Below are 92,190 nucleotides of genomic sequence, written 5' to 3'. Positions count from 1 at the left end.
CAGGCATCTTGCCTGTTCAATAATAATTTGTTAGTGGTGAAACAGGCATCTTGCCTGTTCAATAATAATTTGTTAGTGGTGAAACAGGCATCTTGCCTGTTCAATAATAATTTGTTAGTGGTGAAACAGGCATCTTGCCTGTTCAATAATAATTTGTTAGTGGTGAAACAGGCATCTTGCCTGTTCAATAATAATTTGTTAGTGGTGAAACAGGCATCTTGCCTGTTCAATAATAATTTGTTAGTGGTGAAACAGGCATCTTGCCTGTTCAATAATAATTTGTTAGTTGTGGAACAGGCATCTTGCCTGTTCAATAATAATTTGTTAGTTGTGGAACAGGCATCTTGCCTGTTCAATAATAATTTGTTAGTTGTGGAACAGGCATCTTGCCTGTTTCTTTGTTATTCTAGAAATATCATAGCTGGCAGTAAACATATGATTTCTGTTGCGCCGATCGCACCACCGTTACTCATAGGCGAAAAGCGAGTAGTGTTGAGAAATATTACTTGGCAGGGTTATCAACAACTCCTACAGATTTTAGGCGATAACCGAGCGGCTACATTGATATTCGATCGAGGGATTTTAGAAATTACCAGCCCTTTAGAAGAACACGAATTTTCAGCACGCTTAATCGAACGACTGATTATTATTTTGGCTGTAGAGCTAGGTTTAAAAATTAAAACAATGGGTTCGACAACCCTCGATCGGACTTAGAGCGCGGTGCAGAACCAGATAATGCCTATTACATCCAAAATCAGCCCCTCGTAGCCGGTCGTACAGTAGATATAGCCACTGATCCGCCACCCGATTTAGTCGTCGAAATAGATATCACCCATACCGATATTAACAAGCCTGCCCTCTATGCCAGTATGGGAGTACCGGAGTTTTGGCGGTACAATGGTAGAGAATGGCGAATTTATCAGCTAGAGAACGATGAGTATTTGGAAGTATCTGTCAGCCCCACTTTTCCGATCGTACCCAAGGAAAAGCTCTACGAATTCTTGGCAGCAGCGCAGCTAGATGAAGTAGAAGCGGAGGTGAATTTCCGCAACTGGGTGAGAGAGATGACGAATATTAATACAAGTGGAGGATGAAAGCAATGGAATATAGCGGTAAATGGCGGATCACAGAGATGGCAATGTGGGATAGTGATTATTTGGACATGGAAGTTGAAGCCTATATCGAGATTGATGAAGCAGGTTCAGGAGAATTTCAATTCGGTTTAGTATCAGGTGACATTGACGGCGAAGTCGTAAAAGATGGAAAGGATCAGCGATTTGAGTTTACATGGGACGGTAATGACGAGAACGATCCTGCATCTGGTAGCGGTTGGCTCAAATTAAAGGATAAAAACTCGGTAGATGGTCGAATAAAATTCCACCAAGGCGACAGTTCTAGTCTTGTAGCTAAGCGCATGAAGTAGGGAATCAGCGATCGTACTATTTTAGGCCATTTTTTTTACCGCCGATGAACGCCGATGAACGCAGATAAACGCAGATAAAATCCCATCCGCCTTCATCTGTGTTCATCTGCTGATATCTGCGGTCACAAAATCCCAATCTGACCAATAACCAATAACAACTGGCTTAAGTTTATCATGAAGGATTAATCGGAAACTCACCCTCACTATCAACGTCTGCGGCACTTTTAACTAAATCCAAAAACGCAAACACGGCCGGAATCAACAACCCATCCCTCAAAACTGCCACCCCAATTACCCTTTCAAAATCCGCCGGTAAACTGCAAACTTTCACCGAAGAGGGTATCGGTTCCGCAGCCAAACGCGGCAGAATTGCTGCACCCAAACCTTGCATCACCATACTGACAATAGTTGAATCTTCGCTGAGTTCGTAAGCGATATTTAAGGGAAACCCCGAAGTTGTCAAATATTTTCGCAGCGGTACAGAACAAGCATTTTCCACCGGCTGCAAAATCAACGGATAAGCCGCTAATTCTTTCCAGGTAATCTTAGCACTTGACAATTTGGCAGTTGGCGGCAGCAACACAACATATTTATCCCGCAAAATTTCTCTAGTTTCAAATTCATCCGAGATGGGAAGAGAGACAAAACCGATGTCTGCTTTGCCCGATCGCAAAGCCTCTTCCACAGCTTGGGTATAATAAACTTCGGCAATGCTGACCGTAATCTTGGGAAAGCAACTGCGAAATTTAGCAATAATACCCGGTAGGATATGAGTTGCGACACTCCGAAAAGTAACTATCCGTACCTGGCCTCCCTGCAAACCTTTTTCTAAATCCGCTTCTTTGACCATCATTTCTAAGGCGCAGGCTATTTGACGCCCGTGACTCACTACCCTTTCCCCCACTGGCGTCAGTTGAGCACCGTGTCGCCCCCGGTGGAACAATTGCACTCCCAATTCTGTTTCTAAAGAGGCGATGGCGTGGCTGACGGCGGATTGGGACAGTTCCAATTGCAAAGCCGCCTCGCTAAAGTTTTCACAGTCTGCTACAGCTATCAAAGCTTGAATCTGAGAGAGTTTCATCCGCCGCGTATTGATTTCGTTCATAGCGTTTGTGCCAGTAGTACCCAAATTGTCACAAGGGCTTCGATATATCGATTTTATTCATACAACCTATGCAAGCAATGCTTTGATTGTCAATTGCCCTAGAGTTAAGGTTAATTTATCAGGTAACAGATAGACTTTTACAGGACTTGCACGATAACCATATTGTGCTGTAATTGCGATGACGTTATTGCAGCTAAAAGCTATTTTTTGTAATTTTTTTGGTGCAATCTTTGTAGGAGTTATCACTTTAAGGTGTTGGCTATGTCTACTTACAACAGTCGGATAAACCCCCGAATAATGATGTTTTTTTTGATAGCCGATCGAGCTAAACCATCCGAAAAACATAAAGGGCTATCTCTCTTTTCAGCTATAAAAAAAATTGGGCAGTTTTTGCTCTACCTCATTTCTAGTGAGGACGAACTGAGAATTTGGCAGACGTGCGATCGCTATGGTAACACTTGGTGGCACGGTTGCGATCGGGCGACTGGCCGTTCTACCTGCGTGGCGACGGATGATGAAATGCGCGCTTGGCTCGATCGGCGTTATTGCCAATAGTAGTGTGTGGGTTGCGTGGAAATGAAGTGAAATACAGTCCTCAATTAGCAATTACCAATTAGCAATTACCAATTAGCAATTACCAATTACCAAGTAGGAGATGCTATGCTTCAAATATCTTCCGAATGTGCAGCGCCAGATCGCATTATTTTGATGGAAAACGAGGTATACAGATTGCCTCAAACTCATCGAGAAATTCAAGTTTTGTCAGGAATTGCTTGGATCACGGTTGACCAACAGGACATCATCTTGCAAAGCCCTGAAAAAGCATCGCTTCCACCCAGCAAAAACTTTGCGGTCATATCCGCTCTCAACAATATGCCGCTGATTATGGCAGTATGGCAAGACAAAAACCCAGTCATGGGATTTTAGATTTTAGATTTTAGATTTTGGATTGAAGAATTGGGAATGACTGATTGTGTATGGGTTTGAAGCACGGGTCTACAGTTGCCTTCTTTTTTGAAACTGGTATCTGAACCTAGAGATTGAGAAAAAATTTGGCAGGAACACCCCAAAAAGCTCTATCTTAATAGTTATCACTTAGCTATTGGAGGACTCGATCGGTGCACTGCCGCTCTTATCACTTCAGCTATCTCGCAGCTATAAGTATGGTGTTATCGCCCGCACTCACCTTGCTGGCAATTTCAGACGCCCGCGCTTATGCCCCAATTATAACTGCGAGGCGCGCCCAAGCGAGCGATCTCGCTCAGGCAACTGACCCCAAAACGCAAGCAGACGAACTTTTTGAAACAGGAGTAAAACAGCACCGTGAGGGTTTGTTTCGAGAAGCAATCGAGACTTTCGAGCAAGTTTTGGCAATCCGCAAGCAACTCGGCGACCAAGCGGGAATCGGAGAAACCCTCAACAATATGGGGGAAGTTTATGGCGAAATGGGTTTGAGGCCCAAAGCTTTGGAAGTTCTGCAGCAAGCTTTAGTCATTCACCGAGAAATCAGCGGAGGGCGTCGTACCGCGCGCACTCTCAATCTCATAGGTTTCGTCAACCGGATAGGGGACAATTTTTCCGAAGCGATGAAACTGCACCAACAAGCTTTGGAACTTGCCAAAACTACCGACGACCAAATTGAAATTGGAGAATCCCTCCACAACATCGCGGCCGTGTACGCAGAACAGGTCAATTACGCCAAGGCGATCGAATTTTACCAGCAAGCGCGGACGATTCGCACGGCCGCCGGCGATCGGCGCGATTTAGGCCGTACCCTCAATAACATGGGCGGCGTCTACTACAACATCGGCGACTTTAATAGAGCGATGGAATTTTATCACCAAGCTTTAGCAATTCGCCGGGAAATCGGAGACCGGGCTGGCGTCGGCCGCCTCCTCAACAACATGGCACTTACCTCCCGCAAACTAGGCAAAGATACTCAAGCGCTGATCTATTTTCAGCAAGCAATACCGATGTTAGAATCTATCGGTGACAAGACAAGCATCGGACGCTTGCTCAACAATATGGGCGCCATTCATGAAAGTCTTGGTCAATATCCTAAAGCTCTCGAATCCTACGAGGGAGCTTTAAAAATTGCCCGCGAGGGCGGTGATAAAGCCGGAGAAACTACAGCGAGGGAGGGCATTAAGCGATTGTCTTCCAGTCAGCGTGTACCGCAATAAGAGTAGTTAGTAAGTCGGGTCGAAGGAAGTAAAACCAGATATTTAAGAAAGTGAAAATGATAGATTTTTGAACAATAACTTGCTATGATTGCCGGGATGTAACATTAATCAGCCAGTGCCCCGCAACGATATTGACCGTATCAGAGAGAAAATTCGCCTCCGCCAGTACGATATGTCAGCCCACGCAATGGAAGAAATGGCTGAGGACTTGCTGACTATCCTGGATGTAGAAGAGGCGGTTCTGAGCGGTCAAGCGATTTTAGATTTTAGATTTTAGATTTTAGATTAAAGAATTGAAGCATTGACCCCACGGATAAATACGTTCGGCAAGTTTCATCGGATACAGGTTTTTTATTTCACCGGTCCTGAGTCTGCTTTCGGAATGAATCCGGGGGCTTGTATCCTGGATGCTTTGGGTCAGATTATCCGGGTTGAAAAAGACGACCCCAGAGGTACAAAATATGTAGTAGTGGGGACAGCACTGGATCCATAAACACCTGTTGGAGTGGTTGGACGTTTCGCTAGTAACGGACGTTATCTAATCATCACGGTTTATGAAGTCACTCAACTTAATGGCTAATTGTATGTATAAATACAGATGTGAGTATTGCGAAGGAACCGTTCAACCCCGCACTGTCAAGCGCGAGGCATTCAAACATAAAAATGGATTTGTCATTCTTGAAGATGTGACCATCGGTGTTTGCGATAACTGCGGCAATCGATACTATTCAGCCGATATTCTTCATGCGGTTCATGCCGTTGCAACTGGAGCGAGATTGCCTGAAAGAACCGAACAAATTCCGGTTACTCATTTAGAATCAGCATAACCAGTGGAGCGCTTTAATTTCATTAAAACGCTGTGACAATAAAGGAGACTGTCCGGGGTTTAAGATTGGAAGCGATCGACTTTGGCGACGATTTGGCATTCATCTGCAACTCGTTGTATAATTGGTTGCCGAAAATATATAACTCAAAAACAGGAAAAAGGCTTCAGGGGCACTATAATTTGATTGAGATGGCGATCGAAAGATAAAAACAATTTCTGTAGTAATTTGTCTGCCCGATCGACCGCACAACCATTAATCTAAGCTATGGATATCCGTACCGAAAAGCCAGAAGATGTAGAAGCTGTTCGCAACATTAATATTGCGGCATTCGGGCGTGAAAATGAGGCTAACTTAGTCGATAAATTGCGGGGAATTGCATCTACATTTTCCTTCGTTGCGGTACAATCCGATCGCATTGTCGGACACATTTTCTTCAGTCCGGTTGTCGTCGAAGGAAAATGTTCTAGGAATTTGTCGATTCAGGGGTTAGCGCCAGTCGCAGTTCTACCCAACTATCAGCGCCAAGGTTTAGGAACGCTGCTGATCCAGCACGGTTTAGAAGAGTGCGGGCGATCGGGATTTCATGCAGTGGTTGTGCTTGGTCATCCAGATTTTTATCCGCGTTTTGGATTCATTCCTGCTAGTAGGAAGGGCTTGGGATGTGAATATGATGTGCCCGATGAGGCTTTTATGGTGTTGGAGTTAGAAAGTGGAGCTTTGCAGGATTGCAGCGGAACGGTGAAGTATCGATCGGAGTTTAGTCTCTGCGAGTGATATCAAATCCCGGTGCATCGGATTCGCTGACGAAGAGCTCGCGAGTCAGAAAAATTCTTAAACGAGCGCCCATATCTGAGTCACCTTGGTAGATCCGTTATCCGTATTTACTTATTTTTACATAGTTGGGTTTTTTGTACCTACCTATTGCAACTTTCTCTGCATCTTTGCTAGTTTCTTTTTGACCCATAACGCGCTGCAAAATCGCCTCTACTTTCCCAGCAAATAGAGCATTTCCTCTCTGCCTCGGTCGTGGCATATCAATAGAACAGTCCATTGCAATCTGACCATTTTCTATTAAAATAACTCGGTCAGCTAGCAGCACTGCTTCTTCTACGTCATGAGTGATCAGTAGCGCGGTAAATCCTTTTTCTTGCCATAAATTTTCTAACAATTGCTGCATCTCAATGCGAGTCAAAGCATCCAACGCGCCGAGGGGTTCATCAAGCAGCAGTAAATGAGGTTCGCAGGCAAGGGCTCTTGCTAAAGAAACTCTCTGCTTTTGACCGCCGGAGAGTACCGCCGGCCAATCGTTGGCGCGATCGCCAAGCCCTACCGCGTCAAGGACTTGCATCGCTTTGTAGTGCGTGTTTTCTTTGGCCGTGAGTAGCCCTAATTTCACATTTGCCACCACTTTTTGCCAAGGTAGTAGCCGTGCATCCTGAAACATCATTGTCACTTTAGAGTTGAGTTTGCGGGACGCCTTTCCATCTAGAAAGACAGTGCCTTGAGTGGGAACTTCTAGTCCGGCGATTAAGCGCAGTAAGGTACTTTTGCCACATCCGCTGCGACCTACAATTGCTACAAATTCTCCGGGATTTATTTCTATGTTGATATCCCGCAAAATTTTAATATTTCCAAATGACTTCTGGAGTCCTACTAATTCTAGACCTATTCCTGAGAGTGGTGATTCCATTCTAAAAAACCTCCATATTGCGATCTATGCCACAGGCTAAAAACCTTTTTCGCTGTCAAAGGTGGCTGTTGAGCAAATGCCAATTCGTCTCCTACTCACCGATGCTGGTGAATAGCAGATTAGCATTTCTAAATTTAATCTACGGTAACTCTGTCAAATTACAGCAGTTTATGATTAAACAAGATTATTGCATAGGTATCTACAAAAAGCAAGATAATTTTTTGCCCAACTTCTGGGGCTTTGATAAATAATGGTTAAGAACAAGCAAACCCTGTTCCTGTAAAGGTTCTGTTTTTGAGTCCGGTGGGATTATGCTGTATTTGGAAGAAAAAACCTGACAGTTGATTCCCGCCGAGATTCGCGACAGCGCAAAATTTGCATAAGAGTTATCAAACTTTACATCTCAACTTACTTGCTTTTTAAAATTGACTGTGCTAGCTTACTATCTAATAAATACGGTAAATCTACCAACTTACCGTATTTATTGGCTATACAGTAAATCGTTCATTTTTAAATGAGTCAAAAATAGGAGGACTATTAAATGCCTAATGTTGTTGCGATCGCAGGTAGCCCGTCTCATCCATCCCGATCCTTTGCCGTGCTGGAATACGCCCGCCGCGCTGTCGAGAAAGAGGGACTTACTACGGCCTCTATCAACGTCCGCGATCTCCCGCCAGAGGTATTAATTTACGGACAATTCGCGAACCCAGACTTAAAAGCAGTCAATGATTTAGTAGTAGAAGCCAAGGGCATAATCATCGCCACACCTGTTTACAAAGCAGCCTACACAGGCGTACTCAAAGCTTACTTAGATTTGCTCCCGCAGAAGAGTTTAGCTGGTAAAGTTATTCTCCCCATCGCCACCGGAGGTACGCTGGGTCACTTATTAGCAATTAACTACGCCCTCAAACCAGTGTTATCCGAGCTGGGCGCTAGTCATATCTTGGCTGGTGCCTATGTTTTAGACACGCAGATCCAAAGTTATGACGAAACAAGCGTACAACTTGAAGAGGAAACAGAACAAGGATTGCGATCGCAGTTGCAAGAGTTTGTTGGTGCCCTGCAAACTGGCAAACCCCAATTAGTTGGAAGTCTCTGATCGGAAAGTTACCAACAAACAATATTATTGTTTATGCTCAAAAGACTGATTTCATTCTTTGCTCAATTATGGCGATCGCACCTTTCCCTAGCAGCGCTATTTCTATTGGGAATCAGCTTAAATTGGGCGATCGCCTCCTGCAATACTCCCACCCCTACGGGATCTGCAAGCCCCGCCGCTTCCCCCGCAGCAGCTCAAGCTCAGGTAGTCCGCATCGGCCATCAGAAATTAGACCCCTTCACGCTAGTCAAAGCCAGAGGCGGGTTAGAGAAACGCTTGCAGCCTCTAGGCATATCCGTTGAGTGGAAAGAATTTCAGGCAGGCCCCCCGATGTTGGAAGCGCTAAACGCCGGCAGCATCGACATCGGGCGCACCGGGGACGCTCCTCCAGTCTTTGCCCAGGCTGCTAACGCACCCCTACTTTACATTGGCGGTAGCGCCCCCAAAGACCGCAGTTCAGGTATTTTAGTTCCTGCTAATTCACCAATTCAAACCCTGGCAGATTTGCGGGGTAAGAAAATAGCTTTTACAAAAGGTTCAAGCGCCAATTACCTGTTAGCAAAAGCATTGAAATCCGCAGGGATAAAATGGAGTGAAATTAAGCCGACCAACCTGACACCAGCCGATGCCAGAGCTGCCTTCCAACAAGGTAACGTAGATGCTTGGGTAATTTGGGACCCGTTTTATGCAGCCGCTCAAGCGCCAAGAGATGTTCGTGTTGTTAAAGATAGTAAAGGACTAGCAGCTAACCGAGATTTTTACTTAGCTAATCGCTCATTTGCTCAGCCGAATGTCAAAATCATTGACGCAATTAGAGAAGAAACTCAAGCAGTAGCGACTTGGGCTGATGCGAATCCCGCAGAAGTAGTCAAGATTCTCGCTCCCATTCTGAAAATTGATGCTTCTATCTTAGATGTAGTGACTCGACGGCGGAGTTATGGATTTGAACCGATCCAAGCTGATATGGTTGCCGAGCAACAGGAAATTGCGGATACTTTTTTTGAACTCGGCTTAATTCCCAAGCAGCTCAAAGTTGAAGAAGTAGTTTGGAAACCAGGTAATTAAAAATCCCCGCTTGTGGGTAAATGTTGGATAAAGCAAAACACCTGATATCTTCTACCTTCCAAATAGCGGGGGTGAAGACGATGCTGGGGAACCGCGCTGGGATTACAGGAAAGGTCAGCCCCATTGGTTGCGTCACGCCCACGCTTCGCATTCACTAGACAGGGGCGCGCCGATTCATTTGGTGCAGCAGACGTTAGGGCATGAATCGGTAGCGACTACTTCCAGGTATCTACACGCACACGCCCAAACGACAGCAACAGCTTGTATCGGCCAGGGTAAAAGGTAACTTTCCTTGCATCTTTTTCAACATTATGGGATATTGAATTGAAAAAACTAATTCAAATAGAAACTTATGGCAACTGAGCAAGAGCTTCAATCTCTTTTTAATGCCTTGGATGGCGATCAAGATGGCAAAATATCGAGTAATGAGCTTTTTTTAAGTCCTGGGTTAAATGCAGTCATTTTAGCAGAAACAGGTACTAGCCCCGCGGAACTGCTAGCGACGTATCGAGATGAAGAGGGTAATATTACCTTTGAAGACTTGAAACAAGCTGTTAAGAAAGCAGGGAATTTAGAATAAGCGCGATCGCCCAGCCAGCAGCGATTGAAATAAAATCATTTATCCAAGTGGATGAGTGTCTTCCCCTGGTAATAGTTGCAGTAGTTATAGGGCAAAAAGCGATCGCTGACTACCAAGGATAAGAACTTGCTTCTTATCCTTTCATCTGGCTGGGATTTAAGCCCCAGTTGACATTAGAGTTATAATGTCGGCAGTGGAGAACCTTTTTTCTTTGAGCTACCTCCGAAAATCCCCTTGACAACTGGCTTTGAGCCTTAACTTGTCACCAATGGGTGACTGTTTACAAAACTTGCTGGCGCAATTGGGGAAAAACCTTTGCAACTTTGTTCAGGACATAATCGCCGTAAGTGCCGCGAAACTCGTGAACGCTGGCTTTATCCCAACGTTCGTTCTTGTTGTCACCGACTTTCGCTCCCTTGATTTCGATCGGGTGGAGTTCAGCATTGAAATTGGGATCGAAGAAGAATGGAAATGAGAGGCGATCGCGTTCTGACACATTCTTGACTCGATGAGGAGTAGACCGATAAAGTCCACAGGTGAGACGATCGAGCATATCGCCAATGTTACAAACAAATGAGTTGGCGATCGGGGGAGCATCAATCCAGCCTGATTTTGTCTTCACTTGCAACCCACCTAAATCATCCTGCTTGAGAATCGTGAGCAAACCATAATCGGTATGCTCTCCCACTCCCCAGGATTGCCCTTGCAGATTGCTTTGTGGTGGATAGTTGAAGATGCGAAATAAAATCAGGGGATCTGTCGTATAGCGATCGCGAAAATAAGAGGCATCTTCGCCCAAACTCAGGGCAATTCCAGCCATTACTGCGTGACCCACTTGGGTCATAACTGCTAGATACTCCAACACTGTTTCGCGAAACAGGGGAATCTCTGGAAACAGATTCGCTCCAAACATGGGAACACCTGCTTGAACAGCCGGATGGGTTTGATTCAATTCCGATCCGAAATAAATTCCTTCTTTCAAATCTGGTTTACCATTCGTCAGTTCACCTCCAACCGGAAAGTAGCCGCGCCATGCCCGACCGCCCAGCGCCATCCGAATTTGCATTTTGGTTTCTAAATCTAGAGCAAAAAACTGACGGCTCAGTTGCTCCAAACGGTTTTGCAAGCCTTTGTCTACACCATGCTCAACAATGTAAAAAAAACCTGTGTCGCGGCAAGCTTGTCGGATTTGGTTTGCAACAGTATCTAGCCCATTATCCGATACCAGCGAACTAATATCGATAACGGGAATCTGAGAAACATCTACTGTTAATTCAGTTGCCATAGAGATGGATTATAAGTAGTTAAGATTGAACGCCTTTTATAATTTGAACTGTTCATCCACCGGAATTTGATAGCCATTTGCCAGTCGATTGGTAGCGTTTGCGGTTGCCACGATCGCCATCAGTTCCCCAAATATGGCATCATCCATTCCCTTGGCTCGCGCTCCGGCTGTATGAGATGAAATGCAGTATGGGCAACCATTTGTAACGCTGACAGCAATGTAAATTAACTCGCGGGTCAGGGGATCGAGTTCTCCCGGAGCCGTCATCACCTCCTTCACATTCTGCCAGGTACGTTGCAGGGTAGGCGGATGGTTGGCGATCGCTTTCCAAAAGTTGTTGATGTACTCGGTTTTGCGTGTGGCACGAATGTCGTCATAGACTGCGCGTACTTCATCATTTGCGTCTTCGTATTCAATCAAATGGCTCATAGTTGTACAGGGGTTTGTAGCTGTAAATTCTAGAGTAACTAAGAAAGAAAAATGGGACACTCTCATCTTTCTTTCTTATTGCTGCTTTTTTCTCGCTAAGCTGGCTGATAATTGGGATGCCAAGCAAGCCATTTCTCTTCTAACTTCCTGGCGATCGCATCTGCAAACTTACCCAACAAAGCATACATAATAATGCTCAACACCACAACATCAGTTTGCAAGAACTCGCGAGCATTCATTGCCATGTAACCAATACCAGAATCCGCAGCAATTGTTTCTGCGACAATCAGCGTCAGCCACATAATCCCCAATGAATATCGCAGACCTACCAAAATTGAAGGCAAGGCCCCAGGCAAAATAATTTTCCACAAAAGAGACGTGGCACTCAAGCCATAAACTTTTCCCATTTCAATCAATCCGGCATCGACGCTGCGGATGCCGTGAAATGTATTGATATACATTGGAAAAAACACACCCAAAGCTACCAAAAACAATCGAGCTGGATCGCCAATTCCAAACCACAAAATCACTAGGGGAATTAAGGCTAGGTGGGGAACATTACGAACCATTTGTACAGAAGTATCTAGCAGCTTTTCGGCGATTGGAACCAGACCATTGACGAAACCAAGAGTCAAACCAATTCCTCCGCCGATGAGGAAACCAACGACGGCACGCCAAGCACTAATTCCGATATGGTGAAACAGTTCCCCGGTAATTGCCAATCTAACTCCGGCACTTAAAACACCTGTTGGGGCGGGTAAAACTCTTGTGGAAAGCCAACCCACCTGCACCAATAATTGCCAGCTAACAATCAGCAGCATTGGGACAATCCAGGGGATTACCTGCTGAAAATAGGGGTTGTTGAGCCATTTTTTATTCATGACGCACTCGTAGGAATAACTTGTTGGTGGAGAAACTTTTCGTTGGCAAGAATTTCACCAAAAGGACTAAACATTTGCGGTTGATTTACAGTCGGTTGGTTCTTCAACGGCAAGCGGGGGAATAGCAATTCAGCGACTCGATACGCTTCTTCTAAGTGGGGATAACCGGAAAAAATGAAAGTTTCAATCCCCAAGTCGGAATATTCCAATATTCGCTCGACAACGGTATCGGGATCTCCGACTAAAGCAGTACCAGCACCGCCTCTTACTAACCCAATTCCCGCCCACAAATTCGGGCTAATTTCTAGGGATTCGCGGTTGCCTGCGTGCAGTTCTGTCATCCGCTTTTGCCCTTCAGAGTCCATTCTGGCATAAGCTTGTTGGGCGGCCGCGATCGCATCTTCATCGACATATTTAATCAATCGATTTGCATCCTCCCAAGCCTCGCTTTCAGTTTCGCGTACAATGACGTGAAGGCGAATCCCAAACCGCACATTCCTACCCTGTTCTGCTGCTAATTTTCTCACAGCATCAATTTTTTTTGCCACTTGTTGTGGCGGTTCTCCCCAAGTCAGATAAACATCAATATGTTTTGCTGCAATTTGTTGTGCGATCGGCGACGAACCGCCAAACCATAACGGAGGATAAGGAGTTTGTACAGGTGGAAATAGAACTTTCCCGCCCTTAACTTGGAGATATTCACCGCTAAAATCGACTTCTTGCTCTCGCACATTAGTCGAGTTACTTGCTTCAAGCATTGCCCTCCAAACAGTCAAGAATTCATCAGTCAATTCATAACGTGCGTCGTGACTCAGATGCACTCCATCTCCAGCTAATTCAACCGGATCGCCACCCGTAACCACATTAATCAGCAAGCGCCCGTTAGATAATCTGTCAAAGGTTGCTGCCATCCGTGCTGCTACCCCAGGAGACATTAATCCCGGACGAACTGCTACTAGAAAACGCATTTTTTCCGTTACAGACATGAGGGAAGAAGCCACTACCCATGCGTCTTCGCAAGAGCGTCCCGTCGGAAGTAGAGCGCCCGTAAATCCTAAATGATCAATGGCTTGGGCGATTTGCTTTAAGTAGGACAAACTGCCCGATCGCCCTCCAATTCCGCTCGCTAAATACCGTCCGTCTCCGTGAGTTGGGATAAACCAAAATAATTCCATTTGCCTTAGTCTCCATCACTATTTATTGTTTAGTTACCTGAGCCACTTCACTAATTTTGATCTGTTTGGGAAGCAGCTTCAAATCCAAGAAAGTATCAGCAACTTTTTGTTGATAAGTGATGACTTCCGCTGTAATGGGCTGCACGCCGTAAGGCCGTCTCCGTGCCACTTCTTCTAAAGTTGGAACGTCAATACCAAGAGCGGGAGATAGCAGTTTTGCCACCTCAGTTGGTTGAGCCGCCGCCCATTCATCGATTTTTTGAAGTTCCTCTAAAATTGCCTTAGTCCGGTCAGAATATTGGTCGTTAAAAGGTTTAGCAGCTAGATAGAATTCCCGATTAGCTACAAGCCCTTCTCCATCCTTAAGAACGCGAGCATCAGTAGCTCGTTTTGCTACTGTAAAAAACGGGTCCCAAATCGCCCAAGCATCAACGCTACCTTGTTCAAAAGCTGCCCGCGCCTCTGCTGGCGGCAAGTAAATAGGCTGAATGTCGCTATATTTTAATCCGGCTGCTCTTAATGCTTCTACTACTAGGTAGTGTACGTTTGAACCCTTATTAAATACAACTTTTTTGCCTTTCAACCCAACCACATCTTGAATGGGAGAATCTTTCCGTACTAAGATAGCTTCGCCTTTAGGATTAGGAGGCTCATTAGCAACATATACTAATGGTGCGCCAGCGGCTTGTGCGAAAATAGGCGGTGCTTCTCCTGTATGACCAAAGTCAATACTGCCTGCATTCAAAGCTTCTAGTAATTGAGGACCAGCGGGAAATTGAAGCCACTGTACAGAAATGTTTTGCGAGGCCAAACGCTTCTCTAAACTGCCTCGTGATTTAAGGATGCTTAGAGTTCCATATTTTTGATAGCCAATCCGAATTACATTGCTCTGTTGTGAGTTAGAACTAGCCACCGATGTGGCAGCAGAAGTTGGGGCTGTAGTTGTATTTGTTTGCTGAGTAGGAGCACAAGCTGAGACTGTCAAACTCAAACTGAAGCCAATTGCAAAAAGTAAAGCAAAGGTCTTGATATAACTATGTTTTAGTTTGCTCCAAAGATGTCTCAATCTGCCTGGAAATCGGTTTTCTTTCAATGGGGTTAACATTGTCTATTCCTGAATTTAAGTGCGGAAAACCAAGAAACGTAATAGCCATGCAAGAACTGAGCTAATCATTATTGACTAGCATACTCCGAAAAGTTGAGCGATATACCGTAGTATACTCTGACAAGCTCCTATTATTCCACAGATGGCTTCAAAAATGCAAGCACATTCTGTAGATTTTTGTTTGTATTACTTCTCTAGTTACTTACATGATTAATATTCGCGGGCAATATATCAGTTGCACTCGCCGGAGAAAAAGTAGCATTTAGCACTGCTGCTATCTGCATAAAAATCTGAGATACCGCCGAGTTCGGATCTGCAATTGTTAGGGGTTTTCCTGTATCACCTCCCGCACAGATGCGCGGATCTAGAGGAATCTGGGCAAGGAGGGGCGCTTGGAGTTCTTCTGCTAGTTGTTTACCGCCACCACTACCAAAAATTTGCAGGGGCTTTTCATCCCGATCGCAGATTAAATAACTCATATTTTCAATAATCCCAAGCACTGGAACCCCTACTTGGCGAAACATATAAATATTGCGACGGACATCGGAAATAGATATTTGTTGCGGCGTAGTAACGAGAATCACTCCACAAATAGGACTTTCTTGCACAATGGTAATTTGAGCATCTCCGGTACCGGGGGGTAAATCAATGAGTAAATAATCTAATTCGCCCCATTCTACATCTTGAATAAACTGCGTAATAATTTTGTGGAGAACTGGGCCTCGCCATGCTAAAGGACGTTCTGGCTCGGCTAATAAACCCACTGACATCACTTTAATTCCCTGTGCTTCCAGGGGTAAAAATTTCTCACCTTTAGCAGTATTAATTGTCTCTACATCGGCTTGTCCTAAGCCTAACATTTGAGGAATATTGGGGCCGTAAACATCAGCATCTAGCAAGCCTACCTTGGCTCCCTGTAATTTTAACGCTGTTGCTAAATTCACAGCCGTTGTAGATTTTCCAACCCCACCTTTGCCGCTAGAAATAGCTAAGGTAGTTCGCACGTTTGCTATCGTGCAAGTTTGAATATAAGTTTTTTTGCACCAGCTTACAGGCGATAAAACAGATTCAATTATTTTTGGCAAGTCTTGCTGATGCGATCCAATATAAAGGCGCAAATAAATGTAATTTTCAACAATTCGCAAGTTTCGCACCATTCCCAAACTGATGATATCATTTTTGAGTGTGGGTTCGATGACTTGTTTGAGATAGTTGACAACTTCTTGCTGTCGTAATTTTTCCACAGGATCGGGATTTTCTGAGGGTAGATGTGAGTGGGTTTTTGGTAAAGAGGAAGAATCAACCATTTTGGGAATTTTGCAGTAATGTTTGAATTTTCTGAATCGCTTTTTGAGAGAAAATAGTAACTTCTTTATCGGGATCGTCCAGAGATTGTTGCAGCGCAGGCATGGCGGCAGGATTGCTGAGATTACCGAGGGCGATCGCAGCTTCTTTCCGCACATCTGAATATTCATCAGCTAAGGCTCTAATCAAAGCAGGCATGACTCGTTCATCGGGAATTTTTTGCAACGCTTGTAGCGCGAATTTGCGAACTTGCCAGTGTTCGTCACTTACCGCTGTTTCCAGTGCCAAAATTGCCGCACTATCGGCATGAATTGCCAAAGATTTAGCTGCATTTCGTCGCACTTGCCAGTCAGTATCGCTTTTGAGTGCTTGACACAGAATTGAGATGACTTCTGGATCTGTTAAATGTCCTAAACTTAAAGCCGTAGCACGGCGAACATTTAAATCTGTATCCGATATTAAAGCCAAAGCTTGGGGGCATTTTTCCACCTGATTGAGATAGCTGAGAGTGGTTACTGCTGTTGCTCTCAATTCAGGAACAGCGGATGCAAAAAATGGTAAAATATCGGGTAAAGACTGAGCATCGTGAATCTTCCGCAACAAGGTTAAGATATTGAGTTGGATATTAACATTGTCGCGGTGGAGTGCATCTAGTAGTTGCCGTAAGTCAGTTGGTGAAACTAACTCATTTAATGCTGATAATGCTTCTTGACGAATATCGACATCGGCGGAACCTAGACAGTCAATAAAAGCAGGAATAGCTACAGGATTGCCAATTTCCCAAAGGGCAGATATGGCAATTTTTTGAACGGCACTACTCTCATCTGACAGGGCGAAAAGTAGGGCATTTGTAGCTTCTTCATCACCCAAATATTGTAAATTTTTCACGGCAACAAGGCGATCGCTTAGTTCGGGCGATCGCAGCATTTCTAGCCATTGATTTAATTCACTATCATTCTCACTAATCATTAATTTTTACACTTTATAGAAACTCGAAAAACTTAGCGCAACAAGAAGGGAATTTTAACCGTTATGGCGTTGGTTGGACATTCTTTTTCACAAGGCAAACAAAACCAACATTCATCGTATTTCATGTAAGCTTTCCCTGTTTCGGGATTTTTGGCAAGTACATCCAAAGGACAAACATCAATGCAGACCTGGCACTTTTCCAAACACTTAGACTCATCTACGGTGACTGGAACATCAACTCGTTGTGTAATTAAAGCCATAGTTAGGTGCGATGGTTAATGGTGAATAAAGTTATCCGATTGTCAAGTGGGATAGAGTGGGTTTATGGATCTGATAAGGAGAAATCAAAGATTTTGACGAGAGCTCACCTCTACAATAAGCTGTATAGCATTTAAGCAACTGATTATAGGGTCGGGTGCGTTAGAGCAAAAGTTTTGTAGAACTCACAAATTATTTAGAACTGAGGCACTCTACAATATCTTCCCGATCTAAAAATCCCTCAACTAGACAATATCTCACATCCCACTTTAATGTATAGTAACCTTAGTATTATTTGTCCAAATGACGGGAACAAATAACCTAATATTACTATAACTCAACGCGCTACAACATTATAATCCTCTTTATGTAAATCAACATCCACAATATAAGGTTCAACTGGACGCTTAAACAAGCTCATTTCTCCAGATTCCTCTTTTTTCAAATTAACATGGCAAAACCACTCTTCATTATTTTTATCAGGGTAATCTAGCCGATAATGATAAAGCCCCCAACGAGTCTCACAGCGATACAAAGAAGCCCTCGCCGCCATCTCCGCACAGTCTCGAATAAAGTGAACCTCCATGCAGCGCATTAACTCATGAGGATCGTGAGCGCCCATTTCCTGTAGAGTTTCTTGATAACGGACAAAGTTTTTCAGCCCAATCTCCATTTTGTTTCCTACTTTGGGTGGTTGTAAATAATCATTCACTAAGCGCCGTAACTTATATTCTACTTGCGTGTGAGGGATTCCATTGGGCAGGTTTAAAGGTGCATAAACCCGCGTTTTTTCTGCTTCCAGAAAATCAGCGTCAGGCTCGACATAATCTAAACTTTGGATGTAGTCAATGGCATTAGTTCCTGCTATTCTACCGAACACAAAAGCCCCGATCATGTAATTATGAGGAACGCTTGCCATATCTCCCGCTGCGTAGAGTCCGGGCACAGTTGTTTCTGCCTTTTCATTCACCCAAACACCAGAGGCGCTGTGGCCGCTGCATAGCCCAATTTCAGAAATGTGCATTTCAACGCCGTGATCACGATAATTTTCCCCTCTCCCCTCGTGGAATCGACCTCGACTCGGCCGCTCATTTGACCAAAGAATTGACTCTATTTCAGCGATAGTATCTTCATCGAGATGAGTCATTTTTAATTGAATTGGGCCTTTACCAGAGTGTAATTCATTCCAGATTTCCAGCATCATTTGACCGCTCCAATAATCGCAACTAATGAAGCGATGACCTTCGGCATTAGCAGTATGAGCACCGAAGGGTCCGGCGACATAAGCGCAAGCAGGGCCGTTATAATCTTTAATTAGCGGGTTGACTTGAAAACACTCAATGTTAGTGAGTTCGGCTCCAGCGTGGTAAGCCATTGAGTAGCCATCTCCGGCATTAGTCGGATTTTCATAGGTGCCATAAAGATAGCCGGAATCGGGTAGTCCTAAACGACCACAAGCACCTGTAGAAAGAATGACAGCTTTCGCTTGAATTACTACAAAATCGCCACTTCGCACGTCAAAGCCAACGGCTCCTGTAGCGCGTCCTGCTTGCACTAAAACGCGGGTTGCCATCACTCGATTGGTAACTTTAACTTTGTGGCGTTTTACCTGTCTGGTTAAAATTTGTTTGAGGTCTTTGCCTTCGGGCATTGGCAAAACATATTTGCCGACCCGATGAACTTGTTTTAAGTCGTAGTTACCTTGGGCATCTTTCTGAAATTTTACTCCCCAACTTTCTAACTCTTGGATGACTTCATAGCCTAACTTTCCAGTTTGATAAACGGCTTTTTGGTTGAGAATGCCGTCATTAGCAAGGGTAATTTCGCGAACGTACTGTTCTGGTGTAGAATGGCCGGGAATGACGGCAGTGTTTACACCGTCCATTCCCATTGCGATCGCACCACTTCTGCGAATATTTGCCTTTTCTAAAATTAGCACTTCGCTGTCAGGATTTGCCTGTTTAGCTTTGATACCAGCCATCGTGCCAGCCGTACCGCCACCAATTACAAGCACATCAGTTTTTATCCATTGAGTATTCACGTTAATTTCTCCTGGCTAATGACCCTACTTACCATCTTTCAAGACGATTTCTTTAATTTGGACGGGCTTAGGAATAAGTTGCAGTTTTTGGAAGGTATCAGCAATTTGTTGCTGTCCAGCAATCTCTTCATCGCTGAGGGGAAAAACGCCATATTTGCGTCGCTTTTCAGACACTTCTAACACGGAGGCTTCTATCCCTAATTGCGTCTCCAGAAATTTAGCCACTTCTACTGGATTGTCTGCAGCCCATCGATCTACCTTTTTGACTTCATCTAAAATGAGTTTCAACATCTCAGGATGTTCGTCCACAAAACCCTTGCGCGCAAGATAGTAACCTCGATTGGCAGCGATTCCTGTTGCATCTGTTATAAGTCTCGCGCCTGCGGATTTTTCTGCTGCGGCTAAGTACGGGTCCCAAATTGCCCAAGCATCGACATTTCCCCCTTCAAAAGCGGCGCGGGCTTCTGCTGGTTTGAGGAAAGCTGGGTTGATGTCGCTATATTGAAGTCCAGCCGCTTCTAAGGCTTTAACTAGGAGGTAGTGTGTGTTAGAACCTTTGGCAAAAGCTACTTTTTTGCCTTTAAGATCGGCAACAGTTTTTATAGGTGAATCCTTGGGAACTAGGATACCTTCCGACTTAGGATTTGAAGTTTCGTAAGCAACATAAACTAATTCAGTTCCAGCAGCTTGAGCAAAAACTGGCGGTGCTTCTCCTGTGTAGCCAAAGTCAATACTACCTGCGTTCATTCCTTCTAATAGAGGAGGCCCAGCAGGAAATTCTACAAATTTTACAGAAGATTTGGAGGCTGCTAAAGCTTTTTCTAAGTCGCCTTTGGTTTTGAGAGCGTTGAGAACGGTAGCTGATTTTTGATAGCCGATGCTAACTGTAACGCTTTTTGGAGGTGCGTAAGTGTTCGCAGTGGCTGTGTCCTGCGTGGTAGCGGTAGGAGAACAAGCCGCCACTACCAAACTCAAGCCGAGTCCGGTTGCAAATAGCAGGGAAAGACTGCGAACTCTCCGAAAAAGGAAAATTTGGTGGCAGTAGCTCAAAATGCCTAAGAGGTGGGTTTCTGCCAGCTTAATCAACATAAATGCCAACAAGAAAGGGATTGAGAGTAACTTTACTGGCAGTATACCACTGTATATCGATAAAATTACCGGAGTTAATAGTTAAGCAGAGGGCGGGTAATTTTATTTTTACAGATTTATTAAAAATTGTCGGTATTACAGGGAATATACGCTAATTTAATCGATTTACCGTATTTTAGGATTTTGGGGTACGATCGCGCATAATAATGATGCGGTAATGGTTGGTCATGCTCTCAATTGACCAGTAGTAGGCCCTTATTGCCCAGCAAAGTTATTTAAACGCCCCCTTTTCCCTTCTCCCCTTTTGCACCTTGCAAAGCAAAAATCGGAGTTTGAGCAGATTTCCCCTTCAGAGCAACAGATCCCAAAGCCTCACAAATGAAGTTTAGCCCGATCGACTCACACACCCTTTCAGCAATCAAAATTTGGTTTTCCCCCGCCTTGCTCATCAACCGAGCCGCCGTATTCACCGTATCGCCGAGGATATTAAACTCCCTGCGCCCTCGCGGTTCCCCAACCTCAGCAGCAAACACCGGCCCCAGGGATAGCCCAATTTGACAGCTTACTCCCACCTCTTCACCGCCGATAATTACTGGTGGCAAACCTGAAATGATATCTCGGATCGCAATCGCCGCACTAGCCGCGCGGCTGGCGTCATCCGTGTGAGCGTCGGGCACGCCAAAATAAATCAGCATATCCGAACCATCTAAGTGCGCCGTTACTTTTTGCAACACGCCCCCTTTAGCTGAGACTACAGCATCGATCGACGCAAACACCCGAGAAAAACTCACTACCAGATTGACTTCTTCCTCCGGCGAAGCTTTCTCCACAGACTCCGGTAAACCTATCAAGTTGACAAACATCACCGTCGGTTCAGGAAAATCCGGTGGAATTTTCCGCCTGTCTGCATTTTCCACCAGCAGTCTCAGGATAGTTTTGGGAATATAACTAGCAAGGGGTTCAAGCCGATTCACAGCTTGCCCGATTTCGCTTACCAAACCCGCAACGCTGCGATCGAGCAATACCGAACTCGGCATCCGCCGCCGAGTCAAAGTGATATCATACTCTCCGAGTCGATCGTCCGTGAAATCGTCCGCCACCAAAAAATAACCCGGTTTGCCCGGTTCAAAACGAAATTGCTCTCCCACAGACTCTCTAGCAGTTTCAGTCACACACACCCGCCCCACAGTCCCACAACCCTCAGCTTGCTTGGCTTGCTGGACAGAATGCCCCAGCAGTACGTGAGCCATCCGCAGCGGCGTACCGATGTCAGCACTAATATAGCGGCCGCAGTGGATGCCCACCCGCATCCTCAAAGACAAAACACCCCGCGCCGTTTCAATATTGGCAAATTCAGCCATCGCCCGCTGCATCCGCAAACCAGCCCGCACCGCCCTGGCTGTATCCTCTTGGTAAACCCCTGACGGAAACTGCACCAGCATCGCATCTCCGGTAAACTCCAGCAAATCCCCGCCCGATTTGCTGACAATTTCAATCATCGAGGCAAAATAGTCGTTAATCACGCCCAGCAGGCTTTCAGCTCCCTTGCGCCCCTGGGTCGCGTTCGCTTCCAACAGCGAGGTAAACCCTGCCAAATCCGTGAACAGCAAAGTGCCTGTTTGCCACTGGTAGCGCACCTCGCCTGGGTTGGGCGGAGATTCGGACACGGGCCTGGGCACGTAGTCGTGGAGGATGTAGCGCAGAGTTCGCAGGTGATCGAAAACCCCCATTAGCGTTGCGGGGGACGGATCTACCCACGCAGCAGCGTACAGTTGAGCGGAAAGGAGCGATCGCAGCCGCAGTTCGATCGCAGCCAAGGGAGGATTGTAGGTTAATCTATTAATAATTTCCACCTAAGTTTATTCTTAAAAAATAGGGTAAGTTCTATCAATGTAGAGGCAACACCAATAGCTCGACTTTATACCATTATGATAAGTTTCCAGTGACTCCATACCAGCCAAACCCAGAACCCACGATAGAAACTTCCGAAAGTCACCGGTTGCTAGCTCCCGATTTGATCCGAGCTGCTCGATCGGCCTATGGTATGTATCTGAAAGTGCATTCCGAGCAGATGCAGCGTCCGGCGGGTGTAGTTGTCAGTCAAGGAAGCGATCGAGGTCAGTTAATTTTTGCTTCGCAGCCGATTTTATTGCCCGGTGAACGTTTTGTTACTTTTGACGAAATTGAATCTCAAATGTATTAATTAGTAATTGGGCATTGGGCATGGGGCATGGGGCATGGGGCATTGGGCATGGGGCATGGGGCATTGACAACTAATATTTATGTTGGCTCGATCGAGTGTCAAAAAATAGGTTTGTAGTGAGAACTTTAGTCCTAAGAATTTGACTTTTGACTAAAGTCCTTACTACAAACCTTATGGGTAATTGACCGAACACAATCTAACAATTAATAAATAACCACAGTCAATCGATTTTAGATTTTAGATTTTAGATTTTAGATTAAAGAATTGAAGATTGACCCCACGGATAAATTCGGGGGCTCCTTTATCGGATACAGGTTTTTTATTTCTGGACGGACGAATCCGGGGGCTTGTATCCTGGATGCTTTCGGTCAACAGTGAACAGTCAACAGTGAACAGTCAACAGTCAACAGTGAACAGTCAACTTAATGGAAATAATCTTTAATTCCCTTGTCATGGCGATCGTCTTTATTTTCGGAGCGGCTATTGGCAGCTTTCTAAATGTGGTAGTCTATCGGTTGCCTGCGGGTTTGTCGGTGATCCACCCTCCTTCTCGCTGTCCCAAATGTTTAAATCAACTCAGAAATTACGAAAATATACCCGTTTTCGGTTGGCTGTGGCTGCGGGGACGCTGCAATCACTGCCACAGTCGGATTTCGGCCCGCTATCCACTGGTGGAAGCAGCTACGGGTTTGCTGTTTTTGCTAATCTTCTGGCGGTTTGGCGTAACAGTCCAAACTCTTGGTTTTTGGGCTTTGTTTAGCTGGCTGTTGGCTTTGTCTTTGATTGATTGCGATACAATGACTTTGCCTAATTCTTTAACTCGATCGGGTTTGGTGCTCGGATTGGTTTTCCAAATGGCGAAAGGTTTGTGGCCGACATTTAGTTTGATCGACTCGGTAAACTATCTGGTACTCGATGGGATCGCCGGATCAGTTGTCGGGTTGTGGCTGTTTGACGCGATCGGACTTGCCGGGACGATCGGGCTGGGGCAGAATGCTATGGGCGCCGGAGATACCAAATTAGCCGCCTTGATGGGAGCTTGGCTGGGCTGGAAATACTTGCTGCTAGCGGGATTTATTGCTTGTGTCGCCGGGGCTTTTGTTGGTGGTGGGGCGATCGCTATCGGGTTGCTCGATCGGCGTCAACCCATGCCTTTCGGCCCGTTTCTGGCTCTAGGTACAGCAATTACTGCTCTGTGGGGCGAAGCGATCTTATCTAGTTACTGGCAGTTGTTTTTCCCGAATTTTAGTTTCTGATGTGCCCGTAGTCAGGCGCGATCGAACATAATATTGTCTCAAAAATTGGTAAAATTGTTCCGTGTCTTGGATTACACTTACAACTACTAGCTTTCGTTGGGAAGCGGAATTAATGCAGCAGCTCCTAGCTGCTCATGAAATCCCGGCCCGGATTGTAGACTTGGGCATAGCATCTTATTTCGGGGCTGGGAGTGCTACAGCCCTGCAAGTTCTTCCACAACACCAGCGAACAGCATGGCTCCTCATCAGTCCAGTTGAAGAGGACAATAGTCAGTAGTCAAGTCTGTTGTTATGGGTTATTGGTTATTAGTTATTAGTTATTAGTTATTGGTAGCAGCTAACAACTCACAAATAACAACAGCCAACAGTCAACAGTCAACAGTCAACAGTCAACAGTCAACAGTCAACAGTCAACAGTCAACAGTCAACAGTTAACAAATACCAAGTTTTAATGTCTCTATTTGATTGGTTTGCAAATCGACGAAAATCAGTACCGAACTCCCAAGAACGGCCGGAACGAGAAATTGCGGACGGACTTTGGAATAAATGCGAAGCTTGCGATGCCCTGAGTTATACCAAAGACCTGCGAGCAAATCAAATGGTTTGCTTGGAATGCGGGCATCATATCAGAGTTTACAGTGACGATCGCATCGAGCAATTGATCGATCCCAATACCTGGATGCCCCTTAACGAAGGACTGCACGCCACCGATCCCCTGAAATTTCGCGATCGAAAAAAATATAGCGATCGACTCCGAGAATTTCAAGAAAAAACAGGCCACCTAGACGCCGTAGAAACAGGCATCGGCAAACTAGAAAATTTGCCAGTCGCCCTCGGAGTCATGGAATTTCAGTTCATCGGCGGCAGCATGGGCTCAGTAGTCGGAGAAAAGCTAACTCGCCTCATCGAACACGCCACGCGGGAACGCTTGTCCGCGATCATTGTCTGCGCTTCCGGTGGTGCAAGAATGCAAGAAGGAATGCTCAGCTTGATGCAAATGGCTAAAATTTCCGGGGCTCTGGAACGCCACCGGGAAGCGAGACTGCTTTACATCCCGATTTTGACCCACCCGACCACCGGTGGCGTCACCGCCAGTTTTGCCATGCTGGGAGACATTATAATTGCAGAGCCAAAAGCTACTGTGGCCTTTACGGGCGGCCGGGTAATCGAACAAACTCTGCGGGAAAAGCTGCCGGAAAATTATCAAACTTCCGAATACTCCTTCGCCCACGGTTTTGTAGACTTGATTGTACCCCGGACTCAATTAAAGAAAACTCTCGGTCAGCTCATCAGCCTCCACCAGCAACAGCCTTTCTTGGCAGACTCGGAATTTCCCGCCCTCAATGGCAGCGATAGCCACGCTGTGTCCCCGCAGACTCACGCTTTCAAACTTTCTCCCTAAGCTGCTGCGCCGGAGGATTGTCTGTTGGTGAGTCCGGGGGAGAGACGAAAAATTTCTGAGGAATGGCTCAAAACCCGGTTTCGAGGAAAAATATTGAGTTTGGTAGCCAGATATTGACCCAGACACCGGGTTTTGAGTCCCGCCCGCGCAACTCCTATTGGTAATAACGACCCAGCAGTGGGATGATATTGATCGGAAGTTGATTGGCCCTGAAGTTAGGCTGGGCAAAAATGCCTAGTCGCAGTTAGCGGTTAGTTAGCTTGCGATCGAACAAACTAACAGAACAAACTAACAGAACAAGCTAACAGCGCTTTCTAAAATTGTCCGGTTTTCAGTTAATAGCCGTCAACTCAATTTTGACCTGTCAGCGACCTAAAAATTATGGGTTTTGCAGACCTGTCCATCGCAGAAATAGCAGAGGACTTCAACGTCCCTGTTGAAGAAGTGATCCGCTTGTGCGACGAGTTGGAAATTGCCTACAAGCACCCTCAAACCCGTTTGGCTTTGGAGGATGTTAAGGCAATTATGTCCACTCTCGAAAAAAGGCGCGACTCAAAACTTCTTGCAGATTAGATCGCAAAATTCCTCTACCTTTAAAGGTATGGCTGCACAAACTTTCGCCAGTTGTTGCAGACTCAGGGAATTTTGAACACAAATCTGTTTGCCAGGTATGATCTCTTAGCGTTCAATAATTTGCCGGATTTTTTTAAGGAGAACCATGCTTAAAAGATATTTCATTGCTCTGACCGCTGTATTCTTGAGCTTTCAGTTATTTGTCAGCAGTGCGATGGCTATCGAACTGAGTCCTGAACTTCGCACTCTGCCTTTGAATGACAAGGGTACTCCAGTGGTGCTGAGCCTCAAACAAGTTGAGCAAGGCAAACGCCTGTTCAATTCGGCTTGCGCTCAATGTCACGCTGCGGGCATGACCAAAACTGACCCGAACGTGAATTTGAGCCCGGAAACTCTGGCTTTGGCCAACCCGCCCCGGAATAATATTGAGTCGCTGGTGGACTTTATGAAAAATCCCACCACTTATGACGGGTTTGAGGAAATTTCGGAACTGCATCCGAGCATGAAGAGTGCGGATATTTTCGCTGAGATGAGAAATCTCTCGGATGACGATTTGTACGCGATTGCCGGTCACATTCTGTTGCAGCCAAAAATTGTCTCCAAGCAGTGGGCTGGTGGCAAAGGCGCTCGCTAATCGATTTTAGATTTTAGATTTTAGATTTTGGATTTTGGATTGGGAGAGGGCTGAAGTTCGGCAAGGATTGCTGGCTGGTCGTTTTTCGCTCTAAAATCTGAAATCTAAAATTTACCTCCTGCTCATTGATTATCGCAAAAGGTTGTAGTCCCTCATGCTGCGTCGTGGTGCTTTTGTCTGCTTTCTGTTGGGGATGTTAATTATTTTGCCACTCGTGCTGTTGGCTCCTCAACCTGTTTTGGCTGCTGCCGATTCTTATGTGAATAGGTATTTACAAGCCAGCGAACCTGTGGCTCTGGAGTTGGACTCTGAGGGACATACTCGCTTGTTTTCGGCGTTTGATTTGTCTGCGGGCAAGGTATTGTTCGAGCAAAATTGCCTGAATTGTCACGTCGGAGGAGCTAATTTGCCCGATCCGACGATATCTCTGTCTTTGGCTGACCTCAAGGGGGCAACCCCTCCCCGCAACAATATCAATAGTCTGGTGGCGTATCTGAGAGAACCGATGACTTATGACGGTACTGAGGAGACTTTTTGGTGCCGCCAAGTGCCGGAAAGCTGGATGCCACAGGCTGAGATTGAAAATTTAGCGGCTTTTGTGATCCGGGCTGCTCAGAAAGCTCCGGGCTGGGGCGTGGAGAATTTTGAGAGTTGAACTGCTACTGCCAAAAAGTGGTAAATTACTCGGAAGAAGGCGATACGACTGCGCGATCGCGCCTGTTTTAACTAATTTGGCGTAAGTCCCACGCTGTAATTGTACTCAATTGGGCGTCGGGATATAAGCAAAGCAACGTCTATGAAAAAGAGCGACAATTTACTGTTTCTCTAGCAAAAAAATGTGTAAGATATAAGTGGTTGCGACCCACCCACTCGACTGCAAACAACAGGCTACAGTAGCAGTAATATGCTTGGCCAAGGACAACTGCGAGAGAAAGGGGGAAAGAACAGACCGCTGGTTGGTAAGGCACGTCCCACCATAAAATACAATCCAAGTTTGTTGTACGAAAATAGTTTTTGCCTTGGGAAACAGGGCTTCTGCGTGGGTTCCCTACGAAGGGATAAAGGGTGTAAAAGCCCAGAAATGCTGTGTAAGACTCGGATCGTCTTCAGTGACGAATCTCTGTAATGAGATACCCAACAGAGCAACGGCAAACGAGACACGAAGCCTACACTGTAAAAAAGGTCAGTGCTAGGTATTTCACCAGGTAAAATATCTAAAGAATCACCCCTTGCGTGTCCATTAGAGGAGAACTGCGTTGAAAAGACTCTTATCGATCGCCCTATTAGCGTTCGCAATTTTTACCGTCGGCTTTGGTCGCCCTGCTTTGGCAGGTGATGCGGTTAAAGGAGCTAAAATCTTTAGCTCGAACTGTGCTGCTTGTCACATCGGTGGCGGCAACGTGGTTATGGCCATGAAAACCTTGAAAAAGACTGCTCTTGAGAAGTACGGTATGAATTCTCTCGAAGCTATTACCACTCAGGTAACTAAGGGCAAAAATGCTATGCCTGCTTTCGCCGGCCGCTTGAAGCCCGAACAAATCGAGGATGTAGCAACCTACGTGCTCGAGCAATCTGAGAAAGACTGGAAAGGCTAAACTGCCTCTTTGAAGTCGGGCAGCCTGGGCGGGTTTGATTTAATTTAAAACTTGTCCTCCCGATCGCACCCTCTCTCACCCTTTGGCGAATAAACATCGGTTTGCAGCGATCTTAACCTATTTGGGAAAGCGCGCCAGAAATCCGATTTTTATTAGCTCAAGGGCGAGGGAGGGTAATTCGATTTTAGATTTTAGATTGAAGATTGAAGATTGAAGATTGAAGATTGGAGATTGGAGATTGGAGATTGAAGATTGAAGATTGAAGATTGGAGATTGAAGATTGAAGATTGAAGATTGGAGATTGAAGATTGGAGATTGAAGATTGGAGATTGAAGATTCCTAAATGCTGATTTTGTAGAAATGGTCAAGCACTTTATATTAAGATTTATTGTGGCTGCGCTTCCTAAATTAAAAGTGTGTGCTAGGATATAACCCCTTATTAGCAAAGCTTTGAAATCAAAATTAAAATCAATCAGGAAAGTGGAGTCTACACCTGCCATGAACGTAAAAACATCAGCAAAAGTTAAAACTCCAGTTAAAACACTCGGAGACGCTGCATCTGGGGCGATTGAGAAATATTTCCGCAAAAGTGTAGCGCACGAGGCTGAAGTTATCAAAGACAAAGACGCGGAAGAACTTCATCAAATGCGCGTGGGATTGAGACGTTTGCGATCGGCTGTGACTGGTTTTGCTCCGGTTATAGATTGGCCAAAAGAGGCTTCTGAACGTAAAATTGGTAAGGTGGGGCGGATTCTGGGAACGCTCAGGGATTTGGATGTGATGCTCGAAAGTCTCCAAAACCGCTATTACCCGAATTTGCCGGCCCAGGAACAGGAAGTTTTGGATAAGGCTTTGTCGAATTTGCTCAAACAGCGCCACCGGGCTTTGAAAGGGGTGAGGGAGATTTTAGAGCACAAAAGCTACGAATCGCTGAAGCAGTCGATCGAGGATTGGCTGGAAAAACCGAAGTTTCGGGCGATCGAACATTTGCCAATTGCTGAGGTTTTGCCCGATTTACTGTTACCTCAAGTCAGCGAGTTTTTCCTACATCCGGCTTGGTTGCTGGGTACAAAATATGAAGATGGCAAAGTTAAAGTTGCTGATGATTTAAATGCTGAGGCTGTCGAAGAGAAGTTAGCAGCGGAGGGAACTATTCTGCACGATTTGCGGAAGCAAGCTAAGCGGGTTCGCTATTTGATGAATCTGTTTGGGAATTTTTACAGCGAGACTTACGAAGTTTATGTCGAAGATGTGAAAGCTATTCAGGAATGTTTGGGCGATATTCAAGACAGTGAAGTTTTAGGCGAGTTTTTGACAGATTTTGTCGATCGCGATCTGAAAAAAGAGTTGCCGAAGTTGGCTGGTTTGTTGGCCGAAAATCGCTACGCAGCTTGGCAAAAATGGCAGGTTTTGCAGCGCAGGTATTTGAGTTCGGAAATTCGGCAAGGTTTCCGATCTGCTTTAATTCATCCTGTGGTTGAAGATGCGACTAAGGGAAAGTTGCCCCAGGAAAGTTAGGTTTTTCGCGAGGAGAGAATGCGATAGACTGGCGGGAGGGACTCAAAGAGGGATATTTGTAGGGACATGGCATTGCAGTGTCCTTGATTGTATAACTCAATAAAGGGCGATCGCTCTTGGGGAGAGGTTCAAGAAAAAACCTTAACAATTATTCTTTCCAGTAACGAGTTAAAATCCGAATTACTTCACCAGTGTCAAGTAAAAGAAAGGGCGATCGCGTTTTTTACCATAGAAAATCACGACTGTAACCACTTCATAAACTTATTCGTCGCAGTACCAATCGACTCTCCCACCTGTTTCTTCAAACGCCACCGCTGAAATGCTTGTTCGTAATCTTCCCCTTCAGTTTGATAAACATTCCAAGCATTCAGCGACAATCCCAATCCCCAGGTTAGTAAAATGAAAAGTGACCAAGAAAGCTCGTGCGAACCTGCTAGATTAAACAAAACTAAAAAAGTATTGATAATACCGTACTTGGTCACATTTTTCTGCAAGTTGCGACGACGGTAAGAGTTAAAAACCAGCTTTTCTTGAACTTCTCCTCTAGTTGCTAACCATTGCTGTTCCGCAGCTACAATATCCTGTTCGGAAATGCCCAATTCCGCTGCAATCTCGAAAAGCTGCACTCTCGATAATTCCCCTTCATCCTGTCGCCGCGCGATCGCAAGCTGTAAAATACCCTGAGCATCCTCTGAACCGTAAACTTGACTTATTTGACTTTCATTTGTCGGCATAACAAGTTTCCTATAATTCCTGACATCCTTTTTATGATAGATATAGACGGCGTTAAACGACAGGTAGTGACATTGGCGGATTTCAACACCCGGACATTTGAGTAAGACTCCTGACTATGGGAGGGGAAATCGAAGAACCGATATATTACCTCAAATTGCAACTAATTAATTTCCCGAACTTTGACTAAGTTGGCTATCTCGTTTCAACATAAATTGATAAAATATCCCAAACAAAATCACTGCAATCATTCCCACGACTAAAGAACCTTCACCCTCATGCCAATATTTAAACAAATCTAGGCGATTAGATGCAACTAACAATGCCATTCCCGCCACTCGAAAAACATTAATAATAAAACCAAAAAGGACAGCGACACCTATTACCAAAGCCTTATTTTGTTTAGTAGGAAACATCACCAAACAAACTACAGCTAAACCTAATAAGTAATTCATTGCCTCTATACCCGAACAACCCCCATTTACCAACACCCTTCCTGTCGGTAAAGCAACATAATTACCCTCACGTGTTGCATTAAAACCGACATACCACAAAGAATAATAAGCAAATTTAGCAGTAAGCGAGGTAACAAAATCCACTAAAGGTAACGTAATGACACTGGGGGTGCCATGAAAAAATAGTATTACCAATTCACGCCAATATAGTTTTAAGTTCTGAAAGCCTACCGCAATTAAGCTCAAACCTAAACCAGACAAAAAAGGTGCCAGTCTTAAAAAAGGATCGAATTTACTGGAAACCAGAGCACTTTTAAATAAAATAAAAGCTATTAATATTGTCCCAGCGACAATCGATAATACGTCATTTTTTCCCTCACTCTGTTTGAGAATATCCTGCTTGTCCCACAGTAGGGAACCCACAGCGGACCAAAAAACTATACTCATCCAAAAATGAGCAACATCGTCCATTTTCCACAGGAGTGTCATATTCAGAGTTACTAAAGCTGTGGCGATAATGATGAGCCAAAAAAGTTTTCTCTTGAACATTTTAGATATTAGTTATTAGTTGATTGATTAGAGCCATACTGCGGACTGTTTTTGATTGTCAACCGTAGAATAAGGGTGGCAAGGCGATTTGGCCATCAAAGTACCCACGGAAAATCGAGGGTTTCAGACTACGAACTAAAAACAGTCCAGACTAATTTTTAGATCATATCATAAAAATAGTACGGGATTTAGACAACTTAGTAGCTTGAATCCCTCCTACGGAAAGGACTTGGGGGATTTTAAGGGCTGTAAATCTTTGAGATGAGGTTAGTAGACACTCTGGAATTTGATGAATGATGAGACTTAGAGGCAACGCATAGCTCAGGATTAGGACACCTGGTGAAAAGACTGGTACTCGAAATGATTGGTTGGATGCCTAGCGCTTGCTTACTTAGCCCCTGTAAGCAAAGACTAAAAAGGGAGTTAATCAACAAAAATTAAAAATAAGTAGCCTGAATGAGGTTTGGATTTCTTGAGAGTAGGCGCAATTGGCTCCGTGCATGGTGTGACACTGAGGTTCGAGTAAATACGGCTGAGCGAGTTAGAGTTCGAGCCATGCTCAATGGTGATTATTTGCTTTTCAAGAATCGAGGGTGTCTTTATAGCAATCCTAAATCATTTGTGAATTTCTTCCTCAGAGCGGCTTCGGGGCAGGGCTGTTTCATTTTCTTGTAGGGGCCAACCCTCGTGAAGAGCCCCGATGCCTGAAATGCCCATGAAATCATCTGTGGGTGGGGGCGGGCACTCTTGGCACCGCCCCTACAAAACCCTGGTTTTCCGTAGGGGCAATCCGACCCCTACTCCCCGTGGTTGCCCCGAAACAGCCCTGGGGTTTGGGGAGGGTTTGGGTGGGGTAAAAAATTTACGACTCCTGCAAGGATTGCTATATATCGGAAATGCTTCAGAAACAGCCTTACGGTAGTTCTTAAATGCGCTGTCTAGGGGCGATTTGACGGCAGCCTCTCAATGAAAGCAGCCAACCTAGCAATTTGAGGCAGCAGCCAGGAGGAAAGAGGAAGAAGGAAGGAGCCAGAAGAAGTGTTTTTACAAATATAAGATGCTCTGATTTCGGCTTCAAAGTCTGGGGTTGTCACGGTGGCGCGCTATCAGATACTAAGAAACCTGGTTTCACCAAGAAACCAGGTTTTTAGCCCGAACATAAAATAATCAGTTTGGCATCAAGCCAGAATCGAAAACCAGTTCAAACGATCGCCTATTCACCTTTTTGAGCTTGAGCGCGTTGCTTTTTGAACATAGCACCAAAGCCAACAGCGGCTCCAGCAGCAAGCATTGTTAAAGGTTCAGGAGTAGCTTCAGTGTTGCTAGTGCTGCTGATGTAAGAATCGCTTGCACCACCTGGTAAGGCTTGAACGTGCAAACCTAATTTTAAGGAACCGTTAGTCAACGCGGAAACTACGTTAGCATAATTTCCAGTAAAGCTCAATCCCAACATTTCGCCACCTTGGATACCCCATCTATTACCAGCACCAGTGTTACGTGAGAAGGCATAGTCTGTGGTGAAGCCATTACCACCTTGAGGCAACTGATCGTTACTAGCACCCCCAGTAAAAGCTACGTTACTATTGTTATAAATGTTAGCCACACCCGACAGAAAGTTATTATCATCAAAGAAAACTTTACTGATAAACATCTCAGAGGCTGCGGCATTTCCAGAGTTGAAGATATTAAAAAGAACTGATGAACCCTGGTCAATTACGTCAAATGAAAAGCTATTTGCATAGGCATCTCCTGGCGTATCCCCACCCACGATATTAGCAAAGCTGAAGGCAGAGGCAGGTGCCAAGCCGATGGCGGAAGCCGGTGCTGCAGAGACTGCACTAACAGCGGCGATACCGGCAACAGCTAAAATAGATTTGACTAAGTTTAATTGGGATTTCATGGTTAACACCTTTATTTTTAAGTTGACTGCAAGTAGGTTTTTTCCCTTCACATATTCAATCTAAAGCAAAGCACAAGTTAATGCAAGTAGTTTTGATAAAGATTCGATGAAGATTGAGAATAAGCTGATTTGATTTAGGCAAAATGCCTAAATTGATGGCTTCTAGCTCGCTATTTCCTATGGCGTGCATCAAATAATAGGGGTGCTGCTACCCGGATTTGAGTCCTGAATGTTCTGTCTTTCAAAAAGCTATAACTCAGATTCCTAAACTGGGGTGTAACACAGCATAATTACTGATAAAACTATTTTCAAGCTGTAAATTATGCCCTTAAAAAGTTTTTTATCCGTGAATGTACGGTAGAGAAGTTTAAGTGAGAGCTTGATTGGTGGGTAAAAATAGGTAAAAAGCGATGGTGACAGTGGAAGCTGCGGAATGTGGGCTATAACTCAGGACAAAATCTTGGATCATATTCGGTGCGTCGATTCTCGCTTTCGGATTCAGCAACCAGCGCCTTTTAGACTTATATGTTGCACCATTACCAAGAACCGGCTCTGGGGCCCGTTCCACAAAGAATGAGTTTTCTTGTGGGGAGTGGGGGTTGGGCAGGAGATTCCGCCCAAAACAGGCTTATCGATCATGGTGCAACATCTCAATTTAGAGACCAATGGTTTCGGTGCTCGTTATTATCTGTGACGCCGGAACTTTGGCCGACTAAAGGGACGACTCGACTTTCAGGGACATAGTTTTCGGAACGCCTCTACCGTCAGGGCTGTTTCGGGGCAACCACGGGGAGTAGGGGTCGGATTGCCCCTAGGGAAAACCAGCTTTTTGTACGGGTTGTGCCAAGAATGCCTACCCCACCCATCCAGGATTTGTTAGGCATTTGGTGGGATTGGGGCAGCCACGGGATTGGGGCAACCACAGGATTGGGGCAGCCACGGGATTGGGGCAGTCACGGGATTGGGGCAACCACGGGGGGATTGCCCCTACAAGAGAATGAAACGGCCCTGCCCCCTACCGTCTCACTCTTTTAAGATACAAGGGGCGGGTTTTTGAGGTTGTCAATTATTGGCAGGTATGGTTTGTGAACCCGCCCCTACGGTATTAGGGGTAATCGATCGGACATAATATGACAAGCTTAGCCAGCAAAAGCGAAAACACGCCGAAAATTCGATCGACTGGTGGGCCTGGTGCGACGAAGCCTGAGAGAGGGCCCGGAGGGAAAATAAACCGATTTTTTTTCAATTCGCTACTCTAGCTGCCGCTGGTGTAGGGTGAGGGAAGGGGAAACATTTTGCGATCGGGCGATCGTCCAATACATGAATTCGCACTTTATACCGATAAAAAGCGCTTTTCACTGTCTCACCTGTTTCTTGAACCGCCGCCCAAACGCTTGTTCGTAGTCTTCTCCTTCAGTTCGATCGACATTCTCAGCATTCAGCGACAATCCCAAGCCCACCGCGGATTTCAACACCCTTTTAGGAACAGGCAAGATGCCTGTTCCACAAAAGAGTCTACTTATTGTGGAACAGGCATCTTGCCTGTTCCCGATAGAGGTACAAAATACCAATAACTAACCCAAAGTATACATCCAGCCATCTCTCGCGCAAATCCTCACAATTCCGTCCCAAACTACAGGTGTCGCCTCAAATGACAAACCCGGCTTAAATCTCCCCGATTCTATTACTTTCAAACGGTAAAACTCCCCTTTGGCATTTTTCAAAGCATTTTGATCCCCCGACTTCGCTCGTTCCCAATTCAAATTGAACAAATAAACACCGTTGTATCCCGCACTGATCAGTTTATTGCCATCGGTAAAAATCGGAGTCGAAATTGAAGAACCAATCGCTTTTTTAAATACTATTACCGGAGTATCGTAAGACTGGTTTCGCCAAGGCACAAAAATTTTTTTACCTGTAATCATATCTTGGGAACCGATGTACAAATTGCCGTCGATCGCATTTGTGGCAAACAGCGCCGGAAACTCCCCTGAATTGTACTCGTCATTCAACGCCACCGAGCCAATTATCCCGCCTTCCCAGCTAGAAAGGCGGCGATTTCCGGTAGGCAAAAACCATTCGACGCTGGCATTCGGTTCCTTGTTTGGATTCAGCTTCAGCACTCCGCCGTTGCCCTGAATGTATTGTTTTTCAATGGCACAAAAGAGTTTTCCTGATTTAGAAATTACTGCACTTCCATCCAAATCTGAACCAGTATAGAAATCCCAAACTATCTTTTTAGTTTCAATGCTAATACCGTAAATATGACCGGAACCAGCAGCTATAAATATTCTATCTTTGAGCCGTGATGGCGATGACTCCGCTACCAAGTTGCCGCGGTGCTTGCTGATATCTGCTGCTGCATAAAGCTGTAATTCCGACAAGATATTTGGCTGCTTGATGCCTTGTTTGATTTTTGCACTGCTTGTGGAACTATCGAGAAAATAGCCGATCGCATTTTCCCCCGCATTGAACAAAACGCCGCCGCCGAGGTCCAAAGCGCTGCTGTCATTATCGCGGCTGTAGCTGGGCGTTCTCCTGATGTCCAATTTCCAAAGTTCCTTGCCAGTTCTAAAAGATATTGCCCTGAAACTCGGCACGACACTTTTGCCACCCCCGCCACTGCGGCTGCCTTGCAAAATCACAATTTTGTTTTCGGCGCTAGCTTTTTCATCGATATAAATCGTTGAGGAGCCTTTGATTATATCATCAAACTTATAGCGCCAAACTTCTTTATTGGTAGCAAGATCTATTTTTCGCAAATTGTGGTCATAAGCACCTATAATTAAATAAGTTTTCCCCCGGTCTCTGGTAATGGTTGGCTGTCCAGTCCAACCCGCGCCACTCCAAACTACAGACCGCCTTCCCAGAAAAGTCCGTCCGCTTCCTAGCTCAAATTTGTCGATTAACTTCAAACTTTTCGGAACACCTCTGCCGTAGAACCGACGCTTGTCGTTACCTAAAAAGGTCGGGACTAATAATTCTATTTCTGGGTCTGCTTTAGCCAGGAAATTGTTAAGATTAGTTTCTAATAAAGCTTGCTCCGAGGATTCAGTTTGGCTCAGTTTGATAACAGCAGGAGGAACAGCAGCACTCAGCAAAAATTGTCCTAGCTGTTGATTGAAGGTTCTCCGAGATGATAAGCTCATATTAGATCGAGATAATCAGCCTTAATATTAAAACATAATTATCAGCAACTCAACTAAAACATCTCGCGCTAAACTGCTATAGAACTGACAAGCTTACTCAGCACGAGTTAAAGTGGATTTGATTATGGTCAACCGTCTTGCTCAATCCCAAAGCCTTTACCTGCGGAAACACGCCGAAAATCCGATCGACTGGTGGCCCTGGTGCGACGAAGCCCTAGAAGCGGCCCGAAGCGAAAATAAACCGATTTTCCTGTCCATTGGCTACTCTAGCTGCCACTGGTGTACGGTGATGGAAGGGGAAGCATTTTCCGATCGCGCGATCGCCCAATACATGAATTCGCATTTTATACCGATAAAAGTCGATCGCGAAGAACGCCCGGATATCGACAGCATTTATATGCAAACCTTGCAAATGATGACCGGTCAAGGCGGTTGGCCGCTCAACGTTTTTCTCACTCCAGACGAGCGAGTTCCCTTCTACGGAGGCACTTATTTCCCCGTAGAACCGCGCTACGGACGGCCGGGATTTTTAGAAGTTTTGCAAGCAATTCGCCGCTTTTACGACACAGAAAAAGGCAAAGTAGAAGCCTTCAAAGCAGAGATTTTAGGCAACCTCCAACAGACGGCAGCGCTGTCAGGAGTGACCGCCGAATTAAATCGCGAACTCTTCCAAAAAGGCTTAGAACTCAACACGGGAATTGTTGCGGGCAGCAACCCCGGCCCCAGTTTTCCGATGATACCTTATGCTGAGCTAGCACTGCGGGGAACGCGATTTAATTTTGAATCAAAATACGACAGCAAACAAGTCTGCACTCAGCGCGGATTAGACTTAGCATTGGGCGGCATTTACGACCACGTAGGAGGCGGATTTCACCGCTACACGGTTGATGCGACTTGGACTGTGCCACACTTTGAAAAAATGCTCTACGACAACGGTCAAATTGTTGAGTATTTAGCAAATTTGTGGAGCGCGGGAATACAAGAACCGGCTTTTGAAACTGCGATCGCAGGGACAGTAGAATGGTTGAAGCGAGAAATGATTGCGCCAACAGGCTATTTTTATGCTGCACAGGATGCGGACAGCTTTAACACTTCTGAAGAAGTTGAACCGGAAGAAGGAGCATTTTATGTCTGGACTTATGCCGAACTGGAACAACTATTAACTGCTGAGGAATTGGCAGAAATAAAAGCACAGTTTACTGTTAGTCGCAACGGCAATTTTGAAGGCAAGAATGTATTGCAGCGCCGCCATCCGGGAAAACTGAGCGACACGATAGAAACGGCTTTGGCTAAACTCTTTGCGGTGCGTTACGGTGGCAATCCCGATACTGTAAAAACCTTGCCGCCAGCCCGCAACAATCAAGAAGCTAAAAACGACACTTGGCCGGGTAGAATTCCCGCAGTTACTGACACGAAAATGATTGCGGCTTGGAATAGCTTAATGATTTCGGGTTTAGCCCGCGCTGCGGCTGTTTTTGGAAATTTGGAATATCTGGAATTAGCTGTGAAAGCGGCTAATTTTATTTTAGACAATCAGTGGACGGATGGGCGGTTTCAGCGGTTGAATTATGACGGACAATCTGCTGTTACCGCGCAGTCGGAAGATTATGCTTTGTTTGTGAAAGCTTTGTTGGATTTGCATCAAGCGAGTTTGACTTTAAGCAACGGGGAAGAGGCAAAACAGTTGCCGAATTCTCACTTTTGGTTGGAGAAAGCTGTGCAGGTGCAAGAAGAGTTTGATGAGTTTTTGTGGAGCGTGGAATTGGGAGGATATTACAATACTGCTAAGGATGCTAGCGGAGATTTGTTGGTGCGGGAACGCAGCTATATAGACAATGCAACTCCGGCGGCAAATGGAATTGCGATCGCCTCTTTGGTTCGCCTCGCGCTGTTGGGCCCTAATTTAGAATATCTCGATCGCGCGCAGCAAGGTTTGCAAGCTTTCAGCAGTATTGTACAAGATGCTCCGCAAGCTTGTCCGAGTCTACTTTCGGCGATCGACTGGTATCAGCATTCTACCCTGATTCGCACGACTCCCGACCAGATTTCGGGGTTGATTTCGCAGTATTATCCGACTGCTGTCTGTCAGATTGAGGCTGATTTGCCTGAAGGGGTTATCGGGTTAGTTTGCGAGTGTTTGACTTGCAAGGAACCTGCGAAAAGTCAAGAGCGGCTGTTGGAGGAAATTTTGCAAAGTCAAACGCGAGTTTAGTACCCATACTGTCTATATTATTGAACCGCGAAGACGCGAAGGAAGAAGGAGGAAGCAGAAAGAAGAAGTAGATTATTTTTTACCGGGAAGGATGTACATCTTCAATCTGCTCCTCAATCTTCCACAATCTCAACTAAGTCTTCCATTGTCACGTCGCTTGGACTTAGGAATGAGAATTAAATAAAATCCACTTTTCCTGTTTGTTGTGGGATGGGCGTCCCGCCCGTCCTTTCTGGGCGGGCGGGACGCCCATCCCACAAGAAAAAAGGGAAATTATTTAATTGACGATCCTTAGCTTTACTGGTTATATCATGTCCGATCGATTGACCATAATATCCCGGCAGGGGCGGGTTTTTGAGATTGTCAATTATTGGCAGGTATTGTTGGTGAACCCGCCCCTACCTGATTTCGGGCGAAGCGAAGCGGAGGGAATCGACCGGACATAATATTAGACGGTGCTTGACGACGGTAGCGATAGTTAGACTTTTGACACTACCTAATCTTACTCTGTCCGCAGAATCGAGCGTGGCTTCAGCCCGCTTGAGTGTCAACAAATGCAGATACTTTCCGGCGGCACTGCCACTCGAACGCTGTCGCCGACTTGGTGTCGCTGCAAGTCATCTCTGTGCAAGTTTTGTCGGCGAAGGGCGATCGAACTTTTAGCAGTCAACCGCACCGTATAGCGCGTATCAGTGCCAATATAAATAGCCTCTTCTACTATTGCGGGCCAGCTATTTTCAGCATCATAATTAGCCGGATAAATAGCAGCTTTTTCTGGCCGCAACACCAGGGTAACAAATTTCCCAGGGGGGATATCTTCGGTTGTTGCAACTAACACGGGCAACTCCTGGTCAACCAACACGATTATTTTACCGTTTTGCTTTTCTACTACTCGACCACTTAAAAAATTGCTGTCGCCAATAAAATCAGCAACAAACCGCGTTTTAGGATATTCATAAATATCAACTGGCGTGCCGACTTGTTGCAGTTTTCCTCCATCCATCACTGCAATTCTGTCCGACATCGTTAGTGCTTCTTCCTGATCGTGAGTCACATAAATAAACGTAATTCCTAATTTACGCTGCATTTTTTTTAATTCTAATTGCATCTCTTTACGCAATTTTAAATCCAGCGCTCCTAAAGGTTCATCCAACAGCAAAACAGACGGCTGTTTGACTAATGCTCTTGCTAGTGCTACTCGCTGCTGCTGTCCTCCTGACAGTTGGCGGGGATAGCGTTTTCCTACCTCGGTTAACTGTACTAATGCTAAGGCTTCAGCAACGCGATCGCGAATTGTTTTCTGAGGCAAATTCTCCATTTCTAACCCAAAAGCGGCATTTTGTGCTACTGTCATGTGCGGAAATAAAGCATAATTTTGAAATACCGTATTTACTGGGCGGTGAAACGGTGGGCGATTTTGCATCGGTTGGCCGTGAATGTAAATTTCGCCCGCTGTGGGAATTTCAAAACCCGCTATCATTCGCAAAGTTGTAGTTTTGCCGCAGCCGGAAGGGCCGAGTAAAGAAAAGAATTCTCGATCGTAAATTTGCAGGTTGATGTTATCTACAGCCAGGAAATCTTGACTGCGGACACTTTTAAATACTTTGGAAACTTCTAAAACCTCGACAGAGTGCATTGTGTTAGTATGTGTGAGTAATAAAAATCTGAGATCGAGTCCTGATATCTTGCACCATTCTCAATTAATTGTTTAGGAACGGGCAAGATGCCCGTTCCACAATAAAATTAAGTTTTGTGGAACGGGCATCTTGCCCGTTCTTGACGATGGTGCAACTCCAATGCAAACTTAAAATTTAAGTAAACCCGCCCCGGCACAAACCTGTGTTATATCTACTTTCCGGCCCCGGCTTTAACTTCCGTCCAAGCTCGATCGTACAATGCAGTTGCTTTCCCGACATCCTGTAATAATTTCATTTTGGCAAACACCTCAGCCGACGGGTAAATTTGAGGATTTTTAAAATCTTTCGGGTCGATTAAACCTTGATCAATTGCTGCTTTGTTGGGCGATCCGAAGTGGGTAAAATTGGAAATTTGGGCGCCGACTTCTGGCTGCAAAATAAAGTTAATAAATTTTTCCGCTAACTCTTTCTGGGGCGCACCTTTGGGAATTGCCATGTTGTCAGAAAAAATGATTGTTCCTTCTTTGGGAATAGCGTAACGGATATTAGGATTCTCTGTCATCACTTGGAAAATATCGCCACTCCATTCCATTGTCAAATTTACTTCTCCTTGATCTAGCATATTTTGCCCGGTGTCGGGGACAAAAGCTGCAATGATATTTTTACTTTTAATCAGCAAATCGCGGGCTTTGTTAATTTCTTCGGGATTGGTGGTATTTGGATCAAATCCTAAATACATTAAAACTCCTGCAAATGTGTATCGGGCATCGTCTTGCCACGCGACTTTTCCGGTATATTTTGGGTCGAACATCGCCGCCCAACTGTTAATTTCTCCCTGGATTATTTTCGCGTTGTAGCCAATTCCCATCGTTCCCCACTGGTAGGGCAAGGAATATTTATTACCAGGGTCAAAAGCTTGATTGATAAACTTAGGTTCTAGGTTCTTTTGGTTGGGAATATTGTTTAAATTCAGCGGCTCAATTAGATTTTCTGCGATCATGATTTTCACCATGTAATCGGCGGGAAATATTAAGTCGTAACCGGGGTTTCCCTGTTTGAGTTTGGCATAGAGTGCGTCGCTGTTCTCGAAAGTGTCGTATTGAATTTTAACATTGTTCTCTTTCTCGAATTGGGCGATCGCTTCTGGGGCTATATAACTGGCATAATTGTAAATGCTGAGCACTTGTTGGTTGCCACCTGTGGGGCTACAGCCGAAAGCCACCGTTGCGCTCATCACAAACAAAAGTAGGAAAGTCAGCAGGCGTTTCATAGGTTGTGTTAGTTGCAGACAAAAATAATTATGACACAGAAAGCAATTGTTTTAACTTTTCTGAACTTTTAACGATGATACAACCAGCAACAATGAAGCCAACAACATCAAAGTTGAAATGGCATTAATCGCTGGCGTAACTGCAAATTTTATCATGCCATAAACAAATAATGGCAGCGTCATCGAACCGACACCTGTGGTAAAAAATGTCACGACAAAATCGTCTAGCGACAGAGTAAAAGCCAGCAGTGCCGCGCTAAAAATAGCGGGCCAAATCAGAGGGAGAGTGATGCGCCAAAAAGCCCGCCATTCGTTAGCGCCTAAGTCAAAAGCTGCTTGTTCTAATTGAGGATCTAGTTCCGCCAAACGCGTCCTGACAGTAATAGTCACAAAGGAAATATTAAAGACAATGTGACCGATAATTACGGTAGGTAAGCCGAGATTGAGGCGAATTCCCGTGAGATTTTCTACGATCCGAAATACTAGGGTAAAGAAAACTAGCAGCGAAATGCCGATCGTAATTTCGGGCATAATAATAGGCAAAAACAGTAAAGCTTCTACTGCTTTGCGCCCTGGGAAATGAAAGCGTTCCAGTGCTAGCGCGAGCATTGTACCAAAAATTGTCGCTAACACAGTCGAAATAGCTGCAATTAGCAAGCTGTTGTTGAGTGCAGTCAAGATTCCGGCGCTGCTACTCGTAGCAATCGTCGCGCCTGCATTGCTAAACAAACTGCGGTACCAGTCAAGGGTAAAGCCACGCCAAACGGCATTGAATCTAGAGGCGTTAAAGGAGTAAATAATTAAGATGAGAATTGGCAAGTAAAGAAAGGCAAATGCTAGTGCAGCTTGTACCCAAAGCCACTTTTTGCCGATCGCCCGCACGAGTAAATCTAGTTTTGTTTTAGTCATTAGTCATTAGTCATTAGTCATTAGCGCATCTTACCCTAAATTTAGATCTGTCAAGGTGATAAGATCGAATTAGACCTTACTCGAGGGAAGACCCATGAGCAGTCAAGAAAAAGCGGCTGGTTGGCTCCATAGCTTGGATCGCCTTGTCAGAGTTCGCAACGAGATAGCAGCTTTGTTGGAGGATCTCGCCCAAAATCTCACCCTAGCTGAATCACAAGCAGAAAATACATCGGGAAAACTAGGACTCTCTAAAGAGATTGAACGTCTCATCCAGCAAAGTGAAAATTTGCGCCAAGGAGTCTTTCGGTTTTTAGTATTAGGGGATATGAAGCGGGGAAAAAGTACATTTCTCAATGCTTTGCTAGGGCAGAATTTACTGCCCAGTGATGTCACTCCCTGTACTGCTTTGTTAACAGTGCTGAAATACGGTACAGCAGAGAAAGCGACGATTTACTATAACGATAGCAAACAACCAGAGGAAATAGATTTTCAGCAGTTTAAGCAGCGCTATACAATTGATCCAGAAGAAGCAAAAATTCTAGAGCGGGGCAAAGAGCTAGCTTTTCCAGATATCAGTCATGCGGTGGTAGAACATCCGCTACCGCTGCTAGCCAAAGGTATCGAATTTGTGGACAGCCCGGGACTGAATGATACGGAAGCGCGAAACCAGCTTACTCTCGACTATATCTACAACTGTCACGCCATACTTTTTGTGTTGAGTGCGTCTCAACCTTGCACATTGGAGGAACGTCGCTATCTCCAGAATTACCTGAAAGACCGAGGTTTAACTATCTTCTTCATAGTCAATTCTTGGGATAGAATTCGAGAGGGACTTGTCGATCCAGAAGACACTGAGGCACTGCAAGTAGCCGAGGACAAACTGCGTCGAGTTTTCCAGACTAATCTGAGTGAATATTGTCAGGATCGGGGCCGGGATATTTATCAGGATCGAGTTTTTGAGATTTCTGCTCTCAATGCCTTGCGTAGTCGTTTGAAAAACTCAGAAGCTACTTTAGAAGGCACTGGCTTTGTCGAGTTTCTGGCGGCTCTCAATCATTTTCTGACTGGGGAACGAGCTGCTGCTGAACGGGAACAAGCAAGAGCGATCGCCCTTCAAGCTTGCAATCGCTTTCAAGCAGCAATCTCCCGCCGCATTCCTTTGTTAGATGAAACTGTCGATCAATTGAAACAGAAAATTGATTCGATTCAGTCGGACTTCGCAAACTTGTCGGAAATTGGTAATAAATTCCAGCAAGAAATTAGAACTGTTCGCGAGCGAACTTCCCAAGAAATAGGCGATTCTTTCCGTACCTATATCCTGGATTTAGAGAACACCTTTGAAAAGGATTTTTTAAGCACTCAGCCCGATTTAGATTTCATGCAATTTCTCGACAAAAACAACCGGGCAATGTTCTATACCTCATTCAAACGTGCTTTCGAGCGATATATGAACGATCGCCTCGCTGCTTGGGAATTCATTGCCAAACAGAAGATAGCCTCTGCTTTCTCTGAACTTGAGGAAAAAGCAGCCGATTCTCGAATTGAATATGAACGAGTAGTAGAGGCTATGAATAAGAAGCTGTTAGGCTACCGATTCTACGCCGTCGGGCATAGCTACAAGCATGAAGGAAACTCGACTTGGGCTGAGGTGGCAATAGATATGTTTTCCTCGATTCCCGACAACCTCAACAGAGGTATCCATTCTTTCAATATGTTTTGGCAAAGTGTTTTGGCTTGTGTCATGGTGACGCTGGTGCTAAATATTATCGGTGTAGTTTTTGCCTCTTTAACTCTTTCAGTTTTGGGTGGAATTCTGGTAGTTACAGGTGTTGTAGCATTGCAAGCAGAGTATGTTCGCCAACAGTTCATTTCTGCAACTAAGACAGAGTTTGTCAAATATCTGCCACAAATTGCTGAAGAACAGTCGCAGTATATTTATCAAGCAGTCAGGAAATGTTTTGATACTTACGAAGAACAGGTGTGCGATCGCGTGAATGCTGATATCAATTCTCGCAAAGCCGAGTTAGATAGTTTGCTCGCTCAAAAACAATCGCGAGAAATTGACATCCAAGCTGAAACTAAACGTCTAAAAGACTTGGAAGCCGATATTTTGTCTCAATTGCAGCAAATTGAGTTGGTAGGTGGATTTCTTTAGCTAAAATCCAAGTAAGCTGAAGTGCATTTAAATTGTAGAGTCAAATTTAAGAAAAGTCTTGTGGGGAGTAGGGGTTGGGCGTCTCGCCCGCCCAAAAAATACAATTTAGATGCCCAACAGCTTAAGATGCCCATTTCGCACCTTACTATTGAGTTTCGTCAGACACGCGGAAGTAAATTAACACCGGAATCAATATGATTACCGTCAACAGCATAGAAAGCGCCGATCCAAAAGGCCAGTCGCGGGCTTTCATAAACTGATTTTGAATCAAATTTCCCACCATAACTGTTTTAGATCCGCCCAATATATCCGGTGTGATGAAAGCGCCGACTGCGGGAACAAAAACTAAAATCGATCCTGCAACAATACCGCGAGTTGTTAATGGTAAAAATACGCGCCAGAAAGTGCGAATATCATTTGCCCCTAAATCTTGAGCGGCTTCTACCAATGAAAAATTGAAGCGTTCTATGCTAGAATATAAAGGCAGAACCATGAAAGGTAAATAGCCGTAAATAAGACCTATCGCCACAGCGAAAGGCGTAAAAAGCAAATTTAACGGTTCGCTAATAATTTGCAGGCTTTGCAAGGCTGTGTTAACTACTCCTTCGCTACGCAAGAGTATGATCCAGGCGTAGGTTCTCACTAAAAAATTAGTCCAAAATGGAATAATTACCAGCAAAAGCAAAGCATTTCGCCAGCGAGGAGAACGGGTGGCGATGAAGAATGCTAGGGGATAGCCAACTAACAAGCAAGCGGCAGTTGTTAGAAAAGCCAGCCAGAGCGATCGCCCAATTACTCCTAAGAAAAGTCCACTGAACAAACGCTGGTAGTTGCTGAGAGTAAATATCCAAGTAACACCGCCGTAAGTACCGCGTTCTAAGAAACTGTACAACAGTACAATTAGCACGGGCAAAATGAAGAAAACGACCAGCCATGCGGTAGCGGGAAATAAGAGCAGCAACAGGTTAGTTTGCTGCCGGTTTTTGACACCCATTATTCACTCAAGCCAAATTTAGCACATAATCCCACACATTTTATATCAAATCCGCATTTTATGAATTATGTCATCATGAATAAATTATCAAGAGGTACGCAATGTCAGCAGAATCGTCAACCCCCAAAATAGTCGTCGTCGGTGCAGGATGGGCCGGTTTAGGCGCTACCTATCACCTAGCCCAGCAAGGCTATGACGTAACTTTGTTAGAAGCAGGCCCTCATCCGGGTGGCTTAGTTGCAGGGTGGAAAACCGCCGGCGGGCGTTCCGTAGAAGCAGGCATTCATGGCTTCTGGTATCCCTACAAAAACATCTTTTCCTTAGTCAAGGAATTAGGAATCGATCCGTTCACGCCTTGGACTCGTTCTTGTCAGTATTCACCAGCGGGATTGGAAGTAGAATCGCCGATTTTTCAGGACGAACCGCGCCTTCCTACACCGTTAGGAACCTTTCTTTACACCAGATTTAAAAGGCTGCCATTAGTCGATCGGCTTTCAGCCTTGCCCTTACTTTACGCCGTCCTAGATTTCGACAATTCCGACGAAGCTTGGCGCAGGTACGATCGCGTCACAGCCCGCGAACTATTCAAACAGTTTGGCGTTTCTGCAAGACTGTACCGCGATGCTTTTGAGCCGATGTTATTAGTAGGTTTATTTGCACCAGGAGAACAATGTTCTGCCGCCGCCGCTTTGGGAATGCTTTATTATTTCATATTAGCACACCAACCGGATTTTGATGTAGTTTGGTGTCGCGGGACAGTCGGAGAAAAAATATTTCGCCCCTGGGTCGAACGCCTGGAAAAAATCGGTGCAAAAGTCTTGACAAAGCAGCGAGTTACTGATTTAAAATTTGACAGCAACAACCGAGCAACAGCCGTTGTTTGCGGCGAAGAAACCTTCGATGCAGATGCAGTTATTTTTGCAGTTGGCGTCACGGGAATGCAAAAAATAATCAGCAGCAGCCCAGCTTTGCAAAGCCGCCAAGAGTTTCGAGACGCAATGAACTTGGGTGCAGTTGACGTGTTAGCTGTTCGCCTGTGGTTTGACCGAAAAATTGACATTCCGCTGCCTTCTAATGCCTGTTTTGGATTTAGTTCAACTACAGGTTGGACGTTTTTTGATTTGAATGCTTTGCACGACGAATTTCGCGACGAACCGGGAACAGTTGTCGAAGCTGACTTTTATCACGCAAATCAATTAATTCCCCTAAAAGATGAGGAAATTGTTTCCTTAGTTCAGCGGGATTTAGCGACTTGCATCCCCGCTTTTCGGGAGGCAAAAGTAATAGACAGCAGCGCGATTCGGCTGTCGCGGGCTGTGACGCATTTCGCTCCTGGCAGCTATCAGTATTTGTTGCCTGCGGTAACAAGTTATGATAATGTATTGATGAGCGGCGATTGGGTTGTGACCCGCCACGGTTCTTGGTCGCAGGAAAAGGCTTATGTTACGGGTTTGGAGGCGGCAAATTTGGTAATTTCGCGTTTCGGAATCGGAAACAAAGCGGCAATTATTCCCGTGGAAGCTGACGAACCGCACATTCAAATCGGGAGAAAGATTAATCAGTTTACTCGCACTTTGACTAAAACTTTCATTCCCGATTTTTGGCTGCCATAAGGGGAGCATCTCACCTTTGCAGCCCTCCGCTAGAAATTGGAGTTTTGAGGCAGGAGGCAGGAGGCAGGAGGCAGAAGGAAAGAGGAAGAAGGAAAGAGGAAGAAGGAAGGAGCCAGAAGAAGGAAGGAGCCAGAAGAAGTATTTTTACAAATATGAGATGATCCCGCCATAAGAAGAAGGAAATTCTGCAACGCATTTAACAGATATCTTGCACCATTCTCAATTAGCCGTAGGGGCGGGTTCGCCAACAGCCTTAAAGCTTGCAAATAGGTTCTATAAACCCGCCCGACCCCACGAAAAATCCTCTTATTGATATTGCTGCAAGATGTCAGATTTAACTGAGATGTTGCACCATTCTCAATAAGCTTTTTATGAACAGGCAAGATGCCTGTTCCACAAAGAGTGAATTTTCTTGTGGAACAGGCATCTTGCCTGTTCTTGAGAATGGTGCAAGATGTGAGATTTAACAGATGTCAGGAAGAAGGGGGATTCCCGTCTGGTTAGCTAAGAGGCCGATCGCACTAAAATGACTGTACAGTCGCACCCGCGCGCCACAGCTTCCGGGATATTCCCGTGAATCACCTGCTTCAGCAGCCCTTCGCGGCTTGCTCCCAGGACGATCGCATCGCACTGATCGTTCTGAGCCAAATCAATTAAAGCATCAGAAACCGATTTAGCGCAAACCGAAGTCGCTATTATCGAACAGCTAACCCGGCGCTTGATAAACTCCGCCGCTTGCTTTAATTCTCCGCGATCGGGTTCTGCAACAGAAGGCTGGTGAACCTGACACAATTTAATCTCCGGTACAGCACTCGCAGCCACCAAAGCAGGTAGCAGCCGCAAAGCCGCAGCTTGCTTGTAACTGCCGCGAATAGGCACCAACCAGCGGTGCAAGCCCATCAGCGTGTGCAGTCCCAATTCTGGCCCTGGAATGTCTGAATTCGGCGGGGAAAGTTCAGTCTCTGGAGTCGCTGATGAATCTAAGGATATGGCCAATGCGGGATTATCTGCGCCGTCAACTTTTTCGGGATTTAACTCCCATTCTATAGACGCATATTTGCGCCCGCTGAAAGTGGCAGAAAACTCATTTTTCTTGCGTGTTGCTAATAGTTTTTCGCTCCACTTTACCAAAATAACCTCGCAGCCTGCTTGCCGAATTACGGTATCCACCACATCGCCAAAAATGCGTCCTTTTGTGGAAAATTCGCCTTGCCAGCCCATCAAAATTGAATCGATATGTCGCTCCTTTATTGTCTCCAAAATCGCGTGAGGCACGTCATGAGCTACCCGTATTTGAGTGTGTACCGGCAAGTTCCAATTGCGAATTATTCGATCGGCTTGTTGTAGCAGGCGGCGGCTTTTGGTTGTCCGCACTGCGCTTTCTGAGGGGGAACTGTTGCGCGGTACTATGATGATTTGCAGGCATTCTAATTCGTAATTGCGATCGCGCGCAATGGCCGCCGCCAGCCTCAGCAAAGCGGGTGCTGTTTGGGGGTTGGAAAGCGGCACTAATAAGCGGCCGTTTCCGACTTGCGGAGCCCTGGTTTGATAGACAACATAGGAAGGTTCTGGATGCGGGCCCTGGGTTGTTTCTCCGCTGAGGCGATCGGATTCAACTCGGATAATGTCGCTGCGGGTAATAATTCCCACCAAACGCCGACCTTCTACGACTGGCAAACGGCTGATATTGTAGTTGTTGAGCCTGTACAATACCTCGCTTAAAGTATCCCTTGCTTTGACTGCGATCGGCTGTACAGTCATAAATTCTTTAAGCAGCGAGTTGCCGGACAAATTGCGCTCGCTGGCATTTGCCAAATCGGTTTGACTGACAATTCCGACTAATTTGCCATCTTCAACTACTGGAAATCCTCGGTGGTGCGATCGCGAAAAAGCCTGCATCACTTCATCAAAAGTCAGCAGACTCGAAAGAGTTTCAACTCGGCGCTGCATCACGTCATCTGCGTGCAAGTCGCTCAAAGTATTGCTCGCAGCTTTTGCCTTTGTCAGTTGAATGCCGTTAAACTCCAAAAGGCGAGTGTACAGCGAGCCACTTTCTACCTTTTCCGCGACTAAATAAGCAACTACAGAACAGATCATCAAAGGCAGCACTAATTTGAAATCCGCCGTAATTTCAAACACAATTACTACCGCAGTAATCGGCGCTCTAGTAACCGCGCAAAAAAACGCTCCCATTCCCGCCAAAGCGTAAGTTACTGGCGAACCGATACCCAGGACATCTGCCTGCACAATGCCCACCATGTGACCGAGTGCAGAACCCATAACTAGGGAAGGCGAAAACAATCCTCCCGGAGCCCCAGAAGCAGCGGATATAATTGTTAGAAAAAAGTGTGCTATAAAAGCAATTAAACTCGTTATGCCACTTGCTTCACCCGTCAGCAGAAACTCCCGCAAACCCGTATTGTTGCGAAAAGTTTCTGGGAGAAAAGCTATTACTGAACCGCAAATAATACCAGCTAGAGCCACTCGCACGGGCAAAGCTAATTTGAGCGATCGCCTGTTAAATTGCAAGCTAGCAATAATCCCTTTAGTGAACAAAGCTCCCAGCAATCCCGCTAAAATTCCTAGAACTATGTAGAAGGGAATTTCCTGAGCCTCAAAACTGCTTTGGTACTCGCGAAGGTTCAAATTTAAACTATCACCGCCCAAAAGCTGCGATACAACTGCACCGATAAATGAAGCGATAATAGCAGTCCCTAAAGTCAATCCCGAAACATCGTGCAGGAGTTCTTCAACTACAAACAAAACTCCTGCAATTGGAGCATTGAAACCAGCAGCCAATCCTGCCGCAGCACCGCAAGCAATCAATTGTCGGCGGTAGTCTGGGGAAGTAGGCATCAAGTGACCTATCCAGCCGGCCAAAGATGCTCCTATTTGCACAGTGGGGCCTTGCCTCCCTAAAGTTAAACCGGAACCAACTGCTAAAATAGTCGTCAGAAGTTTGGCGACAGCTACTCGCAAATCTAAGGAAAGATTGACGCCGCCGAGAGCAGCTTTGACGTGAGGAATGCCGCTGCCGGCAGTTTCGGGAGCAAAACGCTCAACCAAGAAACCTGTCAGCAACCCGCCGAATAAACCGACGGCGGGCAGTAATATCCAAGCTGGGATTAATGTCGAGGTAGCAACTCGCCAACTGCCCAGCCATCCGACTCCTGACTTTAGCAAAACCCCCGCGAGTCCTGAAATTAAACCGATCAGACAAGCTTCAAAAATGGCTAGGCGTTTTGGTCGTAAAAAAAGTTGAGATTTGATGACCCTGGAAGGTTCCCTAAATTGTTTAGGGATAGTTATGTACGGCATAAATAGCGTAGATGACCTGAGAATTGTCTGCTCGATCGCACTTTAGCGAAAAATCCTTCAACTTAGCAAAATATAACTAATTTTTAACCGGATGTTCACGCAAATAAACCCTGATTAATTCTATAGGTTTATATAGCTAACCTAAATCATTTGTGTAATTCTTGTAGGGGCAATCCCCCCGTGGTTGCCCCAAGGTAGGGGTAGGCACGGGGAGTAGGGGTAGCACTACCCCTACATATTGTTACAAATGATTTAGACGCACTATAGAACCCATTTGATATCTTGCGATCGCTCCTAGCAGTCGAATATCTCACAGCAGTCCATTTACCATAACAAGTACGGAAGAACTACTTCCCTGATTTGTTGAGACTCACTTTGCTGAGGATTCTTTCGCCCTTTTGCCCTATTCAATTCCTGTTACACAACACCCCTCAAAAGTCAACCCTCAACCGCTCTCATCGCCAAAGATCCGACTTTTCCGACTTATCCGACTGGAATATCCGACTTTTCCGACTTCTACAAACAGCCGCCGACAGAGATAATAGAGAGAGATAGCGAAACTCAACCCGCGATCGCTTGGGTTCTATATGCAGTTGGATATTTGTGAACTGTAACAGGAAAATTTTATTTCCTGGGAATTAATTTAGCGATCGCCACAGATATAGGATAAAATCTATCTTATGGGGGATGCGGGGACAAGGCGATCTCATCTAATGGCAAATGCGATCGCCTTCTCATCAGACCCGATCGCTTTCAGAAGCAGTTAAGAAAATTATCAAGAGAGCGTTGTTATGACTGATACATCCAAATTGCTGAAAGACTTAGAAAAAGAACCCCTATTTGAGGATCAGTGGTGGCTGTTCAACACCGGACAACGAGTTACCAATAACAAGCAAACCGAAGGAACTCCCGGCATTGACCTGAATGTACTACCCGTTTGGCCCTTCTACACAGGCAAAGGCATCAAAGTCGGAGTCATAGATGATGGTCTTAACCTTACACACGAAGACCTGCCACCAGCTACAGGTCTGGAGCCTGAAGGCAAGAGCGATAATCACGGCACTACTGTCACAGGAGTAATTGCAGCAAAAAGAAATAACAAAGGCACCGTCGGCGTTGCTTACGAAGTAGCGAGCATCGGCAGTTTCCGCAGCAGTTTAAATCCTCTTGTTGCTACCCCTAGCCTGCAAAGCCAAGTTGATTTCGACGTTTCCAACAATAGCTGGGGTGGCAGCACGAACTTTCAAGTTGAGGACGGCAATTTCAAAACCAACGATGCCCCCGGCAAAGCGATCGAAAACGCCGTCACTACCGGCCGCGGGGGGTTGGGCACAGTATTTGCCTGGTCCGGGGGAAACGAGCGTGAAAACGTTAACCCAGACCCCACTCTGCAAGGAGCAGCACAACGGGGTAGAAATGTCAACTCAGGCAATTACGAGAACAGCCGCTATGTAATTGGTGTAGCAGCGATCGACAATAAAGGAGTTGTGGCCCCATACAGCAATCCGGGTGCACCACTCTTAGTCTCAGCCTTCGGCGACAGGCCCGGCAGTATCGCTACCGTCGATCGTACTGGCAATGATGGCGACAACACAGAGGAAACAGCAAAAAATCGGAAAAACTTTCCCAACTCCAACTACACCAATGACTTTAACGGCACATCATCAGCAGCGCCGATGGTTTCCGGCGTTGCAGCCTTAATCTTGCAAGCCAATCCCAAACTCGGCTACCGCGACGTTCAGGAAATCCTGGCTTACTCAGCCCGCAAAAATGACCCCAATAATCAAGAAGTTCTGGGTATAATCCATGGGAAATACCAGAAAATTAATAAAGACACGTGGAAATTTAACGGCGCTAAAAACTGGAACGGCGGCGGACTCCACGTCAATCACGACTACGGCTTCGGATTAGTCGATGCCACAGCAGCAGTGCGTTTGGCTGAAACTTGGCAGTTGCGATCGGGACCTGCCAAAGATAAAGCAGCTACTTTGGCCACTGAAAAAAACCGAGAAGTGAAAATTGATAATTTGACCCTGCCAGAATCGGGGGTAGATATCCCCAACAATAACCCCGCAGGGATCAATCAAACCTTCAATATTACTCAAGGCATCAACATCGACAAGCTCGAACTAGACTTGAATATCGAGCACGGTCAATTTCAAGACTTAGTAGTCAAGCTGACATCTCCTGACGGCACCGAGAGTGTAATGCTCGATCGTGTCCCTTACTACACTGGGGACTTGGAACCAAATAATCCCGAAACACCAGATGATAAAAAATCAGAAGACAACGGTTTCAAAGGCACAACCGTTAGCTACACCTTTAGCAGCGCCCGCCACTGGGGAGAAACCGGCCTTGGCGAATGGACGCTGAATATTTCTGACAACAGCGCCACCAACGACCGCAACAATACCGGTAAACCCTTCACCTATAAAGGCGACACAACTCCCACCAGTGGCAACAATACCGGCAAACTCAATAGCGCAACTTTGCGGCTGTACGGCGACGACACCATTACCGACAACACCTACATCTACACCAACGAGTTCGCCAGTTTCACCAATGAAGCCGATCAAAAGGAGGCTCTTCGCAAAACTCTCAGCGACACCAACGGCGGCAACGACATCATCAACGTTGCCGCCATCACTGACAACGTTATTATCGACCTAAAGCCCGGTAGTAAAAAAATTCGCCTACCAGGCCGCACAGTTACAGGCGACAAACTCGTTGATCAAACCCTCACCATCGCCGACGGCAGCATCATCGAAAATGCCTTTGCTGGCGCAGGAGATGACTCAATAGTCGGCAACGATGCAGCCAACACCCTCTGGGGCGGCCGCGGCAACGACACCCTCGTCGCCTCCGGTAGCGGCGACACCCTCATCGGCTTCAGCTTTGATGGCGACGACACCCTCATCCCCGGTAGCGACTCCCTAGTGGGAAGCACGGGAGACACTACTTACATCCTCGATGCCAGGACAGCCAGAGGCAGCAAAATTAAAAATATTGGTGGTGTCGCCAATAATTTAATCCTCAACAACGCCACCCTGACAAACACCCTCCCCGCAGACGGGCAGAACGGGATGGACAGAATAGGTAACAATTTGCTGATCGACCTCAACGCCGACGGCAAGCTAGAATCAAGACTTGATTTGACCATTGAAGACTTTTACTTGCCTGAGAGCGGCGACTTCCAAAACGTCGGCAACCTGCCTCGTAGTGTCATTCCCTCGGTTTTCACTCCGACAACTCCGACAACTCCGACAACTCCGACAACTCCGACAACTCCGACAACTCCGACAACTCCGACAACTCCGACAACTCCGACAACTCCGACAACTCCGACAACTCCGACAACTCCAACAACTCCAACAACTCCGACAACTCCGACAACTCCAACAACTCCAACAACTCCGACAACTCCGACAACTCCAACAACTCCGACAACTCCGACAACTCCGACAACTCCAACAACTCCAACAACTCCGACAACTCCGACAACTCCAACAAGTCCAACTCCAACAACTCCGACAAGTCCAACAACTCCGACAAGTCCAACTCCAACAACTCCGACAACTCCGACAACTCCAACAACTCCGACAACTCCGACAACTCCAACTCCAACAACTCCGACAAGTCCGACAACTCCAACTCCAACTCCAACAACTCCGACAAGTCCGACAACTCCGACTCCGACAAGTCCGACTCCGGGGATAATATTGGGAACTCCCGGCGATGATGCCCTCCAAGGTAGCGCCCAAAACGACACCATCGACGGCCTCGGAGGCGACGATGACATCTTCGGTGGGGAAGGAAATGACTCCCTCTCTGGCGATGCCGGCGATGACTACTTAAATGGCGAGGAAGGTGACGACAGCCTCTTTGGCGGCGCGGGAAATGACTTCCTAGAAGATGAATTGGGCAATAACTTGCTCTCCGGCGGCGACGGCGATGACGAAGTTTTGGGCGGCAACGGTGCCGACACCCTCACAGGAGATGCCGGCGATGACTACTTAAATGGCAACGAAGGTAACGACAGCCTAATTGGCGGCGCAGGAAATGACATCCTAGAAGATGAATTGGGCAATAATTTGCTCTCCGGCGGCGACGGCAATGACGAAGTTGTAGGCGGCAGCGGTGCCGACACCCTCACAGGAGATGCCGGCGATGACTCCCTTACAGGGGACGAAGGCAATGACTCTATTTCTGGCGGTGTCGGCAACGATATTGCAGATGGGGGTGACGGCAACGATACCCTAGAAGGCGGTGACGGCAATGACGAACTAAGCGGTGGCGAAGATAACGACAGTATCAATGGCGGCGTTGGCAATGACGAACTCTACGGAGATGACGGTAACGATACCCTAGAAGGTGGCGGTGGTGCCGACTATCTAGAAGGTGGCATCGGCGATGACTTCTACGTGTTAAATGGTACTTCCGCAGGCGGCAGCATCATTGCTGACGACAACGGCACCGATAGTCTAACTCTCAATGGTCTCACGCTGGCGATCGGCTTGGCCGCCGATACGGCAGGCGTCACGCGGGGCGGCGAATTCGATACCGACTTGCTAATTGACCTCAACAAGGACGGGATTTTTAACGAGACTGACGACTTGTTGATTCTTGACTTCTTCGCTGAACCAAATCTCGAACAAGGAGATGGTTTTATCGAACAAGTTGGCAATCTCTCAGGGGACGCTATTCTCAAAAGTTTCCCGCTGAAGGCGACTCCTGAAGATGATTTCCTTCCAGGTGGCAGTGGCGATGACAGCATCGACGGATTGGCCGGCAACGATGAGATTGAGGGCAATCAGGGCAATGATTCCCTGTTCGGCAACGCTGGCAATGATGTGTTGAACGGCGACGAACTCATTACCATTAGTAAGGCAGGCGGTGACGTAATTCTCGGTACGGGGATTGGCAATGACTATCTCGACGGCGGCGAAGGTAACGACACCCTCGACGGCGGCGAAGGTAACGATACTCTCGTAGGCGCTGCCGGTGATGACAGCCTGTGGGGCGGTGAAGGTACTGACATTATCAATGGAGGAGATGGCAAAGATTCTCTGTACGGGGCTGAAGGGAATGACAGTTTGTTGGGCGGTGCCGACAATGACTTTTTGTTCGGAAACGAAGACAATGATACTCTCGACGGCGGCGATGGAGATGATTCTCTAGTTGGCGGTTTGGGCAATGACAGCATCGTCGGCGGTGCCGGTATCGATACGGTGTCTTATGCTACTCTGTTGAGTCCTGTGAATATCAATCTCGCGGCGGGAAGTTCCACAGCCGAAGGTACTGATACTCTCACCGGTATCGAAGTTATCATCGGTACAGCTTTGCCTGATACTATCACTGGCAGCAGCAGCGATGAAAGCCTCATCGGTAACGGCGGTGCCGACATTCTCACCGGTGGCGGTGGCAACGATACCTTTATCCTCGACCCCGCAACAGCCGCTGGTAGCAAAATTCAAGGCGCTGCCGGCACTGACAACCTCGTTCTCCCGGATACTACCTTAGTTACATCTCTGACGAACGGTTCAGTAGGAATCGGCCGCAGCGGTACTAGCTTAGTAGTAGACGTGAATAAAGACGGTCAAATCAACCTCGCTAACGACCTCGAACTTCTCAATTTCTTTGATGCTACTAGCAATATTCCGGGTACTGGATTCATCGAAAATGTTGCAGGTGTCTCCGGCAATACAATTCTCTCTAGCTTTGCCACCGTACCTGTATTCAAACCCCCACTCACAACCACACCCACACCCACCCCAACTCCCACACCTGACGGCCCCCAAATTTTAACACCGGCAATTGGGATTCCGAGTCCGAATACTACCGTTGATTCTACTTTCAGTGGCGGGCCGCTTAGCGATTTGTTCTTCGGAACTCCGCAGGCTGACGCATTGGATGGTTTACCTGGAAACGATACGATTTCCGGCTTAGATGGTGCTGATAATATCCAGGGCAATGACGGCGAAGATTCGCTATTGGGCAATGCTGGCACCGACTTGATCGATGCTGGAAATGGCAATGATATTGTTTACGGCGGTAAAGCTTCCGACGGCATCTTAGGTGGCGGCGGTAATGATTCGCTGTACGCAAATAAAGGCTTGGATGTTGCTTTGGGAGGAGACGGTAACGATATAATTTTTGGCGGGAAGGGCGATGATTCTCTCGGCGGTGATGCTGGAGATGACAGCATTTTCGGTCAGTTAGATAAGGATTTCTTGCTCGGCGGCAGCGGTAATGATGTTGTTAGCGGTGGCGAAGGAGATGATACCTTAGCAGGTATCGATCCGAGTGCTACTAATCCTGGAATTGGGGAGTTTGATACTTTGACTGGCGGGGAAGGTAAAGACCGTTTCTTGCTGGGAGATAGTGATAAAATCTACTACTCTGGTGATGGTAATGCTGTGATTAGTGACTTTAATTCTGCTGAGGATGCGATCGTCCTTTCGGGAATTAAGGCCAATTATTCGCTGTCGGTTTCGGGGAATGCGACTAGCATTTTCCTCAAGAAACCCGGTGAATCCGATGATTTAATTGCCACGGTGCAAGGGGTGATGGATTTGAATCTCGATCAACCTTATTTCACTTTCATTTAGAAGCGGCTTTTTTTAACCGCAGATACACGTAGATTAACGCAGATGAATTTTACCAATTTGCGTTGATCTGCTTTGTTTTACCCTTTCCCACTCTATTCAGAGTGCCGTACCAGTCAAAATTTATCCCTTCAAACCGACATCTTGCAGCAATATCAATAAGAGGATTTTTCGTGGGGTCGGGCGGGTTTATAGAACCTATTTGCAAGCTTTAAGGCTGTTGGCGAACCCGCCCCTACGGCTAATTGAGAATGGTGCAAGATATCAGTTCAAACCGATTGAATTCAAGGATGATTTCCTCCTATTCTACGGTTGATATTCCGCAAAAATTTCAATTTTTCCCACAATGTTTTGATTGAATTGAGCCAATTCTTCTGCCGGAATCCAATATTCTTGATGAATCGAACTGCCGACAGTTTGGACGGGATATTTTTTTAAGAATTCAGCCAAAACTCGAAACCGGGTTACATAGCCGAAATATCCCGATGCTGCATCTCTTGTATTCCAATCTCGTGCAATTTGTATGGCATATGCTTTGTGGAGTACGGGATAAAAAATAGGCTGAAAAGACAGTCGTGGCGGAAATGCCAGAAAATCGCTTTCTTTAATCAGTTCCATTTCTTTTTTGCCGACGGCTCGGAACAGCGTTACTGTCTCTTTATCTGATATATTGATATTTTTAAACCAAGCTTTCCAACCGTCCCAATTGTGAACTATTTTAGCCAATTCAGCGTAACCGGCTGCGCGGGGATGGGAAACGTCATTTTCGGTAAGTTCTTTATGCCAAATTTCCGAGTTTTGCAGCGGGGTGCAAACATCTAGATAAGGCACATTTAACTCGTGGCAAACTTGGGAAAACTGTTCGGATAAGTTGGCAATCCGCTTTGTGCGATCGGCATCGATAACTGGCGGTGGCCCTACCATTAATACTGGAAATATTTCTTTGGCTGACGTGAGAATACAGCGAGCATTTTCAATTGATTTTTCAACTTCTATGCGATTTTTTTCGTTTTCTCGGTAAGTGTCGTTGACGCCAAAGGAAAATACTATTCTGCCGTCGCCATAGTGAGGTAAGCGGCGAGAAACTTCGTTGAACCAACGAGTTTCTATATCGGCACTGGTTTCTCCCCTTATTCCTAAATTGTAGTAGGTAATATCGTGTCCTTGTCCGCAAGCGGCCGCGCAAATCCGTCCTGTCCAACCGAGACATTTGGGATCGCAAGTACCGTTTACAAAAGAATCGCCGATAAAACAAATACGCATATTATGTATGGGAAGTGGGAATGGAGAATTGTTGACTGTTGACTGTTGACTGTTAACTGTTGACTGTTGACTGTTGACTGATGATTGATGACAACTAACAACTGACAACTAACAACTGACAACTGACAACTGACAACTAACAACTGACAACTGACAACTAACAACTGCCAACTGACAACTGACAACGGCCAACTGCCAACTGACTTTAATTCTTGCCGATGACGGACAATCCCTCTACAATTAGAGACGGTGTTTCGCAAGAACCGTTCCACTCGGAGTCTCCTCCCAATTCTACTAATTGTTTGAGGACGTTGTAGACGTTGCCAGCTACCATTGTGTCTTTGATTCTGCCGACTATTTGACCTTTTTTGACTCGGTAGCCGAGATCGACATTAATTGAAAAATCGCCGGAAATTCCGGCACTGCCGCCAAGCATTTGATCGACTACAATCCCGTCGTCTAATTTAGCGATTAAATCTATTAGCGAAAGCGAACCTGGTTTAATCAAAACATTGAACAAACTCGGCGTGGGATAGCTGCCCAAACCAGGGCGAAATCCGTTGCCGGTGGTGCCGCTGCCCAAGGCTCGACCGGTGGTACGATCGGTATAAAATAGCTGCAACACTCCGCTGTTGATAAAGACGATCGCCCGCGTGGGAGTACCTTCGTCGTCAAAAGGACAGCTATAGGGCCCGATATCCGGCTGCTGCGAGAGGGTGACAAGCGGCGATGTCACTTGTTGGCCTAATCGATCGTTCCAAGGCGAAGCGCCTTCGAGTACCTGTTTGCCGTTCAACGCCGCACAGACAGTGCCCCACAGCAAATCGGCGGCTTTGGCTGTAAATAGCACCGGCACCCGGCCCGTGGCGGGGGCTACATTGTCTTTCGCCCATTCTAAACGCTGCAAAACCCGCTTGGCGCTGGTGTTTAAGTCGAGGGTGCCGCGTTCGGTTTCGCCTTCCCAAATGTTGAGGAAATCTTCTCCCCGCACTAATTCTGCTGATAAATAGCCGCTGAGGGTGGTGTCGGTGTGACTGGAATCCAAGCCTTTGGTGTTCACCAAACGGGTGCTCTCGATTTCACAGTCGAGTTCGGCGGTGCAGAGGCTTTCTGGATAGGCTTCGCGGACGATCGCGATCGCCTCTTTTCCCCAGTTTACTAGCTGTTCGGCCGGCACCGACACTCCGCGATCGGGATAAACAACTTTCTCACCAGTGCCGAGTTCGATGGTTTCCGGTTCGTTGAGTTGCGAAAGCGCGATCGCCCTGTCCACCAAAATTTGCAGTTCCACAGGCCCGTAAGCCACCGCCAAACCCGGCCGCCCATCCCGCCACAGCCGCAGTGCAATGCCTTCTGCTTGGGCGGTTTCTAGCTGTTTGAGGCGGTTTGCTTCAAAAAAGACCGGCCGTGAGAGCGATTGCGATTCCAATACCTCAGCAGCTTCTGCACCTGCTTTGGTGGCTAGTTCTAACAGTTGTTCTGCTGATTGGTGATTGGTCATTGTTCTCGGTGGTTGGTAATTAGTCAGTTGGCAGTTGGCAGTTGGCAGTTGTCAGTTGGCAGTTGTCAGTTGGCAGTTGGCAGTTGGCAGTTGGCATTAGTCAGTAGTTATTAGTTATAGCCTTTCTCAGTAACATGAGATGTTCGTAGAGCATAGGCCTCGCGGGTCTTGGACTGAAAAGCATACCTCAATTATTTGAGAACCGCTATATGAGTTATTCGTTATTAGTCAATCTAGCTGTTAACGCTAGACTAAATAACGGTAGATTATTAACTCCTACTAACAACTAACAACTGACTACTAACAACTGACTACTAACAACTAACCACTAACAACTGACTACTAACAACTGACTGATGACTAATAACTAATGACTAAATAGTTAGTTCGTGCAGCAGCCAAAATCCTGCAAAAGATTCCGATTCGGGATTCGACTGAATTGCTAAGAAATGTACTTTTTTTGCTTGGTTTTTCGCGGCTTCAAATCCTTTCGCTTCTCTCTCAGTTGCTGCGTCTCTGAGATTAGCTAAAATCCAGCGATCGTTAGCTCCCGTATCTAATACCAGCCTAGCGGGTGGGCCGCTCTCAAATTTCAGAAAAGCCAACTCTAAACCCGACATCCAACCTGCCAAAGCGGTTGCTCTCGACGAGTAGATAATTAGTCCCGGAATTTGCGTTTCTGGGGCGAGGCGTGTCATCGGCAGTCCGAAAGCTTCGCCAAATCCGATATCCCACTCGGACATTTCGTCAAAAGCTGCGATCGGCAAACTCACAAACGCCCATTTTTCGCCGATTAAAGCATCCGGCAGCGCAACAGGCGTTTCGGGTACAAATTGAACGCTGGGGTTCACAACCGGTTGATAGCCCGGTTCGGCGGGATAAACGTCTTGCATCCGTTCTTCCAGCCACAGGCTAAGGGCGAGGGTGCGGCGGCTGCAGGCGGCGGGAATGTCCAAGTCATCGCAGGCTTTGGTAATCATGTTCGCCATTTGGCGGCGGAAAAAGCGGATTTTTTCAGGTCGTTTCGGTGCTGCGGCGATCGCCTCTTTAATTGCACCCGCCAGCCACAGGGAATTTACGGTAGAACTGGAGCAGAATTGCGAGTAGCGAAACAGAGATTCGGCCTTGTCGCCTACATTCAGCGGGCTTTCGCAGATCAACACTTCCCATTTTTTTTTCTCTCGCTCGTCTATGATTGGACGGCTGTAAAAGTCGAGTTCCCAAATAGTAGCCATGCCGCGCTGTTAAAAATTAATCCTTTCTCATGTTACCGGACAGCGGGCAAGTTTCTGATTCTGACAAGATAAGGCTGATTTTCAATAGCGGGCGATCGCACTTTCCCAAAGATTGTGCCTTTCCCTTGCAGCTTCCCGTGTAATTTTTTGCAGCAGTGCACAACCGGAAGCATTAGCAACTCTTCGGAGAACTGTCGCGGAGCAATCTCAACACGCGATCGTTTGTTAAACTTGTGCAAGCCAGGGAAAACAAACAGTATAGCTTGATTCCATGAGACAAATCATTCTCGAAAAGATTGTTTCTACCTTACAACCTTTAGATTATGTTCTCGCTTTGTGGCAAGGAGGTTCAGCAGCCCACGGATACACCGACGAGTGGTCAGACCTCGATATTGCGGTTGTGGTTGAAGATAATTGCGTGGAAGAAACATTTGATATTGTTGAAAAAGCCCTCGCAGAAATTGGCGAAATCGAACTCAAATATCGAGTTCCCGAACCCGCTTGGCACGGTCAATCGCAGTGCTTCTGGCGGCTGAAAGAAACCCCCCCGTTCTTGCTAATTGATTTCGCTGTTTTTCGGCGCAGCAGCCGCAACGATTTTCTGGAAATAGAGAGACACGGAAATGTACCGATCGCTTTTGACAAAGTTAATCTAATTGTACCGTCTCCTTTGGATCGCAGCAAACATTTTTCTACAATGCAGTCGAGATTCAACGACCTTAAAATCCGTTTCGATTTGCTGCAACCTCTGGTAAAAAAAGAGATTTATCGCGGACATTTAGTAGATGCGATCGGCAACTATCACAATTGGACGCTTCTACCCTTAGTCGAACTGTTGGGCATGATTTACCGTCCCCACAGGTACGACTTTGAACTAAAATATTTTAGCCGAGATTTTCCGCGCCCAATAGTCGATCGCGTCGCACCGCTTTTCTGCATTGCCAACCTTGAAGATTTGGCAGTAAAACAGCAAATATCTGAGGCTTTTTTTGCAGAAACCTTACCGCTTGCAGCAGCGAAATTTCGGAGTATTGCATAGTAAACAATATCTGTTATAATCTAAACTTAAACATATTTAAATCGTTTACTTATTAAATTTCCCAACTGCGCTTGTCAATACATTCAAAATTGTGCTATCCTTGTTTAAGCTGGAGGCACTCTCTTGCCCCACATCTAGGAAAGCCATGATTCCAACCCTAGAAGCTTTATTTGATGGCTCTAATCAATAGGACAAGAAAATGAACACAAGTAATATAAAATCTTTTTCAGTGCAGGGGATTTTCGGCACAGATGATGTTCACATTCCCTTTGATGAGAATACGAAAATACTCGTTGGAGAAAATGGACTTGGAAAAACTCAAGTCTTAAACCTTTTTTATTATACTTTAAAAAGAAATTTTTTTAGGTTGGGTGAATTCAGCTTTGATAAATTAATTTTAGAATTTTCCCAAGGAAATCCTATTGAAATCTATAAAGACAAGGTGGATGAATTGATTCAGGAACTTTACGATTATCCAGTGCTTAGAGATTTTATTGAGCAATTTGGCTATCCTCAACTTGAAATGCTCAGAAATAAATTCCTACAACAAAGCAAAGGTAACAGAAGAAAATCAAGATACGAAGAGCTTGAAGATAATTTTAAGTATAGAAAGTTTCCTATTCATCTTATATCTCGAGCCTTTGAAAAGCTAGAAATGAATAAAGACAATAAATCCAACCTCCATTTTAGTGAGTGTGAAAAAGAGATTGAATTAGGTATTGAAGGTATTGAGATTATGTATTTTCCAACATATAGACGTGTTGAAGAAGACTTATACAATCTTGGTTATAGTGATGATGAACTTTTAAATCAAGAAAATACACTTATCCAGTTTGGCATGGATGATGTTCAAAAACGTTTTGATCACATTCAAAATACTATTGATAGGCTTTTAAAAGAAGGTTTTTCAGAGATGTCCTCAGAAATCTTAAGTCAACTAATAGAAGATGAAGAGGATGTAAAAGATAGTGATTTTTTGAAAAACATCGAAGATAATGATGTTGAAATTTTATTGTCACGAGTTGGCAATAGAATTTCAGAACAAAAAAAGCAAAGAATTAGTGAACTACTTTTAAAGAAAGAAGCAAAGCCAAAAGATAGCTCTCTCAATTTTTTTATCAAGAAATTAATTGAAATTTACTCTTCTCAAAAAGAGCTAGACAACTCTGTGAAAGTCTTCAGAGACGTTTGTAATAAATATTTGATCAATAAAAAGGTATTTTATGATGAAAGTGCAATTAAAATTTTTATCCGATCAGAAAGAAATGCTTCTGAGATTGCATTGAGTAAACTTTCTTCAGGAGAAAAGCAAATTATTTCAATGTTTTCTAGAATTTATCTTTCAGAAGGTGACAAACGATTTATTGTGCTTTTTGATGAACCAGAGTTATCATTATCAATGCCTTGGCAAAAGCAATTACTTCCAGATATTCTCAATTCAGAAAAATGTGAATTTCTTTTGGCAGTAACTCATTCCCCATTCATTTTTGATAATGAATTAGATAAATATGCAATTGGCTTAGACGAATATGTTAAACCTTCACAAGTCATTACAGCCTAATGTCATACCTAGAAAAACTCAGGAAAAGCCGAGAAAAATCCCAAGTTGCTTATGCAGAGTTTGCCCTCCATACCAAAAAAGGTAAGGATGGCTTGTTTTGCTTTTTTGAGGGAAATGATAATGCTTACTATGTACCAAGAATCAAGCGTTTCACAGATAACTATTACCCAATAAATTGCGGTGGCAGAGATAAAGTATTAGAGGTTTACCGACTTATTACTATTCATGCGGAATACGATAAATACAAAAAAGCTTTTTTCATTGATAGGGATTTCAATGAACCTTTACCACCTCATAACCCACCTATATTTGAAACACCTTGTTATTCTATTGAAAATTTTTACGCTTCAGTAGATGTTTTCAAAGAAATCCTAAAAAATGAACTTCATTTATCAGAAGTTAGTGATGAAGCATTTCAAGTTTGTATTAGCCTTTTTACGCAGAGACAACAAGAGTTTCATCAAGCTACGATTTTGATTAACGCTTGGTATGCTTGCTTGATAGACATTAGGAATAAAACGGGAAACCAAACAGGTGTAAATCTAGTCGATAAATTACCAAAAGACTTTATTCATTTTACGCTAGACTCGGTAGTACAAAAATATGATTGTGAAACCATCAAACACAAGTTCCCACAAGCCTTAGAAGTTCCTGAAGATATTTTAAACATAAAGCTTGATGAGTTTACCAGTTGTGAACAATATAAAACTTTTAGAGGCAAATATGAAATGGAGTTTTTGGTAACAATAATTGAACAAATTTTACAGGATTCATCAAATGCTCAAAAGTATATAAAACACAAAATAAAGTTTACTTTTGGGGATAAGTTGAGTAACGAGCAAGCTATCAGTCTTTTTTCTGTCTATGCTGAAACCCCCGAAACTTTGAATGATTATTTGATATTGCTCCACAGTAAAGATAGTTAAGCTATAATCCTGTATCTATTAACTTCACTATTTATTCATCTATAAAATGTCTCCGCTCCTGTGAACAATTCGCTCGCGTCGCACCGCTTTTCTGCATCGCAAATCTTGAAGATTTGGCAGTAAAACAGCAAATAGCGGAGGCTTTTTTTGCCGAAAGTTTACCGCTTGCACAAGCTAATTTTTCCTCTGACAATGCCCTAAAACTACCGCCCTAGGCTCAAAGTTTCGTCCCGAAAGCGATTAATATAGTATTATCAACTTATATCTTGCACCATTGTCAATACTCCTTTTTTGAACAGGCTTTCCGGCCTGTCCCACAGGAAAATCTACTCTTTGTGGAACGGGCATCTTGCCCGTTCTTGAGAAAGATGCAAGATGTGATCTCAACTTTAAAGATTAACATCCCATGACAAAACTCAGCGTCAACATCAACAGAATTGCCCTCCTCAGAAACTCTCGAAACATCGGTATCCCCAGCGTTACGGAAGCCGCAAAAACAGTAATTGCTGCCGGAGCTCATGGCGTTACAGTCCATCCCCGCCCCGACGAAAGGCATATCAAAGCTGCCGATGTTTACGAATTAGCCAAAATGCTAACTGTTGAGTTCAACATCGAAGGAAATCCGTTTCAGCCGCCATTTATGGATATAGTTTGCGACGTAAAACCGGCTCAGTGTACCTTGGTACCAGATGCTCCAGACGTGCTAACATCGGATAGCGGTTGGAATATTCCAGAAAATCGCGATCGGCTCTTACCAATCATTCAAAAATTAAAAGACAACGGCATCAGAGTCAGCTTGTTTATGGATGCAGATGCTGCTCTCATGCCGCTAGCAAAAGAAGTTGGAGCAGACCGAGTAGAACTGTATACGGAACCCTACGCAACTGCTTTTCGCGAAGGGAGAGTAGAATCTGTTTTTCAACAATATGTCTTAGCAGCTCAAGCCGCTCAATCAGCAGGTTTAGGGGTGAATGCCGGACATGATTTAAATTTGCAAAACTTAGCTAAATTTTGCTCGATTCCTGATATACTAGAAGTATCGATTGGTCATGCTTTAATTGCGGAAGCGCTAGAAATGGGGTTGTCCAAAACAGTACAAGCTTACCTGCAAATCCTGGCAGGTTCGTAGTACAAATTAACCTCGTGTGGGAGGGCGGCTTGGGCAGTGATAAACTCGTTTTTTTCAGATACAATAACTCAATCCGCCCTACCAAGATACAGGATCAAAATTTACGCAAAAAATGGTTTAACACGCTACAAATATGCTAAGGTGGGGTTCGCAGCGCCCTAGATAATTAGGAGATCGTCAAAAAAGAGGAACAGTAGGGGCAGTAACCCCCTGCCGGTGCTAGCCGTTTTCCAGTAGCAAGGCAGATCCAGAATCCAAGACACCGCGTTTTTTGGGTGTGGGCATTTCTTTAGCAAGAACCTCGGAAAAAGCTTTAATTTTCCTAGACCAAATTACTAATATTCTGTGATGATATTATCCGTAAGGAGTATCATTAAAATGTCCCGACAAATTGAGGCTACTACTTAGCTCCCGCACTGCCAATTTGCTACCAGCAGATTTTGTGCCAGTACGGGATATTTACCTGTATCCTATATCCTCCTGTAGCCTCTGTGCGATCGCCAGATTTAATCCGGTGAAAACAGGCAAACACAAGTAACCATATACAATTCCTTACCCCCCTCGGAAGTGCGACATGAAAAAACTAATTTTACTGACTGGAATGCTACTCATGATGGCGGCAAAATCAGTATTTGCCAGCCCAGTAGCCCCCAAAATAGCACCGAGCGAGCTGATGGCTGCCTCGGAAATTACAGAAACCCTTAACAAACCCGTTACCTCTGAATCAGTTCCCAACCTCGAACCGATCGAGCGAATGTCAACCTCGGAAATCCGAGAAACCATCAACCAACCCACCACCTATATTTTTGAAGGCGTCAAAGGGCGAGAACTCACTCTCTCCCTGTGGGCGGGACAACTGACAGCCGAACTGTACAGTCCCAATGGTGAAAATATGGGGGTTATTGAAAAAGCAGACAATCAGTGGATGGGCCAGTTGCCAGAGTCCGGCATCTATCGCGTGCGAGTTACCCCGAAAGGTGAAACCACCAGCTTTGTACTTGGACGCGACTTTAACGCCAAGTGGACTTATAGGCCCGATCGCGCAATTCCCATAGCATTCAAGGAAAAACAAGCCACAATCAAACTCAAAATGTCCGGCTACCAAATCCAGCCCATCACGGTTCAAGGCCAGCAGGGACAGACAATTAGGGTGACAGCTAGCAACAAAAATCTAGATCTGGCGATCGAATCTCCGATGGGACAACTCCTGGATCAAGGCGAAGGTCAAACTTTTGCTCAACTACCGGAATCCGGCACTTACCGGGTAATCGTAGTTGCCAAGAGGCCGGTCAAGTCCTCAATCCGAGTTTCTGTGCAATAGCAAAGATTCCACAAATACTCTTGAGGGCGATCGAATTTGCGTCGCCCAAAAAAACAGCTCCCCAATTGGGCGAGCTGTTTTTTGCGTAATATCGTTTGCGGTTGCATCGGAATAATAAAATCGAGTCAACAGTTAACACTCAACCATTGAGTTTTTCCACCCCCAGTCAACAGTCAACAGCCAGTCGATTTTAGATTTGAGATTGTAGATTTTAGATTTGAGAATTGACTCCACAGATGAATCTGGGATGTGGAAATTAGCTGTAAAATATTTCGCTTGTCAACTGTCAACAGTCAATCGATTTTAGATTTTCAACTGTCAACTGTCAACTGTCAACTGTCAACTGTCAACTGTCCACAGCCAACAGTCAACAGTCAACAGTCAACTATCACGGACGGTGCAACCGGAATTGATATAACATCAACCTTGGATCAGCGCTTCAAAACGTTCTTGTTTCCAAATGCAGCTTAAATCCGAGTCAGCTAAAGCTAGCTCTCGGTATAAATTAGGGATAAACTCAACAGCCCGCTGCAAATTGTCAAGGGCCAAATCAGCAAATCCCAGTAGCGCATAACAGCAAGCTTTATTGTAAAAAGCGTTAGCAAAATCAGGAGTTATTTCTAAGACTGTTTCGTAGCAAGCAATCGCCTCAGAGTAGCAGCCTTTTCGCGCCAATTCCACACCCCGGTTGTACCAAATTAAATAATCTTCAAAGGGACGCTCAGATGTAGGAGTGAACTTGGCATTTCTCTGATTTAAACCTACTAATTTCTCCAAAGCAACTCTCCGTTCGCCCACAGCATCGGCTCTGCCCGGTTGTAGAGCGATCGATCGGCTAAAACTAGCCACTGCTTGTTTGTAAAGTCCCATAGAGTTCGCAGCTATACCGCGATTGTACCAAGCCTTCGCGTCATCAGGCTTAAACTCGATCGCCCGCTCAAAACTGTTGAGCGCCTGATAGTAAAGCTTGAGTTCCAACAGGGCATTACCTCGGTTGTACCATGCCCAAGCAGCCTCCGGGTGCAAATTTAAACAGCGATCGAAACTCAGAACCGCCTTCTGGTAAAGCCCCATATCGATCAGCGTCAGTCCCCGGTTGTGCCAAATACTCGCCGCGCACGGACTGAACTCCAGAGCCCGGTCAAAACTGTTGAGAGCGTCCAACCAGCGGCCCAACTTTCCTAAAGCAATAGCCCGGTTGTGCCAGCCAAAGCTCGCATTCGGCTCCACCGCCAAGGCCTCATCAAAACTCTTCAGCGCCTCTAAGTGCCGTTCTAATTTCCCCAGAGCCATACCTCGGCCGAACCAAGCCTTATAATGATCTGATTGCAACTTCAAAGCTCTGTTAAAGTTCGCCAGGGCACCATGATCGTCGTTAGCTTCGAGGTGGCGCGAACCTAGATGGTAATACCAAGCCGCTTCCAAGTTTTGAATTAAGTTCATAATATTTTGTATCTATCTTAGGGATGATTCTACATGAAATCATACCGGGAGTAAAACTGTAATTCCACTAAAAATCTGAAAAATTTGATACAGGGCGATTGCCGGTACACAGGGCCAGTAACAACCTCAACAATTTGCGATCGAAACTAACTATTTTCCTCTCGTAAAATGCTGTTTGAGCTAACCGCACTCATCGTTTTTTAGAGCTGCTGCGAATCTTAACTCTGCGTGAATCGCGCAACTCTTACCGCATCCCGAATTAGGTTTGCAGTTACACAAAGAGTCCTAGGGCGCCCCAAGTCTAACTGCAAATCTCCTAGTGCTAATAGCTTCTACTTCTGCTTGCCCAATTCAAGCAACCACAACCGCTGTTTTAGCATTCTCACTCAACAGCAACTGGCCTGTGGCATCAATACTAAAATCTTTCCCCAGCAGAAAACCCTTGCCCATCAAGCGCTGGCAAACAACCAGCGCAGTAATCCGGCGAATTTCTTCCATCACGTCAGCAGGAATCAAATAACTCAAACTCCAGATCACGGACTCGCAGTCATACCAAATCAAACGCTCAATACTGACAATCATCAAAGCAGCTAAACTGTCAACAGACACCCGCCCTCTGAGATCCGCAATCAAATCCTTACCAATTAAGCTATTGCGAGTCATCATCGCTCTAGCCATCTTCCCAATTTCTTGTTCGAGTTCTAAATGATTCATGCTTGGCACTGGCTTTTATGTTTTTAAAGCACTACTAAAAGTAAAAACAGTAGCCGCTACCAGGCTCTGCCCTAGCGTAGCTGACGCAGGCTCTACCGTAAGTCCTTTTAACAAAGTATACCTAAAGAAAGAGCCAAAATGTATCTAAAGGCAGATACCCAAATATTATTTTCTTGACATAAATTGGTAAACCAATCCCCACAAGAGTTTTTACGAGCCAATTGAGTATTTATACTTGCTAGTACCCGGAGTAAAGTCGATCGATTTTAGATTTTAGATTTTAGATTTTAGATTGGTAAATTCGATACATACTTAATAAAGTAGTTACTTCGGAGAAAAAACAGCAATGGCTGCAAACCAGGCAGACATCGATATTGCCCCCTTGATCGACTACGGCCTGATCGACCCCACCGCCACGCCAGAGCAAGTAGAACACTGTTGCCAACAAGCAGAGAGATTTGGCTTTGTCACAGTTTGCGTGTATCCCGCCTACGTCCGACAAGCAGTTGATCTGCTGCACGGCAAACGTCCCAAAGTCTGTACAGTTATAGGTTTTCCCACCGGTGCTTCGACTTCAACGGTGAAAGTTTACGAAGCTCTAGAAGCAGCAGATAATGGAGCCGTAGAGTTAGATGTCTCCGTTAACTTAGGATTGTTGAAAGCTGGAAGAATCGACGAATTCCACCGGGAATTAGCCCAAATTTGCGAAGAAACTAATCTCACCATTAAAGCAATTATCGAAAGTTCGCTCCTTTCCGATGCCGAAAAACAATTAGCGGCTGAGATTTGTATGGAAGCCGGTGCCGCCTACATCAAAACCAACACTGGCTTTTTTGGCCCGGCGAAAGTTGACGATGTGCGACTGCTGAAGGAAGTTACGAAGGGACGGATTGGGATTAAAGCTGCCGGCGGAATTCGTACTCATGAACAAGCTCTAGATTTGGTACTAGCTGGGGCAACTCGTTTGGGGACTTCTCGTGGCCCGGAATTACTCCGCCAGCGCGATAATTTAGACAATCGTTGACAGTTGACAGTTGACAGTTAACTGTTGGCTGTTGACTGTTGGCTGTTAACTGTTGATATCAAATCCGTTAGCATCGGAATAGTAAATTCCAGTTCACGGCGTTCACGGCGTCAACAGTCAACCGTCAACATCATGTATGAGTGTAACCGGAAATGATATGATTTGTATTCATTGGTCATTAATCAATTGTTTATCATCAATTGTTTCAAGGAGTTAATAGGGAGAACTTCCCACAGCTACAAGTTTATCAATTAGCAAAAAGAATCTCAAAAGAAATATAGTTTATTGTTTTAACTGGTTCCAAGGCTCTGCCTTGGAACCCATATTTAGAGGCTCTGCCTCGGCTGGGATTAGGAGGCAGAGCCTCCGGATCTGCGTTACCAGGCAGAGCCTGGTAACGAGTATCTAATAAAAGTTCTGCGTTGCGGACTGTTTTTGCTACTGTCCTTGTAAATCTAAAATCTAAAATCTAAAATCTAAAATCGAGTGACTCGAACTTACAAAGCAACTGGAATCAATCTTAAGAGTGCGCCGATGGGGGAATCCGATCGAGTGCTGACAATTTTGACGCGGGAATTCGGCTTAATTCGAGCCGTCGCACCGGGTGTTCGCAAACACCGATCGACCATTGGCGGCAGAAGCGAATTATTTGTTGTCAACGAATTGCTAATTGCCAAAGGCCGATCGCTCGACAAAATTACCCAAGCCGACACCGTAGAATCCCATCCGGGTTTGAGCCGCAACCTCGGAAAACTCTCAGCGGCGCAATATCTGGCAGAATTGGCGATCGCCAGTGCCCTTTCCGATGAGCCCCAAGAAGAACTCTTTTGGTTGCTGGGCGAACATTTGAGCCGTTTGGAACGTTTGTCCGATCGCACAGAAATCCAATCTGCCGCCGTGCTGATTGCTCACCTCGCCCACGGCATTTTTCACTTGCTAGCCTTAGCCGGCCTCGCGCCGCAAGTCCAAGTCTGCTGCGCCACCAGACACCCGCTCATCCCAAATTTCACCGATCCCAACTGGCAAACCGGGTTTAGTATACCCTCTGGGGGAACCTTCAGCTTGTCCGAGCTAGCTAACCTAGAAGCAGAACTCTCTTCAGAAATCGGTAGCTTATACAAATCCGCTTCCCGTTCCCGGCAAACGAATGGCAGCAAACACTTGACAAATTTCGAGATAAATGCTAAGGAATTAGCAGCGTTGCAACAGTTGGCTAGTCCAGAACTAGGAGAGGGGATTGCCGATCGAACAACTTGGGTATCAGTAGAAAATATTTTGCGACAATATGCCCAGTATCATTTAGGTTGCACGATTCGATCGGGAAGCTCGATAGACACCTACCTAGAGAGTTTTGAGTTTTAAATTTTGAGTGTGGATTTAAATAGGTGAAGGGGCGATCGTACATCGCACCCCCAGCCTGCCGGATACCCGAACCTGCCGGTCTTTTCAGGTAAATTCTCAAGGTTGTTGCGACATCAGATAATAGATAAAGATAAAGTTACGAGATTAATAAACTTAGGGGTTAACACCTCAATTTCAAATTCCCATCCCCCCAACCTGCACCATCCCAGGCCATCCACCCCAAATCCTATGATGCGACTGTCTGATTCTGATTTGAGAATATCTGTATTAGCTGTGACCCACCACAAAATGGAAGAACGAGAAAATTTTCCCGATTTTCGCTCCGAGCCGGTCTTGGCCGATCGACAATGGAGCAACGTCCCAGACCCAGAAATGGATAAATACCCCACCACTCCAGCACCAGACGGGAACAACGGCAATAGCCCACACCCCGAAGCAATCCCCCCGGTTCCCACACCAGAGCCAGCAGCAGAACTCTCCGAAGCAGTAGCCGAAATTCCCGAAAAACAAACGGGATTTCTGCCAGTGCTCAAAAACCCCAATTTTCTAGCATTGTGGAGTGGGCAAGTTTTTTCCCAACTAGCAGATAAAGTTTATCTCGTACTGACGATCGCCCTCGTGGCCAGCCGCTTTCAAGCGCCAGATCAAACCATCAGCAGGTGGGTATCGGCAATCATGATCGCCTTTACCATTCCCGCAGTGCTGTTCGGGGCCGCCGCAGGCGTGTATGTCGATCGGTGGTCGAAAAAAGCAGTGCTCGTCGCCACAAACCTGCTGCGGGGAGGCTTTGTTTTAACATTGCCCGTGCTGCTGTGGCTTTCTGACGGGTGGGAACTCGGTCAACTGCCGCTGGGATTCTGCTTGCTGCTGCTAGTGACATTCCTAGTCTCGACTCTAACTCAATTTTTCGCCCCAGCAGAACAGTCAGTGATTCCCCTAATTGTGGAACGCCGCCACCTGCTATCGGCAAACTCCCTCTACACCACAACCATGATGGGTTCGGTGATTATTGGCTTCGCAGTGGGAGAACCCTTACTAGCTTTAGCCGACACCCTATTTTCCAACCTCGGCGGCGGACTCGGCATCGGCAAAGAATTAGTAGTAGGGGGAAGTTACGCCTTCGCCGGAGTGCTCTTGCTGTCGATGCAAACAGGCGAAAAAAACGAAGTCGAACACGAACCGCCGCACCCCCTAGCAGATTTGCGAGACGGCCTGCGTTACATCAACGATCAACCGAAAGTCCGCAATGCTTTAATTCAACTAATTATTCTATTTTCCATTTTTGCAGCCTTGGCAGTTCTAGCAGTTCGGCTGGCAGAAATCCTCCCCGGTATGAAAGCATCACAATTTGGCTTTTTGCTGGCGGCGGTAGGCGTTGGCATGGCTGGTGGGGCGACGACAGTCGGCTATCTCGGCCATAAATTTTCTCACTCCCAACTGAGTTTAATCGGATCTGTTGGCATGGCACTTGCTCTGATGGGCCTTTCTGCATTTACAGACCATTTGTGGCTATCGGTGCTGTTCATTACCCTGTTGGGTTTATTTGCCTCATTGGTGGGAGTGCCGATGCAGACTACAATTCAAGCAGAAACCCCAGAAGAAATGCGGGGAAAAGTCTTCGGGCTGCAAAACAATGCCACTAATATCGCTTTGAGTTTACCGTTGGCTTTGGCCGGGGTAGCAGAAACATTTCTGGGTTTGCCAACAGTATTTTTGGCTTTAGCAGGATTAGCGATGGCTGGGGGTGTCTTAACCTGGTATATTTTCCGTAGCAGTAATAGCAAAGTCGATCGAATCTAAAAAATAACAAACTCTGATTTACTGGAATGCACATCGCTTGGCTAGGAAAAAAATCACCTTTTTGCGGTAACGTCACTTACTCCAGGGAAGTCACCAACGCACTATTAGACCGGGGATACCAGGTCAGTTTCCTGCACTTTGCCCAAGAGGCGGACTCACTGGACAGGAACAATACAGGGTGGAGTATGGCAAATGGTTCATGGGGAAAGGGAATTACTCAAACCTCATATACCACTTCGCTTTCGTCCGCCAGTTGCAACGAAGTCTCTTTACCCTGTCACTACAAATCGCAAATTTATACGATTCCCACTCTCAAGTCCCGCACAGTGCTGATGAAATCTCTGCGGCGGCTGAAACCCGATGTGGTTCACGCTTCCCTGACGCTTTCGCCCCTAGACTTTTTGCTGCCGGAAATTTGTCAAGAATTGAATTTGCCTCTGGTGGCGACTTTTCACCCGCCGTTCGATCGCAAATTGCGGAATTTGACATCGGGAACCCAACACCTGATGTATCAACTGTACGCTCCGTTTTTGGCGAACTACGACTCGACGATCGTTTTTTCTCAGATTCAGCGGGATATATTGGTGAAGTTGGGAGTGCCACAGGAACGGGTGGCTGTGATTCCCAACGGCGTGGATGCTGTTAAATATTCTCCAGGGCCTTCGGGGTTGAAGTCGGAATTAAAGGCCGATCGAATTTTTGTTTACCAAGGGCGCATTGCCCAGGAGAAAAATGTCGAGTCGATGCTCAAGGCCTGGAAACACTGTAATTTTGGCCCTGGGAACGTATTGGCGATCGTAGGCGACGGGCCCCTTGCCGCCTCGCTGCAACTGTTTTACGGCGAAGATGATGGCATTGTGTGGCTCGGATTTGTTGCCGAGGAGGAACGCCGGATCGAAATCCTCCGGGGTGCTGACGTATTTATTTTGCCTTCTTTGGTGGAGGGACTGTCGCTGTCGTTGCTGGAAGCGATGGCCTGCGGTTTAGCTTGTTTGGCAACCGATGCCGGTGCTGACGGCGAGGCCTTGGAGGACGGCGCAGGGATAGTTTTGAACACTCAGCGGGTACGAAGTCAGTTGCAAACCTTGCTGCCACTGTTTTGCGACCATCCTGAGTTGGGAATGCTGCTTGGTCAAAAAGCACGCCAACGGGCGATGGAGCGGTACACTCTCAGTCAGAATATTACTGAGTTGGAAAAGCTTTATGCAGAGGTTTTGCAAAAGCAGCGCGTACTCATTCGCGGTTTAGCATAATTCAGCAGGAAGAAGGAACTCCGAACCTGTTGAAATTAATCCGTCTATCCGTGTCAAAATCCGTATCGTGCCTTCCTTCTTCCTTCGCATATGACTTATAGAAATCCCGCTCCTACAGTTGATATTATTATCGAATTAGCCGATCGCCCCCATCGCCCGATCATACTCATCGAACGCCGCAATATTCCCTACGGCTGGGCACTTCCCGGTGGCTTTGTTGATTACGGGGAATCGGTAGAAACGGCGGCCAAACGCGAAGCTTTAGAAGAAACGAGTTTGAATGTAGAATTAATTGAGCAATTTTACGTTTATTCTGATCCAAATCGCGACGCGCGGCAACACACTATTAGTATTGTATTCTTGGCTTCTGCAACGGGCGAACCTCAAGCCGCCGACGATGCTAAAAGTTTACAAATTTTTGAATCTTGGCAGATTCCTCGTGAATTGTGTTTCGATCACGATCGCATTTTACGAGATTATTGGCGTTACCGTCATTATGGATTGCGGCCGCGTTTGTAGGAGGGGAGTTTTTGTTTCGTTCATCTCACATCTTGCACCAATGTCAGGAACAGGCAAGATGCCTGTTCCACAAAAAAAACTCAATGTTATTGCACCAATGTCAGGAACAGGCAAGATGCCTGTTCCACAAAAGCATTCAATCTTCTTGCACTAATGTCAGGAACAGGCAAGATGCCTGTTCCACAAAAACATTCAATCTTCTTGCACTAATGTCAGGAACAGGCAAGATGCCTGTTCCACAAAAAAATTCAATCTTCTTGTGGAACGGGCTTCTAGCCCGTTCTTGAGAATGGTGTAAAATCTGAGTTCATTAAACTAAATTCTATGGCAAGCTTGACAATATTAGGCGGAGGTGCTTGGGGTTCGGCACTGGCAAATCTGGGAGACAAAAAAGGATCTCGAGTTAATTTGTGGTCGCGCAGCAGTTCTGTTAATCTAGAATCAGTTATAACAGGTGCGGATGTTGTTGTTTCCGCAGTTTCGATGAAAGGAGTTGGAGCAACGGTCGATCGACTTTTGGCTTTACAGTTAAGTCCCAGTACAATTATAGTTACTGTCACCAAAGGTTTAGACCCGGCCAGTACGCGCACTCCATCTCAAATTTGGCAAAATGCGTTTCCTAACAATTCAATAGTGGTACTTTCTGGCCCTAATCTTTCCGAAGAAATTCAGCAGGGCTTGCCGGCCGCTACGGTTGCGGCGAGTTTGGATTTAGCGGCGGCCAAGCAAGTGCAAAATATTTACAGTTCTGATATTTTTCGGGTTTATGTGAATGAAGACCCGCTGGGGACTGAGTTAGGTGGAACTTTGAAAAATGTATTTGCGATCGCCGCTGGAGTTTGCGACGGTTTACAATTAGGAACTAATGCTAAATCTGCTTTGCTGACTCGCGCTTTGCCGGAAATGATTCGGGTGGGAGTTCGTTTGGGAGCTCGCGCAGAAACTTTTTACGGTTTGTCTGGTTTAGGAGATTTGCTTGCTACTTGCAACAGTCCTTTATCGCGCAATTATCGGGTTGGTTTCGGATTGGCTGAAGGCAAATCTTTAGAGCAAATTTTGCACGAATTGCAGAGCACGGCTGAGGGGGTCAATACTACTAATGTGTTGATTGATTTGGCGGAGCGGCGCGAAATTGAAGTCCCCGTTTCTCGTCAAGTTTATCGCTTATTAAATGGTGAAATTACTGCCGAGCAAGCCGTTTTATCGCTGATGGAACGCACTTTAAAACCGGAGATTTTATAAGCTGTACGGCTAGATAGGTAAGGACTTAAGCAAAGCCTAAGTCCCTACCCGTAGCTGAAGTTTTAAGAAGTGGTGTCACGACTTGCTAGTTATGAATTAAGAGTTCTAAGCGACATTGTTCAAGCGCTCAGATTGATGTTTTCATCGCTCGGTAGAGAGAGAGTTTAAGGAATTGAAGATGAGTTGTGAATCCCAAACTCTTTAACTCCTAGCTGCTACTACTTAACTCATAACTTGCATAGCGAGTTGCACCAGCTTTACATCTTGCCGTGCTGCATTACCTGTTGAAGGTGCTGCCGAATTTCCTGCGCGTGCTCCATGTCAGCTTGCTGCAATTTTTGAAACAGTTCAGCACAAGGCTGAGAACCGGTTTCTTGAGCATCTTTCATGTAAGTATCGTAGGCTTTCAAAGCTTCAGACTTGTTTTGCAAAACTGTTAACAAATCATACTCGAGGTTGCTGATGACGGCATTTCCGTTAGTGCTCATAAACTGACCTTCTGCTAGGATTTGTCCCAAGTTTGACCGATCCGGGGATGACTGTTCATCTGTCTAGAAGGGTAGATAATTCTACTTTCCACCGTAATAAAACGCAACTTCTTTATCTTTCAGCGGTGCGAAGTCAGCAGCAACTAGCATTTTATCGAGTTCGTTTTGGGGCAGATGTTTGACACCGATTCGGACAATGCGCGATCGCATTGTATTTGACACGCCACTGCGCTGTCTGCCGGCTTCTAATCCCATCACTTGCTTGTAGAGGTCTAATTTTGCTTGCGGAATCGGAGTACCGTCAAAGTCGATTCCAGAGGCGATCGCAACATCGATCGCATCTGCACCAGTTGTAGATTGAGCCGCTGAGTTTGTTTCTGAAGACATTGTGCAAATTAAAGAAAAAGGACGATCGTCATTAAAAGTAGTTTAGTCCTAAAAGTGCCAAAAGTGAAATAAACTAAACATATTCGATTAAGGACTATTGGACTGAGATATTACACAAATGTCAGCAACAGGCAAGATGCCTGTTCCACAAGAAAATTAATTCTTTGTGGAACAGGCATCTTGCCTGTTCAGAAAAGGCTTATGGAAATTGGTGCAAGATATCACTTTAACACAAGGGCGATCGCACTTAGCATTTCTTCAAACAACGGATTGCCAAAACTCATCAATTGCAGTGAAGCATTTTCGTCAAAGATATCCGGGTAAAATGTGATATAATAATCGCGACTTTTATAGTTAAGCTGCCAAGTGCGATTTTCCGATTTGTTGAAACTCGCGCCAATGTGTTTTAAAATCAAAGAATTGACAAACAAATTTTCGATTGTTTCAGGAAACAGAGAAGTCGGCGGCAAAGGTTGACGGATTTCTTGCAAGTCTGATTCTACATCCATCGCTACCATTTCATCGAGGGCAGGGCCGCGAGGCGGCGCGTCTAAAATGCGATCGAACTCTCCCAACAAAACGCCCTCTTCTTCGGGATCTGCACTCATCACAGCCTGTTCGATGAAAGTGGGAACTGTTGCGAGAATCGGTTGCAAATTGCCGACCACGGTTTGAAAAGCATCGATGCGATCGCGCAATTTCTTGTAAACCTTCGCCTCTACCGTTCCGTCATAGTAAAAATTGTGTATTCTGACGGTATCATAAATCTGGCCGATGCGATCGAGTCGGCCGATGCGTTGTTCGACTCGCATGGGATTCCAAGGCATATCGTAGTTGATTAAAACGCCGCAAGTTTGCAAATTTAGCCCTTCCGATGCGGATTCGGTACAAAGTAAAATTTTGATGATTCCTTCTCGGAATTTGGTTTTGATTAGTTCTTTCGGAAAAATTCGCCATTGGCCATTTTGATACAATTCTCCGCCGCGCCCGGAATAGCAAGCAATCTGAGCACCATATAATTGTTGTAAAGCGCTGCGGATATAATCCATTGTGTCGGTGTACTGCGTGAAGACGATCGCACTTTCGCGCTGGATTAGTTCTTGACGCAAAATTGTGATAAAATGCGAAAGCTTGCTATCTTCGCCTGTATTCTCGAACTGATAAAGTAAATCTTCTAAATACTTAATTTCTTCAGGATCTGCTGGTTCAAAATAAGATTCCATTCCTTCCAAAATCACATCATCCGCCTCATCTAAATCCTGAAAATCATCCTCAGTAATGCTAATTCCATCGAGGCGGCGCTGTAAGGATTCGCGGATGGCATAAAACGAACTTGTCAGGCGTTTGCGGTAAAGAGTCATCAAAAATCCTAACGCTTTGCGGTTGTCTTTTTGCGCTAGATTGTAAAAGTGGCGCACGTAATTACTGACGGCGAGATAAAGCGGGACTTCGCGCTTATTTTCTAATGTAATCGCATTATCTCGGACTGCGCGGTGGGGAATATCGCGATCCAACAATCCCCGCTGATAGTATTGGCGCAAAGTGTCGCGGGTGTGGCGGAACATCAAATCTTTGAGGGGAGTATTGACTGTCAAATATTGGCGGGAAGCGGCGATAAAATCCGTGTCTTCAGCAACTTGTTTGGGGTTGACTCGCTGGTTTTTTTCCCACACATCGCGCAACTTATAATATAGTAGCCGATCGCTCTTTTGGAAATATTGCTGCAACCGAGCACAGGGCGAACCTCCTTGCTGGAAGTAATCTACAGACATCAGTTGCCAAAAATTCAAGGTTTGGCGATCGGGCTTTTCCGACAATGTGCTAAAATAATTGCAGAAATTCTCACCATAAGACCAATGTCCCCGGAGTCCGAGAAGGTGCAATAAATCGAAAACTTCGATCGCATCAATCTGCATCGGCGTGGCGGATAATAACAATAGCGATCGGCTTTTTTCTTTCAACTGCTGCATTAACTGTAACAACCGATTCGGAGTTTCCTTGCGGTTTTGCGGGCTTTGGCGGCGGGCGTGATGCGCTTCATCCAGAATCACCAAATCCCACGGTTGCGCGTCTAAAAGCTGTTTTGTACGATCGCTCCGACGGACTAAATGAGATGATGCTAAAATGAGATTTTGGGAATTCCAAATATTTTCCTCCCCTGACTGACTCCTCTCCCCATAGGAATTTTTTAATTCACCTTTGTTGTAACTCCAAAAATGCAAATTAAATTTTTCGCGCAATTCTTCGTGCCATTGCGGCTGAATGCTAGCGGGTGCTAAAATTAACACACGTTTGACTTTTTGGCTGACAAGCAAGTAACGGAGAATCAACCCAGTTTCGATAGTTTTTCCCAATCCAACTTCATCCGCAATTAAGAAACTTTTCGGAAAATTTGCCGCCACTCTACGCAATATTTTAATCTGATGCGGCCAAGGTGCGATCGGAATTGATTTTAAACAATAATCGAGACAACTCGGCGAAGCATACAAATTGAGAAGCGGTTCAAATTTAGCATAATCTTGAGATAACTCCAAATCCCCAACACCTCCTCCTAAATCCCGACTCCTAACATCCGTTACATCCGTTACATCCGTTACAAAATCCGTTGCCGAACCTTCCTCATCCGTTACATCCGCTACATCCGTTACATCCGTTACATCCGCTACAAAATCCGCTGCCGAACCTTCCTCCCGATTCCACACAGGTTTACTGCTGGGCGCGTATTGTAACAGCTTATTTTTCACCGCTTCCGGCACTTCAAAAACGCGCACATTCGGCGATAAATTGTTCCATAACTGTTCAAACCGAAAAATCTCTTCAGAAACTCGTTCTGCATCTCGACCGCCTTCCCAAGCACAATAAACGTGGAAAGATTCAACGTTGCTTTCCCAACCGCTGAGAGATTCGTTATTGGAACCGCTAAAGGCTAATTGTGCGCCGTTACAGTCGGTAAAAATGCCGACTTTTTCGTGAAAAATATGCTGGCGATCGAGTAAACTTTCAGTATCTATTGGTAAGCCGTTAGATTTGAGGGGAACGGCAATTTTAATATCGAGATAACTGTTTTGAATCAGCCAACTGAGGATTTCAAAATGTTTGAGTTGGGCGAAGGTTTTGGGCGGCTGTAAATCGGTATCGAGGCGCATGGTAACTGCATCTCGGAGGGCGTAACCTTGTTGGATAGCTTGCAAGTCTTGCGGGCTGAATTGACAGCCCATGATTAACCGCATCCGCCCTTGATTGTGCAGCATGGCGCCCAATCCCTGCGCTACTTTACTGAGGATGGCGCTGTTGAAAAAGCCGGATTTGCGATCGTACTGTAGAGCACATTCTAGCGCGGGAATGTAGAAATCGGCGATCGGGTTATTTTCGTTGCTCGAATAGCTGATGCGCCAGGGATAATCTTGTAAATTCATGTTATTAGTTATTAGTTATATGCCGCAATCCTCGATCCCCCTAAATCCCCCTTAAGAAGGGGAGTAGGGGTTGACTTTGAACACTCTTGTCCCCCCCTTCTTAAGGGGGGCTAGGGGGGATCTCTTCTCTTGTTAGTTAGGTTTTTATCCTTGGGTGGGGGCGGGTTTAGGAGATAATTAATCTTAGGCAATTATTGTTGGTAAAACCCGCCCCTACGAGATGGCAAATTGTACAAGCATTAATCAACCGGACTTGATATAATATCTTTTTCTAGAGGTGGAATCTCATCAGCAGAAAGTGTCACGACTTTTCCATCTTGCCAAATACTAATTGATTGTCCGAGTCGGCGGTGTTTCTCGATCGCCTGTGCGATCGCCTTTTTAACACCAGCATCGATTTTTTGATGCAGGGGTGAGAGGGCGGGTTGTTCAGGATTCATCGATACCTCCAGTAATTTGGTTCCAGATTTCCGATCGATAAACAATGCGCTTTCCCACAGTCCGCCAGGGAATGAATTCCCTGGCTAATAGCGAAAGTCCTCTAAAGAGGACTGATGAGTTATTCCTATCATCCCTCTTTTGTCACTTGTGGCAGACAATATTATTAATATTTAATATTATATTAAATCATAATTATTAAATCATAATTATTAAATACTAGAAATTATTCAGTCCTCTTCAGAGGACTTTCGCTTTGAGGCAGGGAATTCATTCCCTGCCGGACTGCCGGACTGCGGTTTTTGCCTGAAGCCGAACTGCGGGTTTGACCTTAAATTGACCTAACCCAAATCTAAACTCAACTGTCCCTCAAACGGAAGTTCCATCTGTTGATAAACAACCTTCGCCTTAATCTCATCCATCGCCAACCACAAATCTAACAAAGCCTTCTCCTCCGGGATGCGTTTCTTCTCATCCCCAATACGCGGAATCACTTTCAGCGCCACTTCTATCGCCCGCATGAAATTATCGTTATCAGTCAAAGCGGTTTTTTTCATAAACTCGCGCACGATTTGAATATCTCCGTCCTCCTGATACAAACCGATAATCGCGTGCAATCCATCCACTAAATAGGTAATCGAAAAATCTTGCGGATTGACCGAAAAAGCTCCTTTTTTCAGCCGCTGTTTCGGTGTCAAAAATTTGCAAGTGCCGCTAGTCGAGTCAATTAATTTGTAGACTTTTGCTAAATCAACGACGTTGAAACCGCCGACGGCGAGGGCGAGTTGTCGCGCTTCATCGAAGGGGAACTCGACAGCGCCGAAGGCATCCCACGCCAGGAAATACCACTGCGTCAGGGCGTCAAATCCGGCGGTATCGGTTTGTGCAAGTTTGCGGAAGCGATAGTTTGCAATGGCTTTCCTGGCTTCAGCAAAAGCAACTTCCGGGCGCACTTCTTCGCCGCTGCTGTTGAGGATGGGATAGGAACGGCTGAACACATTTAAAGCCGGGCCAAAGGCACTCAGGTAGAGGTTGATGCCTGGGCCTTTTTTTAGTCCGCTTGGAGTAGTCACTTGCAAGGCTTCCTCTAATTCTGGGGCTTTCATAAAAACCTGGTTGCTGACTTCAACTCGCAAATCATCCCACCAAGCTTGGGCGGCGTTAGGATCGCGTTTGCGACAGACGAGGAGCACTGTACTAGAAACCGAGTTTTTATGCGCTTGGTGCAAGTTTTGCGGGTTTTCGGTACTGACAGCCCAAGATGCGGTAATCTCGAAACCGGCATCGATGAGGGATTTTGTGAGTACGTCCCACGCGCCGGATTCTTTGTGGTTGAATTGGACTGTCATCACGCCGTCATCGCGCAAAACTCGGTAATATTCGCTAAAAGCTAGCACCATTTTTGCTTCGTAATCTTGTTTGGCGAGTTCGTCGGGGGATGTGCCCATGTTGCGGAAACGCGACGGGTTGGCTACCGCTTCTCTATCTTTGTCGGTGAGTTCTGAGTAGAATAAATCGGGGAATATATCGCCTAATGTGCGCTTCATCCAGACGTAGAAGAAGTCGGAAATTTCGGCATATTGGATGGTGCCATAGTAAGGCGGATCAGTGATAATGGCATCGACGGATTTGTCGGGAATGTGGTAGAGGCTATCGGCTGATACGGCATTGATTTGGATAGTTTTTGGGTCGTATTGTTCGATGCCGGCTAAGCCAGTTGAGTGGGGTTTTGTGCCGAATAAAGCACAGAGTTTTGTATAATCAGATGTCAAGGCATCTACACACCAATGCCATAAGCGGTTAATCCCATTAACTTCAGGATAGTTCCACATTAAGTTTAATGCGTGTTGTCCGCTAGCAAGCTGAATTTGTGACGTAGTTCCACTCCAATGAGTTAAGCGAGAATTAGCATCAACACATCTATTTAAAACCAAAGCTAGATAAGTTGCGATCGCCTCTACCTTCTCCGGTTCGTACTCAGCCTTTAGCAGCGCCTTAGCTTCGTTGATAATTTCTACATAAGTGACAAGCGTTAAAAGCTGACGGGGATTAAACATATCTTTCCATGTCGGGCAAAATATTCTGATTTGCTCATCCAAATCTTTGCCTTCAGGAATTAATTCAATTGGGATTAAATTTTGATGGTGTAAATTTTCTATAGTTTTATAAAAACAATTTTCCACTTTTTCTATCGCGGTGATATCAATTTGAGTAGGAATTCTAAATTCTAGACTTCCTTGACCTTGTTTATAGGCTACTGCATATAATTGATAACCTAAACGTTTTTTAGCAGCTTGCATAATAACACTATTTTCTATCACGGTATCGCAATTGGGGCATTTACCCACACCTCTGCTAATCGTGTTATGAACACTCGGATCGTACTCACCCGCATCCGTTTTAATAGTCGATTCCTTGCCTTTCTTCCCCTTCACCAACTCAAAATCAACCCGCTTCTGTTCCAAGTTAGGAATTGGTTTCACCGCATACCAATCACTTGTAACTTTTCGGATTTCTCCCTTTCCTGCATAATTACTCGTCTTACTCAACCACCAATTCGGACTCAACGGCACAACCGACTGACAACTCGGACAAACCACCGTATGAGCCCACAAATAATTCTGCACCGTTTCCCCCGGTAAAGAAGGGAAAAACTCAGTTAATCTTTTCTCGGCTTCATCCCCCACCCATTGCACCCATTTATCAATATCCTCCTGCAAATCCGGGCCAAATTTCAGCGGATATTCCATCGCCGCCTTCATCGTCACCACCGCCACCGGATTGAGATCCGACGCCAACACATTCAACCCGTACCGCGCCGCCTCAAACGGAATGCTTCCCCCACCCGCAAACGCATCTAAAATCGTCGGCGTGCGATTCCCCCACACCTTCTCGCAATAGTCATGAACCTTTTTAATTCGCACCGAAGAGGGGGGAGTTTTGTAGAGTTTAATTTCCTTCCCCGGTTCCAATCCCAGCAAATATTCAAACTCTTCTGGAGAGATATCTGCAGGTAAAATCGACCCCAACACCGAAGCGCGAGAAAACGATAAAGGTTTGCGCGAATACCAGCGATGCAATCCTTTAAATGGATTGCCGCCGTGTTCGTAATAAACCTGCTCGTTGAGCAGATTTACGGGCATGATTTTCTCGATGAAGAGGTGAGGGCGCATGATTTTTGGGTTGTTGGTTGTTGGTTATTTGTTATTGGTTATTTGTTATGTGCCACAATTCTCGATCCCCCTAAATCCCCCTTAATAAGGGGGACTTAGACTTGAAATCTTGTCCCCCCCCTTCGTAGGGGCGGTGCCCCCGTGCCCGCCCTTGGCTAGGGGGGATCTCCGGGTTGTGCCTCCTAGCCAGCCCCTAAAAGGACTCATTCCCAACTCCTATAGCAATCCTAAATGATTCAGATAAATTTGTAGGGGTAGTGCTACCCCTACTCCCCGTGCCTACCCCCTATCTATCGGGCAACCACGGGGGGATTGCCCCTACAATAATTATGAGAATGATTTAGGATTGCTATATGTGCATTGGTATTATCCCAAAATTTCTCGCTCAACTTTCAAATACCTCCGTCTTTTCAATGATAAACCATTCGTGGTACAATACTGCCAAGAAAAACTCTTCTCCTTTTGGGCGATCGCACACAGCCATATATCCAGATGCCGACCAGTGATCCTCAAAAGTTGTATCCTTAAGAAACAGAGTCAGCGAGTTGCCATCCGCACTCCAAATTGTCCGCAAAATCGTGATATTTTGGTGATGCAATGCTTCAATCGGCAACAACACCCACCGCCCCTCAATTTCCATAAATTCCGCTGCGGCGTATCTAAATTCAGACTCCCATCTAAACGGCCCTTCATGCTTCTCAATAATCCCATCCCAGCGCACTGTTTTAATTTTGGCTAAAGTTTCGTTTGACAAATCAGCTACTTTCATAAAATTAATCTCCTCATAAATTTTGCTTGTTTGTATCGAAGTCTCGATCCCCCCTAACAAGAGGGCGGGCACGGGGGCACCGCCCCTACACTCGGGGGGGACAAGAATGCGCTACCACCAGAGAAACCGGGTTTAACTGGTTCCAAGGCTCTGCCTGGGAACCCCTGTCTAGAGGCTCTGCCTCGTTTGTGGCTGGGAAAGATTGGAGGCAGAGCCTCCTGATATGCGTTACCAGGCAGAGCCTGGAAACGAGTAGATACGTCAAATCCGCTACTTTCACAATTTCAATCTCCCAATAAAATTCGCAAAGCTTTCAAAGCATTTGAACGATTGCCATTGGCAATTTTTCCAAACCAATAATGTGCCTCTTCATTACTCATCGCCATAATCCCTTCTGCAATATTCGCAATTCGTTCGGTTTTCGATAGCGGTTGCAGCGATTGAAATAAAAGCGCCAAACTCACCCCCGATTCTTCTGATAATATATAAGGAGTTTGTCGCTGCTGAGATAAACTTTTCGGGTCGTAATTATTCGCTTTGAGAGTTGCATAAATTGTTTGTCTGGCTAAAACCAGAGCATTTCCTTTGAGTCGCCCCAATTTTTTAGCAGCAGGACGTTTTTTCTCTCCCGCTTTCTTGTAAGCACATTGGTATAGTTCCAAAGCGAAGTTGTTATTATCTATCGGTAAAACTCGTAATTGAAATTCTTGCATGAGCTATGGGCGGGGCGGGTTTAGGAAATATTTTATTTGAGGCGTAGATGGTTGGTAGAACCCGCCCCTACATGGCACTAATTATACAACAATCAATCTCTACATCGTATCATGTCCGATCGATCGCGATTCGTGTAGGGGCGGGTTCACCAACCATCTACGCAATCAACCAACCATCTCAAAAACCCGCCCCGGCCTATGTATTATGCGGGTATGTTAAAAGAGGTAGATTGGGATTTATCGTGGGGTAGGGGCGGGTTTTTGAGATGGTTAATTTTTGCCACATATTGTTGGTTAACCCGCCCCTACATTTCAATACAATAATTAATTTACACATCATATCATGTTCGATCGCAATTCCTGTAGGGGCGGGTTCACCAACCATCTCCGCAATCAACCAACCATCTCAAAAACCCGCCCCGGTCTATGTATTATGCTAGTATGTTAAAAGAGGTAGATTGGGATTTACCGTGGGTGGGGGCGGGTTTTTGAGATTGTTAATTTTTGCCACATATTGTTGGTGAACCCGCCCCTACATCTCAAATTACCGTGGGGTGGGGGCGGGTTTTTGAGATTGTTAATTTTTGCCACATATTGTTTGTTAACCCGCCCCTACATTTCAATATATCACCCTTGCCGTTAAATTTAAACGCTCTACTGGATTGCGATCGAGCGTTTGTTTTATACTATTAATGTCCGAGGCACTTGCTGACAAAGCTGGATTGAATTCTAAGGCGAGTTTCAAACTAACCTCTGCTTGCGCGTCGGGACTGTTCAACAAACTGTTGATAGTCGAGAAAAAGCTCTGAAATCCACGCAACGCCCCTTGATATTCCAGCCGCACAAATTGGTCGCCGGTTTGAATGGTTACGGTTTGATCGATTTGCGGTTGCCACCGCTGCAATAGGGCAATTGCCGTTCCCAATTTACGATAATCCATTACTTGATCCACAGACAATTCTAGCACTTCGATGCCTTGCACTTTGTAGTCGCTAATGCGATCGCCCAATCCCGTAAATACCGCACTTATCGTGCCGTCAATTTCGATAACCGTCGGTTTCGCCTCCCACAAAGTCCCCGGTAGCGTTTCCACAACATAAGGAGGATTTGTGATCTCTCCCACGGTAGGAACTTGAGGATTTAGATTGACATTGGTTGTTTTTTCTGCTGTCTCACCGTTACCGTAATCGGCCACCACACGAAACATAGTGTTATTAACAATGGTGGCGTCATACTCATCGGAAGGGAAGAAATTTCCCGGCACTAAAGTATTATCTTGATACAAACTAACCGTCAATGCTCCTTTCGCTTTCCACCTCACCCGCACGGGTTTTGCCGCTTCTGCACTGGGCATCAATTGAGCGCTGAGTTCCACTTCTTTGGGCGCTGGAGGTTCGAGAATGCCGCGCTTGTATAGGGAGGCGCGATCGCTAAATTCGATCGTCTCCGGCAGTGCCAACACGCTATCATCGGTTTTGATAAATAGTCTCTCCCCGACTTTCATATCCCAACTGCCCATTTTCAAACCGTCGCGAATCGTCTCCCGCAGCATCGAAACTTCCGCATCAAGGAGAATATTCAAACTCCAATCCTTAGCAAAAGCATCGCGCAGCGCCTTAGTCGTCCAACTATCCAACCCCGCAGGCCACACTTTTTGCAGGATAAAAGCCGGGGCGAAAGGTTTAGCTTCTTCCGGGCGAATCTTGCCGCAATCTTTTAGGGCTTTAAGAATCACATCTTGCTGGTTGTTTTTGCCTTTCACCATACTCGCATCCTGGGCGGTAAGAGTGTAGTGCATCAATCCTTTCGGTGCTTTTACTTGGTCATTTGAAGGATAAAATAAATGGCGGTAAGCATTAGTCAAAGATACTCTCACAGCTATATCTTTTGCGCCTTCCCGTTCCTTCAATTGCTTCTGCTGGCTTCCCGATAAATCTGCCAGCCGATTCTGACTTTTGAGAATATTTTGAATAGCTTTATATTCTCTGGCATTGTCGATCGCAGTTTCTAATTCTAGCCGATTTGCCACCAAAAATAACAACCGATTCCGGTAGGTGCGAAACTTCCCCGATTCGCCGCTATTGTTAAAAATTCTCTCGATTAATTCCGGGGCTGCGTCGGTAGAAGCATTCACCGTCGCATCGTCAAAGTCGATCGCGCACAACGCCACCTCATCCGGGTTGTCGTCTACATCTCCGGGACTTTCGATATTAGAAACTAAGGTAAAGAATTTTTTGGCAAAAATGCTATCCCGGCGAGTTCGCAAATCTTCTTTCGCCAATACTACCCCGACTTGTTCCTTCTCCTCGGTGATAATTTTGTTGATCGAAGGTTCTTCTTTAAACCTGGCTAAAGATGTTACCGGATCGGAGTCTAAATACCAGGCTACCTTCGTCAATCTTTCTAAAGCGCGATCGACAAAACCGCTGTCAACCCCCGGAGTCAGCAGCGACAAATTCAACTCAGCCAGCCGAATACCCGAAGAATTTCCCTGAGTCAGAGAATGCAAAAATATTGTTCTGCTTACCCAAGTAGAAAACGGCGGTTTTCCCGCTGCTATCCATTCCCCGTCTTGCAATTGTGCGTAAGCCGCCCTACCATCGGCATTGTAGATATCAGCGCGGATCGCATTCTGCATTGGCGATCGTTGCAACCGAGAAGTCAGATCATTAGTAATTTCGCCATCCATCCCCACGGGAATATGATGCGTGTGAATCATCGGCATCCAACCGTCGCGATTTTCCCACAAATGCCGCACGACTTGCGCGAACAATCGCAAAGCGCCCCGCGTCTTCTGGAATTCGGGAATAGAAGCAATTTTTTTAGTAAGAAGATTGAACAATTCCGGGTGAAACGGATAACTTTGGGCGATCGCTTTTGAGTATGACGCATCTTTGCACCCATCGGGCAAATTAACGCGGCAATTGCGATAAGCAGCCAAATATTCCGATGCCGCTTTTTGCGCCGCTTCCTCGCTAACTCTGGCAAACACGCGCTGTTTAACGATGTTGTAAATTTCGATATCTGTAGAAGGGCTCAACACCCTTTCTTGTCTTGCGGAAGCGCGCATCGTTTCTTGCAATTCTGCCGTTTCTTCCCCAAAAGTATCTGCTGTCGAGGCGAGGGAATAAACCAATACTAAATTATCGCAGGCGGCCGCCAAATCCATCAGCGAAAATAGAAAAGCTACCACTTGTTTGGCTAAATCGCTTCTGCCAATTTGTTTCGCTTTTGCCGATCGCAAATACCGCGCAATTTCATCTAAAATAATCACAGTCGGCTGTCCCCCCGTCAACCGTTCTAACACCGAAGTACCGGGACTGACACCGCTTTGATCGCTGCCGTGTACTAACTGATAGCCTGAAATCCCGCCAATTTGGTAAGCAATTTCGCCCCAAAGAGTGTAGGTTGTCAAGCCGCTGTCCGAGTGATAAACTCCTTGTTCTGGGTCTAAATCTCGACCGTCGATCGCTGCAACGGCGATCGGGCGATCGGGAATAACGCTAATATCTGTAAAGCGTTCCAATCCGTGAATTTCTCGCCCTTGCTTGCAGATATGCCAGAGTGCAATTTCATCGTGAGTTTTGCCGCCCCCAAAACTCGTTTCCAAACGAACCACCCCCGCCCCGGCGCTTTGCTTCATCAAGCGGCTGAAAACTTCCCGGATTAGGGTTTTAATGCCATCAGTTGCGAAGGTATTGGCAAAGAATTTATTAGCATCTTGATAAACTTGAGGTGCAGTTCCTTCGACTACCAGCCGCAATTTTGCTGCAAATAAATCTAGAGACAAGTCTCCCGATAAAATCTCATCTCTGGGCACGCAGGTATCAAAGATTAATGGCAGCATCTAACGATCCTTTGGTGTTGGGTAAATGATTAAAATCTACATTTCCGCCGCTAACAATCACGCCAATCCTCGCATTTTCAGCCTGCACCACACCTGACAACAAAGCCGCCGCCGCTAACACTCCTGTCGGTTCAACAACTATCTTCATGCGTTCCCACATAAAAAACATTGTGCTGCGAATTGCCTCTTCTGAAACTGTTGCCATATCATCAACATAATGCAGAACCAAAGGAAAGGTTAATTTCCCCAAAGATGGCGTGCGCGCACCGTCAGCAATCGTATCCGGGTTAGTAACAGTTTGCAGCGTTTTCGTGCGGAACGATCGCGCAGCATCGTCTGCTTGCTGGGGTTCTACTCCTATTACTTTACACTGCGGAGACAAAGTTTTTGCTGCGATCGCGCATCCCGACAGCAAACCCCCGCCACCACAGCAAACCAGCAGCAAATCTAACTCCCCAACTTCTGCGATTAATTCCAGGGTCGCCGTACCTTGTCCCGCAATTACCCACGAATGATCATAAGGAGGAATAATTGTCAAGTGTCGCTCCTCGGCAATTTTGGCGGCGAGATCTTCCCGCGCAACTTGAGTGCGATCGTACAAAATAATTTCTGCGCCGTAGCCGCGAGTCGCCTCTTGCTTGACTTTTGGCGCATCTGCCGGCATCACCACAGTAGCAGGAATTTGTAGCAACTGTGCGGCAAGGGCGATCGCCTGCGCGTGATTTCCCGAAGAAAAAGTCAACACTCCCCGCTGTTTTTGGGCTTCAGATAGCTGAATCAAAGCATTGCAAGCACCCCGAAATTTAAACGAACCCGTGCGCTGAAAGTTCTCGCACTTGAAAAATACCTGAGAATTTGTGCGTTTGTTGAAAGTTTCCGAAGTCAGCACCGGCGTCTTGAAAGCTTTGCCCTGCAAGCGATTTGCCGCCGCCTCCACATCTGCAAAACTGACTGATAAAGGATTTTGGGCACAGAAGTCGGCACTCATAGATTTTAGATCTGGGCGATCGAGGACTCTATTTGTAGGGTGGGCATTTCCCGCTTTACTCCTACCATTAAATTATAAATTTTTATCATAAGCTTATTAAGAATTATCATTAGCGGTTGCGCTTAATTGTTAAAAAAGCTGTGGACTAAAATCAAAGTTATGACAATTTACTATCAAAAATCAAAGGGGCGTTTGTACTTGCACAGGAGAGGGATTAAGGAATACAAATTTAACCACCGCCCGATTAATTGTAGGGAAACAGCACGGCGCAGTGTCCTGATTTTCGGTAATATCAAATCCATTGGCATCGGAATTATTCATCTCTCTCTTCCCTTTCTCTGTATCCTCTGTGTCCTCTGCGGTTTAATTATTCCCATACAATCGGCATGGATATAACGGGTAAAATAAACCGGATTGGATGGTGAAATTGCCCTCGCGAGTGCGATCGACTTCAACCATCGACAACAAGGCAAAAGAGAACACGGCAATGCCATTTCCCTACAAAAAAAATAGCAGCTAAATTGTTTAACAATTACCAAAAAAAAGGACACAGCATGGCTGTGTCCTTACCCGTATCTTGTAGGGACACAGCATTGCTGTGTCCCTAACCGTACCGATATCCCGATTAGGATTCTTGCCGTTTAGAACAAGAACAATTCAGAATTACCGGAAACTCCTAAATCGACATCGACAGTGGCAAACAAACTGTTACCACCAACCGTAGAACCGTTGCTATCGTAATACAGTTTAGTAGACGCAGACAAACCGTCGTAGATAGCCATGATGGACGGCCCGGTTAAATTTAGTTCGAGATCAGTTACAGAAACTGTGCTGCTGTAAACGTAGAAACTCGAACCCAAAGGCCCAGATCCGGTCGTAAAGGCTGCAAAACCAGTGCTGTCGAGGTTAATTTGATCCTCAGCAGTGCTGTAATTGGTAATAAAATCGCCGCCGTCAGCAGTAGTTCCGGTGAACACAAACACATCCAAACCAGCACCGCCGTTGAGAACATTGGTTCCCACACCACCGATTAAAGTGTCATTCCCCTCGCCGCCGTTTAGAGTATCGCTACCCGCGCCGCCGAAGATGCTGTCGTTACCTAAACCGCCGTCGAAAATGTCGGCCCCAGAACCGCCGTTCAAGATGTCAGCAAACTCAGTGCCGGTGACGTTATTAGCTGTCGCACTTCCTGTAAATAAGACAGGAGTGGTGAAGTTGTAACCGCCAACACCAGAACCGAAGTTGTTAACTCCGCTTGTCGGGAAAGTACCGGGATTAGTGATTAAATCCACAACGCTGCCGGAGCTAGTAGTAGTACCAGTCGGAGAAGTACCATTGGCAGAAGGTGCGATCGTACCTGTAAATACAAAGTCTGCCGTTCCCAGATTGCTAGCAGCCGTACCCAGATTCGCAATCAAGGTAGAACCAGCCGCCTCCGTACCGTTCGAGTC

Annotated in this window: 76 protein-coding genes and 2 pseudogenes; 40 read left to right on the top strand and 38 right to left on the bottom strand. The window is 45.7% G+C overall.

Features of this window, described 5'->3' with window-relative positions; translation table 11 throughout:
* The 3 genes and pseudogenes from QUA00_RS12800 to QUA00_RS12790 form a co-directional block, all read left to right on the top strand.
* Positions 1-714, top strand: a pseudogene (locus QUA00_RS12800) (hypothetical protein); the annotation flags it as partial.
* A gap of 32 nt (positions 715-746) precedes the next feature.
* On the top strand, positions 747-1,094 hold the full coding sequence (locus tag QUA00_RS12795) for a Uma2 family endonuclease (protein WP_333409843.1): 348 nt from the start codon (positions 747-749) through the stop codon (positions 1,092-1,094).
* Positions 1,091-1,423, top strand: a complete 333-nt coding sequence (locus QUA00_RS12790) for a hypothetical protein (RefSeq protein WP_333409842.1) — start codon at positions 1,091-1,093, stop codon at positions 1,421-1,423. Before QUA00_RS12795 ends, QUA00_RS12790 begins: the two co-directional genes overlap by 4 nt.
* Before the next feature lie 172 nt (positions 1,424-1,595).
* On the opposite strand, the gene QUA00_RS12785 is transcribed toward QUA00_RS12790, so the two are convergent.
* Positions 1,596-2,528: a LysR family transcriptional regulator gene (locus tag QUA00_RS12785; RefSeq protein ID WP_333409841.1), complete on the bottom strand. Its 933-nt coding sequence runs from the start codon at positions 2,526-2,528 to the stop codon at positions 1,596-1,598.
* Positions 2,529-2,789: 261 nt separating this feature from the next.
* Here QUA00_RS12785 and QUA00_RS12780 point away from each other — a divergent pair, with 261 nt between their 5' ends.
* The 7 genes from QUA00_RS12780 to QUA00_RS12750 all read left to right on the top strand — a co-directional run bounded on the left by QUA00_RS12780 (position 2,790) and on the right by QUA00_RS12750 (position 6,312).
* Positions 2,790-3,083 (top strand): hypothetical protein, encoded by a 294-nt coding sequence (locus tag QUA00_RS12780; protein WP_333142209.1) that lies wholly within the window; start codon positions 2,790-2,792, stop codon positions 3,081-3,083.
* Positions 3,084-3,188: 105 nt separating this feature from the next.
* On the top strand, positions 3,189-3,455 hold the full coding sequence (locus QUA00_RS12775; RefSeq protein ID WP_333102082.1) for a hypothetical protein: 267 nt from the start codon (positions 3,189-3,191) through the stop codon (positions 3,453-3,455).
* 191 nt (positions 3,456-3,646) lie between these two features.
* Positions 3,647-4,711 carry a tetratricopeptide repeat protein gene (locus tag QUA00_RS12770; RefSeq protein ID WP_333409840.1) on the top strand — a complete coding sequence of 355 codons (1,065 nt, stop codon included), beginning with the start codon at positions 3,647-3,649 and terminating at the stop codon, positions 4,709-4,711.
* 115 nt (positions 4,712-4,826) lie between these two features.
* Positions 4,827-4,988 (top strand): hypothetical protein, encoded by a 162-nt coding sequence (locus QUA00_RS12765; protein WP_333142207.1) that lies wholly within the window; start codon positions 4,827-4,829, stop codon positions 4,986-4,988.
* A gap of 307 nt (positions 4,989-5,295) precedes the next feature.
* A complete protein-coding gene (locus QUA00_RS12760) occupies positions 5,296-5,538 on the top strand; it encodes a YgiT-type zinc finger protein (protein ID WP_333056915.1) in 243 nt (80 codons plus the stop codon).
* Positions 5,539-5,570: 32 nt separating this feature from the next.
* Positions 5,571-5,744, top strand: a complete 174-nt coding sequence (locus tag QUA00_RS12755; RefSeq protein WP_333409839.1) for a hypothetical protein — start codon at positions 5,571-5,573, stop codon at positions 5,742-5,744.
* Between the two features lie 58 nt (positions 5,745-5,802).
* Positions 5,803-6,312: an N-acetyltransferase gene (locus tag QUA00_RS12750; RefSeq protein WP_333409838.1), complete on the top strand. Its 510-nt coding sequence runs from the start codon at positions 5,803-5,805 to the stop codon at positions 6,310-6,312.
* A gap of 97 nt (positions 6,313-6,409) precedes the next feature.
* On the opposite strand, the gene QUA00_RS12745 is transcribed toward QUA00_RS12750, so the two are convergent.
* Positions 6,410-7,228: an ATP-binding cassette domain-containing protein gene (locus QUA00_RS12745; RefSeq protein ID WP_333409837.1), complete on the bottom strand. Its 819-nt coding sequence runs from the start codon at positions 7,226-7,228 to the stop codon at positions 6,410-6,412.
* Positions 7,229-7,769: 541 nt separating this feature from the next.
* Between QUA00_RS12745 and ssuE the strand changes: the two genes are divergently transcribed.
* The 4 genes from ssuE (at position 7,770) to QUA00_RS12725 (ending at position 9,972) form a co-directional block, all read left to right on the top strand.
* Entirely contained in the window at positions 7,770-8,327 is a 558-nt protein-coding gene (ssuE, locus tag QUA00_RS12740) for an NADPH-dependent FMN reductase (protein WP_333409836.1), read from the top strand.
* A gap of 33 nt (positions 8,328-8,360) precedes the next feature.
* Complete coding sequence (locus QUA00_RS12735) at positions 8,361-9,392, top strand: sulfonate ABC transporter substrate-binding protein (RefSeq protein WP_333409835.1); 1,032 nt, start codon at positions 8,361-8,363, stop codon at positions 9,390-9,392.
* 127 nt (positions 9,393-9,519) lie between these two features.
* Positions 9,520-9,678: a tyrosine-type recombinase/integrase gene (locus QUA00_RS12730; protein WP_333409834.1), complete on the top strand. Its 159-nt coding sequence runs from the start codon at positions 9,520-9,522 to the stop codon at positions 9,676-9,678.
* Positions 9,679-9,744: 66 nt separating this feature from the next.
* On the top strand, positions 9,745-9,972 hold the full coding sequence (locus QUA00_RS12725; RefSeq protein ID WP_172190219.1) for an EF-hand domain-containing protein: 228 nt from the start codon (positions 9,745-9,747) through the stop codon (positions 9,970-9,972).
* Between the two features lie 280 nt (positions 9,973-10,252).
* Here QUA00_RS12725 and QUA00_RS12720 read toward each other — a convergent pair whose 3' ends face one another.
* From QUA00_RS12720 to QUA00_RS12670, 11 genes are all read right to left on the bottom strand, one after another.
* Positions 10,253-11,257, bottom strand: coding sequence for a 2-oxoglutarate and iron-dependent oxygenase domain-containing protein (locus QUA00_RS12720; RefSeq protein ID WP_333409833.1), 1,005 nt, complete (start codon positions 11,255-11,257; stop codon positions 10,253-10,255).
* A 36-nt stretch (positions 11,258-11,293) separates the two neighbouring features.
* Positions 11,294-11,686: a carboxymuconolactone decarboxylase family protein gene (locus tag QUA00_RS12715; RefSeq protein ID WP_333409832.1), complete on the bottom strand. Its 393-nt coding sequence runs from the start codon at positions 11,684-11,686 to the stop codon at positions 11,294-11,296.
* Between the two features lie 95 nt (positions 11,687-11,781).
* Complete coding sequence (gene ssuC / locus QUA00_RS12710; RefSeq protein WP_333409831.1) at positions 11,782-12,567, bottom strand: aliphatic sulfonate ABC transporter permease SsuC; 786 nt, start codon at positions 12,565-12,567, stop codon at positions 11,782-11,784.
* Entirely contained in the window at positions 12,564-13,742 is a 1,179-nt protein-coding gene (gene ssuD / locus QUA00_RS12705; protein ID WP_333409830.1) for an FMNH2-dependent alkanesulfonate monooxygenase, read from the bottom strand. The genes ssuC and ssuD overlap by 4 nt, the downstream gene beginning before the upstream one ends.
* Before the next feature lie 22 nt (positions 13,743-13,764).
* Entirely contained in the window at positions 13,765-14,847 is a 1,083-nt protein-coding gene (locus QUA00_RS12700; RefSeq protein WP_333409829.1) for a sulfonate ABC transporter substrate-binding protein, read from the bottom strand.
* 194 nt (positions 14,848-15,041) lie between these two features.
* Positions 15,042-16,154: an Mrp/NBP35 family ATP-binding protein gene (locus QUA00_RS12695; RefSeq protein ID WP_333409828.1), complete on the bottom strand. Its 1,113-nt coding sequence runs from the start codon at positions 16,152-16,154 to the stop codon at positions 15,042-15,044.
* Positions 16,147-17,121 carry a HEAT repeat domain-containing protein gene (locus tag QUA00_RS12690; RefSeq protein ID WP_333409827.1) on the bottom strand — a complete coding sequence of 325 codons (975 nt, stop codon included), beginning with the start codon at positions 17,119-17,121 and terminating at the stop codon, positions 16,147-16,149. Before QUA00_RS12690 ends, QUA00_RS12695 begins: the two co-directional genes overlap by 8 nt.
* 32 nt (positions 17,122-17,153) lie before the next feature.
* Positions 17,154-17,381, bottom strand: coding sequence for a 4Fe-4S dicluster domain-containing protein (locus tag QUA00_RS12685; RefSeq protein WP_332959817.1), 228 nt, complete (start codon positions 17,379-17,381; stop codon positions 17,154-17,156).
* Positions 17,382-17,716: 335 nt separating this feature from the next.
* Positions 17,717-19,420, bottom strand: coding sequence for a fumarate reductase/succinate dehydrogenase flavoprotein subunit (locus QUA00_RS12680; protein WP_333409826.1), 1,704 nt, complete (start codon positions 19,418-19,420; stop codon positions 17,717-17,719).
* Positions 19,421-19,444: 24 nt separating this feature from the next.
* The gene (locus tag QUA00_RS12675) at positions 19,445-20,509 is read right to left on the bottom strand and encodes a sulfonate ABC transporter substrate-binding protein (protein WP_333409825.1); all 1,065 of its coding nucleotides are present in this window, start codon (positions 20,507-20,509) and stop codon (positions 19,445-19,447) included.
* Between the two features lie 275 nt (positions 20,510-20,784).
* Positions 20,785-22,362, bottom strand: a complete 1,578-nt coding sequence (locus QUA00_RS12670; protein ID WP_333409824.1) for an adenylate/guanylate cyclase domain-containing protein — start codon at positions 22,360-22,362, stop codon at positions 20,785-20,787.
* An 89-nt stretch (positions 22,363-22,451) separates the two neighbouring features.
* Between QUA00_RS12670 and QUA00_RS12665 the strand changes: the two genes are divergently transcribed.
* The 9 genes from QUA00_RS12665 (at position 22,452) to QUA00_RS12625 (ending at position 29,690) form a co-directional block, all read left to right on the top strand.
* Positions 22,452-22,712, top strand: coding sequence for a hypothetical protein (locus QUA00_RS12665; protein WP_333142203.1), 261 nt, complete (start codon positions 22,452-22,454; stop codon positions 22,710-22,712).
* Between the two features lie 425 nt (positions 22,713-23,137).
* On the top strand, positions 23,138-23,968 hold the full coding sequence (locus QUA00_RS12660; RefSeq protein WP_333142202.1) for a prepilin peptidase: 831 nt from the start codon (positions 23,138-23,140) through the stop codon (positions 23,966-23,968).
* Between the two features lie 61 nt (positions 23,969-24,029).
* Complete coding sequence (locus QUA00_RS12655) at positions 24,030-24,245, top strand: hypothetical protein (RefSeq protein ID WP_333102041.1); 216 nt, start codon at positions 24,030-24,032, stop codon at positions 24,243-24,245.
* Positions 24,246-24,419: 174 nt separating this feature from the next.
* On the top strand, positions 24,420-25,370 hold the full coding sequence (gene accD / locus QUA00_RS12650; protein ID WP_333142201.1) for an acetyl-CoA carboxylase, carboxyltransferase subunit beta: 951 nt from the start codon (positions 24,420-24,422) through the stop codon (positions 25,368-25,370).
* A gap of 381 nt (positions 25,371-25,751) precedes the next feature.
* Positions 25,752-25,943 carry a translation initiation factor IF-2 gene (locus tag QUA00_RS12645; RefSeq protein ID WP_333058460.1) on the top strand — a complete coding sequence of 64 codons (192 nt, stop codon included), beginning with the start codon at positions 25,752-25,754 and terminating at the stop codon, positions 25,941-25,943.
* Positions 25,944-26,088: 145 nt separating this feature from the next.
* Entirely contained in the window at positions 26,089-26,577 is a 489-nt protein-coding gene (gene psbV, locus QUA00_RS12640; protein WP_333058459.1) for a photosystem II cytochrome c-550, read from the top strand.
* A 154-nt stretch (positions 26,578-26,731) separates the two neighbouring features.
* Entirely contained in the window at positions 26,732-27,232 is a 501-nt protein-coding gene (gene psbV2 / locus QUA00_RS12635) for a photosystem II cytochrome PsbV2 (protein WP_333058458.1), read from the top strand.
* A gap of 601 nt (positions 27,233-27,833) precedes the next feature.
* Positions 27,834-28,172 (top strand): cytochrome c6 PetJ, encoded by a 339-nt coding sequence (gene petJ, locus QUA00_RS12630; RefSeq protein WP_333142200.1) that lies wholly within the window; start codon positions 27,834-27,836, stop codon positions 28,170-28,172.
* Positions 28,173-28,670: 498 nt separating this feature from the next.
* On the top strand, positions 28,671-29,690 hold the full coding sequence (locus tag QUA00_RS12625; RefSeq protein ID WP_333142199.1) for a CHAD domain-containing protein: 1,020 nt from the start codon (positions 28,671-28,673) through the stop codon (positions 29,688-29,690).
* 236 nt (positions 29,691-29,926) lie between these two features.
* On the opposite strand, the gene QUA00_RS12620 is transcribed toward QUA00_RS12625, so the two are convergent.
* From QUA00_RS12620 to QUA00_RS12610, 3 genes are all read right to left on the bottom strand, one after another.
* On the bottom strand, positions 29,927-30,424 hold the full coding sequence (locus QUA00_RS12620; RefSeq protein ID WP_333142198.1) for a 2TM domain-containing protein: 498 nt from the start codon (positions 30,422-30,424) through the stop codon (positions 29,927-29,929).
* Between the two features lie 165 nt (positions 30,425-30,589).
* Positions 30,590-31,426: a cyanoexosortase A gene (gene crtA / locus QUA00_RS12615; protein ID WP_333142197.1), complete on the bottom strand. Its 837-nt coding sequence runs from the start codon at positions 31,424-31,426 to the stop codon at positions 30,590-30,592.
* A gap of 1,213 nt (positions 31,427-32,639) precedes the next feature.
* The gene (locus QUA00_RS12610) at positions 32,640-33,326 is read right to left on the bottom strand and encodes a PEP-CTERM sorting domain-containing protein (protein WP_333142196.1); all 687 of its coding nucleotides are present in this window, start codon (positions 33,324-33,326) and stop codon (positions 32,640-32,642) included.
* Between the two features lie 1,174 nt (positions 33,327-34,500).
* Here QUA00_RS12610 and QUA00_RS36815 point away from each other — a divergent pair.
* A pseudogene (locus QUA00_RS36815) lies at positions 34,501-34,673 on the top strand (DUF255 domain-containing protein); the annotation flags it as partial.
* Between the two features lie 8 nt (positions 34,674-34,681).
* On the opposite strand, the gene QUA00_RS12605 reads toward QUA00_RS36815, so the two are convergent.
* Both QUA00_RS12605 and QUA00_RS12600 read right to left on the bottom strand, forming a co-directional pair.
* A complete protein-coding gene (locus QUA00_RS12605) occupies positions 34,682-34,819 on the bottom strand; it encodes a hypothetical protein (RefSeq protein ID WP_333142195.1) in 138 nt (45 codons plus the stop codon).
* Positions 34,820-34,900: 81 nt separating this feature from the next.
* Positions 34,901-36,475 (bottom strand): outer membrane protein assembly factor BamB family protein, encoded by a 1,575-nt coding sequence (locus QUA00_RS12600; protein ID WP_333409823.1) that lies wholly within the window; start codon positions 36,473-36,475, stop codon positions 34,901-34,903.
* Between the two features lie 124 nt (positions 36,476-36,599).
* Between QUA00_RS12600 and QUA00_RS12595 the strand changes: the two genes are divergently transcribed.
* Positions 36,600-38,687: a thioredoxin domain-containing protein gene (locus tag QUA00_RS12595; RefSeq protein ID WP_333409822.1), complete on the top strand. Its 2,088-nt coding sequence runs from the start codon at positions 36,600-36,602 to the stop codon at positions 38,685-38,687.
* Positions 38,688-39,234: 547 nt separating this feature from the next.
* Here the strand turns inward: QUA00_RS12595 and QUA00_RS12590 are convergent.
* The 3 genes from QUA00_RS12590 to QUA00_RS12580 all read right to left on the bottom strand — a co-directional run bounded on the left by QUA00_RS12590 (position 39,235) and on the right by QUA00_RS12580 (position 42,503).
* Positions 39,235-40,323: an ABC transporter ATP-binding protein gene (locus QUA00_RS12590; protein ID WP_333306498.1), complete on the bottom strand. Its 1,089-nt coding sequence runs from the start codon at positions 40,321-40,323 to the stop codon at positions 39,235-39,237.
* Between the two features lie 212 nt (positions 40,324-40,535).
* Positions 40,536-41,594, bottom strand: a complete 1,059-nt coding sequence (locus tag QUA00_RS12585; RefSeq protein ID WP_333409821.1) for a spermidine/putrescine ABC transporter substrate-binding protein — start codon at positions 41,592-41,594, stop codon at positions 40,536-40,538.
* 51 nt (positions 41,595-41,645) lie between these two features.
* On the bottom strand, positions 41,646-42,503 hold the full coding sequence (locus QUA00_RS12580) for an ABC transporter permease (protein ID WP_333409820.1): 858 nt from the start codon (positions 42,501-42,503) through the stop codon (positions 41,646-41,648).
* A gap of 94 nt (positions 42,504-42,597) precedes the next feature.
* On the opposite strand from QUA00_RS12580, the gene QUA00_RS12575 reads away from it, so the two are divergent.
* Positions 42,598-44,658 (top strand): dynamin family protein, encoded by a 2,061-nt coding sequence (locus QUA00_RS12575; protein WP_333409819.1) that lies wholly within the window; start codon positions 42,598-42,600, stop codon positions 44,656-44,658.
* Positions 44,659-44,803: 145 nt separating this feature from the next.
* On the opposite strand, the gene QUA00_RS12570 is transcribed toward QUA00_RS12575, so the two are convergent.
* On the bottom strand, positions 44,804-45,652 hold the full coding sequence (locus QUA00_RS12570; protein WP_333409818.1) for an ABC transporter permease: 849 nt from the start codon (positions 45,650-45,652) through the stop codon (positions 44,804-44,806).
* Between the two features lie 101 nt (positions 45,653-45,753).
* On the opposite strand from QUA00_RS12570, the gene QUA00_RS12565 reads away from it, so the two are divergent.
* Positions 45,754-47,265 carry an FAD-dependent oxidoreductase gene (locus tag QUA00_RS12565; protein WP_333409817.1) on the top strand — a complete coding sequence of 504 codons (1,512 nt, stop codon included), beginning with the start codon at positions 45,754-45,756 and terminating at the stop codon, positions 47,263-47,265.
* 16 nt (positions 47,266-47,281) lie between these two features.
* The gene (locus QUA00_RS12560; RefSeq protein ID WP_333409816.1) at positions 47,282-47,437 is read left to right on the top strand and encodes a hypothetical protein; all 156 of its coding nucleotides are present in this window, start codon (positions 47,282-47,284) and stop codon (positions 47,435-47,437) included.
* A 332-nt stretch (positions 47,438-47,769) separates the two neighbouring features.
* Here the strand turns inward: QUA00_RS12560 and QUA00_RS12555 are convergent, their stop codons facing one another.
* Entirely contained in the window at positions 47,770-50,583 is a 2,814-nt protein-coding gene (locus tag QUA00_RS12555) for a chloride channel protein (protein WP_333409815.1), read from the bottom strand.
* A gap of 791 nt (positions 50,584-51,374) precedes the next feature.
* Here QUA00_RS12555 and QUA00_RS12550 point away from each other — a divergent pair.
* Complete coding sequence (locus QUA00_RS12550) at positions 51,375-57,191, top strand: S8 family serine peptidase (protein WP_333409814.1); 5,817 nt, start codon at positions 51,375-51,377, stop codon at positions 57,189-57,191.
* Positions 57,192-57,494: 303 nt separating this feature from the next.
* Here the strand turns inward: QUA00_RS12550 and QUA00_RS12545 are convergent, their stop codons facing one another.
* The 3 genes from QUA00_RS12545 to QUA00_RS12535 form a co-directional block, all read right to left on the bottom strand.
* Entirely contained in the window at positions 57,495-58,451 is a 957-nt protein-coding gene (locus QUA00_RS12545) for a GDSL-type esterase/lipase family protein (RefSeq protein WP_333409813.1), read from the bottom strand.
* A 205-nt stretch (positions 58,452-58,656) separates the two neighbouring features.
* The gene (locus QUA00_RS12540) at positions 58,657-59,952 is read right to left on the bottom strand and encodes a TldD/PmbA family protein (RefSeq protein WP_333142182.1); all 1,296 of its coding nucleotides are present in this window, start codon (positions 59,950-59,952) and stop codon (positions 58,657-58,659) included.
* A 374-nt stretch (positions 59,953-60,326) separates the two neighbouring features.
* Positions 60,327-61,187 carry a Tab2/Atab2 family RNA-binding protein gene (locus QUA00_RS12535; RefSeq protein ID WP_333142181.1) on the bottom strand — a complete coding sequence of 287 codons (861 nt, stop codon included), beginning with the start codon at positions 61,185-61,187 and terminating at the stop codon, positions 60,327-60,329.
* 271 nt (positions 61,188-61,458) lie between these two features.
* On the opposite strand from QUA00_RS12535, the gene QUA00_RS12530 reads away from it, so the two are divergent.
* The 5 genes from QUA00_RS12530 to QUA00_RS12510 all read left to right on the top strand — a co-directional run bounded on the left by QUA00_RS12530 (position 61,459) and on the right by QUA00_RS12510 (position 67,163).
* Complete coding sequence (locus tag QUA00_RS12530) at positions 61,459-62,226, top strand: nucleotidyltransferase domain-containing protein (protein ID WP_333409812.1); 768 nt, start codon at positions 61,459-61,461, stop codon at positions 62,224-62,226.
* A 199-nt stretch (positions 62,227-62,425) separates the two neighbouring features.
* Positions 62,426-63,787, top strand: a complete 1,362-nt coding sequence (locus QUA00_RS12525; RefSeq protein WP_333409811.1) for an AAA family ATPase — start codon at positions 62,426-62,428, stop codon at positions 63,785-63,787.
* Positions 63,787-64,713: a DUF4435 domain-containing protein gene (locus QUA00_RS12520; RefSeq protein ID WP_333409810.1), complete on the top strand. Its 927-nt coding sequence runs from the start codon at positions 63,787-63,789 to the stop codon at positions 64,711-64,713. The genes QUA00_RS12525 and QUA00_RS12520 overlap by 1 nt, the downstream gene beginning before the upstream one ends.
* A 406-nt stretch (positions 64,714-65,119) precedes the next feature.
* On the top strand, positions 65,120-65,842 hold the full coding sequence (locus QUA00_RS12515; protein WP_333409809.1) for a pyridoxine 5'-phosphate synthase: 723 nt from the start codon (positions 65,120-65,122) through the stop codon (positions 65,840-65,842).
* Positions 65,843-66,416: 574 nt separating this feature from the next.
* Positions 66,417-67,163 carry a hypothetical protein gene (locus QUA00_RS12510; protein ID WP_333409808.1) on the top strand — a complete coding sequence of 249 codons (747 nt, stop codon included), beginning with the start codon at positions 66,417-66,419 and terminating at the stop codon, positions 67,161-67,163.
* Between the two features lie 420 nt (positions 67,164-67,583).
* On the opposite strand, the gene QUA00_RS12505 is transcribed toward QUA00_RS12510, so the two are convergent.
* Both QUA00_RS12505 and QUA00_RS12500 read right to left on the bottom strand, forming a co-directional pair.
* Positions 67,584-68,606, bottom strand: coding sequence for a tetratricopeptide repeat protein (locus tag QUA00_RS12505; RefSeq protein ID WP_333142171.1), 1,023 nt, complete (start codon positions 68,604-68,606; stop codon positions 67,584-67,586).
* Positions 68,607-68,957: 351 nt separating this feature from the next.
* A complete protein-coding gene (locus QUA00_RS12500) occupies positions 68,958-69,320 on the bottom strand; it encodes a hypothetical protein (protein ID WP_333102927.1) in 363 nt (120 codons plus the stop codon).
* 346 nt (positions 69,321-69,666) lie between these two features.
* Here QUA00_RS12500 and deoC point away from each other — a divergent pair, with 346 nt between their 5' ends.
* The 6 genes from deoC to QUA00_RS12470 all read left to right on the top strand — a co-directional run bounded on the left by deoC (position 69,667) and on the right by QUA00_RS12470 (position 76,520).
* Positions 69,667-70,344, top strand: coding sequence for a deoxyribose-phosphate aldolase (gene deoC / locus QUA00_RS12495; protein WP_333409807.1), 678 nt, complete (start codon positions 69,667-69,669; stop codon positions 70,342-70,344).
* A 486-nt stretch (positions 70,345-70,830) separates the two neighbouring features.
* Positions 70,831-71,706 carry a DNA repair protein RecO gene (gene recO / locus QUA00_RS12490; RefSeq protein ID WP_333409806.1) on the top strand — a complete coding sequence of 292 codons (876 nt, stop codon included), beginning with the start codon at positions 70,831-70,833 and terminating at the stop codon, positions 71,704-71,706.
* 228 nt (positions 71,707-71,934) lie between these two features.
* Positions 71,935-73,506, top strand: a complete 1,572-nt coding sequence (locus QUA00_RS12485; RefSeq protein WP_333409805.1) for an MFS transporter — start codon at positions 71,935-71,937, stop codon at positions 73,504-73,506.
* Between the two features lie 26 nt (positions 73,507-73,532).
* Entirely contained in the window at positions 73,533-74,759 is a 1,227-nt protein-coding gene (locus tag QUA00_RS12480) for a glycosyltransferase family 4 protein (protein WP_333409804.1), read from the top strand.
* A 90-nt stretch (positions 74,760-74,849) separates the two neighbouring features.
* Entirely contained in the window at positions 74,850-75,278 is a 429-nt protein-coding gene (locus QUA00_RS12475) for an NUDIX hydrolase (RefSeq protein WP_333306471.1), read from the top strand.
* A gap of 324 nt (positions 75,279-75,602) precedes the next feature.
* Positions 75,603-76,520, top strand: a complete 918-nt coding sequence (locus QUA00_RS12470; protein WP_333409803.1) for an NAD(P)H-dependent glycerol-3-phosphate dehydrogenase — start codon at positions 75,603-75,605, stop codon at positions 76,518-76,520.
* Between the two features lie 257 nt (positions 76,521-76,777).
* On the opposite strand, the gene QUA00_RS12465 is transcribed toward QUA00_RS12470, so the two are convergent.
* The 10 genes from QUA00_RS12465 to QUA00_RS12420 form a co-directional block, all read right to left on the bottom strand.
* On the bottom strand, positions 76,778-77,008 hold the full coding sequence (locus QUA00_RS12465) for a hypothetical protein (protein ID WP_333306464.1): 231 nt from the start codon (positions 77,006-77,008) through the stop codon (positions 76,778-76,780).
* Between the two features lie 81 nt (positions 77,009-77,089).
* Positions 77,090-77,395, bottom strand: a complete 306-nt coding sequence (locus QUA00_RS12460; protein ID WP_006635311.1) for a small RNA NsiR4-regulated ssr1528 family protein — start codon at positions 77,393-77,395, stop codon at positions 77,090-77,092.
* A 221-nt stretch (positions 77,396-77,616) separates the two neighbouring features.
* A complete protein-coding gene (locus QUA00_RS12455; RefSeq protein WP_333409802.1) occupies positions 77,617-80,811 on the bottom strand; it encodes an SNF2-related protein in 3,195 nt (1,064 codons plus the stop codon).
* A 239-nt stretch (positions 80,812-81,050) separates the two neighbouring features.
* Positions 81,051-81,251, bottom strand: coding sequence for a hypothetical protein (locus QUA00_RS12450; RefSeq protein ID WP_333409801.1), 201 nt, complete (start codon positions 81,249-81,251; stop codon positions 81,051-81,053).
* A 339-nt stretch (positions 81,252-81,590) separates the two neighbouring features.
* Positions 81,591-84,392: a DUF1156 domain-containing protein gene (locus QUA00_RS12445; protein ID WP_333409800.1), complete on the bottom strand. Its 2,802-nt coding sequence runs from the start codon at positions 84,390-84,392 to the stop codon at positions 81,591-81,593.
* 415 nt (positions 84,393-84,807) lie between these two features.
* Complete coding sequence (locus tag QUA00_RS12440) at positions 84,808-85,191, bottom strand: hypothetical protein (protein WP_333409799.1); 384 nt, start codon at positions 85,189-85,191, stop codon at positions 84,808-84,810.
* Positions 85,192-85,475: 284 nt separating this feature from the next.
* On the bottom strand, positions 85,476-85,904 hold the full coding sequence (locus QUA00_RS12435; RefSeq protein ID WP_333409798.1) for a DUF7680 family protein: 429 nt from the start codon (positions 85,902-85,904) through the stop codon (positions 85,476-85,478).
* A 619-nt stretch (positions 85,905-86,523) separates the two neighbouring features.
* Positions 86,524-89,751, bottom strand: coding sequence for a DUF499 domain-containing protein (locus QUA00_RS12430; protein WP_333409797.1), 3,228 nt, complete (start codon positions 89,749-89,751; stop codon positions 86,524-86,526).
* A complete protein-coding gene (locus tag QUA00_RS12425) occupies positions 89,732-90,739 on the bottom strand; it encodes a threo-3-hydroxy-L-aspartate ammonia-lyase (protein ID WP_333204032.1) in 1,008 nt (335 codons plus the stop codon). Before QUA00_RS12425 ends, QUA00_RS12430 begins: the two co-directional genes overlap by 20 nt.
* Before the next feature lie 641 nt (positions 90,740-91,380).
* Positions 91,381-92,190, bottom strand: an 810-nt coding sequence (locus tag QUA00_RS12420; RefSeq protein ID WP_445305447.1) for a calcium-binding protein, incomplete at its 5' end; no start/stop codon positions are given.

The sequence above is a fragment of the Microcoleus sp. T2B6 genome (assembly GCF_036700475.1).
In the GTDB taxonomy this organism is placed as follows: domain Bacteria; phylum Cyanobacteriota; class Cyanobacteriia; order Cyanobacteriales; family Microcoleaceae; genus Microcoleus.
This window is presented reverse-complemented; position numbering and strand designations above follow the sequence as displayed.

Bases quoted from the DNA above. Each gene is read 5' to 3' on its own strand.
- QUA00_RS12790 (WP_333409842.1), top strand. From the start codon at position 1,091: ATGAAAGCAATGGAATATAGCGGTAAATGGCGGATCACAGAGATGGCA.
- QUA00_RS12785 (WP_333409841.1), bottom strand. From the start codon at position 2,528: ATGAACGAAATCAATACGCGGCGGATGAAACTCTCTCAGATTCAAGCT.
- QUA00_RS12780 (WP_333142209.1), top strand. From the start codon at position 2,790: ATGTCTACTTACAACAGTCGGATAAACCCCCGAATAATGATGTTTTTT.
- QUA00_RS12775 (WP_333102082.1), top strand. From the start codon at position 3,189: ATGCTTCAAATATCTTCCGAATGTGCAGCGCCAGATCGCATTATTTTG.
- QUA00_RS12760 (WP_333056915.1), top strand. From the start codon at position 5,296: ATGTATAAATACAGATGTGAGTATTGCGAAGGAACCGTTCAACCCCGC.
- QUA00_RS12750 (WP_333409838.1), top strand. From the start codon at position 5,803: ATGGATATCCGTACCGAAAAGCCAGAAGATGTAGAAGCTGTTCGCAAC.
- QUA00_RS12745 (WP_333409837.1), bottom strand. From the start codon at position 7,228: ATGGAATCACCACTCTCAGGAATAGGTCTAGAATTAGTAGGACTCCAG.
- ssuE (WP_333409836.1), top strand. From the start codon at position 7,770: ATGCCTAATGTTGTTGCGATCGCAGGTAGCCCGTCTCATCCATCCCGA.
- QUA00_RS12735 (WP_333409835.1), top strand. From the start codon at position 8,361: ATGCTCAAAAGACTGATTTCATTCTTTGCTCAATTATGGCGATCGCAC.
- QUA00_RS12725 (WP_172190219.1), top strand. From the start codon at position 9,745: ATGGCAACTGAGCAAGAGCTTCAATCTCTTTTTAATGCCTTGGATGGC.
- QUA00_RS12720 (WP_333409833.1), bottom strand. From the start codon at position 11,257: ATGGCAACTGAATTAACAGTAGATGTTTCTCAGATTCCCGTTATCGAT.
- QUA00_RS12715 (WP_333409832.1), bottom strand. From the start codon at position 11,686: ATGAGCCATTTGATTGAATACGAAGACGCAAATGATGAAGTACGCGCA.
- ssuC (WP_333409831.1), bottom strand. From the start codon at position 12,567: ATGAATAAAAAATGGCTCAACAACCCCTATTTTCAGCAGGTAATCCCC.
- ssuD (WP_333409830.1), bottom strand. From the start codon at position 13,742: ATGGAATTATTTTGGTTTATCCCAACTCACGGAGACGGACGGTATTTA.
- QUA00_RS12700 (WP_333409829.1), bottom strand. From the start codon at position 14,847: ATGTTAACCCCATTGAAAGAAAACCGATTTCCAGGCAGATTGAGACAT.
- QUA00_RS12695 (WP_333409828.1), bottom strand. From the start codon at position 16,154: ATGGTTGATTCTTCCTCTTTACCAAAAACCCACTCACATCTACCCTCA.
- QUA00_RS12690 (WP_333409827.1), bottom strand. From the start codon at position 17,121: ATGATTAGTGAGAATGATAGTGAATTAAATCAATGGCTAGAAATGCTG.
- QUA00_RS12685 (WP_332959817.1), bottom strand. From the start codon at position 17,381: ATGGCTTTAATTACACAACGAGTTGATGTTCCAGTCACCGTAGATGAG.
- QUA00_RS12675 (WP_333409825.1), bottom strand. From the start codon at position 20,509: ATGTTGATTAAGCTGGCAGAAACCCACCTCTTAGGCATTTTGAGCTAC.
- QUA00_RS12660 (WP_333142202.1), top strand. From the start codon at position 23,138: ATGGAAATAATCTTTAATTCCCTTGTCATGGCGATCGTCTTTATTTTC.
- accD (WP_333142201.1), top strand. From the start codon at position 24,420: ATGTCTCTATTTGATTGGTTTGCAAATCGACGAAAATCAGTACCGAAC.
- QUA00_RS12645 (WP_333058460.1), top strand. From the start codon at position 25,752: ATGGGTTTTGCAGACCTGTCCATCGCAGAAATAGCAGAGGACTTCAAC.
- psbV (WP_333058459.1), top strand. From the start codon at position 26,089: ATGCTTAAAAGATATTTCATTGCTCTGACCGCTGTATTCTTGAGCTTT.
- psbV2 (WP_333058458.1), top strand. From the start codon at position 26,732: ATGCTGCGTCGTGGTGCTTTTGTCTGCTTTCTGTTGGGGATGTTAATT.
- QUA00_RS12625 (WP_333142199.1), top strand. From the start codon at position 28,671: ATGAACGTAAAAACATCAGCAAAAGTTAAAACTCCAGTTAAAACACTC.
- QUA00_RS12620 (WP_333142198.1), bottom strand. From the start codon at position 30,424: ATGCCGACAAATGAAAGTCAAATAAGTCAAGTTTACGGTTCAGAGGAT.
- crtA (WP_333142197.1), bottom strand. From the start codon at position 31,426: ATGTTCAAGAGAAAACTTTTTTGGCTCATCATTATCGCCACAGCTTTA.
- QUA00_RS12610 (WP_333142196.1), bottom strand. From the start codon at position 33,326: ATGAAATCCCAATTAAACTTAGTCAAATCTATTTTAGCTGTTGCCGGT.
- QUA00_RS12600 (WP_333409823.1), bottom strand. From the start codon at position 36,475: ATGAGCTTATCATCTCGGAGAACCTTCAATCAACAGCTAGGACAATTT.
- QUA00_RS12595 (WP_333409822.1), top strand. From the start codon at position 36,600: ATGGTCAACCGTCTTGCTCAATCCCAAAGCCTTTACCTGCGGAAACAC.
- QUA00_RS12590 (WP_333306498.1), bottom strand. From the start codon at position 40,323: ATGCACTCTGTCGAGGTTTTAGAAGTTTCCAAAGTATTTAAAAGTGTC.
- QUA00_RS12585 (WP_333409821.1), bottom strand. From the start codon at position 41,594: ATGAAACGCCTGCTGACTTTCCTACTTTTGTTTGTGATGAGCGCAACG.
- QUA00_RS12580 (WP_333409820.1), bottom strand. From the start codon at position 42,503: ATGACTAAAACAAAACTAGATTTACTCGTGCGGGCGATCGGCAAAAAG.
- QUA00_RS12575 (WP_333409819.1), top strand. From the start codon at position 42,598: ATGAGCAGTCAAGAAAAAGCGGCTGGTTGGCTCCATAGCTTGGATCGC.
- QUA00_RS12570 (WP_333409818.1), bottom strand. From the start codon at position 45,652: ATGGGTGTCAAAAACCGGCAGCAAACTAACCTGTTGCTGCTCTTATTT.
- QUA00_RS12565 (WP_333409817.1), top strand. From the start codon at position 45,754: ATGTCAGCAGAATCGTCAACCCCCAAAATAGTCGTCGTCGGTGCAGGA.
- QUA00_RS12555 (WP_333409815.1), bottom strand. From the start codon at position 50,583: ATGCCGTACATAACTATCCCTAAACAATTTAGGGAACCTTCCAGGGTC.
- QUA00_RS12550 (WP_333409814.1), top strand. From the start codon at position 51,375: ATGACTGATACATCCAAATTGCTGAAAGACTTAGAAAAAGAACCCCTA.
- QUA00_RS12545 (WP_333409813.1), bottom strand. From the start codon at position 58,451: ATGCGTATTTGTTTTATCGGCGATTCTTTTGTAAACGGTACTTGCGAT.
- QUA00_RS12540 (WP_333142182.1), bottom strand. From the start codon at position 59,952: ATGACCAATCACCAATCAGCAGAACAACTGTTAGAACTAGCCACCAAA.
- QUA00_RS12535 (WP_333142181.1), bottom strand. From the start codon at position 61,187: ATGGCTACTATTTGGGAACTCGACTTTTACAGCCGTCCAATCATAGAC.
- QUA00_RS12530 (WP_333409812.1), top strand. From the start codon at position 61,459: ATGAGACAAATCATTCTCGAAAAGATTGTTTCTACCTTACAACCTTTA.
- QUA00_RS12525 (WP_333409811.1), top strand. From the start codon at position 62,426: ATGAACACAAGTAATATAAAATCTTTTTCAGTGCAGGGGATTTTCGGC.
- QUA00_RS12520 (WP_333409810.1), top strand. From the start codon at position 63,787: ATGTCATACCTAGAAAAACTCAGGAAAAGCCGAGAAAAATCCCAAGTT.
- QUA00_RS12515 (WP_333409809.1), top strand. From the start codon at position 65,120: ATGACAAAACTCAGCGTCAACATCAACAGAATTGCCCTCCTCAGAAAC.
- QUA00_RS12510 (WP_333409808.1), top strand. From the start codon at position 66,417: ATGAAAAAACTAATTTTACTGACTGGAATGCTACTCATGATGGCGGCA.
- QUA00_RS12505 (WP_333142171.1), bottom strand. From the start codon at position 68,606: ATGAACTTAATTCAAAACTTGGAAGCGGCTTGGTATTACCATCTAGGT.
- QUA00_RS12500 (WP_333102927.1), bottom strand. From the start codon at position 69,320: ATGAATCATTTAGAACTCGAACAAGAAATTGGGAAGATGGCTAGAGCG.
- deoC (WP_333409807.1), top strand. From the start codon at position 69,667: ATGGCTGCAAACCAGGCAGACATCGATATTGCCCCCTTGATCGACTAC.
- QUA00_RS12485 (WP_333409805.1), top strand. From the start codon at position 71,935: ATGATGCGACTGTCTGATTCTGATTTGAGAATATCTGTATTAGCTGTG.
- QUA00_RS12480 (WP_333409804.1), top strand. From the start codon at position 73,533: ATGCACATCGCTTGGCTAGGAAAAAAATCACCTTTTTGCGGTAACGTC.
- QUA00_RS12475 (WP_333306471.1), top strand. From the start codon at position 74,850: ATGACTTATAGAAATCCCGCTCCTACAGTTGATATTATTATCGAATTA.
- QUA00_RS12470 (WP_333409803.1), top strand. From the start codon at position 75,603: ATGGCAAGCTTGACAATATTAGGCGGAGGTGCTTGGGGTTCGGCACTG.
- QUA00_RS12465 (WP_333306464.1), bottom strand. From the start codon at position 77,008: ATGAGCACTAACGGAAATGCCGTCATCAGCAACCTCGAGTATGATTTG.
- QUA00_RS12460 (WP_006635311.1), bottom strand. From the start codon at position 77,395: ATGTCTTCAGAAACAAACTCAGCGGCTCAATCTACAACTGGTGCAGAT.
- QUA00_RS12455 (WP_333409802.1), bottom strand. From the start codon at position 80,811: ATGAATTTACAAGATTATCCCTGGCGCATCAGCTATTCGAGCAACGAA.
- QUA00_RS12450 (WP_333409801.1), bottom strand. From the start codon at position 81,251: ATGAATCCTGAACAACCCGCCCTCTCACCCCTGCATCAAAAAATCGAT.
- QUA00_RS12445 (WP_333409800.1), bottom strand. From the start codon at position 84,392: ATGCCCGTAAATCTGCTCAACGAGCAGGTTTATTACGAACACGGCGGC.
- QUA00_RS12440 (WP_333409799.1), bottom strand. From the start codon at position 85,191: ATGAAAGTAGCTGATTTGTCAAACGAAACTTTAGCCAAAATTAAAACA.
- QUA00_RS12435 (WP_333409798.1), bottom strand. From the start codon at position 85,904: ATGCAAGAATTTCAATTACGAGTTTTACCGATAGATAATAACAACTTC.
- QUA00_RS12430 (WP_333409797.1), bottom strand. From the start codon at position 89,751: ATGCTGCCATTAATCTTTGATACCTGCGTGCCCAGAGATGAGATTTTA.
- QUA00_RS12425 (WP_333204032.1), bottom strand. From the start codon at position 90,739: ATGAGTGCCGACTTCTGTGCCCAAAATCCTTTATCAGTCAGTTTTGCA.